100 protein-coding genes, 8 tRNA genes, 1 pseudogene and 1 riboswitch (1 of these 110 only partly in view) are annotated in these 111,312 nt (G+C 64.9%); of the genes and pseudogenes, 51 read left to right on the forward strand and 58 right to left on the reverse strand.

Annotated features, from left to right (window positions below; translation table 11 throughout):
* The 5 genes from E5Z01_RS01335 to E5Z01_RS01355 all read right to left on the reverse strand — a co-directional run.
* Positions 1–418, reverse strand: a 418-nt coding sequence (locus E5Z01_RS01335; RefSeq protein ID WP_135227740.1) for a GTP-binding protein, incomplete at its 3' end; no start/stop codon positions are given.
* A gap of 122 nt (positions 419–540) precedes the next feature.
* A tRNA-Thr gene (locus E5Z01_RS01340) sits at positions 541–615 on the reverse strand.
* 3 nt (positions 616–618) lie between these two features.
* Positions 619–694 (reverse strand) — tRNA-Gly (locus E5Z01_RS01345).
* Positions 695–702: 8 nt separating this feature from the next.
* Positions 703–788: transfer RNA gene (locus E5Z01_RS01350), tRNA-Tyr, on the reverse strand.
* 39 nt (positions 789–827) lie between these two features.
* Positions 828–903 (reverse strand) — tRNA-Thr (locus tag E5Z01_RS01355).
* A 401-nt stretch (positions 904–1,304) separates the two neighbouring features.
* Between E5Z01_RS01355 and E5Z01_RS01360 the strand changes: the two genes are divergently transcribed.
* The 6 genes from E5Z01_RS01360 (at position 1,305) to E5Z01_RS01385 (ending at position 8,872) form a co-directional block, all read left to right on the forward strand.
* Entirely contained in the window at positions 1,305–3,311 is a 2,007-nt protein-coding gene (locus E5Z01_RS01360; RefSeq protein ID WP_135227889.1) for an ABC transporter ATP-binding protein, read from the forward strand.
* On the forward strand, positions 3,308–5,176 hold the full coding sequence (locus E5Z01_RS01365; RefSeq protein WP_135227741.1) for an ABC transporter ATP-binding protein: 1,869 nt from the start codon (positions 3,308–3,310) through the stop codon (positions 5,174–5,176). The genes E5Z01_RS01360 and E5Z01_RS01365 overlap by 4 nt, the downstream gene beginning before the upstream one ends.
* A gap of 297 nt (positions 5,177–5,473) precedes the next feature.
* Positions 5,474–6,049 (forward strand): NADPH-dependent FMN reductase, encoded by a 576-nt coding sequence (locus E5Z01_RS01370; protein WP_119763214.1) that lies wholly within the window; start codon positions 5,474–5,476, stop codon positions 6,047–6,049.
* Between the two features lie 286 nt (positions 6,050–6,335).
* Positions 6,336–7,337 carry a small ribosomal subunit Rsm22 family protein gene (locus tag E5Z01_RS01375; RefSeq protein WP_135227742.1) on the forward strand — a complete coding sequence of 334 codons (1,002 nt, stop codon included), beginning with the start codon at positions 6,336–6,338 and terminating at the stop codon, positions 7,335–7,337.
* Between the two features lie 25 nt (positions 7,338–7,362).
* The gene (locus E5Z01_RS01380; RefSeq protein WP_135227743.1) at positions 7,363–8,169 is read left to right on the forward strand and encodes a 50S ribosomal protein L11 methyltransferase; all 807 of its coding nucleotides are present in this window, start codon (positions 7,363–7,365) and stop codon (positions 8,167–8,169) included.
* Position 8,170: 1 nt separating this feature from the next.
* Positions 8,171–8,872 carry a 16S rRNA (uracil(1498)-N(3))-methyltransferase gene (locus tag E5Z01_RS01385; protein WP_135227744.1) on the forward strand — a complete coding sequence of 234 codons (702 nt, stop codon included), beginning with the start codon at positions 8,171–8,173 and terminating at the stop codon, positions 8,870–8,872.
* Between the two features lie 68 nt (positions 8,873–8,940).
* Here the strand turns inward: E5Z01_RS01385 and E5Z01_RS01390 are convergent, their stop codons facing one another.
* Positions 8,941–9,915 (reverse strand): polyprenyl synthetase family protein, encoded by a 975-nt coding sequence (locus E5Z01_RS01390; RefSeq protein WP_135227745.1) that lies wholly within the window; start codon positions 9,913–9,915, stop codon positions 8,941–8,943.
* A gap of 129 nt (positions 9,916–10,044) precedes the next feature.
* On the opposite strand from E5Z01_RS01390, the gene E5Z01_RS01395 reads away from it, so the two are divergent.
* Complete coding sequence (locus E5Z01_RS01395; protein WP_135227890.1) at positions 10,045–10,647, forward strand: hypothetical protein; 603 nt, start codon at positions 10,045–10,047, stop codon at positions 10,645–10,647.
* Positions 10,648–10,798: 151 nt separating this feature from the next.
* On the forward strand, positions 10,799–11,062 hold the full coding sequence (locus tag E5Z01_RS01400) for an acylphosphatase (RefSeq protein ID WP_119763202.1): 264 nt from the start codon (positions 10,799–10,801) through the stop codon (positions 11,060–11,062).
* Between the two features lie 75 nt (positions 11,063–11,137).
* Here the strand turns inward: E5Z01_RS01400 and rplT are convergent, their stop codons facing one another.
* The 6 genes from rplT to E5Z01_RS01430 form a co-directional block, all read right to left on the reverse strand.
* Complete coding sequence (gene rplT, locus E5Z01_RS01405) at positions 11,138–11,494, reverse strand: 50S ribosomal protein L20 (protein ID WP_119763200.1); 357 nt, start codon at positions 11,492–11,494, stop codon at positions 11,138–11,140.
* Positions 11,495–11,692, reverse strand: a complete 198-nt coding sequence (rpmI, locus tag E5Z01_RS01410; protein ID WP_119763198.1) for a 50S ribosomal protein L35 — start codon at positions 11,690–11,692, stop codon at positions 11,495–11,497.
* Between the two features lie 153 nt (positions 11,693–11,845).
* Complete coding sequence (locus E5Z01_RS01415) at positions 11,846–12,658, reverse strand: GNAT family N-acetyltransferase (protein WP_135227746.1); 813 nt, start codon at positions 12,656–12,658, stop codon at positions 11,846–11,848.
* A 253-nt stretch (positions 12,659–12,911) separates the two neighbouring features.
* Positions 12,912–13,922, reverse strand: coding sequence for a phosphotransferase enzyme family protein (locus E5Z01_RS01420; RefSeq protein ID WP_135227747.1), 1,011 nt, complete (start codon positions 13,920–13,922; stop codon positions 12,912–12,914).
* Positions 13,923–14,051: 129 nt separating this feature from the next.
* Entirely contained in the window at positions 14,052–14,783 is a 732-nt protein-coding gene (locus tag E5Z01_RS01425; protein WP_119763191.1) for a YebC/PmpR family DNA-binding transcriptional regulator, read from the reverse strand.
* 119 nt (positions 14,784–14,902) lie between these two features.
* A complete protein-coding gene (locus E5Z01_RS01430; RefSeq protein WP_119763189.1) occupies positions 14,903–15,484 on the reverse strand; it encodes a GNAT family N-acetyltransferase in 582 nt (193 codons plus the stop codon).
* 255 nt (positions 15,485–15,739) lie between these two features.
* Between E5Z01_RS01430 and E5Z01_RS01435 the strand changes: the two genes are divergently transcribed.
* The 4 genes from E5Z01_RS01435 (at position 15,740) to E5Z01_RS01450 (ending at position 19,534) form a co-directional block, all read left to right on the forward strand.
* Entirely contained in the window at positions 15,740–16,864 is a 1,125-nt protein-coding gene (locus E5Z01_RS01435; RefSeq protein WP_135227748.1) for an NAD(P) transhydrogenase subunit alpha, read from the forward strand.
* Between the two features lie 155 nt (positions 16,865–17,019).
* A complete protein-coding gene (locus tag E5Z01_RS01440; protein ID WP_135227749.1) occupies positions 17,020–17,340 on the forward strand; it encodes an NAD(P) transhydrogenase subunit alpha part 2 in 321 nt (106 codons plus the stop codon).
* Position 17,341: 1 nt separating this feature from the next.
* Positions 17,342–18,739, forward strand: a complete 1,398-nt coding sequence (locus E5Z01_RS01445; protein ID WP_135227750.1) for an NAD(P)(+) transhydrogenase (Re/Si-specific) subunit beta — start codon at positions 17,342–17,344, stop codon at positions 18,737–18,739.
* A gap of 114 nt (positions 18,740–18,853) precedes the next feature.
* Positions 18,854–19,534 (forward strand): SCO family protein, encoded by a 681-nt coding sequence (locus tag E5Z01_RS01450; RefSeq protein ID WP_135227751.1) that lies wholly within the window; start codon positions 18,854–18,856, stop codon positions 19,532–19,534.
* A 27-nt stretch (positions 19,535–19,561) separates the two neighbouring features.
* Here E5Z01_RS01450 and E5Z01_RS01455 read toward each other — a convergent pair whose 3' ends face one another.
* Positions 19,562–20,725, reverse strand: coding sequence for a DUF885 domain-containing protein (locus E5Z01_RS01455; RefSeq protein WP_135227752.1), 1,164 nt, complete (start codon positions 20,723–20,725; stop codon positions 19,562–19,564).
* A gap of 92 nt (positions 20,726–20,817) precedes the next feature.
* On the opposite strand from E5Z01_RS01455, the gene E5Z01_RS01460 reads away from it, so the two are divergent.
* The gene (locus E5Z01_RS01460; RefSeq protein ID WP_135227753.1) at positions 20,818–21,174 is read left to right on the forward strand and encodes a hypothetical protein; all 357 of its coding nucleotides are present in this window, start codon (positions 20,818–20,820) and stop codon (positions 21,172–21,174) included.
* A gap of 93 nt (positions 21,175–21,267) precedes the next feature.
* On the opposite strand, the gene E5Z01_RS01465 is transcribed toward E5Z01_RS01460, so the two are convergent.
* From E5Z01_RS01465 to trmFO, 4 genes are all read right to left on the reverse strand, one after another.
* Positions 21,268–21,726: a hypothetical protein gene (locus E5Z01_RS01465; RefSeq protein WP_119763174.1), complete on the reverse strand. Its 459-nt coding sequence runs from the start codon at positions 21,724–21,726 to the stop codon at positions 21,268–21,270.
* A 98-nt stretch (positions 21,727–21,824) separates the two neighbouring features.
* Entirely contained in the window at positions 21,825–22,808 is a 984-nt protein-coding gene (locus E5Z01_RS01470; RefSeq protein WP_135227754.1) for an MBL fold metallo-hydrolase, read from the reverse strand.
* Between the two features lie 170 nt (positions 22,809–22,978).
* Complete coding sequence (locus E5Z01_RS01475; protein WP_135227755.1) at positions 22,979–23,962, reverse strand: PEGA domain-containing protein; 984 nt, start codon at positions 23,960–23,962, stop codon at positions 22,979–22,981.
* 208 nt (positions 23,963–24,170) lie between these two features.
* Positions 24,171–25,553, reverse strand: a complete 1,383-nt coding sequence (gene trmFO, locus E5Z01_RS01480) for a methylenetetrahydrofolate--tRNA-(uracil(54)-C(5))-methyltransferase (FADH(2)-oxidizing) TrmFO (protein WP_135227756.1) — start codon at positions 25,551–25,553, stop codon at positions 24,171–24,173.
* A 182-nt stretch (positions 25,554–25,735) separates the two neighbouring features.
* Between trmFO and E5Z01_RS01485 the strand changes: the two genes are divergently transcribed.
* Positions 25,736–26,869, forward strand: a complete 1,134-nt coding sequence (locus tag E5Z01_RS01485; RefSeq protein ID WP_167757710.1) for an FAD-dependent monooxygenase — start codon at positions 25,736–25,738, stop codon at positions 26,867–26,869.
* 12 nt (positions 26,870–26,881) lie between these two features.
* Here the strand turns inward: E5Z01_RS01485 and E5Z01_RS01490 are convergent, their stop codons facing one another.
* The 4 genes from E5Z01_RS01490 to lysS form a co-directional block, all read right to left on the reverse strand.
* Positions 26,882–27,694: a YdcF family protein gene (locus E5Z01_RS01490; RefSeq protein ID WP_240738125.1), complete on the reverse strand. Its 813-nt coding sequence runs from the start codon at positions 27,692–27,694 to the stop codon at positions 26,882–26,884.
* Positions 27,695–27,803: 109 nt separating this feature from the next.
* Positions 27,804–28,481, reverse strand: coding sequence for an HAD family hydrolase (locus E5Z01_RS01495; RefSeq protein ID WP_135227758.1), 678 nt, complete (start codon positions 28,479–28,481; stop codon positions 27,804–27,806).
* Positions 28,481–29,728, reverse strand: coding sequence for a calcium/proton exchanger (cax, locus tag E5Z01_RS01500; protein WP_135227759.1), 1,248 nt, complete (start codon positions 29,726–29,728; stop codon positions 28,481–28,483). The genes E5Z01_RS01495 and cax overlap by 1 nt, the downstream gene beginning before the upstream one ends.
* A gap of 127 nt (positions 29,729–29,855) precedes the next feature.
* Positions 29,856–31,388, reverse strand: a complete 1,533-nt coding sequence (gene lysS / locus E5Z01_RS01505) for a lysine--tRNA ligase (protein WP_135227760.1) — start codon at positions 31,386–31,388, stop codon at positions 29,856–29,858.
* 179 nt (positions 31,389–31,567) lie between these two features.
* On the opposite strand from lysS, the gene E5Z01_RS01510 reads away from it, so the two are divergent.
* A complete protein-coding gene (locus tag E5Z01_RS01510; protein WP_135227761.1) occupies positions 31,568–31,789 on the forward strand; it encodes a hypothetical protein in 222 nt (73 codons plus the stop codon).
* 91 nt (positions 31,790–31,880) lie between these two features.
* Here the strand turns inward: E5Z01_RS01510 and E5Z01_RS01515 are convergent, their stop codons facing one another.
* The gene (locus tag E5Z01_RS01515; protein WP_420810823.1) at positions 31,881–32,558 is read right to left on the reverse strand and encodes a response regulator; all 678 of its coding nucleotides are present in this window, start codon (positions 32,556–32,558) and stop codon (positions 31,881–31,883) included.
* Positions 32,559–32,756: 198 nt separating this feature from the next.
* On the reverse strand, positions 32,757–34,502 hold the full coding sequence (locus E5Z01_RS01520; protein WP_135227763.1) for an ABC transporter substrate-binding protein: 1,746 nt from the start codon (positions 34,500–34,502) through the stop codon (positions 32,757–32,759).
* A 196-nt stretch (positions 34,503–34,698) separates the two neighbouring features.
* Between E5Z01_RS01520 and hslO the strand changes: the two genes are divergently transcribed.
* A complete protein-coding gene (hslO, locus tag E5Z01_RS01525) occupies positions 34,699–35,610 on the forward strand; it encodes an Hsp33 family molecular chaperone HslO (RefSeq protein WP_135227764.1) in 912 nt (303 codons plus the stop codon).
* Positions 35,611–35,862: 252 nt separating this feature from the next.
* Here the strand turns inward: hslO and E5Z01_RS01530 are convergent, their stop codons facing one another.
* On the reverse strand, positions 35,863–36,690 hold the full coding sequence (locus tag E5Z01_RS01530; protein ID WP_167757711.1) for a CBS domain-containing protein: 828 nt from the start codon (positions 36,688–36,690) through the stop codon (positions 35,863–35,865).
* Positions 36,691–36,993: 303 nt separating this feature from the next.
* On the opposite strand from E5Z01_RS01530, the gene E5Z01_RS01535 reads away from it, so the two are divergent.
* The 3 genes from E5Z01_RS01535 (at position 36,994) to E5Z01_RS01545 (ending at position 37,280) form a co-directional block, all read left to right on the forward strand.
* Positions 36,994–37,070: transfer RNA gene (locus E5Z01_RS01535), tRNA-Pro, on the forward strand.
* Positions 37,071–37,091: 21 nt separating this feature from the next.
* A tRNA-Gly gene (locus E5Z01_RS01540) sits at positions 37,092–37,165 on the forward strand.
* A 38-nt stretch (positions 37,166–37,203) separates the two neighbouring features.
* Positions 37,204–37,280: transfer RNA gene (locus E5Z01_RS01545), tRNA-Arg, on the forward strand.
* A gap of 221 nt (positions 37,281–37,501) precedes the next feature.
* On the opposite strand, the gene E5Z01_RS01550 is transcribed toward E5Z01_RS01545, so the two are convergent.
* Positions 37,502–38,731: an erythromycin esterase family protein gene (locus tag E5Z01_RS01550; RefSeq protein WP_135227766.1), complete on the reverse strand. Its 1,230-nt coding sequence runs from the start codon at positions 38,729–38,731 to the stop codon at positions 37,502–37,504.
* Between the two features lie 295 nt (positions 38,732–39,026).
* On the opposite strand from E5Z01_RS01550, the gene E5Z01_RS01555 reads away from it, so the two are divergent.
* On the forward strand, positions 39,027–39,827 hold the full coding sequence (locus tag E5Z01_RS01555) for an HAD-IIB family hydrolase (RefSeq protein ID WP_135227767.1): 801 nt from the start codon (positions 39,027–39,029) through the stop codon (positions 39,825–39,827).
* Here E5Z01_RS01555 and E5Z01_RS01560 read toward each other — a convergent pair.
* Positions 39,813–41,252: an ATP-binding cassette domain-containing protein gene (locus tag E5Z01_RS01560; RefSeq protein WP_240738126.1), complete on the reverse strand. Its 1,440-nt coding sequence runs from the start codon at positions 41,250–41,252 to the stop codon at positions 39,813–39,815. The genes E5Z01_RS01555 and E5Z01_RS01560 overlap by 15 nt on opposite strands.
* 192 nt (positions 41,253–41,444) lie before the next feature.
* On the opposite strand from E5Z01_RS01560, the gene E5Z01_RS01570 reads away from it, so the two are divergent.
* From E5Z01_RS01570 to hemB, 5 genes are all read left to right on the forward strand, one after another.
* Entirely contained in the window at positions 41,445–42,005 is a 561-nt protein-coding gene (locus E5Z01_RS01570; protein ID WP_135227770.1) for a histidine phosphatase family protein, read from the forward strand.
* A gap of 122 nt (positions 42,006–42,127) precedes the next feature.
* The gene (locus E5Z01_RS01575) at positions 42,128–43,045 is read left to right on the forward strand and encodes an SPFH domain-containing protein (protein ID WP_119763119.1); all 918 of its coding nucleotides are present in this window, start codon (positions 42,128–42,130) and stop codon (positions 43,043–43,045) included.
* A 6-nt stretch (positions 43,046–43,051) separates the two neighbouring features.
* Positions 43,052–43,525 (forward strand): NfeD family protein, encoded by a 474-nt coding sequence (locus E5Z01_RS01580; protein ID WP_135227771.1) that lies wholly within the window; start codon positions 43,052–43,054, stop codon positions 43,523–43,525.
* A 160-nt stretch (positions 43,526–43,685) separates the two neighbouring features.
* Entirely contained in the window at positions 43,686–44,120 is a 435-nt protein-coding gene (locus E5Z01_RS01585; RefSeq protein WP_135227772.1) for a hypothetical protein, read from the forward strand.
* Positions 44,121–44,318: 198 nt separating this feature from the next.
* The gene (gene hemB / locus E5Z01_RS01590; protein ID WP_135227773.1) at positions 44,319–45,308 is read left to right on the forward strand and encodes a porphobilinogen synthase; all 990 of its coding nucleotides are present in this window, start codon (positions 44,319–44,321) and stop codon (positions 45,306–45,308) included.
* 60 nt (positions 45,309–45,368) lie between these two features.
* Here hemB and E5Z01_RS01595 read toward each other — a convergent pair whose 3' ends face one another.
* Entirely contained in the window at positions 45,369–46,007 is a 639-nt protein-coding gene (locus E5Z01_RS01595) for a hypothetical protein (RefSeq protein WP_240738127.1), read from the reverse strand.
* A 145-nt stretch (positions 46,008–46,152) separates the two neighbouring features.
* Here E5Z01_RS01595 and E5Z01_RS01600 point away from each other — a divergent pair, with 145 nt between their 5' ends.
* The gene (locus E5Z01_RS01600; RefSeq protein ID WP_240738128.1) at positions 46,153–47,295 is read left to right on the forward strand and encodes an N-acetylmuramoyl-L-alanine amidase family protein; all 1,143 of its coding nucleotides are present in this window, start codon (positions 46,153–46,155) and stop codon (positions 47,293–47,295) included.
* On the opposite strand, the gene E5Z01_RS01605 is transcribed toward E5Z01_RS01600, so the two are convergent.
* From E5Z01_RS01605 to mnmC2, 4 genes are all read right to left on the reverse strand, one after another.
* Positions 47,273–47,986, reverse strand: a complete 714-nt coding sequence (locus E5Z01_RS01605) for a 3'-5' exonuclease (protein WP_167757712.1) — start codon at positions 47,984–47,986, stop codon at positions 47,273–47,275. The two genes, E5Z01_RS01600 and E5Z01_RS01605, sit on opposite strands and share 23 nt — an antisense overlap.
* Before the next feature lie 62 nt (positions 47,987–48,048).
* Positions 48,049–49,050 carry an isocitrate/isopropylmalate dehydrogenase family protein gene (locus E5Z01_RS01610; protein WP_119763107.1) on the reverse strand — a complete coding sequence of 334 codons (1,002 nt, stop codon included), beginning with the start codon at positions 49,048–49,050 and terminating at the stop codon, positions 48,049–48,051.
* A gap of 59 nt (positions 49,051–49,109) precedes the next feature.
* Positions 49,110–50,096, reverse strand: a complete 987-nt coding sequence (locus E5Z01_RS01615; RefSeq protein WP_135227775.1) for an NAD(P)/FAD-dependent oxidoreductase — start codon at positions 50,094–50,096, stop codon at positions 49,110–49,112.
* Positions 50,096–50,863 (reverse strand): tRNA (5-methylaminomethyl-2-thiouridine)(34)-methyltransferase MnmC2, encoded by a 768-nt coding sequence (gene mnmC2, locus E5Z01_RS01620; RefSeq protein WP_135227894.1) that lies wholly within the window; start codon positions 50,861–50,863, stop codon positions 50,096–50,098. The genes E5Z01_RS01615 and mnmC2 overlap by 1 nt, the downstream gene beginning before the upstream one ends.
* 187 nt (positions 50,864–51,050) lie before the next feature.
* Here mnmC2 and fusA point away from each other — a divergent pair, with 187 nt between their 5' ends.
* Positions 51,051–53,063, forward strand: coding sequence for an elongation factor G (gene fusA / locus E5Z01_RS01625; RefSeq protein ID WP_135227776.1), 2,013 nt, complete (start codon positions 51,051–51,053; stop codon positions 53,061–53,063).
* Positions 53,064–53,166: 103 nt separating this feature from the next.
* Positions 53,167–53,766, forward strand: coding sequence for a hypothetical protein (locus tag E5Z01_RS01630; protein WP_135227777.1), 600 nt, complete (start codon positions 53,167–53,169; stop codon positions 53,764–53,766).
* 4 nt (positions 53,767–53,770) lie between these two features.
* Here the strand turns inward: E5Z01_RS01630 and E5Z01_RS01635 are convergent, their stop codons facing one another.
* The 3 genes and pseudogenes from E5Z01_RS01635 to E5Z01_RS01645 all read right to left on the reverse strand — a co-directional run.
* Positions 53,771–54,130 (reverse strand): hypothetical protein, encoded by a 360-nt coding sequence (locus E5Z01_RS01635; protein ID WP_135227778.1) that lies wholly within the window; start codon positions 54,128–54,130, stop codon positions 53,771–53,773.
* 484 nt (positions 54,131–54,614) lie between these two features.
* A complete protein-coding gene (locus E5Z01_RS01640; RefSeq protein WP_135227779.1) occupies positions 54,615–55,166 on the reverse strand; it encodes a YsnF/AvaK domain-containing protein in 552 nt (183 codons plus the stop codon).
* 325 nt (positions 55,167–55,491) lie between these two features.
* Positions 55,492–56,346 (reverse strand): annotated as a pseudogene (locus tag E5Z01_RS01645) (PRC and DUF2382 domain-containing protein); the annotation flags it as partial.
* A 470-nt stretch (positions 56,347–56,816) separates the two neighbouring features.
* Here E5Z01_RS01645 and E5Z01_RS01650 point away from each other — a divergent pair.
* The 6 genes from E5Z01_RS01650 to E5Z01_RS01675 all read left to right on the forward strand — a co-directional run bounded on the left by E5Z01_RS01650 (position 56,817) and on the right by E5Z01_RS01675 (position 61,918).
* Positions 56,817–57,830 (forward strand): threonine aldolase family protein, encoded by a 1,014-nt coding sequence (locus tag E5Z01_RS01650; protein ID WP_135227780.1) that lies wholly within the window; start codon positions 56,817–56,819, stop codon positions 57,828–57,830.
* 1 nt (position 57,831) lies between these two features.
* The gene (locus E5Z01_RS01655; RefSeq protein ID WP_135227781.1) at positions 57,832–58,158 is read left to right on the forward strand and encodes an HNH endonuclease; all 327 of its coding nucleotides are present in this window, start codon (positions 57,832–57,834) and stop codon (positions 58,156–58,158) included.
* 66 nt (positions 58,159–58,224) lie between these two features.
* Entirely contained in the window at positions 58,225–59,535 is a 1,311-nt protein-coding gene (locus E5Z01_RS01660; protein WP_135227782.1) for a DUF2330 domain-containing protein, read from the forward strand.
* A gap of 74 nt (positions 59,536–59,609) precedes the next feature.
* A complete protein-coding gene (locus E5Z01_RS01665; protein WP_135227783.1) occupies positions 59,610–60,617 on the forward strand; it encodes a CPBP family intramembrane glutamic endopeptidase in 1,008 nt (335 codons plus the stop codon).
* A 9-nt stretch (positions 60,618–60,626) separates the two neighbouring features.
* Positions 60,627–61,001, forward strand: coding sequence for a YkvA family protein (locus E5Z01_RS01670; RefSeq protein WP_135227784.1), 375 nt, complete (start codon positions 60,627–60,629; stop codon positions 60,999–61,001).
* Positions 61,002–61,159: 158 nt separating this feature from the next.
* Positions 61,160–61,918 carry a hypothetical protein gene (locus E5Z01_RS01675; RefSeq protein WP_240738129.1) on the forward strand — a complete coding sequence of 253 codons (759 nt, stop codon included), beginning with the start codon at positions 61,160–61,162 and terminating at the stop codon, positions 61,916–61,918.
* Between the two features lie 118 nt (positions 61,919–62,036).
* On the opposite strand, the gene E5Z01_RS01680 is transcribed toward E5Z01_RS01675, so the two are convergent.
* Together E5Z01_RS01680 and rpoB are read right to left on the reverse strand one after the other, a co-directional pair.
* Positions 62,037–66,656 (reverse strand): DNA-directed RNA polymerase subunit beta', encoded by a 4,620-nt coding sequence (locus E5Z01_RS01680; RefSeq protein WP_135227785.1) that lies wholly within the window; start codon positions 66,654–66,656, stop codon positions 62,037–62,039.
* Positions 66,657–66,885: 229 nt separating this feature from the next.
* Positions 66,886–70,668, reverse strand: coding sequence for a DNA-directed RNA polymerase subunit beta (rpoB, locus tag E5Z01_RS01685; protein ID WP_135227786.1), 3,783 nt, complete (start codon positions 70,666–70,668; stop codon positions 66,886–66,888).
* A 263-nt stretch (positions 70,669–70,931) separates the two neighbouring features.
* On the opposite strand from rpoB, the gene E5Z01_RS01690 reads away from it, so the two are divergent.
* The 9 genes from E5Z01_RS01690 (at position 70,932) to E5Z01_RS20160 (ending at position 79,949) form a co-directional block, all read left to right on the forward strand.
* A complete protein-coding gene (locus E5Z01_RS01690; protein ID WP_135227787.1) occupies positions 70,932–71,633 on the forward strand; it encodes a hypothetical protein in 702 nt (233 codons plus the stop codon).
* 120 nt (positions 71,634–71,753) lie between these two features.
* Positions 71,754–71,867: riboswitch (TPP riboswitch) on the forward strand.
* A 212-nt stretch (positions 71,868–72,079) separates the two neighbouring features.
* Positions 72,080–73,897 (forward strand): phosphomethylpyrimidine synthase ThiC, encoded by a 1,818-nt coding sequence (thiC, locus tag E5Z01_RS01695; protein WP_135227788.1) that lies wholly within the window; start codon positions 72,080–72,082, stop codon positions 73,895–73,897.
* A gap of 109 nt (positions 73,898–74,006) precedes the next feature.
* Positions 74,007–74,864, forward strand: a complete 858-nt coding sequence (gene thiE, locus E5Z01_RS01700; protein ID WP_240738130.1) for a thiamine phosphate synthase — start codon at positions 74,007–74,009, stop codon at positions 74,862–74,864.
* 149 nt (positions 74,865–75,013) lie between these two features.
* Entirely contained in the window at positions 75,014–75,811 is a 798-nt protein-coding gene (locus E5Z01_RS01705; protein ID WP_135227789.1) for a thiazole synthase, read from the forward strand.
* Positions 75,808–76,788, forward strand: coding sequence for an FAD-dependent oxidoreductase (locus tag E5Z01_RS01710; protein WP_135227790.1), 981 nt, complete (start codon positions 75,808–75,810; stop codon positions 76,786–76,788). Before E5Z01_RS01705 ends, E5Z01_RS01710 begins: the two co-directional genes overlap by 4 nt.
* Positions 76,785–77,546, forward strand: coding sequence for a hydroxymethylpyrimidine/phosphomethylpyrimidine kinase family protein (locus E5Z01_RS01715; protein ID WP_135227791.1), 762 nt, complete (start codon positions 76,785–76,787; stop codon positions 77,544–77,546). The genes E5Z01_RS01710 and E5Z01_RS01715 overlap by 4 nt, the downstream gene beginning before the upstream one ends.
* 126 nt (positions 77,547–77,672) lie before the next feature.
* Complete coding sequence (locus tag E5Z01_RS01720) at positions 77,673–78,578, forward strand: histone deacetylase family protein (RefSeq protein ID WP_135227792.1); 906 nt, start codon at positions 77,673–77,675, stop codon at positions 78,576–78,578.
* A 47-nt stretch (positions 78,579–78,625) separates the two neighbouring features.
* Positions 78,626–79,420, forward strand: a complete 795-nt coding sequence (locus E5Z01_RS01725) for a hypothetical protein (RefSeq protein ID WP_135227793.1) — start codon at positions 78,626–78,628, stop codon at positions 79,418–79,420.
* Between the two features lie 403 nt (positions 79,421–79,823).
* Positions 79,824–79,949: a hypothetical protein gene (locus E5Z01_RS20160; protein ID WP_276321222.1), complete on the forward strand. Its 126-nt coding sequence runs from the start codon at positions 79,824–79,826 to the stop codon at positions 79,947–79,949.
* A 151-nt stretch (positions 79,950–80,100) separates the two neighbouring features.
* Here E5Z01_RS20160 and E5Z01_RS01730 read toward each other — a convergent pair whose 3' ends face one another.
* The 3 genes from E5Z01_RS01730 to rpsT form a co-directional block, all read right to left on the reverse strand.
* Complete coding sequence (locus E5Z01_RS01730; protein ID WP_135227794.1) at positions 80,101–80,514, reverse strand: hypothetical protein; 414 nt, start codon at positions 80,512–80,514, stop codon at positions 80,101–80,103.
* Positions 80,515–80,588: 74 nt separating this feature from the next.
* Positions 80,589–81,440, reverse strand: a complete 852-nt coding sequence (locus E5Z01_RS01735) for a M55 family metallopeptidase (RefSeq protein WP_135227795.1) — start codon at positions 81,438–81,440, stop codon at positions 80,589–80,591.
* A gap of 100 nt (positions 81,441–81,540) precedes the next feature.
* A complete protein-coding gene (gene rpsT, locus E5Z01_RS01740; RefSeq protein WP_119763054.1) occupies positions 81,541–81,813 on the reverse strand; it encodes a 30S ribosomal protein S20 in 273 nt (90 codons plus the stop codon).
* 266 nt (positions 81,814–82,079) lie between these two features.
* Here rpsT and E5Z01_RS01745 point away from each other — a divergent pair, with 266 nt between their 5' ends.
* The 4 genes from E5Z01_RS01745 to E5Z01_RS01760 all read left to right on the forward strand — a co-directional run bounded on the left by E5Z01_RS01745 (position 82,080) and on the right by E5Z01_RS01760 (position 84,393).
* The gene (locus E5Z01_RS01745) at positions 82,080–82,892 is read left to right on the forward strand and encodes a phosphatase PAP2 family protein (RefSeq protein ID WP_135227796.1); all 813 of its coding nucleotides are present in this window, start codon (positions 82,080–82,082) and stop codon (positions 82,890–82,892) included.
* On the forward strand, positions 82,889–83,452 hold the full coding sequence (locus E5Z01_RS01750; RefSeq protein ID WP_135227797.1) for a regulatory protein RecX: 564 nt from the start codon (positions 82,889–82,891) through the stop codon (positions 83,450–83,452). The genes E5Z01_RS01745 and E5Z01_RS01750 overlap by 4 nt, the downstream gene beginning before the upstream one ends.
* 87 nt (positions 83,453–83,539) lie before the next feature.
* Positions 83,540–83,616, forward strand: a tRNA-Pro gene (locus E5Z01_RS01755).
* 60 nt (positions 83,617–83,676) lie between these two features.
* Positions 83,677–84,393 (forward strand): metallophosphoesterase, encoded by a 717-nt coding sequence (locus E5Z01_RS01760; RefSeq protein WP_135227798.1) that lies wholly within the window; start codon positions 83,677–83,679, stop codon positions 84,391–84,393.
* Between the two features lie 72 nt (positions 84,394–84,465).
* Here E5Z01_RS01760 and E5Z01_RS01765 read toward each other — a convergent pair whose 3' ends face one another.
* The 5 genes from E5Z01_RS01765 to E5Z01_RS01785 form a co-directional block, all read right to left on the reverse strand.
* Complete coding sequence (locus E5Z01_RS01765) at positions 84,466–85,071, reverse strand: GNAT family N-acetyltransferase (RefSeq protein WP_135227799.1); 606 nt, start codon at positions 85,069–85,071, stop codon at positions 84,466–84,468.
* Between the two features lie 66 nt (positions 85,072–85,137).
* Positions 85,138–85,749: a recombination mediator RecR gene (recR, locus tag E5Z01_RS01770; protein WP_119763046.1), complete on the reverse strand. Its 612-nt coding sequence runs from the start codon at positions 85,747–85,749 to the stop codon at positions 85,138–85,140.
* 58 nt (positions 85,750–85,807) lie between these two features.
* The gene (locus E5Z01_RS01775; protein WP_119763044.1) at positions 85,808–86,098 is read right to left on the reverse strand and encodes a YbaB/EbfC family nucleoid-associated protein; all 291 of its coding nucleotides are present in this window, start codon (positions 86,096–86,098) and stop codon (positions 85,808–85,810) included.
* A 126-nt stretch (positions 86,099–86,224) separates the two neighbouring features.
* Positions 86,225–86,899 carry an NUDIX hydrolase gene (locus E5Z01_RS01780; RefSeq protein ID WP_135227800.1) on the reverse strand — a complete coding sequence of 225 codons (675 nt, stop codon included), beginning with the start codon at positions 86,897–86,899 and terminating at the stop codon, positions 86,225–86,227.
* Between the two features lie 101 nt (positions 86,900–87,000).
* Complete coding sequence (locus E5Z01_RS01785) at positions 87,001–89,085, reverse strand: amylo-alpha-1,6-glucosidase (protein WP_135227801.1); 2,085 nt, start codon at positions 89,083–89,085, stop codon at positions 87,001–87,003.
* 613 nt (positions 89,086–89,698) lie between these two features.
* Between E5Z01_RS01785 and E5Z01_RS01790 the strand changes: the two genes are divergently transcribed.
* Positions 89,699–90,028, forward strand: a complete 330-nt coding sequence (locus E5Z01_RS01790; RefSeq protein WP_119763037.1) for an FKBP-type peptidyl-prolyl cis-trans isomerase — start codon at positions 89,699–89,701, stop codon at positions 90,026–90,028.
* A gap of 74 nt (positions 90,029–90,102) precedes the next feature.
* On the opposite strand, the gene E5Z01_RS01795 is transcribed toward E5Z01_RS01790, so the two are convergent.
* A complete protein-coding gene (locus tag E5Z01_RS01795; protein WP_119763035.1) occupies positions 90,103–90,321 on the reverse strand; it encodes a hypothetical protein in 219 nt (72 codons plus the stop codon).
* A 71-nt stretch (positions 90,322–90,392) separates the two neighbouring features.
* Positions 90,393–93,722: a DEAD/DEAH box helicase gene (locus E5Z01_RS01800; protein ID WP_135227803.1), complete on the reverse strand. Its 3,330-nt coding sequence runs from the start codon at positions 93,720–93,722 to the stop codon at positions 90,393–90,395.
* Positions 93,723–94,121: 399 nt separating this feature from the next.
* Here E5Z01_RS01800 and E5Z01_RS01805 point away from each other — a divergent pair, with 399 nt between their 5' ends.
* The 3 genes from E5Z01_RS01805 to E5Z01_RS01815 all read left to right on the forward strand — a co-directional run bounded on the left by E5Z01_RS01805 (position 94,122) and on the right by E5Z01_RS01815 (position 98,075).
* Positions 94,122–95,777, forward strand: a complete 1,656-nt coding sequence (locus tag E5Z01_RS01805; protein WP_135227804.1) for a chloride channel protein — start codon at positions 94,122–94,124, stop codon at positions 95,775–95,777.
* A complete protein-coding gene (locus E5Z01_RS01810; RefSeq protein ID WP_135227805.1) occupies positions 95,778–97,004 on the forward strand; it encodes an MFS transporter in 1,227 nt (408 codons plus the stop codon).
* A gap of 312 nt (positions 97,005–97,316) precedes the next feature.
* Positions 97,317–98,075 (forward strand): shikimate dehydrogenase, encoded by a 759-nt coding sequence (locus E5Z01_RS01815; RefSeq protein ID WP_135227806.1) that lies wholly within the window; start codon positions 97,317–97,319, stop codon positions 98,073–98,075.
* On the opposite strand, the gene E5Z01_RS01820 is transcribed toward E5Z01_RS01815, so the two are convergent.
* The 12 genes from E5Z01_RS01820 to E5Z01_RS01880 form a co-directional block, all read right to left on the reverse strand.
* Positions 98,072–99,010 (reverse strand): aldose 1-epimerase, encoded by a 939-nt coding sequence (locus tag E5Z01_RS01820; RefSeq protein WP_135227807.1) that lies wholly within the window; start codon positions 99,008–99,010, stop codon positions 98,072–98,074. The genes E5Z01_RS01815 and E5Z01_RS01820 overlap by 4 nt on opposite strands.
* Positions 99,007–99,717, reverse strand: a complete 711-nt coding sequence (gene rlmB / locus E5Z01_RS01825) for a 23S rRNA (guanosine(2251)-2'-O)-methyltransferase RlmB (RefSeq protein ID WP_135227808.1) — start codon at positions 99,715–99,717, stop codon at positions 99,007–99,009. The genes E5Z01_RS01820 and rlmB overlap by 4 nt, the downstream gene beginning before the upstream one ends.
* Before the next feature lie 206 nt (positions 99,718–99,923).
* Positions 99,924–100,634 (reverse strand): ABC transporter ATP-binding protein, encoded by a 711-nt coding sequence (locus E5Z01_RS01830; RefSeq protein WP_135227809.1) that lies wholly within the window; start codon positions 100,632–100,634, stop codon positions 99,924–99,926.
* Positions 100,635–100,636: 2 nt separating this feature from the next.
* Entirely contained in the window at positions 100,637–101,449 is an 813-nt protein-coding gene (locus E5Z01_RS01835) for an ABC transporter ATP-binding protein (protein WP_135227810.1), read from the reverse strand.
* Positions 101,446–102,369, reverse strand: coding sequence for a branched-chain amino acid ABC transporter permease (locus tag E5Z01_RS01840; RefSeq protein WP_135227811.1), 924 nt, complete (start codon positions 102,367–102,369; stop codon positions 101,446–101,448). Before E5Z01_RS01840 ends, E5Z01_RS01835 begins: the two co-directional genes overlap by 4 nt.
* 192 nt (positions 102,370–102,561) lie before the next feature.
* Positions 102,562–103,536, reverse strand: coding sequence for a branched-chain amino acid ABC transporter permease (locus E5Z01_RS01850; protein WP_167757714.1), 975 nt, complete (start codon positions 103,534–103,536; stop codon positions 102,562–102,564).
* Between the two features lie 123 nt (positions 103,537–103,659).
* Positions 103,660–104,823: an ABC transporter substrate-binding protein gene (locus E5Z01_RS01855; protein ID WP_135227812.1), complete on the reverse strand. Its 1,164-nt coding sequence runs from the start codon at positions 104,821–104,823 to the stop codon at positions 103,660–103,662.
* Positions 104,824–105,142: 319 nt separating this feature from the next.
* Complete coding sequence (locus E5Z01_RS01860) at positions 105,143–107,323, reverse strand: putative bifunctional diguanylate cyclase/phosphodiesterase (RefSeq protein ID WP_167757715.1); 2,181 nt, start codon at positions 107,321–107,323, stop codon at positions 105,143–105,145.
* A gap of 525 nt (positions 107,324–107,848) precedes the next feature.
* The gene (locus E5Z01_RS01865) at positions 107,849–109,549 is read right to left on the reverse strand and encodes a helix-hairpin-helix domain-containing protein (protein WP_135227814.1); all 1,701 of its coding nucleotides are present in this window, start codon (positions 109,547–109,549) and stop codon (positions 107,849–107,851) included.
* 36 nt (positions 109,550–109,585) lie between these two features.
* Positions 109,586–110,170, reverse strand: a complete 585-nt coding sequence (locus E5Z01_RS01870; protein WP_135227815.1) for a Uma2 family endonuclease — start codon at positions 110,168–110,170, stop codon at positions 109,586–109,588.
* A gap of 9 nt (positions 110,171–110,179) precedes the next feature.
* Entirely contained in the window at positions 110,180–110,965 is a 786-nt protein-coding gene (gene hisJ, locus E5Z01_RS01875) for a histidinol-phosphatase HisJ (protein WP_135227816.1), read from the reverse strand.
* 226 nt (positions 110,966–111,191) lie between these two features.
* Positions 111,192–111,312, reverse strand: partial view of a dioxygenase family protein gene (locus E5Z01_RS01880; protein ID WP_240738131.1) — the final stretch only. 854 nt of this gene lie beyond the right edge of the window; only the last 121 of its 975 coding nucleotides appear in the window; its start codon lies off the right edge, out of view; the stop codon is at positions 111,192–111,194.

The following is a 111,312-nucleotide window of genomic DNA, read 5'->3' on the forward strand; positions in this document are numbered from 1 at the left end:
CGACTTTGTTCATGAAGACGATGATGTAGGGCACGCCGACCTGACGGGCGAGCAGGATGTGCTCGCGGGTCTGGGGCATGGGGCCGTCAGCGGAGCTGACGACCAGGATGGCGCCGTCCATCTGGGCGGCTCCGGTGATCATGTTCTTGACGTAGTCGGCGTGACCGGGGCAGTCCACGTGGGAGTAGTGACGGCTGGGCGTCTGGTACTCGACGTGGGCGGTGTTGATGGTGATACCGCGGGCCTTTTCTTCGGGGGCCTTGTCGATCTGGTCGTAGGCGAGGGTTTCGATGGTGGGATCCATCGCGGCGGCCGTGAAGGTGATTGCGGCGGTGAGGGTGGTCTTGCCGTGGTCGACGTGACCGATCGTGCCGACGTTCACGTGGGGCTTGTTCCGCTCAAACGTTCCTTTTGCCATGAGTACTTCCTCCTGAAGGGGGTTTGCCTTTCAATGGGCAAGCCTTTGAACTATATCAAATGCTTGTGTGCAGCACTTGAGGAAAGACGCGACTTACCTTTCAGCAAGCCGCGTCTTTGTTCTGGAGCTTCTGGTCGGGATTGAACCGACGACCTCTCCCTTACCAAGGGAGTGCTCTACCACTGAGCTACAGAAGCACTTGGAGCGGGAAACGAGACTTGAACTCGCGACATTCAGCTTGGGAAGCTGACGCTCTACCAACTGAGCTATTCCCGCGTGAAACGTGGTGGGCAGGGGCGGATTCGAACCGCCGTACACTTACGTGAACAGATTTACAGTCTGTCGCCTTTAACCACTCGGCCACCTACCCATGTCTCGGCCCTGTTCGTTTGTCCCCGGGTGTGGGGTTTGGAGCCACCCATCGGAATCGAACCGACAACCTTCCGATTACAAGTCGGGTGCTCTACCAGTTGAGCTAGGGTGGCAGCACCATTCTTTACTTGGAAAGCTGAGGGAAAGACTTCCTCCGAGCTTTGCGGAAATGTGGCCTGGAGGCCGTTCACTTCCGGCTGTGAATAGTAGCAGCCCTCCCCCAGACGTGTCAACAAAAACGCGGAGGCGGTTGCTGACTCCTGCCCCAGTCTCTTATTTGGCCTCCTCTTTGGCGTGTGGAACGGCTGGCCGTAACCCTGCACTCCATCTATGAACGCTGAAGGCCAATGAGCCATCTGGCGCATTTCCCCCTGCGCCAATGGGCGTATGCTGCTGTGCAACCGGGCCCTGCGCTCAAGACGCCGTGCTCAAGACGCCTTTACCGCTTCACGTTCTCGCTTCACTTCTGGGGTTTCACTTGGACAGTTTCCGTTCCCTCCTTCCTTACCTGAAGATGCACACGCGCCAGTACCTCCTGGGGATGCTGGCCGTTATCGTTGCCAACAGTGTCAATCTGCTCTACCCCTACCTGGTTCGGCGCATCATCGACGGCCTGACCGGTCAGACCGACGGCGTCGCCCGCACCGGCGGCATTACGCTGGAGCAGGCGGGCTTTTACGCGCTGGGCATCGTGCTGGTGTCGCTGATTTCCGGCGGCTTCATGCTGGTGATGCGCCGCCAGATCGTGGTGGCCTCGCGTCAAATGGAGTATGAGATCCGGCGCGACATCTTCGCGCACCTGCAAACGCTGGACAAGAATTACTACGACCGCGCCCGCACCGGGGACCTGATGAACCGCCTGACCGGCGACCTGGGCGCGGTGCGCGAGATGATGGGCTTCGGCGGCTGGCAGATCGTCAACATCATCACGGTCTTCCTTTCCTCATTCGCGGTGATGTTCGGCATCAGCTGGCAACTGACCCTGATCGTGATAGCCCTGATTCCCTTCATCGTGGGGACACTGGCTTATCTGGCGCGGCTGATCAACCAGCGGCACAAGGCTGCGCAGGAGCAGAACAGCCTGATCGCCGCCAAGGCCCAGGAGAATTTCAGCGGAGCGCGGGTGGTAAAGGGTTACGCTATCGAGGAGCGGGAAATCGAGGAATACCGCGCCATGAACCTGGAACTGCTGCGGCGCAACATCGCCCTGACCAAAGTGGACGGGCCGCTGCGTTCCTTTACCACGCTGCTGATCGGCATGGCCTTCGGCGTGATCCTGTATATCGGCGGGCGCATGATCCTGCTGGACGGCAACCGCGACTTCACGACCGGGATGCTGGTGCAGTATCTGCTGATGTTGGGTCGCCTGGCCTGGCCCATGATGATGGTCGGCTGGATCACCGGTGTGACGCAGCGCGGCCTGGCCTCGTGGCTGCGCCTGCGCGAGATGCTGGAGGCCCGTGCGCACGTGTACGATGACCCTGGACGCACCGACACCACCATCCGGGCGGTACGCGGCGACCTCACCTTCGACCACGTGAAACTGAAGTACGGCCAGAACACCGTGCTGAACGACGTGAACCTGCATGTTCCCGCCGGGACGTTCCTGGGCATCACCGGGCCGACCGGCAGCGGCAAGACGCTGCTTTCGCAACTGATCACGCGCAGCATCGACCCCACCAGCGGCACCGTCAAGATCGACGGAACCGACGTGCGGCGCATCCCCCTGAGCGTGCTGCGCGACCACATCAGCGTGGTGCCGCAGGAACCCTTCCTGTTCAGCGACACCATCGCCAACAACATTGGCTTTGGACTGGACAACGCCGAGTTGCCGCTGGTGCCCACCGGGGTCAGCGTGGTGGGCCTGCCCAAGATGCCCGACATTCCCCCGCACCCGGATCCCGAGCGCGTGCGCCGCGCCGCCGCGCTGGCGGGCCTGGCCGGCGACGTCGAGGACTTCCCGAAAGGCTACGACACCATGCTGGGCGAGCGTGGCGTGACCCTGTCGGGCGGGCAGCGGCAACGCACCGCCATCGCCCGCGCCATCGTGCGCGAACCCGCGATCCTGATCCTGGACGACAGCCTCAGCGCCGTGGACACCGAAACCGAGAGGCGCATCATCGACGGCATCCGCGAGGTCGCCAGGGGCCGCACGGTGATCCTGATCGCGCACCGCGTGAGCACCCTGCGCCACGCCGACCAGATCGTGGTGCTGGAAGCCGGACACGTCACCGAATCGGGCACCCACGACGAGCTGCTGGTGCTGGGCGGCCACTACGCCGAACTGGAGAGATTGCAACGCCTGGCGAGCGACCTGGACAACGACGACCCGGATGTGCAGCCCGCGCGCAGCCCTGCCGAGCAGGAAGCGGTGCGCCAGGCCGCCACCATCCCGGCCGCCGAAGCAGGACGCGACCTGCCCGCTCCCAGCCAGCCAGGACACAGCCAGCCGGGCCACACCGTGCAGACGCCCCAGCTGAATCCCCAGCCCGACCCGCAACCCGAGCAGGTGACGAAATGACCCAGCCCGATCAGAACGACGCCTACAGCAAGGGCTTTGACCTCGACCTGACCAAACGCATCCTGCGCTACGTCAGGCCCTACCGCACCCTGGCGACGGGCGGCGTGCTGCTGGCCCTGCTGACGGCCGCGCTGCAACCCGTCCCGGCCTTCTTGCAGGGCTACGCCATCGACCACGCCCTGACGCCTTTCGTGAACGGCAGCAACACCGACGCGCCGGGGCTGCTGAACCTGCTGCTGATGATCGTGCTGGGGTACATCCTGGTGCAGATCATCGAGTTCGGCTTGACCTACGCCTCGGCCCTCACCATCGGTTACCTGGGCCAGAACGTGCTGCGGGACATTCGCGCCGACGTGTTCACTAAGTTGCAGCGCCTGCACCTGGCGTACTTCGACCAGAACCCGGTGGGCCGCCTGATTACCCGCGTGACCAGCGACGTGGACGCCATCAACCAGTTCATCACAGGCGGGCTGATCAGCCTGATCACCAGCACCTTCCTGATCCTGGTGTACATGGGCGTGATGCTGAGCATCAACTGGCGCTTGGCACTGATCGCCTTCACGGTGCTGCCCTTCCTGTTCGTGGCCACCAACTACTTCCGGGGCAAGATGCGCCTGACCTACCGCGACACGCGCATTCAGCAGGCCATCGTGAACACCAAACTGAACGAGAACATCACCGGCATGCAGACCGTGCAGCTGTTCGGGCGCGAGCGCCGCAGCGCCCTGGACTTCGAGCACAGCAACCGCGCTCTGCTCGGCGCTCTGGAACGCTCGGTGCACTGGTTCTCGCTGTTCATGCCGGTGGTCGCCATTCTGGGCCAGGTGTCCATTGCGCTGGTGCTGTACTTCGGGGCGCGCTACATCCTGGGCGTGGACGTGGGAACGGGCGCACAGGCGGCCCTGAGCGTGGGTGTCCTGTACGCCTTCGTGCAGTGGACGACCCAGCTCTTCCAGCCCATTCAGGATCTGGCGGACGTGTTCAACAACCTGCAAGCCGCCATGGCCTCCAGCGAACGCATTTTCGGGGTGCTGGACACCGAGGAAGAGATCGTGGACAGACCGGACGCGAAGAAACTCGGAAACTTCATCGGGCAGGTGGACTTCGAGAACGTGTGGTTCTCGTATGACAGCAGCGTGACCGCCGACACCCCCGACACCGACGACCGCTGGATTCTGCGCGGCGTCGACCTGCATATCGCGCCCGGCGAGAGCGTGGCGCTGGTGGGGGCCACCGGAGCCGGGAAAACCAGCGTCACGGCCCTGGTCAGCCGCTTCTACGACGTGCAGCGCGGCGCCGTGAAGGTCGACGGCGAGGACGTGAAAGACCTCGACCAGCATGACCTGCGCAAGCACATCGGGCTGGTGTTGCAGGACGTGTTCCTGTTCGCTGGCACCATCGAGAGCAACCTGACCCTCAACGACTCCACTATTCCCCACGACCGCGTGATCGAGGCATGCAAATACGTGGGCGTCCACGACTACATCCTGAGCCTGGAAAACGGCTACCAGACCGAGGTGCGCGAACGCGGCGCCACCCTCTCGACCGGGCAGAAGCAACTGCTGGCCTTCGCCCGCGCCCTGATTCAGAACCCCGACATCCTGCTGGTGCTGGACGAAGCTACCAGCAACGTGGACACCGAAACTGAACTGCGTATTCAGGCTGCGCTGGAAAAAGTCATGGAAGGCCGCACCAGCATCATCATCGCCCACCGCCTCTCGACCATCGAGCACTGTGACCGCATTATCGTGATGCGCAAGGGCCGCATCGTCGAGCAGGGCAGCCACCTGGAACTGCTGAATAAGGGCGGGTACTACAGTCGTCTGCACCGTCTGCAATACGCGCGGGGCGACGCAGCGGACTGAGCCCACCGCGAATAGCATGAAATCCTTAAAAGGAACTCCCGCCCAGTCACTGGACGGGAGTTCCTTTAACCCATCTGGAGGCGGCTTCCTCAGTCGACTTCTTGGTGTCCTCCGGGCCCCTTGAGGTGACACCGAGAACATGAAAATTTTGCAGGCAGCGGGCCTTTACAGCGACGATTCGCACATGGCGTCGGCTCACCACCTTATCCGCTTGACATTAAATGAAGTACTTGATAAAACAAAGCGGAGAAAGAGAGGGGCCACAGCGTTTTCCCTCGCCCATAAGGAGACAGGATCATGGCAAACCCGAAAATCGGCATCATCATCAGCAGCACCCGCCCCACCCGTATCGCGGACAAGCCCACCCAGTGGTTCTACGACATCGCCACGCAGCGCAGCGACCTGGATTTTGAAATCCTTGACCTGCGCGACTTCAAGATGCCGTTTTTCGACGAGGTGGCCTCGAACGCCTGGGCGCCCAGCCAGAACCCCGAAGTGGTGCGCTGGCAGCAGAAGCTGGCCGAATTTGACGGTTACGTGATCATCACCGCCGAGTACAACCACGCCCCCACCGCCGCCATCAAGAACGCCCTGGACAACGCTTATGTCGAGTGGGTGCGCAAGCCCGTCGCCTACGTCGGCTACGGTTCGGTGGGGGCTGCGCGCGCCATCGAGCAACTGCGCCTGATCGCCGCCGAGTTGCAGCAGGTGTCCATCCGGCCCAGCGTTCACGTGCAGGGCGCCGACTTCTTCGGCCTGATGCAGGGCCAGAAGACCATGAACGACATGCCCTACCTGAACGACGGCGCTCATGTCCTGCTGGACGACCTGGCGTGGTGGACCAAAGCCCTGAAGACCGCCCGCGAAAGCTAAGCAGTCTGCTGACCAACTCACGAGACCAATGAGAAAGGCCGGAGCGTTACGCCCTGGCCTTTCTTCTTTTGCTGCGCTGGGCCAATGGTGCCAGGCTGGTGAGTGTTTTCTGCACATGTAGGCCCATTCCGGGAGTCACGCTTTGGGTTCAGGAGGTGCGGGCGCTGAAGGCCAGCAGCTCGCCCCGTCGTTCATGCCAGGCAGCAAACGGGACTGTTCCGCACTCTACTGACAGAAAAGCTTCTGGGCTTAAACAACTGCCTCTCAGCGCGGCATACTTGACCCGATGGAGCTTCCCGTGGTGTTGAGAGAAGGATTGGAGCAGGCCGCCCAGGGCATTCCCCTGGCGGACTTGAGCCGCGCGGTGGACACGCTGTCCGGGCGTTACCGTCAGGAAGTGATGGACGGCGCGTGGCACGTGTCCGGTGACCTGGCCGCGCGGGCTTACCTGACCGTGCGTTTTCCCGCGACCTTCGCGGCCCTGGCCGCCGCCATGGGGGAAGTCGAGCAGGTCAGGCCTGAGTTTCAGCCCGCCACGCACCTGGACGTGGGTTCCGGCCCCGGCACGGCTTTCTGGGCGGCCAGCGGCACCTGGGACTCGATTGGGCAGGCCGTGATGCTGGAAGGCAGCCCGCACATGCGCGAATGGGGACAGAAACTCGGTCGACTGAGCCGCGTATCAAATCAGTGGCTGGACGTGGATGTCCGGCGCGGCCTGCCCGCCACAGGAACGCACGATCTGGTCACGCTTTCTTACGTGCTGAACGAATTGACGCCCGAAACCCGCCCGCCCCTTATCCGGGAACTGTGGGAGTGCACCGGGGACACGCTCCTGCTGTTGGAACCCGGCACCACCGCCGGCTGGCAACGCATCCTGGAAGCCCGGCAGCAACTTCTGACGCTGGGCGCACATCTGCTGGCCCCCTGCCCGCACACGCGTCCGTGCCCCGTCCAGCAGCCCGACTGGTGTCACTTCAGCGTCCGCGTGGCCCGTTCCAGCACCCACCGGCGCGGCAAAGGGGCTGACCTCGCCTACGAGGACGAGAAATTCATCTACCTCGCTGCCTCCAGAACCCCCGGCGAACCCCGGGCGGGGCGAGTCCTGACGCACCCCAGCACCCGCTCGGGCCTGGTCAACCTGAAACTGTGCACCGGGCAAGGCACCCTGGAACAACGTACCCTCAGCAAGAGGGACGGCGAACTGTTCAAACAGGCCAGAAGACTGGAATGGGGGGACGCGCTGGAAGAGGGTGGAGGGGAGAGCCGTCGAGAGAACGCCAGCCCATAGCCCTGATCCGGCTACACTCCTACTCATGCTCGTGTACCACCTGCCCGGCACTTTTGAAACGCGTGAACATCACCTCGACCTGCTGTGGGAGGCGGGGGCCACCGGCCTGGAGGAACGCCGGGGCCTGATTCGCGCTTACTTTGACGATCGGGCGGCGTTGCCGGCTGAGATCGGGGACGGGGAGTGGCTGGAGGAGGCCGAGCAGGACTGGCAGGCGGAGTTCAAGCGGACGCTGAAGCCCGTGCAGGCGGGACGGGTCACGATCGTCGCGCCGTGGCAGCAGCAGGAAGTTCCGGCAGGGCAGTTGCCGCTGGTGATCGAACCGGGCATGGCGTTCGGCACCGGGCACCACGCAACGACGCGCATGGCGGTGGAGGCGCTGGGTGAGCTTGACCTGAGTGGCAAGCGCGTGCTGGACGTGGGTACGGGCAGCGGCGTGCTGGCAATCGCGGCCGCTCTGCTGGGCGCGGGCTGGACGCTGGGGGTGGATATCGACCCCGTGACCATTCCCATTGCGCGCGAGAACGCCGGGGTGAACGGCGTGCAAGCGTCTCAGGCGCAGTTCGAGGAGGGAACGCTGGGCCTGGGTGACCTGGATGTGCTGGAGGACGCACCGTTCGACGTGCTGGTAGCGAACCTGTACGCGGAATTGCACGACCTGCTGGCGGGCGAGTATGCCGCCCACATGCAGCCGTCGGCGCCGCTGATTCTGACCGGAATTCTGACGGGCAAACTGCCGCTGGTGCGCTCGGCCCTGGGGCGCGAGGGCTTCGCGGACGTGCAGGTGCGTGAGGACGGCGAGTGGGCGCTGGTCACGGCCCGCCGGGCCTGACATGCACCGCGTTCAGGTCACGGAGATAGCAGGCGTGATGACGCTGGGGCCGCAGGCCACCCGCCACCTGCACGTGCTGCGCCTGCAACCGGGCGAACGCGTGCAGGTGTTCGACGGCCGGGGCGGGCAGGGCGAGGCCGTCCTGTTAGACCTGCTGCCAGGCGAGGGCCGCGCCACCCTGGAGCTTCGACCGGACGCTCTGGGAACCGTGCGCGGCGCGGAAACCCCGCAACCCGTGACCCTGGCCGTTGCCCTGCTGAAAGGCGACAAGCTCGCGGACGTGGTGCGGGCCGCCACGGAACTCGGTGCAGCCAGCATTCAACTGCTCCTGACGCAGCACGCCGAAGCCCGCGAAATCGGCGCTCAGAAACTTCAGCGCCTGCGCCGCATCGCCAGCGAAGCCGCCCGCCAGTCCGAACGCAGCGTCACGCCTGGCGTGCTGGAACCCGTGAAACTGGGCGCTTACCAGTGGAACGGCACCCTGGTCGTCGCGCACCCTGGCAGCTCCACGCTCCTCACTGACCTGCTCACCTGGGACGCTCCTTTGACCGTCCTGAGTGGCCCGGAAGGCGGCCTGTCCGGGGCGGAAATGCAGGACTTACTGGCACAAGGCGCAAAAGCCGTCACGCTCGGCCCGCGTATCCTGCGCGCCGAAACTGCGCCCCTCGCCCTGCTGGGTGCGATAGCCGCCACGGGGTATTAAGGGCAAAGGGGGAGAGCCAGAACGATCTCGCCCTGTGTTTTTCTGGGATTCAAAACGCCCCAGCCACTTCAGTGGTGCCTTTCCAGTTCCTTTTGCGCCAGGGCGGCCAGGGCGTCCCGCGCCGGGCTGGGCGGCAGGGTTTCGAGGGCCTGCACGGCGTTCTGGGCGCGGCGGCGGATTTCGCTGCGGGTCAGGGTCATGATGTCGTGCCGCTGCGCCAGGTCACGCACACGCTGGACGTCGCTGGCCTGGTTGGCGTGGCGTTCCAGGATCTCGCGGATCTCGTCGCCGTCCGGGGTGTCCATCAGGGCCAGCAGGGGATAGGTGGCTTTGCCTTCGCGCACGTCGCTGCCGACAGGTTTCCCGAGTTTGGCCTCATCGCCCAGCAGGTCGAGCAGGTCGTCCTGAATCTGGAAGGCCATGCCGTACTCCTGCCCGAAGGTGGCGAGGGCCTGCTGCCGGGGTGCTGGGGCGCGTAGCAGCAGCGCGGGACTGCTGGCGGCCAGTTCCACCAGGGCGGCGGTTTTGCCGTGAATGACCGTCCAGTAGTTCTCCAGGCTGTAATCGGCGTAGGAGGCCACCTGGAATTGCAGCACCTCGCCTTCGCAGATGACGGAGGCGGTTTGCCCGAAAGCGTGCGTCAGTTCGGACGAGCCGGGCATCTGCGAGAGCAGCATCAGCAGCCGCGCCAGCATGAAGTCCCCACTCATGACGCTGACCACGTTTCCGAAGCGTTTGAAGGCCGTCTGGTGGCCGCGGCGCGTGTCCGAATCGTCGATCAGGTCGTCATGCAGCAGGCTGGCCGAGTGCAGCAGTTCCACGCACGCCGCCAGGTCGACCACATCGGCCCAGCGCGGGTCACCTGAGTTCAGGCCCAACGCCTGCGCGGCCAGGAACACGATCAGGGGCCGGGTGCGTTTGCCGCCCGCCGTGACCAGGTCGTCGCCAATCAATTCGATGAACTCCACCCTTGACCGCAGAATCTCCCGCAAGCGATCATCGAAGGTCGCGTCGGGAACGGTCAGGGCATTTACGGCTGTCATGCGCAGAAGTATAAGGAAGGGCCGCCCCCGAAATGCGGGGCAAAGATACTGTTCCCGTACCCGCACCTGCGGCGCGCTTTTATCTTTGTCCCTCGCATCGCCGCGCTGAACATGCTAAAAAACTTGATTATGGAAACCGTCGTTGCCCTTTTCCCTGAACCCCGGCAGGCCCAGGCGGCCCTGCAGCACCTCCAGGCACGCGGCTTTGAACGCGAACACCTGGGTTTCAGCCTCAGCGATGTGGTGGCCGAGGAAGAACTGGCGCAGGCCAGCGGCATCAGCCCCGAGGCCGGCTTGCCCTCCGGCAGCGCCGGGGTCATCCGTGGCGCCATTCTGGGCGTCCTGGCTGGGCTGGCCCTGACCTTTCCGGTGTGGCTGCTGCTGCTGCTGATTCCCGAGACGCGCGTGTACGCGCACGGCGGCGTCATGGCGATGTGGTTCGGGGCCGTTACGGGGCTGATGCTGGGCGGCATGTTCGGGGCGCTGTCCGGCAGTGACCACGGCGACTACGTGAAACTGCTGCGCAGCATGGGCATTCCGGCAGCCCAGGCCGAGAAGTTCTACGACGGCCTGAAAAACGGTTATGTGATGGTCATCGCCCGCGACCAGGACGGCCGCCGCGCCGACGAGGCCCTGACCATCATGCGCCGCAACGGAGCGGTGCGCCTGGAAGACGCCCTGGGCGGTGGCCGCCTGCAAAGCGAACGCGGCACCTACGCCGACGTGAACTGAACCGGCGCTCGCACAGTCAAAAGCCTTGAAAACACTATCGAGCGGGGCGTTCCTGGTATTCGGGAGCGCCCTTCTTCAGGCCGGCCCGTCGCACACTTGAACGTGACCTTCTGCCAGCTTGCCTACCACCTGACCCGTTAGCATGACGGTTATGCGTCTTACAGCCCTGGTAAGTGGAACAGTGCAGGGGGTCGGTTACCGCAACTGGGTGCAACGTCACGCGCGTGACCTGGCCCTGCGTGGGTACGCCGAGAACCTCAGCGACGGTCGAGTGGAAGTCATTGCCGAAGGCACGGAAGCGAACCTGAAGCGCCTGCTGCACTGGTTGAAACGTGGCCCGCCCCACGCCCGCGTGCTGGGCGTGGAGACGCAGTACAGCGAAAGCACCGGCCTCACGGACTTTCACGTGTATTGACCGAATCCCCAAGGAACCGGAACCAAAAAGAAAAGGCCTCCCAGAACAGGGAGGCTCTTTCTTGAAGGGTGAACTTTACTTGCGGGCAGCCTGGGCGGCGTCCACCAGGGCCTTGAAGGCCTCGGGTTCACGGGCGGCAATGTCGGCCAGCACCTTACGGTTCAGGTCGATGTTGGCTTTCTTCAGGCCGCTGATGAACGTGCTGTAGTTCATACCGTGCAGGCGAGCGCCTGCGTTGATACGCTGAATCCACAGGCGACGGAAGTCACGCTTCTTGTTGCGGCGGTCGCGGTACTCGTAGGTGGCGGCGTTCAGCAGGGTCTGGAAGGCGTTGCGGTACTGCTTGCTGCGGCTGCCCCAGAAGCCCTTGGCGCGCTTCAGGACTTTCTTGTGACGGCGGCGGCGGACGATCCCGGTCTTGGCGCGCGGCATTTATTTCCCCCCCAGCATCAGTTTCATGCGCTTCCACTCGGGCTTGGCCAGCACGAAGCCTTTGCCTTTGCCGCTGATTTCCGCGCCGCTCTTGCCGGTGTTCTGGTGGCGTTTACCGCTCTTGAACGCCATGACCTTGCCAGTCCCCGTGATTTTCACGCGGCGCTTGGCCATTTTCAGGGTCTTCATCTTGGGCATGTGGCCCTCCTTTGTTAGTCCAGTCGCCACCCGGTCTGGGCGCTCCTGTCTGGGGTGCGGGCCGCTTCACCCTGCCGTGTTGGCACGAGAAGCCGTTGGTCGCCCTGCCCCACTTGACCAAGCAAGCACTATACGTGAGTTCAGCGCAGGGGGTCAAGCTTGCCGGAAGTAGAGCTGCTCACTGAGTTGCCGCGGGCCGTTCCTGTCGAAGATGCGGCGCATGGCGTGGTTCTCGCTAGGTGTTCCGCCCCCGTGCATCTCAAATTGCTCAGCGGCAAGGGTCAGCAGGTGGGCGTGCAGGCGCGTGCCATAGCCCTGCCGACGGTAGTCCGGGTGCACACCGATCAGGTCTATTCCAGCATACCCGGGCCGTCCACTGGGGCCGGCAGCGCCCAGAGCGACGGGTTCACCTGCGTCACTGGTCAGCATGACGAGCGTCCAGTCAGGCTGTAATTCCCAGCCTCCGCGCCCCAGTTCACTCAGCAGTCGGCGCAGGGCTGGGCTGTCCAGCGTGGCCTGGTCGACCTTCTGCGCCCCAGCGTCAAGCCGGATCGGGAGTCTGGAGAGTGCCGTTTCATAAACGACCTGCGAATCGTCCAGCACCCACCCGGCCGCTTCGGCAGGAGCGGCGTCCAGAGGCACCAACTGGCTGTCCAACACCAGTTGCTGTGGGGGCTGGCCGGACACCAGTTCTTTCAGGTGCTTCAGAAACGCCGCGACGTGTGCTGCTGGAGTGTCGGCCCGGTAGCGCGGAAACAGCGGAATTTCTGGGCGGGCGGTCAGGTTGACCACCCCCTCTACGCCACGCTCGGAACGCAGCAGCCAGAAACGGTCGGCGCTGGTTTTGCCCTCGGCCACGCGCTTTTGCAGGGCGGGGAGTCGCCGCGCGGCGTCCGCCGGGTCGTGCAGGGCATAAATGTCGCTGAGGGTGGCGGGGGTGGCCTGCTCAATGTGGTAGGTGTTCAAGAGTGGTGACCTCGGGTGGCAGGTCACCGGAAAAACGCCTGAAAAGTCAACTCAACTCAAGGGACGGTTTCCGGTGACCCGGAGACGGACGAACAACTCGGCACGGTTCAATGGGCTTTCAAACATAAGGCCTCCCTTTGCTGCGCGTCTTTCTACACTTTGCGGTGACCACGACGCGGGCACTTTTGGCGTTGCCGGTCAGAGTAATCGCCCTGGCACGCAAGGGCCATACGCCAGCTGGCTTACGGCCTGTTCACCCGGCTTGTTCCACGCCCGGCAGGTCGTGGCGGTATTCGCCGGTTTCCAGAAAATGCCGGAGTTTCAGGACGCTGTTGCGCACGTAGCGGGGCTGCATGGCGCGGATTTCGGCGGTGGTGTTCACCAGCACGTCATTCAGCAGCACAAGGTTGCGCCCGGCCACGATGCTTTCGTAGTCCAGCGGCGTGTAACTGGGGAGCGGCGCCTGGGCCGCGTAGCCTTCCAGCAGGGCGGCTTCCAGTTCCGCGGCGGGGCGCAAGTAATACGCCGAAATGGCCAGGTCTTGCAGGGGAACCCCCAGGCCACAGTCGTCGAAATCGAACACGTACAGTTTTCCCCTGGCCCACTTCAGGTTCCACCCGTGTAAATCGGCGTGCAGGGGCCGGGGAACTTCACGCCTGAACAGGTTCGTCAGGACTTCTTCCACGCGCCGGAAGGTTTCATCCAGCACTTCGTGCCGCTCGGCGGTCAGGAGTTCGTGATCTCCGGTCAGGTGATTCGCGGAGTCCATCAGGGGGTGGTGCAGGCTGCTGAGGGCCGCGCCCGCCGGTAAAGGCCAGTTCAGGGCGTGCCCGTGCAGCAGGGCGGCGGCCCGCCCCACCTCGCGCCACTGCGCCGGGGTGGCCTCGTCGCCCAGATCGCTTCCGGGCAGCCACGAGAACAGCGCCACCGGCAGGTCGCGTTGCAGGTCGCTGCTCCAGATGTGTTGCAGCAGTGAACCGTCGGCCAGCGGCACGGGCGTGGGCACGCGCAGGGCCGTGTCCGCGCTCAGCGCCGCCAGCCACGCCATCTCCGCCGCGATCTGCTCGGAACTGCGGCGTGAATTCACGTTGATGCGCAGGGCAAACTTCTGTCCGTCCTGGGTATCGACCCGGAAGGTCGTGTTGAAACCGTGGTTCAGCAGCCTCAACCGCCTGACCTGAAAAGGGTAGGCCCGCAGGGCGCTCAGGGCCGTTTCCCGCAGGCGGGCCACCTGACGGCGCCCAGTGAGTTCAGCAAAAGACATGCCGGTAGCTTAGGTTCCCGGCTGCTAAGGGCGAATGTGCCAGATGGCTTAAGCGAAGAAGGGGGAATATGGGAACGCGGGCCACCCGTGAAGGTGAACCCGCGTCTGCGCTGCACCTGGGCGAGTCGCTTACTCGATGTCGTCGGGCAGGTCGGCGTTCGTATACACGTTCTGGACGTCGTCCAGTTCTTCCAGATACTCGACCAGGGTCAGGAGTTTGCGGGCGTCGTCGCCACTCACCGCCACGGTGTTGCTGGGCAGCATGGTGATCTGGCCACTTTCCACGTTGAAACCCGCGGCGCCCAGGGCGTCCTGCACGGCGTACAGGTCGTTCGGGGCGGTGCTGATTTCCAGGCCGTCCTCGGATTCCTGAATGTCCTCGGCGCCGTTCTCGATGGCGACTTCCTGCGCCTTCTCGCTGGTGTCTTGCAGCAGCAGGACGCCTTTTTTCTCGAACTGCCAGGCCACGCTGCCGCTGTTGCCCATGCTGCCGCCGCGCTTGTTGAACACGCTGCGGATGTCGGCCACGGTGCGGTTGACGTTGTCGGTCAGCGTCTCGATGAAAATGGCGGTGCCGCCGGGGCCGTAACCTTCGTAGGTCTGCTCCTTGAAGTCGGCGGCGCCTTCGCCCGCCCCCACCGCGCGCTTGATGGCGTTGTCGATGTTGTCCACCGGCACCGTGTCGGCCTTGGCGGCGGCAATGGCGTTTTTCAGGCTGAGGTTGCCCGCCGGGTCACCGCTGCCGCCTGAACGCACGGCGGCCTGAATGGCGCGAATGTGCTTGCTGTACATCGCGCTGCGTTTCTTGTCGTTGGCTCCCTTTTTGCGCTTGATCTGCGCCCACTTGCTATGACCGGCCATGTTTCCACGTTCTCCTGTTCATGAAATTGCGCCCACTCGCAGCAAACGGACACCGGGGGCGCGGAATTGACGGGCCATTCTAGCGCCCCGAAGCGGGGCCTGTCTCAGGGCAACAGTTCTCAGGGCAACAGGTGCAGTTGCGCCCGCAGGGCCGCCGTGTCCACCTGCTCGGCGGTGATTTCCATGAACACCGTGTCGAAGCGCTCGTGCCCCAGACGCACGGTGCCCCGGCGCCGCCCGAACTCCTGAAACCCGACTTTCTGGTAGGCGCGGATGCCCCGCGTGTTGAACGAGAACACCCGCAGCATGATGTTGTGCAGCCCCAGGTGAAACACGCCGTACCCGGTCATCAGGCGCACCGCCTCGGAACCGTAGCCGCCGCTCCAGCAGGCCGGGTCGTGAATGCTGACGCCCAGTTCCGCCGTGCCGTGACGGTGGTTGATGTCGCGCAGGTCGATGCCGCCCAGCAGGCGACCATCCGCCACATCGTAAATCCCGAAGGTGACCTGCCCCGCGCTGCTTTTGCTGATGGACTCGAAGTAGGCGCGTTCGTCCTCCAGGCTGTAAGCCTGCCCGGAGCCGCCGAGGTAGGTGGTGAGCTCCAGGTTGCTGAAAAACCGCGCCAACTCGGGAATGTCCTCCTGGCGCAGGCGTGCCAGAACAACTTTTTCTCCTTGCAGGGCCGGATGAAGGGTGGTCATGTCGCCCGACAGTATGGCCCGGTGTACCCTCACCAGGTGCTTCTCGTGACGACCGTATTGCTGTGGGCTGGCTTTGCTGGACACCGGCCTGCTTCGGCCTTCGGGGGCATGTGCCCTGGCACGGAAAGAAATATACTCAGCTCGTATCAACAAGTCCGAGACCTCATCGGCAACAGGGTGCTTTGTCCGTCTGGGCAGCCCTGGGCGCCTCTGTCGTGTCGGCACGCCAGATTCTGAAGGTGAAAAGGAGTCAACATGGCCGTGGTTATAGGAGTGCTAGGCAGTCCCGATCCCGCCGAACGGCGCACCCCCATGGTGCCGGACGTGGCGAAGAAACTGCGGGCACAGGGGGCGGAAATCGTGATGCAGCGCGGCGCAGGGGCGGGAGCGTACCTGAGCGAAGCGGATTTCCCGGACGTGCAGTGGGTGAACAGCGCCGATGAGGTGCTCGCCAGGGCCGACATGCTCTGGACGCTCAGCCCACCCGAAAACGCGACCCTGGCGCAGTTGAAGCCAGGGTCAGTCGTTGTGGGGTTGTTGCAACCGTACAGCAGCGCCGAGCGCGTGCAAATGCTGCGTGACAGGAACATCACCGCGTTTGCCATGGAACTTTTACCCCGCATTTCCAGGGCGCAGAGCATGGACATCCTCAGTTCGCAGGGGGCCGCTGCCGGCTACCAGTGCGTGCTGATCGCGGCGGCCTTCTGCCCCAAATTCTTCCCGATGCTCACTTACGCGGCCGGCACCATTCGCCCGACCCGCGTGCTGATGATCGGGGCGGGTGTGGCGGGCCTCCAGGCCATTGCCACCGCCAAACGCCTGGGGGCCATGGTGGAGGGGTACGACGTGCGCCCCGAAACCAGGGAACAGGTCGAGTCCCTGGGCGCAAAATTCGTGGACACGGGCGTCAGTGCGGCCGGAACAGGCGGGTACGCCCGCGAACTCACCGACGAGGAAAAAGCCCAGCAGGCCGTGAAACTCGGGAAAGCGGTGGCGCAGGCCGACGTCCTGATCACCACCGCAGCCGTGCCGGGTAAACGCGCGCCCCTCATCATTACTGCCGATATGGTGCGCGGCATGAAACCCGGCGCCGTGGTCGTGGACATGGCCGCCGAGACTGGTGGGAACGTCGCTGGCACCCTGCCGAACCAGGACGTGTGGGCGGGGGGCGTGCGCATCATCGGCCCGGTGAACCTGCCCAGCAACATGCCCGTTCACACGTCCGAGATGTTCTCGAAGAACCTCTACAACTTCATCAGCCCTTTCATCAAAGACGGCGTCCTGGCCCTCGACGACACCGACGAGGTGCTGACGGGCGCGACCCTCACGGCCAATGGCGAAGTGAAGCACCCAGGCGTGAGACAGGCACTGGGGCTGTAAGGCAGGTATGGCATTCGCTTTTGGCTTTTCACCCCTCCGGCCCTGCGGGCCACCTCCCCTTAAAAGGGAGGCAGGGGGTAGTTCTCGGCTCCCATTCAAGGGGAGCTGTCAGCGAAGCTGACTGAGGGGTCGCTTTTTTACCGAAGGAGAAAAAAATGAATGACTTCTTCTACATCTACATTTTCATGCTGGCGGCGTTCACCGGCTATGAGGTGATTTCGCGTGTTCCGGTGATTCTGCACACGCCTCTGATGTCCGGGTCTAACTTCGTTCACGGGGTGGTGCTGGTCGGGGCGATGTATGCGCTGGGTCACGCGCAGACCCCCTTCGAGCAGGCCATTGGGTTTTTCGCGGTGCTGCTGGGGGCGGCGAACGCGGCGGGCGGCTACGTGGTCACGGAACGCATGCTGGGCATGTTCAAGACCGAGAAGAAAGCACCCGCCAAACCCGTCCCTGCGGGCGAGAAGGTGAAGTGACATGGAAGGACACGCCTGGACTGGCGTCGACTGGATCATCAACCTCGCCTATTTCATCGTCGCCGTCCTCTTCATCCTGGGCCTGAAGGCCATGTCCAGCCCGGTCACGGCCCGCAAAGGCATCCTGTGGGCGGGCGCCGGCATGATTCTGGCGACCCTGGTGACCTTCCTTTACCCGGTGGCCACCAGCGTCAATTACCTGCTGATGCTGCTGGCCATCGTGATCGGTGGGGGCGCGGCGTGGTACCTGGGCAAGGTCGTGAAGATGACCGATATGCCGCAGATGGTCGCCGTGTACAACGGCATGGGAGGTGGCGCGGCAGCCGCGATTGCGGCGCTGGAATTTGCCCGCGGCGTGGTCAGCGGCCCGGTCATGACCACCCTGGCGGTGCTGGGGTCGTTGATCGGGGCGGTCGCCTTCAGCGGCTCGATCATCGCCTTTCTGAAACTCCAGGGCACCATGAAAAAGTCCCTTAAGATCCCCGCGCAGAACATGGTCAACGGCGTACTTGCCCTGGTCACGCTGGTGCTGGGCCTGCTGATCATCTTCACCGGGCCCAACCCGGTGTTTCTGGTGCTGTTCTTCCTGCTGGCGCTGCTGCTGGGCGTGCTGGTCGTGGCGCCCATCGGCGGGGCGGACATGCCGGTGGTGATCTCGCTCCTGAACGCCTTCACGGGCCTCGCGGTGGGCATGGAAGGGTACGTGCTGCAAAACCCGGCGCTGATCATTGCCGGGATCGTGGTGGGGGCATCCGGTCTGCTGCTGACGCAACTGATGGCGAAAGCCATGAACCGCGCCATTACGGGCGTCATCTTCACGCCCATCACCGGGGAAGCGCAGGCGGGCGCGGGCGGCCCGCAGGGCACCATGAAGGAAGTCGGCCCGATGGACGCCGCCGCCATGATGCGCTACGCCCAGAAAGTCATCATCGTGCCGGGGTACGGCATGGCCGTCGCGGGCGCACAGCACAAGGTCTGGGAGATGAGCAAACTGCTGATCGACCAGGGCGTGGACGTGAAATTCGCCATCCACCCCGTCGCCGGACGGATGCCCGGCCACATGAACGTGCTGCTGGCCGAGGCGGGCGTGCCCTACGATCTGATCCTCGACCTGGAAGAAATCAACGCCGAATTTCCGCTGACCGACGTGGCCCTGGTCATCGGCGCGAACGACGTCGTGAACCCCGTGGCGCGGCACGACAGGAGCAGCCCCATCTACGGCATGCCGATCCTGGACGCCGATAGGGCCCAGCAGGTCATCGTGAACAAACGCGGCAAAGGCGCCGGGTACAGCGGCATCGAAAACGAACTGTTCTTTCAGGAGAACACCGGCCTGCTGTACGGCAGTGCCCAGCAGGCCATCGCGGAAGTCATCACCAACATCAAGGCCCTGGGCTAAGGTGGGGCGCCACCGGGGCTCAAAGCAGAAACGTCTCCAGGTCTGAGGACACTGACCTGGAGATGTTTGGTGGGGGGACACGTTGACCCGCCCAGGCGCTCTAGCCTGCCGGTCATGAAGTGGCTGACTGCTGTTCTCCTCGCCATTGCCGCCGTGCTGGCTGGTCTGCTCGTGTACCGGAGTAGGGTTCCGCCTGCGCTGAGCGGTGGAACGGCCATTGACACTCCGGTCAGTCTACCCGCCCTGAAACTGGTGAACGATCACGGCAAGGCCACCACCCTGGCCGCGTCCGATGGGCGAATGAGGCTGGTGTTTTACGGGTTCGTGCACTGCCCGGACGTTTGCCCCACGACCCTGGCCAGCCTGAAGAACACTTACGAGGGCCTGACGCCCGAGCAGCAGAGCAAGGTGCGCGTGCAGTTCATTTCCGTCGACCCGGTCGTGGACACGCCCCAGCTGGTGCGCGAATACCTGAACCGCTTCGACCCGGCGTTCACGGGGCTGACCGGAACGAACGAGGCCGTCAACGCCGCGGCGAAAGCCATGTTCGTGGGCCTGGTGGATAACCGCCCGGCCACTGACCACAGCGGCCACGAGAGTCACGCCGCCGCCAGCCCGGACGCTGACCACGGCGATAAGGGCACCAGCGCGACCGAGGCGGCCCTCATCCACGGCGATCAGGTCAGCATCGTGACTGCAGACGGCAAATTTGTGCGTGTTTACAACAACACCGAGGCCCTCGACGGCACCCTGAAACACGACCTGCCCGCGCTTATCAGCAAGTACGGCAGTTGAGAAGCGGGGAAATGTGGTCGCGTTGCCTTAGCCGTTTGCCAGCATGCCGGGCGTGACGGGTTGCTTCAGCAGCTCCCCGAAGCCCGCCTGGCCTTTGTGCTCGACGTACTTTTTCACGAGGGCCTGACCGACCGAGTAGGTGTACACGTACCCCCGGTGGTGCCGAATAAAGCTCAGGCTGTGGCGGGCACGTTCCTCGTTGACGGCGTTGTAGTGTTTCAGGAACTTCACCACGTCGTCCTCGTTGCTGCCGTCCTGATACAGCATCACGGCGGCCGTGCCGGACACATGCTTGATGTCCTCGCGGGCTTTCGTGGCCTGCAGGAAGGCCAGGATGTCCTGCGGGTCGAGGCCTGCCACCTGCGCCAGTTCGCCGGTCAGCCACGCCTGCACCTCTTCTTCGGGCATGACCAGATCGAGGGCGTTGGTGGCGATGCCCTCGGCAATCACGGACTGCGGCGAGTACAGCAGTTGCAACTGGTGCTCCTGCCAGCCGTGCCCGCGCACCAGTTCGGTTTCCTTGTGGGCGTTCTCGGTGTGGTGGCCGGGATAGCCCTCGTGGGCCAGCAGCCCAGGCAGACCGGGCAGCGCCACGGGAAAGTCGGTGTTGATGTCGATGCGGCTTTGCAGGTTGCCCAGCGGCCAGTTGTACCCACCCCAGGGTTTATCGGTCACCAGGTGAATGGTGAAGTTCTCGCCCGCGGGCAGGCCATACAGGTCGGCGGTGCGGCGGCGTAACTCGTGCAGGATGGGTTCAGCCACGCGCAGCACGTCGGCGTTGTCGAGCGTGACCCGGTCCCGCAGGCGCTCCAGCCGCTCAGTCGCGGAACCTGTGCCGGGCAGGGCGTCCTCGAAGGCTTTCAGGGCGGCATCGAGTTCGTCGAGCGGCGCCGTGAGAGGATCGATGTCATAAATGCCGCGCACTTCCTCCGCGAACGGCATTTTTTCTCCAGTGAGGAGGCGGGCGTGGGTGCGCATGGCCTGGCCCTGCGTGCGAAGCCACTCGCGCCGCCCTGCGTCCGGAACATCCTCGACGTGTTTCAGGAAGTCCTGCGTTTCTTGCAGCAGTGCCGCCGGGGCGCGCCGGGTTCTGTCGGCCCACTGCGGCGGGCCGCTGTAACCGTCGATGAAATGCTGGACGTGCGTGTCGATGCCGTGGGCCAGTCGAACGTAACGCTCTGCAATGTTCATGTCAGGAGCATACAGGCTGTGCGCGGACTGGCTCAGGGGTTCCTCATGGAATCCGGGTTTTTTCAGAGGGCCGCTTCCGTCACAATAACCGCATGAAGTTAGTGAACCTGACGCGCAAGCAACTTCGGATTACCGGGGCCGCCTTCGCCCTCTCGGCAGGTCTGGTCGCCTGTGGCAACAACGACAGCACCTCCACCCCCATCAGCGACGGGCGCTACAACGTCACCGTGAACTTCACCGGTGTCAGCGGCAAGCAGACCATCACGGTCAAGGCCGCCAGCGGCACCACCGAAACGGCCAACGGCACGTACACCATGAACAGTGGCGGCATTCTGCACCTGGTGCCTGGCACGTACACCATCTCCATGCCCACCATCGGCGGCAAGACCCCCACCGCCCAGACCGTCACGGTCATCAACGCGGCCCAGACCATCACCTTCGCTTACTGAACCGGTGGCCAGATGCCCGTGGACACCCCACGGTCAATAACTTGAAACCCTCTGCGAGTCATTCCGCAGAGGGCTTTCCAGTTATTCCGGCAATTAAGCCAGCAGACCCTTGGGGCCGTGCAGGGTGTTTTCCACCACTTCCGTGACTTCGGCCTCGAAGCGGCGCAGATGCTCGCGCAGCCTGTCCAGCTCCAGCACGTTCAACTCCGGCAGCCACAGCACCGAGCGCCCCAGCACCGCGAAGGTCAGCGGCGCGTCCGGGTCGTCCTCCTCGGGTTCCACCGGATCCAGGTTCAGTGACCCGTAATCCAGGCCCTGGTTCATCAGGTTCATGCCCATCAGAATGTCCGGCAGGCTGTCCTCCTCGACGTACAGGTCGAGATCCAGGTGCAGGCGCACGATTACGCCCCCCTGCAGGTCTTTCTCCGCGAACAGCGCCACGCGGGTGTCCCCGTGCTGCACCAGCGCCCCGTCCTCGACTGCTTCGACGGTAAGGCCGTTTTCTTGCAGGGACGCCATGATGCGCTGCAACTCCACTCGGTTAACCGTCATGGCGGGAGTATAAAGCGCCAACCGTGACGGAATTGCAATGGCAGGCAGCAACGAGGCGGGTGGGCTGTGGGCTTCAGGTTAAGGAAAAAGGTTTTTTGTCAGGCGTGGTACACCCAGACTTCCTGCTCTTCGTGCCAGGTGCGGTAAAGCTGCCCCAGCAGCCGCAGGTGTTCCAGGTGGGCCAGGGTTTCGGCCAGGGCAAAGCGCCGCCCGCTGGTGTTCAGGTCACGCGGAAACATCGCGTGCGACAGGGCGTAGGCGCTGCGCGGTTCCTTGCCTGCCTCAAGCTTCATGAAGTCCAGCCGCTCGTGGTGGTGTGACCGCAGTTCACGGGCGCGGGCCTGCACGCCGCCCATGACCGGGCCGTGATGCCCCACCACCGCGCGCTCGGGGTTCAGGGCTTCGAGTTTGCCCAGCGTCTGCAGATAATCGCCCAGCGGATCCGGGCGCGTGTAGGCGTACAGGCCCACGTTGGGGCTGATGCGCGGCAGGATGGCGTCCCCGGCAATCAGGGTGCTGTCCTCGGCGTTCCACAGGCCCAGGTGACCGTCGGCGTGGCCGGGCAGCCACAGCACTTCCCAGTCCTTGCCGGAGAGGGACACGTGCTGACCCTCACGCAGCGGCGTAATGCGGCTGGCCGGCTGCACGCGCGGGTTTTCACCGGTCAGCCCCGCCAGGAATTCGTCCGGCAGGCCGTGGTCGCGGAAGTGTTTGACGTGGCCCGGTAACCACTCCTTGAGCATGTGCCAGTAGCGCTCGCCCCGCCCGATCTCCACGTCCAGCATCAGCACGTTCGCGCCGCTGCGTTCCTCGATGACGCCCGCCAGCCCGTAGTGATCCGGGTGGTGGTGCGTGATGACCAGCTGATCCACGTCCGACCAGTGCCGCCCCAGCGCCGCCAGGCCGTCCTCCAGCGCCTGCCGGGCCTCCGGGGTATCCAGGGCGCAGTCCACCAGGCTCAGCGGCCCGCCGCGCGGCGCGTCCAGCAGCACCGTGACCGTTTTCATGGGGTAGGGGATAGGCACCTGAAGGGCGTACAAACTGCCCAGCACAGGCGTCAATTCGGCAGCCGGCAAAGTCATTCAACGAGCCTACACCCACACGCCACGCCGGGAACGTCAGCGGGAAGACAAGGCAAAGCAGCAATGCGGTGAGCCTGCCGCTAAGCTTCCCCCAGTCCCTCCGCGCTTTTTTCAGGGGTCGGCCTTTCAGGCTAATCCGTGTCGCCAGCGAGGCGGCTGAAAACAGCGGTTTACCGCCCCGTACAAACGAAAGTGGGCTGGCCGCTGCAGGTCACCGTGGCGACGCCGTCCTGCCAGACTTCCACCACCGCCCCCGAGGAGTTCAGCGCGGGTTTTCCCGGCGTCGTCACGGGCACCACCGTCACGCTGACCGGCCCGACGGGCACGCGGGCGCTGACGCTTCGGCCGCTGCCGATGTGCCGACCCTGCACGAACACGTTGGCCTCGACACTGCTGCTCACCACCACCGTACCCAGGGCGGGGCGCAGGTGCGCGTACACCGGCGTGCTGGTGCCGGGCGTGACGGTCACGTCCTGCACCCAGCGCTCGAATCCGGGGCGCTGCACCTTGACTTCCACGTGGCCGGCCGGGACATCGCGCACAGTCAGGAAGGGCGTGTGGCCCACCGCCTGACCGTCCACCGTGACGGTCGCGTCGGGAACGTTCGACTGGATGGTCAACTCCCCGAACGGGGCCACCCGGTATGTCGTGGACGCCACGTTGTAACCGCCTGCCGGCAGGGTCTTCGCGGCAGCTTCCACCACCTCTGAAACGCCCTTGACGCTGGTGACGCCCCGCGCGGCCTGGAGGTTCAGGGGTTCCACGCTGGCGACCGTGAAGAGTTGCACGGCGAAGAGTTGCCTGGGGTCTGGCATGGGCGGAAGAGGAAGCTCCACGGTGGTGCCGCCCGGCACCTGCACGGGCTCCAGCACGCTGGCCCCCAGGGGCACGCTGCCCCAGCTACCGTTATTCAAGGGCAGGACGATCACGCTGACGAAAGCGTTTTTATCCGTGCGTACCGCCAGCGCCTGCGGCCCCGGGGTGCGGTACACGTCGCGGCGCAGCGAACTTTGCACCAGGCCTGGCCCGGCGGGTTGCGCCGCCACCTTTACCAGCGCGCCGCGCTGCGCCTGCAGGGGCGCGGGCAGGCAACTGCTCAGGAGCGCCATGCCCAGCGCCAGTCCCACGAACTTTGTGCCCATCCTGTGTTTCATTGCCTTCCTCCAGACTGGCCTGAACCATCCCCCATGTTCTTGGCAGCTTCTCCAGTGCTGTTCGTCCCAGATCCAGGGAGAAGCACGAAGAACTCCTGTCGCTTTATCACAAGCCGCTGGACTGACCGGCCACTGACTGCTTGAATATTCAGCTACTCCCAGAGGCCGCCGGGTGGGAAGCGGCGCAGGGCACGCCACAGCTACGCGCTTACGTTTCTGCGGGTTCCGGCAGGGCCTGCGGCGTCACGCTCAACCCCGCCTCGTCCTGCGCCCACGTCATGAAAGCGTTCAGGCCGCGCGCGAACATCACCGGGCGTTTCTCGCGTTTTCCCAGTTTGCGGGTTTTTCCCGTCTTCTCGTTGATTTCCACGGGCAACTCCGGCACCAGCGCCCAGTTCACGTTCATCGGCTGAAAGCCCTTCGGGTTGGCGCTGGCCAGGTAACGCACCAGGCCGCCCAGCATCGACTCGGCCGGGGGCGTCAGGGGTTGCAGGCCGCGGGCCAGCCGCGCCGCGTTGGTGCCCGCCAGCCACCCGGTCGCGCTGGATTCCAGGTAGCCCTCGGTGCCGGCCAGGACGCCCGCCACCAGCTTGGTGGGGTCGGCTTTCAGTTGCAGGGTGCTGTCCAGCACGGCCGGGGCGTTCAGGTACGTATTGCGGTGCATCACGCCGTACCGCACGATTTCGGCGTTCTGAAGGCCGGGAATCAGGTGTACCACTTCCTTCTGGTCGCCCCACTTCAGGCCGGTCTGGAAGCCCACCAGCGACCACATGCGCCCCTCGCGGTCTTCCTGGCGCAGTTGCGCCACGGCGTAAGGCCAGCGCCCGGTGCGCGGGTCATCCAGGCCCTTGGGCGACATGGGGCCGAAACGCGGGGTGTCCACGCCGCGCCGCGCTATTTCCTCGATGGGCATGCACCCCTCGAAGAACTCCAGTTTCTCCCAGTCGTGCGGCGTGTGGGTGCGGGCCTGCTCCAGCGCCCCGAAAAACCGCAGGTACTCTTCTTTGGTAAACGGGCAGTTGATGTAATCCGCCGACTGGTCGTAGCGCCCCGCCCGCCACGCCACCGTCAGGTCGATGCTGTCCACGTCGATCACGGGCGCCGCTGCGTCGTAGAAACTCAGGCGTTCACTGCCGGTCAGCCGCGCTACGTCCTCCGCCAGCGCCTCCGAGGTCAGCGGCCCTGAAGCGATCACCACCAGGCCCTCCGGGATGACGCTGACCTCGCCCTCCACCACCTCGATCAGCGGGTGTTCACGGATCAGCCGCGTGACCCGCGCGCTGAACTCCTCGCGGTCGACCGCCAGCGCATTGCCCGCCGGGACTTTCGCCGCGTCCGCCGACCCCACGATCGCCGCGCCCACCGAGCGCATCTCCGACTGCAGCAGGCCCTTGCTCTGCTGAATCCCCTCGCCACCCAGGCTGGTGGAGCACACCAGTTCCGCGAAATTCCCGGTGCGGTGGGCCGGCGTCATCCGGGCCGGACGCATCTCGTAAAGCCGCACCCGCACGCCCTGACCCGCCGCCGCCAGGGCCGCCTCGGAACCCGCCAGGCCCGCACCAATCACGCTTACCACAGGAACATCACTCATCGTCCGGCAGTGTACGGGTTCGGCCGCTCAGGCGCAGGGTGACCCGCCACCATCCTGATCCCTTTGCCCGCCGGGCGAACGTTCCTGAACCGCCCTGCCGTGAGTCGCTGCGTGCCGTTCAGAGGTGTTAAATCGCTTACATCCGTAATGCATTGGTAATGCAGCGCCGGATAGTGGCGCCTATGTCCAGTCCATCCATCATCATCATCGGGGCCGGGATCGGGGGCCTGACCCTGGCCCGCACCCTGCTGCTGCACGACCTTCACATCGAAGTGTACGAAGCGCAAGCCCACCTGCAAGCCCCTGGCGGCGGCCTGATCGTGCCGCCCAACTCGGCCCGCATCCTGGAACGGCTGGGCCTGCGCAGCGTCTTTCAGAACGGCGTTTCCCTGCGCCGCATGCAGATCATCGACGCCGTGAACGGCCAGGCGCTGTACGTCCGTGACCAGCACGAGGTGGAACGCCAGCAGGGCCGGGGTCTGTGGGCGGTGTCGCGCAGCGTCCTGCAGGCGGGCCTGCTGGAAAAACTGCCACCCGAGGTGCTGTCCCTGCAACACCGCCTGGACACCGTGCAGGAGCGTGGACACGAGTCGTATCTGTCGTTCACCAACCGCCGCCATGTGATCGGTGACCTGATCGTCGGCGCGGACGGCGCCCAGTCGCGCACCCGCGAAATCCTTTTCCCGCACGTGCAACTGCAACCCACCGGGCAGACGGCCGTGCGTGGCGTTCTCGCCGCCCGCCTGCCCGCCAGATACGAGCAGAGCTTCACCGAATTCTGGGGTGTGGGGCAGCGCTTCACCTGTTTTCCCATCAATGACCGCGAAGTGTACTGGCACGCCGTGCTGAAATCCGGGGATGTGTCCCCCACAGTCACGATCCCGCAACTCGCGCAGGCCTATGAAAGCTTCCCCGCGCCGGTTCAGGCCCTGATTCAGGAAACGCCGGAGGCCGCCATGATCGTTACCCCCCTGCGCGACCTCTCGCCCCTGCCCGAATGGACGAAAGGCAACGTGGTTCTCCTGGGCGACGCCGCGCACGCCACCAGCCCCAACCTGGGCCAGGGAGCCGCGCAGGCCATCGAGGACGCCGCCACCCTGGCCGACCTGATCGCCACCGAAAGCGACGTTCACCAGGCGGCCCGGCGCTTTCAGCAGCGCCGCGAACACGTGGCCAATGCCGTCGTGGCCCGCTCGCGCCAGATGGGACAGCTCGGGCAGGTGGGCGGTGCGGGCCGCTGGTTCCGGAACATGACCCTGAAAGTCAACCCGGATCTGGCCCGTAGCCGCATCGAGGCTTTCTACGACGAACGTTGACCCAGCGTGCCCTCAGCGTTCCGGCGTGCCCCCCAGACTGAATTTCACGCGCGACAGCCCCTCGTACAGCAGGGTTTTCAGGGCGTACAGGCGGTCTTCGGGTGTCGGCAGGGTTTCGTCAAAGAGGATTTCCGGCGCGGGGACGCTCACGACCTGCACGCCGTAAGCCCTGAAGATCCCCGCTGCCCGGCGCGAGTGGCTGGGGGACGTGACCAGCAAAACCCTGTTCCAGCCGCGTATCCTGGCGTACTCGCCAACTCTGCTCGCCTCATCCCGCGTGGTGGTCACGTTGCGCAGGGTCAGCACCTGCGGCCCACCCGTGGGGTACAGGCGGCGAATGTACTCGCGTTCCAGCACGCTCATTTTCGGGCAGTTCGCCGCGCCGATCAGGCCCGACTGCTCGGACACGGTGACCATGGGGGCGTACCCTTCCCGCCACAGCTGCAAGCCCATGATCAGACGTGTAAAGCTGCTGCTCGCCAGCGCCCGCGTGCCGCACTGCACCCCGCCACCCAGCACCACCACCGCGTCCGCCGGAACTGGCGTTTCCTTCAGCGTCAGGGCCGCCAGGGGGCTGCGCAAGATGGGCGTCATCAGGCACAGAAACAGCAGCGCGACCAGCACAGATCCACCCACCTGCAACAGTCGCCGCGCTGGGCGGTAAAGGCCCAGCAGGCCACAGACCGCCGTCAGCAGCAGCAGCAGGCCCGTCGTGGCCCGCACCCCACCGACAAAAGCCGCCAGCACCGACAACGCGCCGCCCAGCACCAACCCCGTCCACAAACCGCGCCACGGATGATTTCTGGGCGCAAGCGATTCGGGCACGTCACGAGTGTAAAGACGCCGCACAGGAAAGTCACGCCGACAAAACCCGGGGCAGCTGAAACTGCTCACGCCTGACGAGGATTCTGGTAAACCAGGGCTGAATCTGGTCTCAGGACAACCCCAGCGCCTCCCTCAACTGCGCGTGCGAGTGGACGATGTGGCTCACGCCGATGTCGCGCAGCCTCTTTTCATCGCCGGTGTGGATGTGGCTGCCAGCCAGGAAACCCCAGGTCGTGGCCCCTGCGGCGACTCCGGCAGTGGCTCCGGGCGCGCTGTCCTCGATGACCAGGCAATCGTGAATGGAAACGTTCAGTTGCCTGGCGGCGTACAGGTACAGGTCCGGGGCAGGTTTGCCAATTTTATTCGTCAGAGACGGATCGTAGGCGCGGCCCTGAAAGGCGGGAAGCAGCCCCGCACCTTCCAGCTTCATGAAGAGGCGGTTGTGCTGGCTGTTGCTCGCCACCGCGAACGGCAGGCCGGTACGCTTCAGGGCCGCCAGCGTTTCGGCAGCGCCCTCGATCACCGGAACCTCCTCGAAGGCCCGGTTGAACCGTTCGTCCAGCATGGGCAGAAAGTCCTCGGGGGCTTTCCAGCCGCGCTGTTCCTCCAGTTGTTGAAGAACCCCGCTGAAGCGTTGCCCGGCGGTCAGGCGCGTGATCTCCTGGCGCGTGAAATGCAGGTCATATCCGGCGAAAATTTCGGCCCACAGCGCCGTAATCGAGCTTTCCGTGTCGATCAGCACCCCATCGAGGTCAAAGAGAACAGCGGCGAAGGTCCGGGTGGGCATCAGGCGCCGGGCATCCAGTGAGGCTCGGCGTGTTTCAGCGCCAGCGTTTGTGCGGGTGCGGTCAGCCCGGCCGGCGTGTTCTGTTCGCCTTGCTCGGTGCGCGGCGTCACGAAGAAAAAGGCCAGGCCCAGCAGCACGTACACGGTCAGCAGCAGCACGCCCTCGAACCAGGTGGCCTCGCCGTCGCGGGTCACGGCGGACACGGTGATCGCCACCGCGACAATCGCCACCAGTTCCAGCGGGCTGGAGAACACCAGGTTCATGGGTTTGCCGATGAAGTAAGAAATCAGCACCAGCACGGGCGCGGTGAACAGGGCTACCTGAATGGTCGCGCCCACCGCGATGTTCATGGCCAGGCCGATCTTGCCCTGCCGCGCGAAGTAACTTCCGGCGATGTACTCCGCGAAGTTCCCCACCACCGCCAGCACGATGATGCCCAGGAAGAACGGGCTGAGGCCCAGTGTCTCGGACGTGGCTTCCAGGGCGCCGGACAGCATCTCGGACATCAGGGCGATCAGCAGGGTCGCCCCAACCATGACCGCGCCCGCCTGCCAGGTCGGCCACAGCGGGCCGCCGTGCCCATGCCCTTCAGTGTGCGCCGAGCCGTCCGTACCCTCGGCGTTCCCATGCTCATCAGCACTGTTCTCATCTGCAGTGTCGAGTGCGAACACGTCCTTGTGCGTCACCAGCGTGTACACCAGGTTCAGGGCGTACACCGCGATCAGCACCACCGCCACGCCCAGGCTCAGGTACTCGTCCAGATTGTTGCGGGCCGCGTCACTGGCCGCCGCGAAGCCGGGGAGGCGCTCGGTGTAATCGAACAGTGCCGGAATCAGCAGCGCGATAACGGTCAGGAACAACATGGAGTTGAGCTGTCCGGCGTTGTGATGACTGAACTTCTGCTGTTTGCGTCCCAGGCTGCCGATCAGAATGGCCAGGCCCAGCCCCAGCAGCGCATTGCCGATGATGGAACCGGTGATCTGCGCCTTCACCACGGTGGTGTTCCCGGCCATCAACACGAAAATGGCAATGATCAGCTCGGCCAGGTTCCCGAAGGTCACGTTCAGCAGCCCGCCGATGGTCTGCCCGGCCCGCTCCGCAACCTGCTCGGTGGCCTTCCTGAGCCAGTCGGCCAGCGGGATGATCGAGATCACCGAGGTCAGGAACACCCACAGCGGCGGGGCGTGAAACACGTGCTCCATCAGCAGGCTGACCGGAATGAAGATCAGCAGCAAATTCATCCACATGGGGCGCAGTGTAAAGCGTGAAACGTGCGGGCAGCAGAGAAAAACCGAGAGAGCAGAAAGAAGAAAGCCGGTCTCATCAAAAAGAAGGGCGCAGGCCCGTGCCCACGCCCCTCTGCTCTCCTGACGCCTACTCGCTTTCCCCGGCGCTCTCCACACTTTCCGGTTTCAGCAGCGGGAACAGCAGCACGTCGCGGATGCTGTCACTGTCGGTCAGCAGCATGGCCAGACGGTCCATGCCCATACCCATCCCGGCGGTGGGCGGCATACCGTACTCCAGCGCCAGCAGGAAGTCCTCGTCCTGCTCGTGCGCTTCGTCGTCGCCGGCATCACGGCGGGCGGTCTGGGCCTCGAAGCGGGCACGCTGATCCAGCGCGTCGTTCAACTCGCTGTAGATGGGCGCCAGCTCGAAGCCGGCCACGAACAGGTCGGCGCGTTCGGCGAGGTTCTCGCGGCTGCGGTGCTTTTTCACCAGCGGGCTGATCGCCAGCGGGACATCCACCACGAAAGTCGGGTCGACCAGCTCATGCTCGACGTACTCGCCGAACAGCTTGTCCAGCAGTTTGTAATCCGGCACCTTGCGCATTTCGGGGTGGCGGCTGTCCGTCCACTCGCGCAGTTTCACCAGGTCGGTCGGGTCGAAGTCCAGGCCGGCTTTCTCCTTCAGGGCCGTCACGAAATCCAGGCGCTTGAACGGCAGGCTGAAATCCACGGTTTTGCCCTGGTAGGTCAGGGTCGTGTCGCCCTTCACTTCCTTGACCAGGCCGTGCAGCATCTGCTCGACCAGGCGCATCATGTCGTTGTAGTCGCCGTAAGCGAAGTACGCCTCCAGCATGGTGAATTCCGGGTTGTGGGTGCGGTCGACGCCCTCGTTGCGGTAGTTGCGGCCAATCTCGTACACCTTCTCGAACCCGCCCACCAGCAGGCGCTTGAGGTACAGCTCCAGGCTGATGCGCAGGCTGAATTCGTGCCCGAGCTGGTTGTGGAAGGTCTTGAACGGCTTGGCTTCGGTGCCGCCCGCCACAACTTGCAGGGTCGGCCCTTCGACCTCCATGAAGCCCTGGGCGTCCAGAAAATTCCGGATGAAGCGAATCTGCTGCGAGCGAATGCGGAAGCCTTCGCGCCGTTCGGGGTTGATCATCAGGTCGATGTAGCGGCGGCGGGCGCGGAGTTCCTCGTCCTGAAGGCCGTGAAATTTGCTGGGCAGCGGGTGCAGGCTCTTGACCAGCGGTTGCCAGCCCGTGACGTGCAGCGTCAGTTGCCCGGTTTTCGTGACGAACGGGTGCCCCTTCACGCCGATGATGTCGCCCAGGTCGATTTTCTTGGTGGGGTCGAAATTCTCGGTGTCGGCTTTGCTGAAAAAGAGCTGCATCTTGCCCGTCTCGTCGTTCAGGTCGGCAAAAGCGGCCTTGCCCATGTGGCGCATCAGGGTCACGCGCCCGGCCAGGACATACTCCTCGGTGTCCCATTTCTGCCCGGCTTCCAGTTCGCCGGGGTGCGCGGCGTAGACGTCCGAGGCATGGTGAGCCTGTGGGTAACTGTAGGGGTGAGACTCGAACCCGGCCGCGACCTGCGCGTCCAGGTTGTTCAGGCGCGCCACCGTCTGCTCGTGCAGACCTTCCGGGCGCTGGGGTGGGGTGCTGGGCTGGGCGTCATCCGACATGCCCGCAAGTATAGGGTCGGCACAGGAACTCGCTGTAGAGCCGGGTGGCGCAGGGCGTAGACGACTGGGAAGAAGGCGGATGCCGCTGGCCGCTTCCCTAAAGGTTTTCTTGGCCTCATGTAAAACGGGGTTGGGTTTCCTCTTGTAGAAAGGCATTGCGGACGTGACAGGCTGCCTGCATGCCGGACAAAGATGACAAGAACAAGGGCCACACCAGCCAGCCGCAGGACTACGACCGCAACAAGAAGGAAGTTCACGAGATCGAGCACGACGAGAAGCCTTCCTTCAAGGGCGTGAACGACCGCGAGGCGAATTCTGCTCGCAACAACGAGCACGACCGTCTGAAAGACAAGAAGGACGTGGAAGAGGCCCGCAGCGTTCCCGCCACCGAGCAAGGCTAAGCACAAGCAAAAGAAAGACCGGACAGAGCGTCCGGTTTTTTGGTTCTCCTCGCTTCTCTCAGGGTGCTGTTGGCGACTCTGGCCCCCAGGGTTACAGGCTCTTGGGATCGATCCACCCGCGTTTGATCCCGTACAGCACGGCCTCGGTGCGGCTGCCGACGCCGAGTTTGCTGAAGATGTTCGCCAGGTGAACCTGCACGGTGCGGGGGCTGATGTCCAGGTCGCGGGCAATTTCCTTGTTGGTGCGTCCGGTGGCGGCCACGCGCAGCACTTCCAGTTCGCGGCTGCTGAGGTCGTCCTCGGGGGGCGTGGGGGTGGTGCTCGTGCTGAAGCGTTCCAGCACCTTGCGGGCAATGCTGGGGTGCAGGGCGCTTTCGCCCGCCGCGACGGCCCGAACCGCGCCGAGCAGGTCGTCCTCGGAGGCGTTTTTCAGCAGGTAACCGGCTGCGCCGGCTTCCAGCAGGGCGAACACGTAGGCGTCGTCGTCGTAACTGGTCAAGACCAGCACGCCCACGCCGGGGTTCTCGGCCTTGATGGCTTTGGTGGCTTCAATGCCGTTCATGCCGGGCATTGACACGTCCATCAGGATCACGGCGGGACGCAGGCTGCGGGCCTGGGCCACCGCCTCCTCACCGTTCCCGGCCTCGCCCAGCACCTTCAGGTCACTTTCACCTTCCAGCAGTTCGCGCGTGCCCTTGCGCACCACCGGGTGGTCGTCCACCAGCAGCAGGGTGATGGTCTGGGGCGCGTCGGTCTCCATGTCGTGCATACCTGAAGCATACCTGCCCTGGCCGGGCGACATCCCGGCAAACCGTGCGGGTGGGCGCTGCCTGCGTGCGGGTTATGTCGGAAAGCCTGAGCGCAGGGCCAGCAACGTGAGCTGGCCGCGCCCCACTTGATCCGCCACCAGAAAACCGCCCCATCACTGGAGCGGCTTCCGGTTGAGTCGGCGTTGTCGCCGGTGTGTTCAGCCCTTGCTGAGGGTCTTCCAGAGGGTGCCGGTGCGGAAGGAGATCATGGGGTTGAAGGTCTCGGTGCCGATACCTTTCAGGTTGTCGCGGTAGGCCAGCAGACCGGGGTTGCTGGGCATCAGGATGTAGTACGCCTGATCCTGGGCGCGCTTGGCGACGTTGCTGTACAGCTCGTTGCGTTTGGCGGTGTCGGTGGTGCTGCGGGCCTCGTCGATCCAGGCGTCGAGTTGCGCGTCGGTGAAGTTGCTGCGCGGGTGGTAGTAGCCCTTGCTGTGGTAGATGGTGTAGATGAAGTTATCCGCGTCGGCGTAATCGGGGGCCCAGCCGGTCATGACCATGGCTTCCTTGCCGGCCTCGGAGTCCTTCAGAATCTTGCTCCACTCCTTGGCGACGATGTTCACCCGGAATTTGGGATTGATGCTCTCGATGTTCTTTTTCAGCAACTCCATGCCGGTCTGCGCGGGTTTGCTGTTGGCGCGGTAGGACACGTTGATGGTAAAGCCGTTTTGCCACACCTGCCCGCCCCAGGCTTTCTGGAAGGCGGCCTTGGCGGCGGCCAGGTCAAACTTGGTGGGCGAGAGGCTGGCGTCGTACCCGGGGAAGGATTCGGGCAACATGACGTTGCGTTCGCTGCCCTTGCCCGACTGCACTTCCTTGATGTATGTGGGCACATCGAAGGCCGCCACGAAACCACGGCGAACGTCCACGTCACTGAAGAAATTGGCGGGCATGCCCTGGCCGTCGAGTTTGCCGCTGCCCAGTTGTCCGCCGTTGACGTTCTGGTTCATGGCGATCCCGAAGGCGCTGGTGTCGGGCAGGTCGTCGAGCAGCGCCACACCGGGCTGGCCCTTGATCTGCGTTTCGACAATGGGGCGGCCGCCCGTCTCGATCAGGTCGGCGTCGCCTTTCAGGAAGGCCTGAATGCGGGCAGCCTGTTCGGGTACCTTCTGGATGATCACGTTCTGAATCTGCGGTTTTTCGCCCCAGTAGTCCGCGAAGGCCTGCGCGGTCACGGCGGTGGCGTCCTTCTTCAGCAGGCGGTACGCGCCGGTGCCGCTGGGATCCTGCGCCAGCGGGCTGCCGGTCAGGTCTTTGCCCACGGCTTCCTTCCAGGTGGCCTCGGTGCCGTCCCACTCGCCGATTTTCTTGGCGTGTTCGCTGTCCACGATGCCCTGGCCGGTGTAGGCCAGTTTGCTCAGGAAGGCCGGGTCGGCTTTGGGCAGGGTAAAGACCAGCGTTTCCCCGTCGCACTTCACGGCGTCGGCAATGCGCTGCCAGGTCACGCTCTTGTCGTCGTTGGCGTTGGCCCCGGTGCCCAGCAGGCTTTCGCCCAGGAACCAGTTGCCGCTGTCGCCGGTGTTGGTCACCAGGTTGCGGCGGAAGGTGTACTCGGCGTCTGCACACTTGAAGGGGTTGCCGCTGTGGAATTTCACGCCTTCGCGCAGGGTGAAGCGGTACTCCTTGCCACCGTTTTCTTCTTTCCATTCGGTGGCCAGCATGGGCGTCAGTTCACGGATGCTGTTGCCCTGGTAGGTCAGCAGGGTTTCGTACAGGTTCTCCACGACCTGACCGCTGGCGGTATCGTAGCTGGTGCCGGGATCCAGGGTGGGGATGTCGGAGGATTCCTGAATGACCAGGGTGCTTCCGGCGCCATTGCTGGCGTTGTTGTTCTTGTTGCAGGAGGCGAGGGTCAAGGCGAGACTGGCCAGGGCCAGGGCAGATAAGGTTCTTTTGTGCGTCATGTTGTGGTGTCCTTTAAGGAAGTAGTGAAAGAAGTAGTGAAATCAGAAACAGCGCTCCCTAGCGTAAGAACCCTTGATGAGGAAAGGGTAGTAAACGCCTGAATAAACTGGTCATGTTACATCGGTTTCACTTCAGCACCAGACCAACGTCACCTTGACTGCCATTGGCTTGAGTGCGGTCGTGTAAGATTTCCTAATGACTGCTGCTCTCCTGCCGGATTCCCACGTTCTGCGAGGTACGGCTGCCGGCAATACCCTGCGCCTGGTTGGCATCGACGCCACCCGGATCGTGGAGGAAGCCCGGCAACGCCACCACCTCAGCAAAACCGCCACCGCCGCTCTGGGCCGCGCCCTAAGCGCTAGCGCCCTGCTCGCGGTGGTGCTGGGCAAGCAGCCTGGCAGTCGCGTGACCCTGCGCATTGAAGGAGGCGGCCCCATCGGCTGGATCGTCGCCGAGGGCAGCAACGACGGCCAGCTGCGGGGTTACGTGCGCCAGCCCGGCGCCGACCTGCCCCTGCGCGAAACGGACGGCAAACTGGACGTGCGCGGCCTGGTGGGTATCGACGGCGAACTGGCGGTCACGCGTCTGCTGGACAACGGCGAACCGTATACCGGCAGCGTTCACCTGGTCAGTGGCGAGATCGCCGAGGACGTCAGCCAGTACCTGGGCGTCTCCGAACAGATTCCCAACGCCGTGCTGCTGGGCGTGTACGAGGAAGGCCAGCAGGTCGTGAGCGCGGGCGGGCTACTGATTCAGGCCATGCCCGGCGTGACCGACGAAACCCTGGTGCGTCTGGAAGCCAACATCCGCCAGATGGGCATGCTGACCGACAACCTCCGCGCCGGCGGTCTGATGCACGCCATGACCCGCGCCACCGAGGGCCTGGATCTGCGCCTGGCGCCTGGTGCTCAACCCGCCCGCTTCGAGTGCCGCTGCTCGCGCGAACGGGCCCTGGACAGCCTCAAGTTCTTCCCCGCAGAAGACCGCCAGGACATGATCGCTTCCGGCGGGCAGGAAATCATGTGTCACTGGTGCAACGAGAAATACCAGATCACCCCTGCCGAGATCGCTGCCCTGGAAGCCCAGCCGGCACACGGACAGGCCTGATCTGGCTTTCAGATAATTCAATCCCCCTCTGAAATCGTCTGCCGCAGGGGCAAGTGAAAGAGAACCCAAGGCGATTCGTCAGGTAAGAAGGCGGTGGCAAGCCCCGCCCCTCTGGCTCTCTGGGCAGTTTGTAAAGCTGTACAGCGACGGGCAAGATCGGAAAATCCTGGATTCAAGGGAAAACAGCAGGGCCGGGCGGGTTAGATGCCCGGCTCTGCTGTTGTGCTTTTCAGTCTCGGCCGTAGCGGACGACTACTTCTGACCCAGGATGATTTTCAGGATGTCACTGATGGTCACGACACCCAGCAGATGACCGTCGCCGTCCACGACCGGCAATCCGTGTACATCCAGTTCCACCATGCGCTGCATGGCGTCGCGCATGGGCGCGCCCTCCGGCAGGTAACCCGTCGGTGCACGCATGAGTTGCCTTACGGTCTGATCTGCCAGCATCAGGCTGCTGCCCGCCCGTGCGCCACGTGCCGCGACTTCCCGCTCTATCTCGGCCTGGACATCGACCTCGTGCAGTAAGCCCACCAGACGCTGACCTTCCAGCACCGGCAGGACGCGCAGGCGGGACACCTTCAGTTTTGCGGCGGCGTCACTGGCCGGGTCGCCCGCCTGTACGCTCACCACGTCGCCGGTCATGTGCTGATCCACACTGCCCCAGGTGAGGCGCGGCGCCCCCTGCTCGGCCCGCAGCACGTCCGTCAGGGTCAGCATGCCGCGCAACATGCCGTCGTCGTCCACGACGGGCAGGCCGCCCACCCGGCGCTCCAGCATCTGCTTGATGGCGTGATTCAACTCCTCGGTCAGGGTGGCCGTCAGCACCGGCGAACGCATGGCGTCTCGCACGCGCACGCGCCCGGCCCGGCCTGCAAACTCCCACGGCGTCAGCCCCTCACTCAAAGCCGGCAGGTTGCGCCTGACCTCCCCGTCCGTCAACAGGCCCACCAGCTTCCCCTCATGAACGACCGGCAGGCGCTTCATTTTCAATTCCTGCATCTTCACCACCGCCTCCGGCAGGGTTGCGTGCGGCTCAATGGTGATGATGCGGGCGTGCATGGCGTCTTTCACTTGCATGGTCTTGACCTCCGAAAATGTCCTCAGTCTGGACGCGCTTCCACCCCCAAGGTACGCCATCGCTCTGCCAGAACCCTCAAGGCCGCTTAGGGCACCCTCAACGAACCATCCACCGGTGCCAGACAGGTGGCAAGCCCTTATTTGAAAATGTTCTCTCCGTTCAGCCTGGCGCAGTAATTTCAGCATCACGTAATTGGCCAGCGACGGCCTCTCGCTGGAACCCGACCCTTGCTGCTGCGCCACTTATGGCGTCCCCTCTTCCCAACGCCGGAACATCTGCTATAGTTTTCGGGCGCGTAGCTCCGAGGCGTAGCGCAGGCCGGTAGCGCACTTGGTTTGGGACCAAGGGGTCGCTGGTTCGAATCCAGTCGCCTCGACCAGATTTACGCGCATTTCATCCTGCGGGATTGGTGTAGTGGTAGCACAGCAGCCTTCCAAGCTTCTGGCCTCGGTTCGAATCCGTGATCCCGCTCCAGCAGAGGAAGGCTCCCCACGCGGGAGCTTTCTGCATCTGCACCCTTAGCTCAGTTGGATAGAGCAACCGCCTTCTAAGCGGTCGGTCAAAGGTTCGAGTCCTTTAGGGTGCGCCACGAAAAAACCCCGCGCTGTGCGGGGTCTTTCATTTGGCGTGAGCCTACCGCCAGAGGTGCAGGGCGGGTTTCACGAATGCGTTGTAAATCCAGCATGGTCGAGGCAACGCCCAGACCGCGAAAGTTTCACGGGGTTTACATGGATTTGGGCGGCTGGGGAGAGATGAAGCGTACAGTTCCCGCTCGGCGTGTGCGGGTACTCCAGGGCCGAGGTGGGACACTCACTGAGCCGTTTTGATAAACAGTACGCCGTCCGTCTGGTGCAGATCCTGCCTCCTCAGTGGAAAATACCCGGTCTGGACGGGCGCATCAGTTCGTGTGGTCAATTCGTCTGACAGGTTTTGGAGCAGATCTTTTGCATTGAAGAGAGACACGTCACTAGGAATACCAATCAGGGCGCCTTCCAGCGTGTCCGGGCCGGGTTGGTGAATACCAAGGGACGGCGCTGAGCCGAAAGCCGTGGCTATAAAGGCGTATTTCGGGCCCAGGCGCAAATTCAGGTGTGCGCCCGCGCCCCACCAGGCGGCGCTTCTGCTGCCCATACTCCACTCGCACTGGTCGCGTTTCAGGTGCGAGTTGTGGGCGAACACCAGCGTCGGGCCGCGTAGCTTTTCCTGCTCCAGGATGGCGATGAGGTGATCGGCCATCATCAGGTCACGCTGGGCCAGCAGGCGTTCCATACGCGACTCGTACCGCGCCGGGTCGGTGTCCGCCATGATCGCGTGGTAACGCAGCAGCCCCACGGCTGTTCGGGCGTGCAACTGCGCGTTCCACCAGCCCGGCAGTGCAGCCAGACGCGGCGTTTCAAGGTTCAGGAGCGTGTGCAGGTCGTCCGCGATGAGCCGTAACTGCCTCGCCTCGTCCGTGTTGCCGACAGACTGGCTGGGATTCATGGCGGCTTGTTCGTTCGTCCAGCGGGCGTCATCACCACTCAGGCGTTCAATGGTGGCGGTGTCCACGGTCAGGCGGTCTGGTCGGTGGTCAGACAGAAAGGCGTGAACATGCAGAAGGGAGAGGCGGGGGCTGGCCGCCCACATATTCTCCATCGGGGCGTCGAAACCGTAGAAGCGCAGTTGCTCGTCCGGGGGGCGGTTCTCGTTGTACCCGCGCATCCACCCGACAAGCTGGCGGTTGGCCTGGAGTACGCCGAAACCGTGGCTGAACCCTGAACGCATCACGTCGTCCAGCGTTCCCGCGCCGCCTGTGACGAACTCGTTCACGCGCTGGCTGGCCAGGATGTCGCTTTCCAGGGCCAGCGAGCGGTAACCGTGCCTTTCCACAAGGAGACGAAAGAAGCGGTTGCGCCACTCGGGGAAAGCCTCGATCAGGTGGCGGGGTTCACCCAGGCCCAGCAGACGCGGCTTTTCGGGCAATGAGTCGAGGAAGTGAGAAAGGGCTTGCGGATCATGGGCATCCCAGCCGATGTTTCTGAGCAGTTCATGGTCTGGCATCGTGGTCTCCTGGCCAAAGGGTGCGCACGCTCTGACCCCTCCATGCTGGCTGTGGATCATGTGAGAACACCCCACGGTAAGACTTTAGCTAACCTTCATTTAATCAAATTGTTCAGGCGGAAAAAACACCTTGCAAATAGCACTGGCTGGCGCCACCAATCCGGATCGAGAGAAACGACCGTTGATGCGAACTAAGAAGAAACGGCGGTTGGCCGGCAGGGCAGAGAGGTCAAAGCACAGAGGTCAGGAATGTGGGCCTGACGCCACGCCGGCCTGAACGCGCTAGCCTCGGCACATGTCCTGGCCTGCTCTGCCCCCGTTTGCCCCGCGACTTCTGGCGTTCGATCTGGACGGCACCTTGATTCAGGACGGTGGCACCAGCGTGCCGGATGCTACGGCCACCGCTTTACGGCGTTTGCAGGGACTGGGCGTGCGGGTCGCCCTGGTGACCGGGCGCGACTCCCCGCCCAGAGGGGTCAGGGAAGCCATTTCTTTCGACGCACAGGCCACCAATAACGGCGGGCGGGTGCAGGTCGGCGAGGAAGTCCACCGCGACGCGCAGTTCACGGCCGCTGACCTGCGGGCGGTGCTGGCGCACGAACTGGCGGATGCGCGCACCGTGCTGTTCGACGCGCAGGGTATTTACGTCGACCTGCCGGCAGGCCGGGAACCGGAAGCGTGGATGGTGGCCCGCTCGTTCAGGCCTATCAGCGAAGCGCCGCAGGAAGGCATCGTGAAGGTGGGGTTCTACCACCCCGATGTGGCCGGCCACGCCGAGCGTCTGCGCCAGTCTCACCCGCACCTGGTGGTCACGGGCGGGCAGGAACCGTACACGCAATTCCTGACCGTCACGCCGCAAGGCGCGAACAAGGCCGCCGCCCTGACGCTGCTGGCCGAGGGACTGGACGTTCCGCTGGAGCAGACCATGGCCTTCGGCGACAGTGACAACGACGAGGTGATGCTGGAACTTGCCGCCTTCGCCGTGCAGGTCGGCACATTGCCGCTGCTGGAGCCGCACGCAGATACGCAATTGCCCGATTACACCCACGTCGGCGCGTACCTGAATGCCCTGGCCGACCAGTTAGATCAACGCTGAACTGCTTCTTACCTGGCCGGAGTCAAGGTGCAGGTGGTGGGTCAGCCCCGGTAAAGTGTCGTTTGCACGGTGGGCAATGACCATCAGATGCGTGCCGCCGCGCACCAGTTCCGGCAGCAGCGCCACGAAGCGGGCGCGGCTGTCGGCGTCCACGAAATCCAGCCCCTCGTCCAGAATCAGCAGGGTCGGGCGGTGAACCACGGCGCGGGCCAGCAGCAGTCGCCGCAGTTGCCCCTGGGACAGCGTTTCGGCGTCTTGTTCCAGCAACTCGGTCAGCTCAAGGCGCTCGGCCAGTTCAGACACCCACGCGCCCTGCCCGGCGGTCAGTTCCTCCATGAACCCCTCGGTGCCGGCGAACGCGCTGCCGATCACGTCCCGGCCTGTCCACCTGCGCCCGGACGAACTGGTGCGCTGCCGGATACCCAGCTCCGCCGACACCACCCCGATCGAACGCCGCCGCTCAGCCAGCAGATCCCGCTTCAGGAAAGGCCGCTCGACGTGGCCGCCCAGCGCCGGGTGAAATTCGCCGGCAATGAGCCGTGCCAGCGTGCTTTTTCCGCTGCCGTTCTCCCCGGTGACCAGCCAGTGCTGTCCCGCCTCCCAGGCCCACGAAATCGGCCCCAGCGCCGGGTGACCGTTGCGGAAGACATTCACGTCGCTCAGGCGGACAAGGGACACCGGGAGTGGGAAAGGGGAAGGGGGGAGTGATGCGGGGGGTGGCGGCTGATGGATGGTGGAGGGGGGAATATTACTGATTTTGCCGTGCTGAACGTACACGGTGCGCCAGTTCAGGTTCGGGGCTTCGTCGGGGCGGTGGGTGGCGAGGACGAGGGCCGTGCCGGTGGCGTGAACGGTTTGCAGGAGGGGCGACAGTTCCGCTCTGGCGGCGGCGCTGAGGCCGTCCGTGAATTCGTCGAGCAGCAGCAGTTTTGGTCTGGGCATTAAAGCGCGGGCCAGCATCACCCGGCGCCGTTGACCGTGGCTGAGGGTGCGCACATCCCGCTCCAGCAGCGAAACCAGCCCGGTCAGGGCCACCACTTCATTCAGGCGGCTCAGGGCATCCGTGCCTGCTTCCCACAGGTTCAGGGTTTCACCCTGAAATCCGGCCAGCAGCACGTCGCGCACGGTCTGCTCCCAGTCGCGCGTCAGGTAAAAGGCCTCGGCGTCCGGCCCCACCACGCTCAGCGAGCGCCGCGCCTGCACCGCCGACGTGTGAAGCCCGCCCCCCAGTCCGTAGACCCGCTCGCCACGCACCGGGGCCACCTGACCTGCCAGCAGGCGCAGCAGTGTGGTCTTGCCTCCGCCGTTCGGCCCGGCCAGTCGCAGGGCTTCGCCGGGGGCCACCCTTAAAGTCACGTTCTCCAGCAGGGTGCGCCCGCCGGCCCGCACGGTCACTTCCTTTAACTCCACGAGCGGCACGGTCACGGCACCGAGTGTAGAACAGGTCTCCGAATTACGCGCTCTGAGGAAGAACACCCCGCCTGACTCCATTCTTCGTCCTGCTCGTCTCCATTCACTCGCGCCGCTCGGCCAAAAAGCACCTCATTCTCTTGTCAGATGCTTTGATGCGTCCTGCGGCCGCTGCCTCGTTCACGCGCGTGTGCTTGTATGGCACCCATGACCCGCACCCTTCACCTGATCAAACATGGCAAACCCTTCGTGATTCCCGGCGTTCCGGCGCACGAGTGGGAACTGGCTTCGGATGCCCTGCAGGGCCTTCCCGGCCTGGTCGAACGACTACAACCGCGCCCGGACATCGTGATTTCCAGCGAGGAGCCCAAGGCGAAAGCCACCGCGCAGGGCCTTGCTGGCGCGCTCGGAGTGCGGCACCGCCCCATGCTGGGCCTGCACGAGCAACTGCGCTACACCGCGCCCTTTCACGCGGATGTGCAGGACTTCCAGGCGGATATCCAGCGGTTGTTCGCCTACCCAGACGACCTGGTGTCCGGCGAGGAAAGCGCTGCCGACGCCCGCAGGCGCTTCGGCCACGCCGTGAACGCCGCCATGCAGGCCAACCCGCAGCAAACCGTCGCCATCGTCGCGCACGGCACCGTCATCAGCCTCCTGGCCAGCCACGCCGCCGGGGTGGACGCCCTGGAACTGTGGCTGGCCCTGACCTTCCTCGACGTGGTCACCCTCAGCTGGCCGGAGTTGAAGCTGCAAGCGTCCAGGAGCTGAGCGCCGCCGGCTCATCCATCATTCCAACCTTGTTTTTTCCATGGTCTTGACTTCACAAGCTGCGCTTGCCCGGCCGGGAACCTTCCGCCGAACCACCACGTAACAGGAGGCAGGAGGCAAACATGGGTTTCATGATTTTCGTCGGTGTGCTGCTGCTGCTGGTGATCGTGACGATTCTTGCGGGAATCAAGAGCGTGCCGCAGGGATACGAGTGGACTCAGGAACGGTTCGGGAAGTTTCAGCGTTCGTTGAAGCCGGGCCTCAACCTCATCATTCCGTACATCGACCGGATCGGTCGGCGCGTGAACATGATGGAGCAGGTGCTGGACGTGCCCAGCCAGGAAGTCATCACGCGCGATAACGCGATGGTCACGGTGGACGGCGTGGTGTTCTATCAGGTGCTCGATTCCGCGAAGGCCAGTTACGAGGTGCGCAACCTGGAGCAGGCCATTTTGAACCTCACCATGACCAACATCCGCACGGTGATGGGCAGCATGGATCTGGACGAACTGCTGAGTAACCGCGACCAGATCAACGCCCGGCTCCTGATTGTGGTGGATGAGGCCACGGAGCCGTGGGGGGTCAAGGTCACGCGCATCGAGGTCAAGGACATCAAGCCGCCTGCCGACCTGGTGGCCAGCATGGCCCGTCAGATGAAGGCCGAGCGTGAAAAACGCGCCAACATCTTGGATGCCGAGGGCTTCCGCCAGGCCGCGATTCTGAAGGCCGAGGGCGAGAAGCAGGCGGCGGTGCTCAGCGCCGAAGGCGAGAAGCAGGCGGCTTTCCTTCAGGCCGAAGCGCGCGAACGCAGTGCCCAGGCCGAAGCGGCGGCTACGCGCATGGTCAGCGACGCCATTTCCGCCGGGAACACGCAGGCCATCAACTACTTCATCGCGCAGCGTTACGTGGACGCCCTGCGCGACGTGGCGACCGCCCCCAACCAGAAGACCCTGATTCTGCCCATCGAGGCCACCAGCGTCCTGGGCAGCCTGCAAGGCATTGCCGAAGTGGCGAAAGAAGCCTTCGGACACAAGGGGTGAGGACAGATGCCTGATTGGCTCCCGACCTTTGAACGGGTGCAGCCCTGGCACTGGTGGGTGCTGGGGGCGATCCTGCTGATTCTGGAAGTCAGTGCGCCCGGCGTTTTCTTCGTGTGGCTGGCGCTGGCGGCGTTCGCGCTGGGCCTGTTGGTGTTCGTGGTGCCGATCCTGCCGGTGACGGTGCAGCTGCTGCTGTTCGCCGGGCTGGCGGTGGCGGCGGTGTTCGTCGGGCGGCGGTATGTGGGTCAACTGGCCCTGGGCGGCAACGAGGGCGACAGCCTCAACACCGGGGCCAGCCGCCTGGTGGGGCGCACGGTGACCGTCACCACGCCCATCGTGAACGGCGTGGGCCGCGTGCGCGTCGGCGACAGTGACTGGCGCGCCACCGGGCCAGACGCCGAAGCCGGCAGGAGTGTGCTGATCGTGGCCGCCGACGGCACCACGCTGATCGTCCGCGAAGTGAACGGCACCTGGGTCTGATTGCCGCCGCCTTCAGTAACCGCCCTCCGGGGCGGTTTTCTCTGTTTCAAGTGTGTCGGTTCTTTTCTGGCCTTGTCTGCTCTACAACTGGCATCCCAGACCCCACCACCCATCCTTAACGGGCGGTCAGTGCGGCTGGCCTGCATGGTACGCTGCCAGCATGTCCTTTTATGCCATTCTGCTTGCGCTGCACAACCTCAACCGCTGGCTGGTCTTGCTGACAGGTGTGTGGGCGGTGATTCAGAGCGTCAGTGGCCTGAACGGCAAACGGCCCTTCACGCCCGCCGAGCGCCGCCCGGTCAGCATGTTCATGGGGACGCTGCACCTGCAGGTAGTGCTGGGGCTGCTGCTGTTCGCGTACATGGGCATGCAAAAAATTCCAGTGTTCGCGGGTGCGGGGCGCAGCAGCTTCCAGTGGGAACACCTGGGTCTGGGCGTGCTGGCCGCCGTGTTCGGCACGCTCGCCAGCACCCAGAGCCGCAAGGCCGGCAGCGAGGTCGGCAAGTACCGCGCCGCCGCCCTGTGGAGTGGCCTGGCCCTGCTGATGATCCTGGGGGCCATGCCCTGGTTCCGTCCGCTGCTGCCGCATTTCTGAGGAAAAACTGGAGCAGGTCTCCGAATGGAGTCATACGGGTGTCGTTCCACGTCTGGCTCCGTTCTCCCTGTGGGCTTATGTCAGTCCGTCCTGCTCATCAAAATCGCTCAACCAAAAAGCACTTCGTTCTTTTGTCAAATACCCTAACCGTCAGGTGGGCGGGCATTTCTCCCGGCCGCCCACGCTACCCTGGTGGGCATGTCCACGCTCCTCCACCGTCCCCGCCGTCTGCGCCGCACGGCGGCCATGCGCGCCATGACCCGTGAAGTCACGCTGAGTCCGGCGCACTTCATCCATCCGCTGTTTGTTCATGAGGAAGCGGCGGACACGCCCATCAAGACCATGCCGGGAGTGGTACGCCACAGTTACGACAGCGCCGTGCAGGCCGCCAGAACTGCCTGGGAACTGGGTATTCAGTCGGTCATCCTGTTCGGCATTCCGCGCGACAAAGACGAAGTGGGCTCAGGCGCTTACGCCGAGAGTGGCGTGGTGCAGCAGGCCACCCGCGCCATCAAGGCGGCCCTCCCCGGGATGACGGTCATTGCCGACACCTGCCTGTGCGAGTACACCAGCCACGGCCACTGCGGGCACCTCTGCGAGGTGAGCGGCGTGTGGACAGTGGACAACGACCCTACCCTTGATCTGCTCGCCAGAACGGCCGTGTCGCAGGCGCAGGCGGGCGCGGACATCGTGGCCCCCAGTTCCATGATGGACGGTCAGGTGGCGGCCATTCGCGCCGCGCTGGATACGGCCGGATTCACGCACGTTCCGGTCATGAGCTACGCCGTGAAATACGCCAGCGCCTACTACGGTCCCTTCCGCGAGGCGGCCGGCAGTGCCCCCAGCCAGGGCGACCGCAGCAGCTACCAGATGGACGCCAGCGGCGGTCACCGCGAGGCCCTGCGCGAAGCCCGGCTGGACTTGGCCGAGGGGGCCGACTACCTGATGGTGAAGCCCGCCCTGGCCTACCTGGACGTGATCAAACTGCTGCGCGACGAATTTGACCTGCCCCTGGTCACGTACAACGTCAGCGGCGAGTATGCCCTGGTGAAAGCCGCCGCATTGGCTGGCTTCATGGATGAGCGCCGCACCGTACTGGAAACCCTGACGGGCATGCGCCGCGCCGGAGCGGACGCCATCATCACCTACCACGCCATCGACGCGGCGCGCTGGCTCAAAGAAAGTTGACGGTAGCAAGCGGCTGGCCGATGACTTCCTGGCTTAAGTCATCGGCCAGCCACTCACTCCTTACTTCAAATACGGGTTGAAACGCGCCAGATCATCGGCGCTGGGGCGTGGAGTGGCGTTCAGCAGGGTATTTCCGGCGAAGGTCATCAGCAGGCGACTGCCGGCGGGGCCAGCCGCGCCCTGGCCGTGGCTGATCTGGAAAGGCCCGGTCAGCACCGCCTGCATGGTGTTCGGGTCGAAGGCCAGGGTACTGCCGCTCAGGCTGGGCTTGCTGGCCTTCACGCTGCCTGAGGCCACCACGAACCCGCTTTTCACGTATAGCACCACCCTGGAGGCCGTGAGGCTGCTCAGGCGGGCGTCGCTGTACGACACGTTCCCGGTCGCGGTGACGGTTCCGGCCTTCAGGTCGTAAGTGACCTGTGCGGCGCTCAAGGTGCCGCCCCGTTTGATTTTCACGGTGGCCCCCTGCGCCGAGAGCACCTCGCCAGGCTTGAGTTGCATGCGGCTGGCGCTGAGGGTCAGGCCGCCCTTGTTGTCGGTGGCAGTGCCGCCCTGCGGCATGTCGGTGGCGCCCGTTTCCAGGTTCAGATTCTGTGCACCGCGCGGCGTGACGTTCAGGCCGCCAAAATTCACGGCCTGCGCGGGCGTCAATGCCAGCAGCAGGGCCACGCCGAAAGGAAGAAAACGTGAGAACTTCATCCGTCCAGCCTAGCGTTCCCTCCCTGAGCGGCGTGAGCAGGTGCGTCAGGTCTGATTCAGGCTGCCTTTTTTGCCGGGGACGCCCGAACTGGCGTGCCTGTTTCCCATCCACTGGAGATGAAGAACAGGTAAACTCCGAACTGCCGTGAAGTCCATTTCCGCTTTTCTGATCAGTGTCCTTGGCCTTGCCAGCGTCGCCCTGAGCGCCCCGCGTGTCGGTGAACACGACGGGTTCACGCGCCTGGTCTTCAACCTTCCGAAAAGTGCGCCCTTCAGCACGGCTTTCCAGGCAGGTAAATTCACCGTGAAGCTGGGCACCACCCTGAAAACCGAGCAGGGTCAGCTGAGCGCCGCCGGGGTCACCGGATACCGCGTCGCCGGTTCCACGGTCACGCTGGGCCTGGCCCCAGGGCACACCCGGGCCAAAGTGAGCGTGTTGAAGGCGGACGGCAAGCAGCCCGCGCGGCTGGTGATCGATGTGCCGTCCTCACCCGATTCGCCCGTGGCCAACAAAACAGTGGCTGGCAAAACAACGTCCAGCAGGAGGGTACTCGGCCAGCGCACCCCAGTCGCCGTCACCCGCCCGGCCAGCACCCGCACGCTGACCCGGCCCAAAGTGGTGATCGATGCCGGGCACGGCGGCATCGACCCCGGCATGACCAGCCGCTGGGTGATGGAAAAGGATGTGACCCTGGACGTCGCGCTGCGCCTGCGTGAGCTGCTGCAAGCCAGGGGAGTCGAGGTACGGCTGGTGCGCAGCAGTGACCGCCACCTCAGCAGCGACAAGGTCACCGACCTGAACGCTCGCTCCAGCATGGCTGAACTGGGCGAGGTGGCCGCGTACATTTCCATTCACGTGAACGCCGGAAATCCGAACGCGCAGGGCATCGAAACGTACTACTTCGGTAAGCCGCTCGGCGGGGCCAGCCGCAGCCTCGCGGTGCTGGAGAACGGCGGCGGGGACGTCGGCCTGGCCCTCACGAAACGGGCTGCGAACGTCGCCGAGAACGTCATCGGCGACATCCTCGCGCAGGCGAAACTGAGTTTCTCGCAGCAACTCGCCCAGAAAGTCCAGTACAACCTGCTGGCCGCCACCGGGGCGCAAAACCGTGGCGTTCACACGGACGCCTTCTACGTCATTCGCAACCCCAAGACCGCCGCCATCCTCACCGAGATCGGCTTCGGCAGCAGTCCCGTCGAAGGCCCAAAACTGGCTGACCCGAACTACCGTCAGAAAATCGCGTCCGGTATTGCCCAGGCGCTGTTCAGTTTCCTGAACGTGAAATAGGTATGGGCAGCGTCCACTCCAGTGTCGGCGCGGCTTCAGGCAAATGCCCGTACTGCACGGTGAGTGCTTCGTCTCCCACCTGTATGTGATGGACGCCTCGTTCACGGCATAACTTCAGATTCGCGCAGAAGATGTCGGCGGCGAGCAGGGCGTCTCCCAGCGCGTCGTGCCGCTGACGTGTCCCCACCTCAATACCGAAGTGCGCCAGCTGGTAGGCCGTGCCGAACACACCGGCCCTGTCCGGGTACAGGTACGTGTGCAGGGCGCGGTTGTCCATCACTGGAACATCCGGGAAGGGCAGGCCGTGGCGCCGACATTCCGCCAGCAACATCGGCAGGTCGAACTCGAAGGCACTGTGCGCTGCCCACACGCACCCCGCGCCGCGCTGCGTGAATTCCGCGAAGACTTCCGGAAAAGAAGCCGCGTCCTTCACGCGCTCGTCCGTGATGCCCGTCAGCTCGGCAATAAAAGGCCGGATGGGCTGCCCCGGATTCACCAGGCGCGTGAACTCGCTGCCCGGCACAGGGCGGCCACGTTCCACGCGCACCGCGCCGAACTGCATGACCCGCGCTGCCTCCACGTTCCCGCCCGTGCATTCCAGATCGAACACCCAGAACGTCCGCCCTTGCAGGTTCTCGATGTACCAGTCCGTCAGCGCGTAGGAACTTTCGCCATTCTTCGTGACTTTCAACCTGACCCCCCTATGCAAAAAGCCCCCACACTGGAGGGCTTTCTGCGTTGAGCCTGTGCAGCTTACGCCAGGGCTTTAATCACGGCGTCCGTGAATTCCTGGTTGTTGGCCGTGCCGCCCAGGTCGCGGGTGCGCGGGCCTTCGGCCAGCACCTTGTTCACGGCGTTGTCGAGGCGGCGGGCGGTGTCATGGTCGCCCAGGTGGTCGAGCATGATCACGGCGGCCAGAATGGTGGCGGTGGGGTTGGAAACCCCCTGCCCGGCGATATCGGGGGCGCTGCCGTGAACGCTCTCGAAGATGCCGAACTGGTCGCCCACGTTTCCGGAGGCGGCGATGCCCAGGCCGCCCACCAGGCCAGCGGCCAGGTCGCTGAGGATGTCGCCGAACATGTTCGTCATGACCATCACGTCGAACTGCTGGGGGTTACGCACCAGTTGCATGGCGGCGTTGTCCACGATCATGGTGCTGGTCTGTAGGCCCTCCACCGTTCTGGCGTGATCCAGAATCGTGTTCATAAAGAGGCCCTGCGTGACGGGCAGCACGTTGCTCTTATGTACCACGGTCAGGCGCTTGCCGCGCTTCATGGCCAGGTCGGCGGCGAACTTGCCGATGCGGTCGCTGGCGTCCTTCGTAATCACCGTGTCGGCAATGGCGGTGTCACCGTAGCGGCGCTCCTGCTCCACATAAAGGCCCTGCGTGTTCTCGCGCACGATGACCAGATCGACATTCTCGTAACTGTGCGGCACCGGGCGGGTTTTGGTCGGGCGCACGTTGGCGTACAGGTTGTACTTCTGACGCAGGTGACGAATCGCGCCGAAGAACCCGGCGGGTTTCTCACCGCTGGGGCTGGTCGCCGCGCCGAACAGGGTGGCGTCCGTGTTTTCCACCGCGTCGTAGGTGGCCTGCGGCACGCTGGTGCCGTGATCCAGGAAGTACTCGTACCCGGCCTCGGCATGAACGTACTCGGCGTCGAACCCGGCAGCGTCCAGCACGCGGCGGGCGGATGGAATGACCTCGTGACCGATGCCGTCCCCTTCAATCAAGCAGATGCGGTATTTCGCCATATCGTCTCAGTGTAAGGGAATTCAGGAGTCGTTCAGGGCAGACCCCGGCCCCCGAGGCGTTACCGCTCGTGTGACTGCGCCAACTCCTGGGCGATCTCCTGGGCCAGCCCTGATGCCAGCAGCGGCCCCAGCAAAAAGCCCTTGCTGGACAGACCCGAAAGCCGCCATGAGCCGTCTGTCTCGCGGCTACCGCGCAACCCGGAGAGGCGTGAACCTGTCCACACCCCGGTAACAGCTGCGCCCCTCAGGTCAGTCAGCGCCTCACCTTTTCTCAGCAGCCACTCCAGTGAAGACAGCGGCAAATGGGGTTCCTGCCACACCGGCGCGGGGGTCTCGAAGGTTCCTCCCAGCACGCCCCCCTGCGCGTCCGGCGACACGTAAGCCCCGAAACTCAGCGGCTGCCGCGTCGGCGCCCGCGCCAGCCGCAACATCGACCCCATGCGGTGTGTGGCCGTTTCCCCCGCCCAGCTGGAACCCACCGAACCTCCGCAGAAAATGACGGTGGACGCGCTGAGGGGTGCGGGCCGAGCAAGGAGTTGAACGCGGGTGGCCGTCCACTTTTCTGCTCTGCCCTGGATGATGGCTGCGCCGGAGGCCTGGAGCAGTGCGCTGCACAGGGCTTCTCCGTCCACCCACCCGGCCTCGGGGAGACGCAGGACATGCGCCCAGCCGGGGGAAAGCGGTTCGGGACTGGCGCTGGGGGAGAGCCACTCTGTTTTCAGGGCGGTGGGCAGGTTCCGCTCGAACTTTGCCCGCGTTTTGTCGTCCGGAATGGGGCGCAGCACGCCGTCCTGACCGTGCGGGATGGTGTGGCCCTGCGCGCTGAGTTCCCGGATCAGCGCCCAGGTGAAGTGCATGCCCAGGATGGCCTGCGCGTCCACCTGCCCCGACTGCCCGCGCACCGGGTTGATCAGCGCACTGGGCACGTGACTGGCCGCGTGAACGCCCGCATCCACGACCGTCACCGCGAAGCCCGCCTGGCTCAGAAAATAGGCGGTGGACGCCCCCGCGATGCCCGCTCCGATAACGACGGCGGTTCTTTCCATCACTTACCACCCACTTCCTGTTCCCTTCTCGCTGTTGGCTTCTCTGCCCGCAGGCACTCGCGTTTGCCGGGGGCGCCGGGTCGCCTGGTGACATGCAGACCAGCGGTTGCCAGGGCGCGGCGCACGTGCCCAGCCGCGCTGTACGTGGCCAGCACCCCACCGGGGGCCAGAGCGCGGGTCAGCCTGGCCACGAATTCTGGCGTCCACACTTCCGGGTTGCGCGTGGGAGAGAACCCGTCGAGGTAGATAGCGGTGGCCCAGCCCTCGCCCAGATCCGCACTCAGCACATCCGCGAAGTGAAGAGCGACGGAAGCGCACGCCGTGTTGATCGTCAATGGCGACGCCACCGGCCCTTGCGGTGACTCCAGGGTCGGTGCAGTCGAGGGTGGAGCAGAGCGGCGGGTGCGGGAGCTTGCCTCCCACTGCTTCACCACTTCCACCCAGGCCGGGTGTTCTGCGCCCTCGCCCCCTTCGGCCACTTCCTGTAAAACGTGTGCGGGGGCAGGGTCGAACTCGTAAGCCACGTACTCCAGTGGAACGCCGCGTTCTGCGGTGTCGCTGAGGGTAGCGCGGTAGTTCACGCCGACGCCGAAACCGATTTCCAGCACCCGTGGGGCGGGGTGCGTGTTCGTGCCGGTGCCGTTCAGAAAAACGTGGTGGGCCTGCGCGGCGGCCCCGTGCCTGGAACCGTAGGCTTCGCCGAAGCGTTCATTGTGGGCGGTGCGCGAGCCGTCCGGCGTGGTGATGATGTTCCCGGTTTCGGCCATAACTTCAAGAATACGCCTGTGCGCGGGCAAAACGTCCTGCTTCACGGTTGGCATGGTGGGACGCCTGGTGTCATAGAGACGTCATGTGTCCCGCCCGGCGGGTGTACACTCCGGTCAGCAAAAAAGACTGTTCGGCGCGGCGTTCGTTCGCAGGCACTTCCCTGACATGCAAAGGTTGAGGTGGTTTATGTCCGTTCGTATTGTAAGTATCGCCGCGCACAGCGGCGCTGGGAAAACGACGCTTGCCGAGGCCCTGCTGCACCAGAGTGGGGCCATTACTCGTCGCGGCCGGGTGGAGGATGGCACGACTCAGAGTGACTTCAGTGAGGCCGAGAAGAAACACGGGTTCTCGATCAGTACGTCTAGCCTGCTGCTGAAGCACAAGGACACGGATATCACTGTGCTGGACACGCCCGGTTACGCTGATTTCGTGCGTGAAATTCGCGGGGCCATTCGTGCCGCCGATACGTCCCTGATGGTGGTGAGTGCAGTGAGCGGCGTGGAAGTGGGCACGGAACGGGTGTGGGCTACCGCTGACCGTTTCAACATGCCGCGCATTGTGGTGATCAACAAGATGGACCGTGAACGCGCCGACTTTCACATGGCCCTCGCCAGCGTGAAATCCAGTTTGCCGGGTCATGTGGCCGCCGCTTACCTGCCGGTTGGTGAGGGCGAGCACTTCCGGGGCATCGTGAACATCCTGACCGGGGAAGCCAGTGAGGGGGCGGAAGTGCCGTCTGACATGCGTTCGACCTTACGTGACGCCCGCAGCGAACTGGTGGACGCCATCGTGGAAACGGACGACGACCTGATGAACCGCTACCTGGAAGGCGAGGACATCAGCGACGACGAACTGCACAGTGCGTTCATGAAGGCCGTGCATGCCGGGACGCTGTACCCGGTGATTCCCCTCAGTGCCGAGAAGGGAATTGGCGTGCGCGAACTCCTGAACCTGATGGTCGATGGCCTGCGTAGCGCCGAGGAACGCGGCAACCTGGTGGGTCAGGACGGCGAGGAACGCGAACCGAAGAAAGATGCCCCCTTCAGTGCCCGCGTGTGGCGCAGCAGTGTCGACCCTTACGTTGGGAAACTCGCTTTCATTCGGGTGTGGAGCGGCACGCTGAAACCTGGCGACACTGTGCTGAACACCACGCACGACATCGAAGTCAAACCCGCTCACCTGTACGTCATGAACGGCAAAGACATTCAGGAAGTGCCGGAACTGACGGCGGGCATGATTGGTGTCATCACCAAAATTCAGGACTTGCACACCGGAGACACCCTGGCTGATCCGAAGCACCCCATCCGGTACGACGAACTGTGGATGCCGGAACCCGCCCATACCATTGCCCTGCACCCCACTACCCGTCAGGACGAGGACAAGATCGGCGCGGCCATGCAGCGCCTGATGGAAGAAGATCCCACGCTGCACTTCGCCCGTGAACCGCAGACCGGCGAGCAACTCCTCTCGGGCATGGGCGACATGCACACCACCATCGCCATCGAGAAACTGGCGGCCCTGGGCGTGAACGTCACCACCAGCGCCCCCCAGATTCCTTACCGGGAAACCATCCACGCGGCCGCCGAGGCGCAGGGCAAGCACAAGAAACAGTCCGGCGGGCACGGTCAATACGGCGACTGCAAAATCCGCATCGAGCACGGCGACGGGTACGGCTTCAGGAGCGCCGTGGTGGGCGGAGCTATTCCCGGCAAGTACATTCCCAGCATCGAGAAAGGCGTGCAGGACGCCCTGGAAAGAGGCTTCCTGGCCGGCTTCCCCATTCAGGACGTTCAGGTGACTGTCCTGGACGGCAGCTATCACGATGTGGACAGCAGCGATATCGCTTTCCGAACCGCCGGCAGCCTGGCCCTGAAAAACGCCATGGAGAACGCCAAGCCTGGCCTGATGGAGCCGGTCGTCCTGTTGAAAGTCCGCGTTCCTGCGCAGTTTGCCGGGGACATCATCGGCGACCTCCAGACCCGCCGCGCCCGCGTGCAGGGCATGGATCCCGAGGGCACCGTCATGGTGGTCAGTGCGGTCGTGCCGCAGGCCGAGTTGCAGAATTACAGTGCCGATCTGCGCAGCATTACCGGTGACCGGGGGGCTTTCAGCGTCAAGCCGCAGGGTTATCAGGACGTACCCGACCACATTGCCAGAAAAGTTATCGAGGAACGCCAGAAACAGATGGCGAACGCATAAGCGAACCTGCCCTCTTCTTAATGCCCGGCAGTTTCAAGCTACCGGGCGATTTTTTTGCACTGGGTTCAGCAACCTCGCGGGCGTTGACCACGTAACAAGAGGCATGAAGAAATTAACCCTCGGCTTTCTTCTGGTTGCCTCTGTTGCTACTGCACAAACGCAGACGGTGTTCATTAACGGCGTGGGCCTGCAAGCCACGCCCGTCACGGAGAAAGGCGTCGTGTACTACAAATTCAAAGCTGATGACCTGAAACGTGTCGGCGCAATCACGGCAGGCGGCGTCACCCCCAAAATGGAGGCCGTAAAAGGCTGCGTGGGAGACACGCTCTTCAACGGCGTGTACACCGTGCAACTCCTGAACACCTTCTGGGCAGGAGATCGTTTCGGTGCAACCCTGAAAATAGCGAACGCCAGCAAACAGGAACTTCACAACTTCATGCTCCCCAGCCCCAGCGACGTGAAAGCCGCCAACAAGGCTGGAAATGCCGTCGAAATGCCCAATTATGAAGATAGGTGGCTCGCTACCCTTCTGCCCGGCGCGAACACCACCGTAAAAACCATGACGGACAACATCAAACAGAAGGGCTGGACGCGTCTGCTGGTGCGCCCCAGCGCTTCCAGTATCAGGGAATTGCAGGACGATAAATTACCCCTGGCAAAGGTTTACAACATGGAATTTGACCTGACCTGCACGAAAAAGTAAGCCCTCACGACCCCATGCTGGGAAAAGTCTCGTTCACCACGCGGTCATTCTCGAAGGTGACCACGTTATCGCCACGTCCCGGCGCACCGTAAATCGTCCATGTTGGGGCAGTCAGGATGGTGTTCAGGTCAGCCAGCGGAACTTCCGGCACGCCACGCAACCACAGTAATTGCAGGTGCGTCAGGCCTCGAATGTCCGGTCTGGCTGTTTTCTGCGCTTTTAACCGCGTAATCAAACCGGTCATTTCGTCAGGTGGTGGGGTCAAACTCAACTCGCGTTCCACATGAACGGAACTTTCAAACGGCACCAGGAACTGCTGACAGGTTTTGCCCTCGAAAGGTAATTGCCACGGGGCGGTCGGCATGTTCCCGTGCGGCTACCATGGCTGCCCGCATGCGTTTCGCGGGTTGACCGGTGAACACGAACGGTTGCATGACCGCTCTGGGCGGTAATGTTCCACCACCCCGCCTGACTTCTATGGGTATTTTTTCGGCCCAGCGTTCCACCTTCAGGACTTTCACCGTGTCTTGAATACTTCCGACGTCCTCGGTCGTGCTATAGGGGGTGAAGTACACAAGCGGCCCGTCACCGTACACCCATACATTCTTCCCCTCATATTTTTCGCGTAGCGTGGCGGTGGCCGCGTCGCTCACGGTGGTATGAAGTGGCACGGTCTAAGGTTGGGGTGGCCGGGTTTTTGTTGGTTTCGGCGGCAGAACTTGAGGTTCCCGTCCGCCGGAAGTCAACCCCACCATAATCTCACAGTCACGAGAAAAGCGGGAATGGCTCGGTGCATACGCACTTCATACCATTCCTTACGCGCCCGGGACATCAACTTTTGTTGGTGCTCAATCGTCCAGTTTCACTTCGCGCACCAGGCCCTGTGGGTCTCGCACGTCCAGTTCCTCGCGCAGCAGCGTGATGTTCTCGGTGTGCGTGTAGGTGCGCGTTTCCTTGTTCAGGGTCACGTCGCTCAGGGCGAAGACTTCCTTTTGCACCACGGCCTTTTCATCATGGACAATTACTTCGTAGGTGCGGCCCGGTTCCAGCACTTCGCCGTTCAGGGTAACCTTGCCGGCCCCGTCGCGCACGGTGATTTCCAGGGTTTCGGTGGTCAGGGTCACGGGCAGGACTTCCTCGCGCTGCCTGACCACCTTGCGGATGCTGACGCTGCCCGCCTGTTCACGCAACACCTCTACGCGGGCGCGTTCCTCGTGCAGGGTCAGGGTCTCCAGTTCAGTACTGGTGCGGGCCTGCGACAGCGAGTCGGGATTGATGACTTCGGTGATGTTGCCGCGCCGGACAGCGGTCACGCGGCCTTCGGCCTGGTCGTCCTTGCCGGAAACGACGCGTTCTCCAGGGACATCGGCGCTGAATCTGGGGTCTTCTTGACTGGTCATGGAATCGGAGTCACCTCGGGTGGGTAGGTCGGGGAAGGATGGAAAAAAGGGCAGAGGAATCAACCCTCTGCCCCCTTATGCATGGGGTGGCTCAGACTTTGCGGTCGGCGTCGAGCATGTCGCGGTCGGCCTGGTCGTTGTTCATGTTGGCCTTGGCGCGGTCTTCAGCGGCCAGGGCATCGTGCTTGGGGTTGCCCGTGATGGCCCCGGCCACCTCGTGGCCCACGGCGCGCAGGCGATCAGCACCTTCTTCAAGCTTGTTGCCCGCCGCAGAGGCCACGTCACCCGCGGCGCTGCCAGCGTTGGTCATGGTGCCCACGGCTCCGGTTGTGCCGGTGGTCATGCCACGGGTGCCGTCGGTCATGGTCACTTCGCCGGTCTTGTTGACTTCCAGCACTTCCTTGCCGATGGTGTCGGTCACGGTTTGCGTTTCGGTCACGGCGCGTTTGCCCAGGCTGACTTCTTCGGTCACATAGGCCTGTTTGCTGACGTTGGCGCGTTCGGCTTCCAGCTCGACGGTCATGGTCTGGCTGGCGGCTCCCAGAACGGCGCCTTCCACCGGACGACCATCGCTGACAGCGTGGCGCTCAATGACGACTTCTTCACGGGTCAGGGGCACCTGCACGGTTTCCTGGTGAGTTTCCACGCGCTTGCCGATCTGCACGCTGCCGGCCTTGAACCTGTCCTTGTTGACGATCAGGCGCTCTTCCAGCAGTTGCAGGCGGTCCGGGGTGGAGTACGCATGCTGACGGTAGTTGGCCACTTCAGTGTCCTTGCCGCTGACCACGCGCTCGCGGTACTGGGCGGTGTCGACATCGCTCACGCCACGCAGCACGCGCTCATCGGTGTCCATCATGTCGGTGCTGTAGGCCTGGCCTTCGCGGTATTCGCTCATGGCCTTCACCTGGTCTTTGGTGAGATTGTCGAAGTACACGCCGGTGTCGTCGATGCGGCTGTAGCCCACGGGCACCAGCACTTCCTTGCTGGAGAACCAGCCACCCACGTCAACGAGCAGGAAACGAATGCGGCCCGTGCTGGGTTCGACCAGCGCGTCACGGACGCTGCCGATCTTCTCACCGTTGTAACCGTAAGCCGTGCCGCCGACCGGATTGTAAACGTCGTTCAGGTTGTAGTCGGTGGTGTTGAGTTCGCTGAGGCGGATCAGGCTTTCTTGGTTCATCGTCATGGTGAAACCTCCAGTTTCGAGTCTTTCTTCTCCGGGGCGTTGGATTCCCCCCGCTCATCAGAGTTTGCCGTAGCCCCCCGCCCGGCCATTTGAGACAGGCCTAAAGGCAGGCATACCCGACCTTGAGCAGAACGTCATGAAGATCACTTTGGTTGGCGTCTCATCCGGGTGTCGAGACGCACAAAATCTGCCCAAAGCTGTCCGACACACCAAAATAGGTATGGCTTTAAGTGCTGTCTGGAACGCGCCGATTGAGCCCGGCCGGCGTGGCTTCCGGAGTGCAGACTCGCCAGCGCAGGTGAACAGGCATGAAACTCCTCGTAGACGTTGAAATCACCAGGTACACTGCACCCTGTTAGGCGCCCGCAAAGGCAGGGGATATGCGCGAATTGACGTACCGGCGCAGACGCCCCTGAAAGCAGGCATTTCCGCCTGCGCACCTGGCCGGGACGCTAGCCTGGGGCATGACTGACACGCTGAAGGTCGATCTTCGTTCCGATACCGTGACCCGGCCCACCCCGGAGATGCGTGAGGCGATGGCGAACGCCGTGGTGGGCGATGACGTGTACGGCGAAGACCCCACCGTGAACGAGTTGCAGGACGCCCTGGCGAGAATGACCGGCTTCGAGGCGGGCTTGTTCATGCCGTCGGGCAGCATGACGAATCAGGTGGCGATTGCGGTGCATACCCGCCGGGGCGAGGAGGTTATCTGCGCCGAGGGGTCACACATCTACGAATGGGAGCTGGGCATGATGGCGGCTTTCAGCGGCGTGGTGCCGCGTTTCGTGCCCGCGCCGCTGGGCGTGCCGGATGCGGAGCAGGTGCGGCTGGCGGTGCGTCATAGCATTCACCAGTCGCCCACGGGACTGATCAGCCTGGAGAATACGCACAACAAGGCGGGCGGCACGGTGATTGCGCTGGAAGTGATGGCACAGATTCGCGCCGTCGCCGACGCGGAAGGTTTGCCGCTGCATCTGGACGGCGCGCGGGCTTTCAACGCCGCGGCGGCCCTGAATGTCTCGATCGAGGAAGTCTGCCGCCCTTTCCACACCGTCAGCATCTGTCTGTCCAAGGGCCTGGGCGCCCCGGTGGGCAGCGTGCTGCTCGGCTCGAAGGACTTGATGACCAGGGCGCACCGTTACCGCAAGATGCTCGGCGGCGGCATGCGCCAGGCCGGCGTGCTGGCCGCCGCTGCGCTGATCGCCCTGCGGGACGGCCCCGCCCGCCTGCCCGATGACCACCGCCGCGCCCGGCAGCTGGCCGAAGCGCTCGTGAACGCCGGGTACGACGTGAATATGGCAAGTGTCCAGACCAACATCGTGTACGCCACCCTTCCCGACGCCCAGCGCAAGGTGGACGCCTGGGCCGAGAAAGGTGTGCTGGGCAGTGCCCTGGGGCCGGACGCCGTGCGCCTGGTGCTGCACCACCAGATCGACGACGAGATGCTGCACCGCGCCATTCAGGTCTTGACCGCCTGAAGTGGCCCGCAAGCGCCCCGAAACCGACTGGCCCCCACCACCCGCCGCGCCGGAACGCTGCGCCCTGTGCGAACGGGAAACGCCGACGCTGACCGAACACCACCTCATTCCGCGCTCGCAGGGGCGGAGGCGCGGGCTGAAGGTGGCCGAGTTGCCCACCGTCCTGCTGTGTTCCCCCTGCCACAAGTTCCTGCACAAGACCTTCACCAACGCCGAACTGGCCGGGGAGTTCAGCAGCGTGGACGCCCTGCTGGAGCACCCGGATGTGGAACGCTTCCTGAAGTGGGTACGCAAACAACCTGTTTCCAAATCCCTGCGCGTCAAATGATTCAGGTTGCGGTCAGCCCAGCCTTTAAGCTGAGTCTTGAACCCCCCGGCGTTCAAGGAGAACCGTATGCGACTGACCCGCAAAACGTCCGCCCTGTTGTCCCTCGCACTTGTCTCGCAGGCCGCCGCGTTCTGCGGGTTTTTCGTGGCCAAGGCCGACACGAAACTGTTCAACCGCAGCAACCAGGTCATCATTGCGCGGGACGGGAACCGCAGCGTGTTCACCATGATGAACGACTACCAGGGCAACGTGAAGGACTTCGCCCGCATCGTCCCCATTCCCGTGGTGCCCAGACGCGAGGACATCCGCATCGGTGACCCGAACATCATCAAGAAGCTCGACGCCTACAGCGCCCCGCGCCTGGTCGAGTACTTCGACGAAGACCCGTGCCTGCCGCCTATGCCAAAAGCCCAGACCACCGCGACCTCAGCCATTGTCGAGGACGCCGCCCCCCAGCAACGCCGCGCAGACGCGCTGGGCGTGAAGATCGAGGCCAGTTACCAGGTGGGCGAGTACGACGTGCTGATCCTGAGTGCCAGGCAGCAAAACGGTTTGGCGACCTTCCTGCGTGACGAGGGGTACAGGTTGCCGGCCGGGGCGGAAAAAATGCTGGGCGATTACCTGCGCGGAGGCATGAAGTTCTTCGTGGTGCGCGTGAATCTGGAACGCTTCGACCAGTCCGGCGGGGGCTTCCTGAACCCCATCGTCATGACCTACCAGTCCGAGAAATTCATGCTGCCCATTCGGCTGGGCACCCTGAACTCGCCCGGCACCGAGCAGGACCTGACGCTGTACCTGCTCTCGAGCCAGGGCCAGGTGGAAACCAGCAACTACCGCACCGCGAAAATCCCCAGTGGGCAGGAAGTGCCGCTGTTCGTGAAACAGGACTTCGGGAAGTTCTACCGCGACCTCTTCAAAACCACGCACCTGCGCGAGGGCCGCGACGTGCCTCTAATGGAGTACGCCTGGAACACGAACTGGTGCGACCCGTGCAGCACCGAGCCGCCCACCCCGGCGGAACTGGCCGAAGCGGGGGTATTCTGGCGGCAGCAGAACGCGGGCGCCGGGGTGAAGCCCGCCCTGCCGGCCCTGAAGATTCCCGACACGCCCGGCAAGCCCGTGTACCTGACCCGCTTGCACGTGCGTTACACCGCAAAAACGTACCCGCAAGACCTGCACTTCAAGGTCACGCAGAATACCGGCAACTTCCAGGGCCGTTACGTGTTGCGTCACCCTTACACCGGGGCGGCCGGGTGCGAGGCGGGGCGGCAGTACCGCGCCAGCCTCCCGAAACAGCGTGAGCAGCAGGCCCAGAACCTGGCGCGGCTGACCGGCTGGGACATCGGCGACATCCGCAAGAGAATGCAGAGGCAGTGAGGCTTCCTGAACGGGCCGCAGGGAAGAGGGTGGAGTGAAGGCAAGCGGCCCGCCGGCGCGGTAAGCTCACGGGGATGACCACCCCGACCCCCACGCCCCCCACCGGGCCGGAAGACCCACCCGTTCAACTGACCCCCCAGACGCGGGGTGTCCGCGCGGTGGACGGCAACCGCGCCGCGCTGCTGCTGCTGGTCGTGCAGAACGTCGCTTCGGCCCTGCTGATCCGGTATGCGGGCGCGGGCCTGGGGACAGCGCTGCTGGGTTCCTTCCTGATCACAGTGCTGCTGGCCTTCCTGGCGCTGCCCGGCCCCATGCGTGCGCTGCTGGCCGATTCGCGCTGGCGCACCCCGCCCGCCTGGGGCACCGCCCTGGCCGGCTTCGCGCTGGGGTTCATGGCCTCGCGCGCCTTCGCACTGGCGTACCTCATGCTGGTGCCGGGCGCCGCCAGCAGCGTGCCGCAATTCCTGAGCAAGGGCATTGACCTGTGGGTGCTGGTGCTGTCGGCGGGGCTGCTGATACCACTGGCCGAGGAAGTGGCCTTCCGCGGCCTGATGATGCGCGGGCACGAACGCGCCGCCGGGTTCACGGTGGCCGCCCTGACCAGCACCCTGGCCTTCTCCATTGCTCACGGGGTGCCGGCCAGCATCGCGGGCATCCTTCCGCTGGCTTACGTGCTGGCCAGGATCGTGCAGCACACCGGCAGCCTGTGGAACGCGGTGATCATTCACGCGCTGAACAACACCCTGTCGGTGGTGCTGGGCGCGGTGCTGGCCGGCAACAGCCTGGGAAAGCAGAACGAAGCGATGGACATGCTGAAAAGCGAGGCCCTGCGCCTCCCGCTGGCGGGCGGTGCCCTGCTGTTCGGCGCGGCGGTGCTGTTCGTGGTGCAGCAGTGGTTGACGCCGAGGCCCGACCCGCAGGTGCTCGACCTACAGATGCCCAGTGCGCAGGTGTCCAGTACCCGGGGCCCGTGGCTCAGCGCCGCCTACGTGGTGATCGTGCTGTTCGGCCTGCTGGCCATTCTGGCGGGCCTTCCCGCTGTGCAGGCGCAACTCACCAACCTGCGCGGCGTCCTGCGCTGACCCTGCCGCATGCTCGACCGACTGAAAAGCGCGGCCAGCCGCCTGAAAGCCGAGCTGCTGGCGCTCAGTTACGCCGCCCGTGACCCGCGCACGCCCTGGTACGCCCGCGCCCTCGCGCTGCTGGTGCTGACTTACGCCCTGAGTCCCATCGACCTGATTCCCGACTTCATTCCGGTGCTGGGCTATCTGGACGACCTGCTGCTGCTTCCTGCCGGGCTGTGGCTGGCCCTGCGCCTGATCCCCCCGCAGGTCATGGCCGACGCCCGCGCGCAGGCGTCCCGCCACCCCCACAAACTGGGCAAAAGCATCTGGGGACTGCTGCTGATGCTCTTGATCTACGCGGCCCTGGTCGTCCTGACCTGGCGCTGGTGGACACTTCGCTAGAGCATTTGACAAAAGAACGCCGTGATTTTGTCCGGGCAGACTGGTACAGCTCGCAGAGAGCGAGTGAATTCAGACGAGCAGGACGAAGAATGGAGCGCTCTGGGATGCCCTTCCACAGAGCGCGTCATTTGGAGGACTGCTCTAGAGTGGGGGAGAAGATGGCCCAACCCAAGAAAAAGAAGGCGCCCCCCAGGAACGCCCCGCCCAGAACAAATTCACCTGCCGCGCCTCCCGTCGCCGCGCCGTTGCCGGCCGAACTGCTGACCTCTCCAGCCACGTTCGGCGCCAGGCTGGCGCGGGCGAACACCGTGGCCTGGCAGTACTGGCCTGCGCCCGTGATGGCGGCGCTGCTGGCGGGGCTGGCCTATGCCCTGCTGATGCGTCCCGGCCTGAACCTGGCCGCTGCCGAAGCCCTGAAGGCCGCCGGCGAAAGCGGTGCCCTCGCGCCCACCGTGCTCTCGCATATTGCCAACGCTTTCGGCACCTTCTTCCTGACCACCCTGACCTTCCTGACCATGTGGGGCCTGGGCCGGGTCGGCATCCGTAGCCCCCAGGCCAAGGTGGCCGAGGTCTACAGCGCCACCTTCACCCTGCTGGTTCCCCTGTTCCTGCTGGTGATCCTGCTTATTCTGCTGACGCCCGCCAGTGCATGGGCTTTAAGTCCCGCCGAGATCAGCGCCGCAAAGGGTCAACTGGTCGACCTGCAACGCGCCGCCCTGCATGTGGCGTCCCGCACGCCCGCCGCGCTGGCGTTTGTAGGAGTCACGCTGCTCGGCACGCTGGCGCAATTCGCGCTGGCTTACCCCGCCCTCAAAGCCACTGCTGGAAGCCGGGCCATGCGCGGCGTGCTGCTGCCCCTGCTGCCTGCCCTGCTTATCCAATTCCTGGGGGTGGCCCCCCTGATCTTCGCCCGCTGAGGTCGATCCAACTGGTTCACTTGCGCTGTCCTTCCACCGGCCTTCTGTCAGCCAAGAGCAAAAGGAAAACCCCCACCCGTCTCCGAGTGGGGGTCTGCCTTGAGCTTTCCAGCAGCGTTCAGTCGCCGTAGCTGGGGTTGATGTTGGTGGGGCGGGTGTCGTCGTAACGCTGGTTCCCGGTAACGGAGTCGGTGCTGGTGCTGCCTTCGCCGTATTTTTCCAGGGTGCGTTCGTCGGCCACCTGCATGTCGCGTACGGTCAGCAGGCCCGTGCCGGCGGGAATCAGTTTCCCGAGGATCACGTTTTCCTTGAGGCCGATCAGGTCGTCCACCTGGCCGCGCATGCTGGCTTCGGTCAGCACGTGGGTGGTGTGCTGGAAGCTGGCGGCCGAGAGCCACGACTTGGTGGTCAGGCTGCTCTTGGTGATGCCGAGCAGCACAGGCTTCCAGCTGGCCGGGGTCTGGCCTTCGGCGAGGTTCTCGTTGGCCCCGTCGACTTCCCAGCGCTCGACGGTCTGCCCTTCCAGCAGCGTGGTGTCACCGCCGTCGGTGACTTCGACCCAGCGCAGCATCTGGCGCACGATCACTTCGATGTGCTTGTCGTGAACCTTCACGCCCTGCGAGCGGTACACGCGCTGCACTTCCTCGACCAGGTAACGCTGGGCGGCGTCGGTGTCCTTGTACAGCAGCAGGTCGTGGGGGTTGATCGCGCCGCGCGTGAGGGCCTGCCCGGCTTCCACGCGGTCGCCATCCTTCACGATCATGCGCAGCGCCTTGCCGATCTTGGTGGCGGTCTTGCTGGAGTACGCCTCGTCGTCGGCGTCGATGCGCACCAGGTAGCGTTCTTCCTCGTCCTCGATGCGAACCACGCCGTCACGGTCGGCGACCACGGCCTGGGTCTTGGGCTTGCGGGCCTCGAACAATTCGATCACGCGGGGCAGACCCATGGTGATGTCGCCGCCGCCGGCGATCCCGCCGGTGTGGAAGGTACGCATGGTGAGCTGCGTGCCGGGTTCACCGATGGATTCGGCGGCCACGACGCCCACCGCTTCGCCCATGCTGACGGGTTTGGCCTGCGAGAGGTCGTACCCGTAGCACTTCTGGCACACGCCCGCCTTGACCTTGCAGTTCAGCGGTGTGCGGACGAATACTTCCTGAAGGCTCTTGGCGTCCCTGGTAATCGCTTTCACGTCTTCCAGCGAGAGCATCTCGCCTTCGGGAATCACGCGGCCGTCGCTCAGTTCCACGTCGCTGGTCAGGGTGCGGCCGTAGATGCTGGTCTCGATTTCGCTGCCCTTGCGGGTGCGCCATTCGCCGGTGCGCTCGTCGGTGGCGCCCAGCGGAATCACGGTGTAATCGGTGCTGCCGCAGTCCACGTCGCGCACCACGACTTCGTGGGCCACGTCCACCAGTTTACGGGTGAGGTAACCGGAGTCGGCGGTACGCAGAGCGGTGTCGGCCCCACCTTTACGCGCCCCGTGGGTCGAGATGAAGTACTCCAGCACGGTCAGCCCTTCACGGAAGCTGGCGCGAATCGGCACTTCGATGGTGCTGCCGTCGGGGCGGGCCATCAGGCCGCGCATCCCGGCCAGCTGACGGATCTGCTGCGGGTTCCCGCGCGATCCCGAAGCGGACATGATCCACAGGGGGTTGAAGGGGTAGTTCTGGCTGAAGTTCTCGAACACAGCGTTCTTCACGGCGTCCGTCGTGTCGTTCCAGAGTTGCACGACCTGCTTGTAGCGTTCCTCATCAGTCATGAAGCCGAACTCGTAGTTCTGCTCGATCTCGGAGAGTTTCGCGTCGGCTTCGGCCAGCAGTTCGGGCTTGTTGGGCGGCAGCACGATGTCGTCGATACCGATGGTGATGCCCGAGGTGGTGGACAGTTTGAAGCCGCTGTCCTTCAGGCCGTCGAGCAGACCGGCGGTGGCCTCGATGCCCAGTTCCTTGAAGCAGGCCATGACCATGTCCTTCAGGGCGTCTTTCTCGTACACCGTGTTCAGGTCGACCAGTTGATCGACCAGGCGACCCTGCACGCCCAGCGCTTCCTGCACCATGCGGCGGAAGGTGACGCGCCCGGCGCTGGTTTCGTGAACCTCGCCGTTCAGGCGAATGCGCACGTGATCCTGGTAGTCGATGACGCCCTGATCCACCGCCAGAATCGCTTCGTCGGGCGTGGAGAAGGTGTACAGCAGGCGGCCCGGGCTGGTTTCCACGCCGTTCACCTCAATCGGGGTGTTCAGGTGGAGCTTGCCGTCCTCGTAGGCCTTCAGGGCTTCCTGCTCGTCCGCGAACTTGCTGCCCGCGCCCAGGTTGTCCCTGCGCAGCTGGGTCAGGGTGAAGATGCCAAGCACGATGTCACGGCTGGGTTTCACGTTCGGCTCGCCGTTGGCGGGCGAGAGCAGGTTGTGGGCCGACAGCATCTGAATGCGGGCTTCGGCCTGCGCCTGGGCGCTCAGCGGCACGTGAATCGCCATCTGGTCACCGTCAAAGTCAGCGTTGAAGGCTTCACAGACCAGCGGGTGCAGCTGGATGCTCTGGCCTTCCACCAGCACCGGCTCGAAGGCCTGGATGCCCAGTCGGTGCAGGGTCGGCGCGCGGTTCAGCAGCACGACCTTGTCCTCGATGACCTCTTCCAGCGCGTCCCACACGCTGTCACGGGTGTCGCGGTAGCGTTCGAGCATCTTGCGGGCCTGCTTGATGTTGGTGACTTCGCCCTTCTCTTCGAGCACCTTGAACAGGAACGGTTTGAACAGCTCCAGCGCCATGCGCTTGGGCACACCGCACTGGTGCAGCTTCAGCTGCGGGCCGACCACGATCACCGAGCGGCCGGAGTAGTCCACGCGCTTGCCCAGCAGGTTCTGGCGGAAACGGCCCTGTTTGCCGCCCAGCAGGTCGGTCAGGCTGCGCAGGCTGCGGTCGGAACCGGGGTTAGTCACAGGGCTGCCGCGGCGGCCGTTGTCGATCAGGGCGTCCACCGCTTCCTGAAGCATGCGCTTCTCGTTGCGGATGATCATGTCCGGCGCGCCCTGCGAGATCAGTTTCTTGAGGCGGTTGTTGCGGTTGATCAGGCGGCGGTACAGGTCGTTCAGGTCGGACGTGGCGAAACGTCCGCCGTCCACCTGCACCATCGGGCGCAGGTCTGGCGGCATCACCGGAACGGTATTCAGGATCATCCAGGTGGGGTTGTTGCCGCTGGCCTTGAAGCTGCGGGTCACTTCCAGCCGTTTGCGGGCCTTGGCGCGTTTGTGGCGCGAAGAGTCCTTCATCTGCTCGGACAGTTCCGCTTCCAGCTCGTCCAGGTTCAGGTCGTCGAGCAGTTCCTTCACGGACTCGGCGCCCATCTTGGCGTCGAAGTCGTAGGACTCGATCACGCGCACCTGCTTGCGCACCAGGTCAATCTCGATGCGGCCCGAGATCTCGCTGCGCAACCCTCCCTCGTCGGCCAGTTCGTCACCGGGTTCGACGCGGTCACCGTTCACCACCAGGGGCTCGTCGCTGTAGGTGTACACTTTCGCTTTGCTCACGATGATGCTGGCAGGCGCGTGCAGCGTGATGACCCCGTCGGCCTCGGCAGTGATTTCTTCGTCCTTGTCGATGGCCCCCACGACTTTCTGGCCTTTCTTCACGGGGCTGCCGTCGCCGACCAGCACGTGCATGGTGGGGTTGATGGGGTACTCGGCGCGGCGCGTCCAGTGGGCGTTTACGGTCACGTCGCCCTTCTTGGGGAAAGTGACGCCCGACAGGCTGCTGTCGCGGCTCACGCGCAGGCGGCTGCCGCTCTTGGCCGTCGCCAGCACGTCGCCCGCCGCCACGATTTCACCGTAGACGACGCTCACGTCCATGCCGTGAGGCACGTACACGCGCGAGATCACGTCACCAAAGGGTGCGGCGTCCTCTTCATCGCTTTCTTCCGCGCGTTCACGGATTTCCAGCATGACGCTGTCCTCGCCCATCTCCAGCACGTTCACCACACCGTCCACCGGCGCGGTGACCTGCACGTCGGCTTCCAGTTCGGCCAGGATTTCTCCGGCGCGGAAGGCCTCCTGCTCGACCAGCATCTCGGCGGGCACGGGCAGCAGGGCCTCGACGTTCTCGGCGTAAGCGATCTCGGCGCGGCGCGGGAAACGGTACTGCGCCAGACCGTCCATCTTGCTGACCACGTTGCCGCCCAGCGTCTGACCACGGGTGACGTACTCACCGTCACGCACGACGGCTTCCTGACCGTTCGGAACAGTGTACGTCTCCTGCCGCCCGAAACGCAGTTCACGGTACTCGTCGTCCGAGAGCAGTTCGCCGCGCTTCAGCGGGCGCCCGTCCTTCTGGGCATTGCGCGGATCGGTCACCAGGAAGGAGCTGAAGTACAGCACCTTTTCCAGCTGTCCGGCCGAGAGGTCGAGCAGCGTGCCGATTTTGCTGGGCGTGTCCTTCACGTACCAGATGTGCGCGGCAGGCGTCGCCAGGTCGATGTGGCCCATACGGTAACGGCGCACCTTGCTGCTCGTCACCTCAACGCCGCAGCGTTCACAGACTTTGCCTTCATACCGCTGACGCTTGTACTTCCCGCAAGCGCACTCGTAGTCCTTGATCGGCCCGAAGATGCGCTCGTCGAAGAGACCCTCGCGCTCCGGCTTCAGCGTGCGGTAGTTGATGGTTTCCGGTTTCTCAACTTCGCCAAAGCTCCACTCGCGGATTTTCTCCGGACTGGCGATGGCGATACGAACTTTGTTAAAGTCCTTCATTCAAACTCCTGTTATTGAAAGAACCTTGAGTTTTAGCGCCTTTCTTCTCGTAATCGTCTGATTGATCTCATGAGCCAGATCGTCTGCAAAACGATAAAAACGCTGGGTGAGATATAAAGAATTGGCTCAGACCTCTTTGCGACTAAGACAGAAATAAGCAGTCCAGCAAATATCACGATCATCGTTGCATTGAAGATGATGTCGAAAACCGCACTGCTTCTTTTCATGCTTACCGTTTCGGCATCATGCCTTCAAAGATGTCCACGTTCCGGTCGTTCTGGTCGAGGACTTCCACGTCCAGGCCGAGGGAGTGCAGCTCTTTGACCAGCACCTTGAAGGATTCGGGGATGGTGCTGCCGGAGACTTCTTCGCCTTTGACGATGCTCTGGTAGGCGGCGTCGCGTCCGTCGATGTCGTCGGATTTGATGGTCAGCATTTCCTGAAGCACGTGCGCTGCGCCGTAGGCTTCGAGCGCCCACACTTCCATTTCGCCGAAGCGTTGTCCGCCGAACTGGGCCTTCCCGCCGAGGGGCTGCTGGGTAATCAGGCTGTAGGGGCCGGTGGAGCGGGCGTGCAGCTTGTCTTCCACCATGTGGTAGAGCTTCATGACGTACATGATGCCGACCACCACAGGGCCGCTGATGGGTTCGCCGGTGCGTCCGTCGAACAGGATGCTCTTGCCGGTGCGGCTCAGTTGCATCTGAGCTTTTTCGTAATCGCCCTGCGGCGGGTCGATGACGCCCAGTTTCGCGCCGCGTTCCAGCACCTCGATTTCGCGCTTGTCGAGTTCGAAGCCCTCGTCCTTGCGCTTCTGGAGGCGTTCGGCGGCGGCGACTTCCAACATTTCCTTGATGGTCGCCTCGGTCACGGAGTCGAACACCGGGGTCTCGAATTTCTGACCCGTCAGGCGGGCCACTTCGCCCAGGTGGGTTTCCAGAATCTGGCCCAGGTTCATGCGCGAGGGCACACCCAGCGGGTTGAACACGATGTCCACGGGCGTGCCGTCTTCCAGGTAGGGCATGTCCTCGGGGGCCATGATCTTGGAGACGACGCCCTTGTTGCCGTGGCGGTTGGCGACCTTGTCACCCACCTGCAACTGGCGTTTCTGGGCCACGTACACGCGCACCATTTCACGCACGCCGGGCTTCAGGTCCACGCCTTCGTCGCCGCGGCGGAAGCGCACGGTCTTCACCACGATGCCGCCCTGACCGGACTGCACGCGCAGCGAGGTGTCCTTCACCTCGCGGGCCTTCTCACCGAAGATGCTTCTCAGCAGGCGTTCTTCGGGCGTGGGTTCGCTCTCGCCTTTGAAGCTGGTCTTGCCGACCAGAATATCGCCGGGCTTGACTTCCGCGCCCACGCGCACGATGCCGTCCTCGTCGAGGTCGCGCAGCGCGGCCTCAGACAGACCGGGGATGTCGCGGGTGATCTTTTCCGGCCCCAGCTTGGTGTCACGGGCCTCGATCTCGTCTTTCTCGATGTGGACGCTGGTGTAGAAGTCCTGGCGCACCAGGCCCTCGTTGATGCAGATGGCGTCCTCGAAGTTGAAGCCGTCGAAGGGCATGATGGCGATGGTGATGTTGTGCCCCAGCGCCAGGCGGCCAAAGTCGCTGGCAGGGCCGTCGGCGATGACCTGACCGGCCTTGACTTCATCCCCGGTCTTGACGATCGGGTGCTGGTCGAGGTTGGTGCCCTGGTTGCTGCGGGTGAAGCGCACCAGCTCGAAGGTGCGGACGTTGCCCTTGTTCAGGTTCACGTCGGGCGCGTCCTCGGTCAGGGTGATCTGGATGGCGCGGGCGTCCACGTACGTCACGCGGCCATTCACGTCGCTGACCACGCTGGTGCCGGAGTCGGTCACCACGCGGCGCTCGACGCCGGTGCCCACGGCGGGGCTGTCGGCGCGCACCAGCGGCACGGCCTGCGACTGCATGTTCGATCCCATCAGCGCGCGGTTGGCGTCGTCGTGCTCCAGGAACGGAATCAGAGAAGTGTTGATCGAGACGATCTGCTTCGGGCTGACGTCCATGTACTCGACTTCTTCCGGGTGGTACAGCAGCGGGTCACCCTTGCGGCGGGCCAGGACGCGCTCCTCACCGAAAGTGTTGTCGTCGTTCAGCGGGCTGTTGGCCTGGGCGATGGTGTAACGGTCTTCGATATCGGCCGTCATGTACTCGACGTTCTCGGAGACCACGCCATTTTCCACCTTGCGGTACGGCGCCATGATGAAGCCCAGGTCGTTCACCTTGGAGTAACTGGCCAGCGAGGAAATCAGACCGATGTTCGCGCCTTCCGGCGTCTCGATGGGGCAGATGCGCCCGTAGTGGGTACGGTGCACGTCGCGCACGTCGAAACCGGCGCGTTCACGGGTCAGGCCGCCCGGCCCCAGCGCGGAGATACGGCGTTTATGGCGCAGATCCGACAGTGGGTTGGTCTGATCCTTGAACTGCGAGAGCTGCGAGCGTCCGAAGAACTCACGCATGGCCGCCACGATCGGGCGGTTGTTCACCAGTTTGGTGGGGGTCGCGGCGTCGGGGTTGCCCAGCAGCATGCGCTCACGCACACCACGCGCCATGCGGCCCATGCCCACGCGCAGCTGGTCGGCCAGCAGTTCGCCCACGGTGCGCACGCGGCGGTTGCCGAGGTGGTCGATGTCGTCCTCATTAAATTGATTGTCAGAACCAACAGCGGCGACATTGTCCAAAAGTCGGTACACGCTATTTACAACACGTTCTTTATAGATTTGTCTGTTGCTTTGAAATTCCGATTTAGACATTGTTGCCTGACCCCCATCACTAAGGGTCTTGACGAAGCCTTCGTACCAGCTATCAAACGCCTTTTCTAGCTTTTCCTTAATATTATTTGAGGCTATGTATTTTCTTAAGGCATCATCGGTCGTTCTAGCTGATTCGCCGCCTTTGACGGCAGCCTGTAAATCACTAATCAGATTTGCAATGGACTTCTCTGAGGAAAGAACTTCTCGCGTAATCCAAAAATCAAAGGATGCACTGATTGCGCTGTCAACCTTAGCCCCATAAGATGCATCTTGGTTGGTAAGACCTAAAAGATATCTGATTGTTGTAATTAAGCCTTCGTCGTAAAAGCGCCCATTGATATAGGTTAGTAATGTCCTGGCATCTGACTCAACGCCCAGCTTGCGGTTCATCTTGAAGCGGCCCGGCTCGCCCAGATCGTAGCGGCGCGGGTCGGCCAGCAGGCCGTACAGGTACTGAATGGCCTTGTCACGCTTCGGGGGGTCGCCGGGGCGCAGCACCGTGAACAGGCGCAGCAGGGCCTCGTCGGCGCCCATGCCCGCGCTCTTGTCCTCGGGCAGCTCGGCGCCTTCGGGCTCGAACTCGGTGAACAGCGCGCGCAGGCTGGCGTCGTCGTAACCCAGCACGCGCAGCAGCATCGCCACCGGGAACTTGCGCTTGTTGACCTTCATTTCCAGGATGCCGCCCGCGAACTCCAGTTCGATCCAGGGACCGCGCTTGGGCATCGGGATAATCGCGGCGGTGTACAGCTTCTTGATGCCCTTGTAGGAGCTGGTGAAGTACACGCCGGGGCTGCGGTGAATCTGCGAGATCACCACGCGGTCGGCCCCGTTGATCACGAAGCTGCCGTCCTCGGTCATCAGCGGCAGGTCGCCCAAGAACACCTGGTCTTCCTTGATCAGGCCGCTGTCCTTATGAATCAGTTGCAGTTTGGCGTACATCGGCGCCTGGTAGGTCAGGTCCTTCTCGCGGCACTCCTCGGGGCTGTAGGGCGGCTCGCCCAGGCGGTACTCCAGGTAGTCCAGCACCAGGCCCGTGCTGCGGCCTTTTTCGGTCTCGTCGATGGGAAACACTTCACGGAAGGCACTTTCCAGACCGACATTGTCCCGCTGATCCGGGGCCCGGTCGGCCTGAAGGAACGCCCGGAAGGAGTTCACCTGCACTTCCGTCAGCTCTGGAAGATTGATGACTTCCTTGATTTCGCCGAATCGCTCGATACGGGGGGGAGTTTTCTGCGTCATGCACACCTCTGAGAAAAAAGAACACCGCCAGGAAACGGCAAAAACAGGCACGCGGCAAACCTTTCCGCGTCCCACACCAAAAAAACTACTTGTGGAATCCGTTAATCAATGAACTCCTGCATGACCCATCATGGTCAGCCAAACTTCAGTATACGCGCTGATGTAAAAACGGTCAAATAAGCAAGCGCCCTGGGTACACCTTCGCCTTGATCCTCATGCTAAAGCCGGATGCCCTGGTGACAAGGGGCCCTTAAATTCAGGACATGAACCTGAGGCAATGGCTGCTGACTGCGCTGATGACGCTTGGCCTGGCGCAGGCAAAGGGGGGGCCGCACGTGACCTCCTCTCTCAATTGCCCGCTCAACAGCAGTCCGGCAAAATCCGTCGATTGCCGCTGGCAAGTCCCGGCGGGAACAGTGCGGGTGGTAGGTGATTCCCCTCGTTACGACATCATTCTCAGCGCCCATACGCAGGCCGGAAAGCTGCGCTGGCAGGAAAAGAAGGTGAGCATCATTTTCGGCATTCAATTGCTGGATGGCGTGCTGGTGATCGACACCAACAGTAATGGGGCCGGAACCATGATCTCGTCCTCGACCGCCCTGATCTCACCGAAGCTGAACCCACCTGTCTGGATCTGGGGCTCGTTCATCATCAGCCGCCCGTCTGGTCACCTGGCCCTGTTCACGCAGGAGGACGTGATTCGTCCCGAGGACGATGCCGGCCTGTCCTTTCAGCGTGTGACGTTGACACCGGAGATCAGGGTTGACCCCATTCACTTCGACCAGCCCAGTCGCCCCAGCTGCGGCGCAGCGCACGGCGGGTGGGAGGCCTTCGGGCAACCGAAATTCACGCAGCGTTATGTTTACGTCATGCGGCAGGACAGCTGCGGGTACTTCATGACGCGCTTCGACTGGGTGACACCGGACGCGAGACCGCTCAGTGACGCCGTCTCCGTGACAAAGTAGCCCCCACGCTGCGCCCGCTGACTTCTATTTTTTCCAGCGGGTGATTCCTGCGGGTTGCCTGACTTGCTGCGGCGTCCAGGCTTTCGCTTGACCCGCTTGCTTTCGGGTGGCACACTGCGGTCACGTCAACAGGGGTGCTTTCCGCGCAGTGCGGAGGGCTGAGAGGGCCAGCGGGCCTAACCCTAGAACCTGAACTGGGTAACACCAGCGGAGGAAGATTGACGTGAGCGGACTTCCTGCATGCCTGCATGGGCCGCCCTCCTCCGGAATGTTTTCAGGGGGAGGGCTTTTTTATTGAATGAACAAGCGAAGCGGGTGCAGCCGGGAAAAGGCCACTCCCTCGATGTTTTTTGATCTGAACCGACGTTGAATCTACTTCCGGCGTGCCGTTTGAGCTGCGGCCCGTGTCCTTGCTTCTCTGCCTGTTGTGCCCCTGGAGGCCCCCTATGTCCCTGAACCCCGAGATCCTGTCCACCACGCCCTTTCCCGGCAGCGAGAAACGCTTCCTGACCGGAGAACTTCATCCTGATGTGCGCGTGCCCGTGCGCGCCATCCGCCAGACGCCGACGGTCGAGGCGTGGAGCGGCGTGACCCGCAGCACCCCGAACCCGGACCTGCTCGTGCCGGACACCAGCGGCCCGTACACCGACCCTACCGTGCAGATCGACCTGGAACGCGGCCTGAGCGTCGCCCGGCCCTGGCTGGCGCACGACCCGCGCCTGGAGGTCACGCCCCGCTTCGCGGCCCAGGCCGACCTGGACGGCCCGCTGCCGTTCCCGGCGGTGCCCGCCCCCCGCCGTGCCAGATCGGGGCAGGCATTCACGCAGATGCAGCGTGCCCGCGCGGGCGAGATCACGCCCGAGATGGAATTCGTGGCCCTGCGCGAGACCCTGCGCCAGCACGCCAGCTTCGACCTGACGCAGCAGCATCCCGGCGAGGCCTTCGGCGCGGTCATCCCCCGCGAGATCACCCCAGAATTCGTGCGCGCGGAGGTCGCCCGCGGCCGGGCCGTGATTCCCGCGAACGTGAACCACCCGGAACTCGAACCCACGGTCATCGGCCGGAACTTTCGCGTGAAGGTCAACGCGAACCTCGGCACCAGCATCGTGACCAGCAGCATCGAGGAGGAGGTCGAGAAGATGGTCTGGGCCGCCCGCTGGGGCGCGGACACCGTCATGGATCTCTCCACGGGCCGCTTCATTCACCAGACCCGCGAGTGGATCCTGCGCAACAGCCCCGTGCCCATCGGCACCGTGCCCATCTACCAGGCGCTGGAGAAGGTCGGTGGGAAGCCCGAGGAGCTTACCTGGGACCTGTACCGCGACACGCTGATCGAGCAGGCCGAGCAGGGCGTGGACTACTTCACCATTCACGCCGGGGTGCGCCTCGCCCACGTTCCGCTGACCGCCCGCCGCCGCACCGGGATCGTGTCGCGCGGCGGCAGCATCCTGGCGAAATGGTGCCTGGCGCACCACCGGGAGAACTTCCTGTACACGCACTTCCGCGAGATCTGCGAGATCATGGCCGCGTACGACATCACCTTCAGCCTCGGGGACGGCCTGCGCCCCGGCAGCATCGAGGACGCCAACGACGCCGCGCAGTTCGCGGAACTGGACACCCTGGGCGAACTCACCACGGTCGCGTGGGAGCACGGCGTGCAGACCATGATCGAGGGGCCGGGGCACGTGCCCATGCAGCTCATCCGCGAGAACATGACCCGCCAGCTCGACGTGTGCAAAGAAGCGCCCTTCTACACCCTGGGGCCGCTCACCACCGACATCGCTCCCGGCTACGACCACATCACGTCCGCCATCGGCGCCGCGCAGATCGCGTGGTACGGCACGGCCATGCTCTGCTACGTCACGCCCAAGGAACACCTCGGCCTGCCCGGCAAGAACGACGTGCGCGAGGGTCTCATGGCGTACAAGATCGCCGCGCACGCCGCCGACCTCGCCAAGGGCTACCCCGGAGCGCAGGCCCGCGACAACGCGCTCAGCAAGGCCCGCTTCGAATTCCGCTGGCAGGACCAGTTCAACCTTTCACTCGACCCGGAACGCGCCCGCGCCCTGCACGACGAAACCCTGCCCGCCGAAGCCGCCAAGACCGCGCACTTCTGCTCCATGTGCGGCCCGCACTTCTGCTCCATGAAACTCAGCCAGGACATCCGCGCCGCCGACGTGCTGGCCGGCATGGAGGCCAAGGCCCGCGAGTTCCGCGAGTCGGGCGGCGAACTGTACACCGACGCGGTGGGCGCCGATGACTGAGGAAAAATTGCCGGAAACATCGCAGATGGTTTCCCGAGCAGCGCGAGCCGCAACCAAAGGGTTCGGCGGAATGGATGGACATTCGGGCGTTGTTCCCGGATGTGCAGGAATGCAGGCGAATCCTACGCGGCCCCTGGGCGTGCTGTACCTCGTCGCCACGCCCAGGGCCGGGCAGCCGGAACCAGAATTCCTGGCCCGCGTGGAGGCCGCGCTGGACGGCGGCGTGGACACGCTGCAACTCCGCTGCAAGGACTGGGAAGCCGCCCCGTACATTGCCCTGGGCGAGAAGGTGCGGGAGCTCGCGCACGCCCGGAACGTGCCCTTCTTCATCAACGACCGCGTGGACGTCGCCGCAGCGGCCGGCGCGGACGGCGTTCACCTGGGCCAGAACGACCTGCCCGTGCGGTGGGCACGCGACCTCGCGCCGCAGCTGCGCGTCGGGCGCAGCACCCACCGCCCCGAGGACGCCGAGGCGGCGCTGCGTGAGGCTCCCGCGTACTTCGCCGCCGGTCCCGTGCACGCCACGCCCACCAAACCCGGCCGCGCCCCGGCTGGTCTGGAGTACCTGCGGCACGTCGCCGCGCTGACCCCTCCGCTGCCCTGGTACGCCATCGGCGGGATCGACCTGCACACCCTTGATGCTGTCCTGGATGCCGGAGCCACCCGCGTGGCCGTCGTCCGCGCCGTGCTCGACGCCCCTGACCCCGCGCAGGCCGCCAGTCAACTCAGGGAAAAACTCGGACGAGTCCAGCTCACGGAACAGGCCGCCACCCTGCACGTCAACGGCGCGCCCCACCCGCACACGCCCGGCCTGACCCTGCACGCCCTGCTGCGCGAGCTGAATATTTCCCGTGAGCGCGTCGCGATTGCCGTCAACGACGACTTCCACCCCGGCGGGCAGGCACCCGATCAACGGTTGGAAGCCGGAGACAATGTGGAAATCGTGCGTGTCATCGGCGGGGGGTAAAGAGAGCACCTCTCTGCTGCGCCGCTTTTCGAGAACGGGAAAAACAGTGCCCCAAGGCTACGCTTCCTTTTTAAGGGGAGCTGACCCGAAGGGCCGGAGGGGTCGCACCGAGCATCAATTCCCATCTTTTCAATCTTTCTGGAGTTCTTATGTCTGATTCTTTGCTGCTGGGTGGCCGTTCGTTTTCGTCGCGCCTGTTCGTAGGAACCGGGAAGTACCGCGATTTCACGGTGATGCGTGAAGCGCTGCTGGCGTCCGGAACCGAGCTGGTCACGGTGGCAATTCGCCGGGTGGAATTGAAGGCGGCGGGCCATGACGGCCTGCTGGACGCGCTGGATCTGGATCGCTACGCGCTGTTGCCGAACACGGCGGGGTGCCGCACGGCGCAGGAGGCGGTGCGCGTGGCGAAGCTGGCGCGGGCGGCGACGGGCGTGGACTGGGTCAAGCTGGAGGTCATTCCCGACGCGAAATACCTGCTGCCTGACCCGGTGGGCACCCTTCAGGCCGCCGAGATGCTGGTGGGGGAGGGGTTCACGGTGCTGCCTTACGTGCAGCCGGACGGCGTGCTGGCGCGGGCGCTGGAGGCAGTGGGCTGCGCGGCGGTGATGCCGCTGGCCAGCCCCATCGGTTCCGGGCGGGGAATTCGCACGGCGGAGCTGCTGCGCACAGTACTGGACGGCGCGGGTGTGCCGGTGGTTATAGATGCCGGGCTGGGCGTGCCCAGCGACGCGGCGCAGGCGATGGAACTTGGCGCGGACGCCGCACTCCTGAACACGGCCATTGCCGAGGCGCGTGACCCGGTGGCGATGGCCCACGCTTTTGCGCTGGGCGTGCAGGCAGGACGTCTGGCGTGGCAGGCCGGTCGTATGGCCCAGCGCGAGGCGGCCAGCCCCAGCAGCCCGCCCGCCGGCGCGGTACGCCTGCCGGAAGTGGAATTGCCCGTATGAACCCCGGCCCCTCCCGTGAGGCCGAGGTGGTGGTCGTGGGCGGCGGCCTGATCGGTGCGTGCGTGGCTTTCACGCTGCGGCAGGCCGGCTACGCGGTGACCGTGCTCGACGCCGACCTGCCGGGCGCTGCCTGGCGGGCCGGGGCGGGCCTGCTCAGCCCGGACGCCGAGGGCCTGACCCCCGGGACGCCACTGGGGGTCTGCGCCGCCGAGAGCCTGCGGCAGTGGCCGGATTTCGCGCGGCAACTGGAGGGTGCCAGCGGCCAGAGCGTCCATTACCGCGAGGGGGTTCGGCGCCGGCAGCCGGACGGCACCTGGGCGGTGACGCCGGGCGAGGCGCAGCTTCACCCGCCGAGCGTGGTTCGGGCGGCCCGGCAGGGCCTGCCGCTACACCCTGAGCGCGTACTGCACGTCCAGTCGCGCGCCGGGCGCGTGCTGCTGAACACCGACCAGGGCACCTGGCACGCGCGGGCCGTGGTGCTGGCGGCCGGGGCCTGGAGCGCCGCCTTCGGCCTGCCCGTCACCCCGGTGCAGGGACAGGCCCTGCTGCTCGCGCTGGACGGTTCGGCAGATGCCGCCGCGTACGCCGGACGCCGGCGGGGCAGCGGCGCGCGGGCCTACACCCTGACCCGCCCGGACGGCGTGTACGTGGGCGCGACCGTTCGCCACAGCGCCAGCGTGCAACCTGACCCCCAGGCCCGGCGCTGGTTGCTGGCGGCGGCCGGCCGTTTCGGTCTGGACGGTGCTTCGGGGGCATCCACCCTGGTCGGCCTGCGCCCCGGCACCCCGGATAGCCGTCCTATCGTGGCTCCGCACCCCGCCCATGCGGGGGTCGTCGTGGCAACGGGGCACGGGCGGCATGGGGCGCTGCTGGCTCCCTGGACGGCGCGCCGCGTCCTGGGCCTGGTGGAGCGGGCGCTCGCTGGTTCGGCCCGGCCGACCAGAGGAAGCATGCCTGTGGCGCAGGGTGCCCGGTGAGCGCCCTGCCGGTGGCCCTGACCATCGCCGGCTCGGATTCCGGTGGCGGGGCCGGGCTTCAGGCCGACCTGAAGGTGTTCGAGGCGCACGGCGTCTTCGGCACGTCCGCCGTGACGCTGGTGACCGCGCAGAACACGCTGGGCGTGCATGGGGTTCACCCGCTGCCCCCGGAACTGGTGCGTGCCCAGATCCGGGCCGTGCTGGACGACTTTCCTGTGGGGGCGGTCAAAACGGGGGCGCTGGGCACCCCGGCCATCGTGGCGGCCGTGGCGGCGGAATTGCGCGGGCGAAACCTGCCGCTGATCGTCGATCCCGTCCTGCTGGCCAAGAGCGGGGACGCCCTGCTGGACGCGCAGGCCCTGCACACGCTGGTCACGGAACTGTTGCCGCTCGCCACCCTCGTTACGCCGAACCTGCCGGAATGGGACGCGCTGCAGCAGGCGGGCGCACCGGACACCCTGCCGCTGCTGCTCAAGGGGGGGCACGGGGCAGGGGAGACGGTCACGGATGAACTCCGCACGCCCGGGCATTCCCTGACTTTCAGGGCGCCGCGCCTGCACACACGGCACACGCACGGCACGGGTTGCACCCTCTCGGCGGCGATCACCGCGAATCTTACGCGGGGCCACCTGCTGCCGGAAGCCGTCACTGCTGCGTTCGCCTACCTGCAACGCGCCCTGCACGCCGCGCCTGGCCTGGGGGCGGGACACGGGCCGCTGGGGTTCCGGGTGGAAAGTGCGGCGACACCGGGAGGCTGAATTTCGGGGGGCTGAATCTCGGAGGGCTGAATCTCGGGGGGCTGCGCGCCGCTGGGTGTTCTGGTGGCGGTGCGTATTCTGGTGCCGTTGCGCGGCGGGCTTTTGCCGCAGAATTGAGCGACGCTTATGCCGCATCCTTTCCGCGCCTACTCGCCCGCCGACTTCGGGTTTCCGCTGCCCGAGGGCCACCGTTTTCCGTATTACAAGTACGCGGGCGTGCGGGATCGGCTGGCGGGCCTGCTGCCGATTCTGGACACGCCGCAGTTGACCTGGGCGGACGCCACCCTGGCACACGATCCCCTGTGGCTGCGGCGCTGGCGCAGGGGGGAGGTGGACGCCCGTGAGCAGCGCGAATTCGGGCTGCCCTGGTCGCCGGAGGTGGTGACGCGGGCCCTGCGCGCAGCGGGCGGTTCGCTGGCGGCCCTGCACGACGCGCTGGCTGTCGGCTGGGGCGCGAATCTGGCCGGCGGCACCCACCACGCTTTTCTTGACCGGGCGGCGGGCTTCTGCCTGGTCAACGACGCGGCCATCCTGACCCGTGTGGCGCTGCGGGACGGGCTGGCGCAGCGTGTGGCCGTCATTGACCTGGACGTTCACCAGGGTGACGGCACCGCCAGCCTCCTGACACCGGAAATGGCCTCTGGGCGGGCTTTCACACTCAGCATTCACGGCGCCCGCAACTACCCCTTCCGCAAGGAGACCAGTTCGCTGGACATCGGCCTGGGTGACGGTGTTGGGAATGCCGAGTACCTGCGGACACTGCGCGCGGAGGCCCTGCCTGCCCTGGACGCCTTCCGGCCCGACCTGCTGCTGTACCTGGCGGGCGCGGACGTGCTGGCCGGAGACCGTTTCGGGCGCTTTGCCCTGACGCTGGACGGCGTTCACGAGCGTAACCGGGCGGTGCTGGCCTGGGCCAGGGACGCCGGCGTGCCGGTGGTGACCATGATGGCCGGCGGGTACAACCGCGATCACGCCCTGACCGTGGAGGCGCACGCCAGCGTAGTGCTGGACGCGCTGGACATCATGAGTTGAGTGATTTACGCCAGGTCGGATGGTACTGACCCGGTATGCTCGTCTGTATGGACGGCCTTCTGAATGCGGAATTCACTTATTACCTGTTTCAGGTGATGCGGGTGGTAGTGATCGCCAGTTTCATTCACGCGCTGGTCACGAAGCAGGAACTGTACTGGCTTTTCATGCTGGGGTTCGCGGTGTTTTTCGGTGGGATCATCAGTACGATTTTCGCGCTGGTGTACGCCTTCACGGTGTTCCTGCCGTGGCTGCGCGGGCGCGGACGCGTGGCGGGACAGGCCGCAAGGCGCGGTGTGGAGGCGCTGAAGCCGCTGGACACGCGCATTCGTGAAGCCCAGGCGCTGCTGGACGAGAGTGACACCCTGCAGCGCCGCGCCGATCTGGCGGCCTTGCAGGCCAGGGCGGGCCGCGCCGCTGAAGCGCAGCAGACCTTGCAGCCGCTCCTCAGCGGCATTTACCGCGACGATCCGGTGGTGCTGCTGACTTCGGCCGAACTGGATCTGGCGCGTGGGCAGGCCGCCGAGGCTGCCGAGAAACTGAACCGCGTGGATCTGAAAACCAGCGCGGCCACCCGCACCCGCGCCCTGACACTGCTGGCGCAGGCGCTGGACGAGCAGGGCCAGGATGCCAGCGGCACCTTCGAACAGGCCATGCTGGGCGCGACCACCGAGGAACCGCGCGCCCGTTACGCCGCTTACCTGATCCGCCAGGGCCGCACCGAGGAGGCCCGCACGCTGCTGGACGCACTGGAGAAGACCGCACGCCAGGCGTCACCGCTGTACCGCCGTCAGGAGCGCGAGTGGTTCGATCTGGCGCTGAACCTGCGCAAAAACCTGAAGTAACGTTAAATTCCGGTAGGTGGGATTTTATGCGCGCTGAACGTCGGTTCGGCGCGTTTCTCATTCGGGGCGTTAAACCGCCCTTTGTGGCCAGGTCAGCCAGGGAAGGGGCATAAAGCGCGTCCAGCACTGCATGAGAGTTGCCCCAAGAGATGATCAAACGTTCATCTGGCGGTCTGGTGCCTTTACTGCCCTGGGGCGCTTTTAACAAGCGTGAAACTGCACATGACTTAATTTTTCTCACGTTCAACTCAGACGTAAATCAAGGGGGCCACTGCTCAGGGAGGTGAGGGAACAGCACCAGGGAAGTCAGCAGCAAGACACACGGGAGAAAGGCACACCGGGAACCACGTTCTGGCAGCGTGACTGCTGGGAAACAGTCGCGCCGCACTGAGGGAGGAACATCATGCGTAAATTTCTGACCGCCACCGCCATGCTCAGCCTGTTCGCCGCCGCCGGCGCTCAGGTCATCAACCCCACCGACACCAACAAGGATCAGGTGAACCGGGGCACCACCACCGCCAACCTGTAATCCCACCGATCTGGAGCAGAGGACGCATACTGCCCATGCGGTGATGAAAAATACCCGGTCAGATTGGCTGCCCCGTGTATGCAGCTTTCCACTCAGTGACCTGGAGGGAGGACAATAACGTGCGTGGGCTAATTCGCTCTCTGCGTGTCTGTTAGAAGCGCAACTCCAGGCCCAGGCCCGCGCCGAACTGACCGGCGGTGTTGCCGCGCACGAAGGTGCGCCAGCCGGCCGGGCCAAGCAGCGGCCCGCGCAGGCCCCCCTCGGCGTACAGGGCGGCACGGTTACGGTACTCCGCGCCGACAGTGGCAAAAGCGTCCACTTTCGTGAGGGGCAGGTTCAGGTCACGCAGGGTCACGCCCAGCGCGTAGCGGTTGGGGGCGCTGCCCCAGCCTTTTTCGGCGTTGCCTTCCACCCCCAGCGCCCCGATCAGGGGAACGCGCAGCAGGTAGGTTCCAGCGTGCACCCCGAAAGTCGAGGTGGTGGCATGAAGGCCGGCCCAGGCGGTCGCCCCGGCCTGGGAACAGAGGGCGAAAACCAGGGTCGTGAGGGCCAGGTGGGCTTTCATGCCCCGCACTGTAAAGGGCCGGGATGAGAGTTGGGTCGCCGCTTTTTCCCTTGGGGCTGGGTATGCCAGCGGGCTCAGCCTTCCAGACGGACTTCCCCGACTTTGGCCAGCATCCGGAAGGTCTGGAACAGGTGCAGGGCGTCCGGACTTTCCCAGCCGACGGTTCTGGCATTGACGCGCGAGACGCCGGGCACGCGCTCGCAGGCGTCCGCGCGGGCCTGGTGGTTCAGGCTCAGTTCGCACTGCGCCGGCCAGCGGGTGGTGTAGGGTCTGGCGGTGCTGGCGGCCTTCACTGCCCGCTGCGCGCCTTCGCGGATCAGGCGCTGCGCCTCGGCGGGGTGCAGGTGAATGGCCGAGTACGTGCTCAGGCCTTCCTTGACCGCCACGCAGACCACCTGCTGGCCCAGTTCCTGGGTGATCTCGGCCATCGCCACATTATCCCCGCAGGCGAACACCACCGGCACGCCGTAGTGCCCGGCCACCAGCGCGTTGATGCCGTACTCGCCGGTGTCCACGCCGTTGACCTTCACGTTGGTGACAAACCCGTTCCAGGTGTGCGCCAGCGGTCCACGCGGACTGCCGGCCCGCGCGTGATACCCCACGTAAAGCAGCGCGCCCACGCCCTTTTCATCCACGCCCTGCACCATACTCAGGGGCTTGTCGTTGCCACTGGTAAAGCGCACAGCCTCGGGCAGCAGTTCGGGAATCAGGTTGCGCATGGTGTCGTGGCTGTCGTTGATCAGCACGCCTGTCGCGCCGGCGGCCATGGCCCCCTCGGCGGCGGCGGCGGCCTCACGGGTCATGCGTTCGCGGGCCACCTGGTACTCGCCGGCATTCACCAGCCCACCGAATTCGGGTGGAGACACCTGCACCCAGGAGGCCACCCCGCACACGCCCTCCATATCCACACTGATCACCACTTTCATATGATCAGCTTAAAGGGTAAGGCTGCTCGGTGGGCAGGACGGGGTAACGCCAACAAAAAACTGCACACCCACTGGGCGTGCAGTCTCTTTAGGAGCGGTTTTAAGCCTGGGCGGCCTTGGCCTTGTTGATGGCTTTCGCCAGGCGGCTCTTCTTGCGGGCAGCGGCGTTCTTGTGCAGCGTGCCGGTCTTGGCGGCCTTGTCGATCAGGCTCTCGGCCTTGCTCTGCGCGGCAGCCACGTCGGCCCCACCGGTCAGGGCAGCAACAGCCTTCTTGGTAAAGGTCTTGATGGTGCTTTTCTTGCTGCGGTTCAGCGCGCGGCGCTTGAGGCTCTGACGGTGGCGTTTCTGAGCGGATTTGTGACGTAAAGCCATGTTTACTCTCCTTCACCCGCACGGTGGCGGGGCGGTTCCTTAGGGGCAGAACCGACGCGTCCAGCACCCGGTTCCCGGGGCGGCGCACACCAGGGCAGGTGGCCCGGTGGAGGCCCTCACAGTCGTAAAGGCAACCTCAACAGTATGCCCTGATCCCGGTCAAACATCAAGGGCGGCCAGCCTGAGGCGAAAACGGGCAACCCATCAACGGAAAAATTTCACGCCTCCTTCTTTTCTCCTGCCTTCACACCCTTAAACTGTGCCCCATGGATTCACTGTGGCTGCTGATCACCAACCTGGGGCGCGATGAAGTGTTTATCACGGTGCTGGCGCTGTACACGCTGCTGATCAACCCGCAGGGCGGGCGGCAGGTGGGCGTGGTCTTTGCCCTGAGTTACCTGACGAACACCGCCCTGAAGTACAGCCTCGACCTGCCGCGCCCCTTCACGGCTGATCCCGCGCTGGCTTCAGCCGCCGCCAGGGCCACGGCGGGCGGGCCGGGGCTCCCCAGTGGACACGCGCAGATGAGCGCCACGCTGTGGCTGGGCCTGGCCGCCGTGCAGGGCCGGGGCTGGTGGCCGGCGGCGGCCCTGGTGGCCCTGATTGCTTTCTCGCGGCTGGCGCTGCACGTCCACTATCCGTCCGACGTGCTCTCGGGCCTGCTGCTGGGCCTGGCGTTCGCGCTGCTGGCCGCCCGCGTGCCCTTCACGCCAGCCGGCCTGAGCCGCTGGTGGCCTTCACTGCTGATCGTGCTGGTCAGTCTTTTTCTGCCCGACAGTACCGCACGTGAACTGGGCACCGGGTTGGGTCTGCTGGCGGGCTTCCTGGCGGCGCGGCCCATCTTTGCCCCGCCGCGCGATCTGAGCGGGCGCCTGGTGGTGGGCGCCCTGGGCCTGCTCGTCACCTTCGCGGTGTACTTTGCGCTCTCCGCGCTGCTGCACGACCTGAGCAGCCTGCCCGCCGTGCGTGTGCTGCGCTACGCCCTCCTGGTGTTGGTGGTGACCGAGGGGGTGCCTGCGCTGCTGCGCCGCTGGTTGCCCCACACCCTCCTGCCTGCCCCGCTTCCCGCACGCGCATGAGGAAGGGCGGACGCCGTTCCGAACCGGAAGAACAACCGCCCGGCGAGTCGGCGCGGCCCACCCGCCCGAAAAGCCGCGAGGAACTGCGTGATGCTCTGCTCGGCTACGCCTTCCGTGCCCTGGGGCAGCGCGCCCTGAGTGCCAGCGAACTGCGCAGCAAACTGGAGCGCCGCAGCGAGGACGCCGAACTGATCGCCGAGGTGATGGCCCGCGTGCAGGAACTCGGGTACCAGCAAGACGAGCAGGTGGCGCGCATCGAAACGTCGCGCCGGGGCGTCGGGGCGTTCCGGGTACGGCAAACCCTCAAGCGGCGCGGCCTGGACACCGAACTCATCGACGAGACCATCCGCAGCATCGACCCGGATCAGGAACACGCCGCCGCCGTGGAACTGCTCACCCGCCGCTGGCCGTCTATTGCGCGCAAACGCGACCCGCGCGCCGCCGCCTACGCCCTGCTGGCCCGCCGGGGCTTTCCGGGCAGTGTCATCTGGCCCGCGCTGGCGCAGGTCGCGCAGGAGGCCGCCGAATCAGGCGACTTCGCCGAGCCTGACCACGAATAATTCCACCTGACCCTTCCCTTGACACTGCCGCGACCCCCCGCGTAGACTACCGCCTGCCCCTTAAAGCAGTGCCGGGGTCGTGGTTGGCGGGGCGTAGCGCAGCCTGGTAGCGCACGTCGTTCGGGACGACGGGGTCGGAGGTTCGAATCCTCTCGCCCCGACCACGAGAAAAGAGCCTCCCCACCGCGGGAGGTTTCTTCGTTGTTCCCCTGCACTGGAGTTCCATGCGCGTATTCGCCATTGCCGACCTGCACCTGTCCACCGTGACGCCCAAACCCATGACCATCTTCGGGCCGCAGTGGGCCGGGCATCCCCAGGCCATCTGGGACGAGTGGCGCAGAACCGTGCGTGAAGACGACGTGGTGCTGCTTCCCGGCGACCTCTCGTGGGCCATGCGCCTCCCCGACGCGCTGGTCGACCTAAGCCTCCTCAGCGCCCTGCCCGGTAAAAAAGTGCTGCTGCGCGGCAACCACGACTACTGGTGGCCGACCGCTGCCAAACTTCGCGCTGCCCTGCCGGCCGACCAGCACGCCATCGTCAACGACGCCATGCGCCTCGGCAACGTCGTCATCGCCGGGTCACGCGGCTGGGTCACGCCCGGCCACGACCCCCTGAATGCCGAGGACGACCGCCTGCTCGCCCGCGAAGCCGAACGCCTGAAACTCAGCCTGCAAGCCGCGCGGCAGCTGCGCCAGCCCGGCGACCACTTCATCCTGATGCTGCACTACCCGCCCGCCACGCCCCCCTACCCTGCCAACCCGCTGCTGAGCGTCATCGCCGACGCCCGGCCTGACATGGTGATTTTCGGGCACCTGCACGGCGTGTCACCCGAACGCGTGATGACGCACGTGAACGGTATTCCTGCGCACCTTGTCGCGGCGGACGCCCTGCGCTTCAAGCCCAAACTGCTGCTGGATACCGGGGATGGGGCCGCGTCATGAGCGCTTGCTCCAATGGCCACCAGATACGGTTTCGCTGGAGAACCTGAAAAGCGGACGGGCCGTGGAGGCCCGTTACCCGAGGCGGGCTTGCAGTCCGGCTTTCACCTGGGGCCACTCGTCGCGCAGGACGCTGAACATCACGCTGTCACGGGAGTGGCCGTCGGAACGCACCTGATACTGCCGCAGCGTGCCTTCCTCGACGGCGCCCAATTTATGCATGGCGCGGCGGCTGCGCGCATTGCGGGCATCCACCTTGAAGTGAACGCGGTGGGCGCCCAGCACCTCGAAGGCGCGGGTCATCAGCAGCAGTTTCGCTTCCGGGTTCACCTTCGTTCCCTGCGCGGCGGGCAGCAACATCGTGCCGATCTCCACCCAGCGGTCACTGCTTTTCGTTTCGCTGTAACTGATGCGGCCCAGCGCCACCCCGCCTTGCAACACCGCCCAGTTCACGCGGCCCGGAATAGCGTTGAGCTGGGCGATGTACGTCGCCCACGCCGCTACGCTGTTCTCCAGCGGCCCGCCACGCGAAAGGAACTGCACCGTTCCCGCGTCCGCGCCCGCCTGAATGTCCGGCGCGTGCGCCCCCGTCAGGGCTTCCAGCGTAATGAAGCGTCCCGGCAGGGCAGGGGCCTTGAGCCACTCCTCCGCCGGAACGTCGGGAACACCTTTTGCATCCATGAGCACAGCTTAAACCGGCGTCTTCACCCCAGGTTCAACTCCTGCGGGAACACCCACAAGCGCTGCCTAGCGCTGGGGGGTGGGTTTGCTGACCTGCTGGCGGCCCATCAGGGCGCGGCCCAGCGTCACCTCGTCGGCGTACTCCAGCGCACCCCCCACCGGCAGGCCGTAAGCGATGCGGCTGACCGTGGCCCCCAGCGGTTCCAGCAGGCGTTGCAGGTACAGCGAGGTGGCGTCGCCCTCGACGGTGGTGCCGGTCGCCAGGATCACTTCCATCCCTTCCTGAATGCGCGGCAGCAGGGGTTTGATGTGCAGCTTGTCCGGTCCCACACCGTTCATGGGGCTCAGGACACCGTGCAGGACATGGTACAGGCCCCGGTACTCGCCACTGCGCTCGATGGCGATCACGTCGCCGGGTTCCTCCACCACCGCGATGATGTTCTGGTCGCGGCTGGGGTCGCTGCACACGTCGCACTTCTCCGCGTCGGTGATGTTGAAGCAGATAGGACAGGTGTGCAGGTCACGCTTCGCCTCCAAGAGCGCCGATGCCAGGCGCTCGATATCCTCACGCGGCTGCTCGAACAGGTGAAAGGCCAGCCGCTGGGCCGACTTCGGGCCGATGCCCGGCAAGCGCGACAACTCGCGGATCAGGGCCAGCAGCGAGGGGGGGTGCTTCATAGGCGGCCCTTACCAGCGGGAGGCAGAACGCGGGGCGCGTGACGCGGGTTCCCGCTACTCAAAATCCGGGGATGCCCAGTCCCTTGGTCGCGTCGCGTTGCAGGTCGTCGGCTTTCCCGGCGGCGTCGTTGATGGCGGCCAGAATCAGGTCTTCCAGAGCTTCCACGTCGTCACTGTCGACCGCTTCGGGCTTGATTTTCAGGCTTTGCACTTTGCCGTGGCCGTTCATGACGACGGTGACCAGGCCGCTGGCGGTGCCTTCCACGCTCTGCGCGGCCAGCTCCTCCTGAATGCGGTTGGCGGCGCCCTGGGCTTGCTGCATCTGCTTCATCAGCTTCTTCATGTCCATAAAGTCAGTTTAAGGCATACGCCCATTCAGAAAAATTGATGGGCTTTCAGTTGTTATCCCTGGGCTATGGCCCGCTGAACAAACAGCCTTCCGCCCGTGGTTTTCCGGACTATTTCTAGCGCCTCTTCACAGCGCAGCAGTCTTGATGTTCTTGGCGCGGCGGTAGAGCTGGGCGGGGCGGCCCACGCCGCTGCGGCGCTCCCCGCTGGGCGAGAGCATGCCCTGCGCGAGCAGACGTTTACGAAAGTTGCGTTTGTCCATTGTGCGGTTGAGGACGGCCTCGTACACGGCCTGCAGTTCCGGCAGGGTAAAGGTGTCGGGCAGAAAGTCCAGGGCTAGGTTGGCGTACTCCAGCCGGATTTGCAGGCGCAGCAGCGCGCGGCGCAGGATAGCGTGGTGGTCGAAGGCCAGGGGCGGCGGGGTGTGGGCGGGGTGCCAGACGGCCCGCAGGGTGTCCCCGCCGGCGGCGACCTCCACCGTACCGTGAGGCAACACCGCCAGGTGCGCGACGCTGACCACCCGGCCACGCGGGTCGCGGTTCACTGCGCCGAAGGTGTAGAACTGCTCCAGGTGGCGCGGTTCCAGGTGGACGGCCGTTTCGGTCTGGAGTTCGCGCAGGGCAGCCTGGTCGAGTTCCTCGCCGGGGTGAACGAAGCCGCCCGGCAGCGCCCAGTCGCGGGCGTGCGGAAGGGTGCCGCGTTCGATCAGCAGCACCTGCAACTCCCCGGCGTGCATGGCGAAGGCCACCACGTCCACTGCCAGTCCAACCTGCAGGGCTTCGGGGGGCAAGGCGACCGTCATGCCTGCAATGTAGGATTAGTGTGTCAGGTACGTCAAGGGAGAAGTGTTTGCCTGTCAGGCTCTGGTGGACGCTGTGGCAGCCGTCCTCCCGCCTTTTTGGTTCAGCCTTTTTGGGCCTGATCCTTTTCTGCCAGCGACACCAGTACGTGGGCGCGGAGCACCTCGGCGACACTCCAGGCTTGGAAGGGGCAACCGCCGGGATGCAGGGCGTTCCCGCTGAAGACCTCGGACACGTGGCCCAGGCCCGCTTCCCAGAGGTGGCCCAGCAGGCCGGACAGGGCCGCCCGGGCGCGGCGCACCTCCCCGCGCGACAGCAGCAGCTCCACGTACGCACCCAGCGGCCAGGGCCACACCGTGCCCTGATGGTAAGCCGCGTCCCGGATCAGCTGCGGGCCGCCGTAATTGCCGAGGTAACGGCTGTCCAGCGGGGACAGGGTGTGCAGGCCCAGCGGCGTCAGAAGCTGCGCCTCGGCCTGGGCCAGCACGGCGTCCACCTGCGCATCAGTGGCGGGCGCGACCCCCAGCCCCAGGGCAATGACAGCGTTGGGGCGCACGCTCAGGTCGGGTTGACCGCCTGGCCCCAATCCGTCGGCCAGTACGGCGTGCTGCGAATGGGGCGCGGGCTGTTCCAGCTCTGTGGGTTCCAGCGTGCTCTGCGGCCACAAGGCATGAAAGCCCTGCCAGGCGCGGGCGTACTCCTCCGCGAACAGCGGCACCTCACCCACCCCCTCCGACAGCCGCTTCTCGGCCTCCAGCGCGGCCAGCCACAGCGCCTGAATTTCCACGGGCTTGCCGTGACGCGGGGTCACCACCCAGTCGTGAATTTTCGCGTCCATCCAGGTCAGCTGCACCTGACCTTCCCCAGCCCGCAGTAAGCCGTCTTGCGCGTCGACGCGGATGCCGTGATCGGTTCCCTCTATATGCCAGCCCAGCAACTCGCGCAGGGCTGGTAGGCACTCGCGCGCAAACGTAGCGTCTCCGGCCCTGCGCACGTACCTTTCCAGCGCCACCGCCAGCCACAGGGCCCCGTCCACGGTGTTGTACCCGGCCCCACCGCCGTCGTCATGAAAATGGTTGGGAATCAGGCCGCGCCGCACAGAGTGCAGGTAAGTGCGCAGGATGCCCTGCGCGGCCTCCGCCCGGCCTGTCAGCAGCGTCAGGCCGGTCAGGGCAATCATGGTGTCGCGGCCCCAGTCGCTGAACCACGGGTACCCCGCAATGACGCTGGTGCCGTCCGGTTGGGCGCGTTTCACCAGATAGGCGTCTGCGGCCAGCGCCAGCGTCGCCACCACCCCGTCGGTGACGCCAGTGGCCCGCCAGGCGCGTTCGATCAGGTCGTCACGGCGGCTCATTTCTGCAGCCAGCGCTTCCCATGGGTCGGGCACAGGCGGCGTCTGAGGGGTCACCCCCTGCACGCTCAGGGCCACGCGTCCTCCACCCGGCGGGAACGTCACGCGCCACAGGGCGCAGCCACGGGCGTACTCGGTACTCGGTTCGCCGCGCGCCTCGTCCAGCCGGTAATAGAGGCGCTGCACGAACGGCGCAGGCGTCAGGGGAGACACTGTGGGCTTGTTCGGGTCACCCTGCTCCGCCTCCGGCAGGTGGAGGCACACCACCGTTTCGCGCTCGCCCTGAACCGTCACGCGCTTTCCGCTTGCCTGAAACATCAGGTTGGGCGCCTGGCGGTGGACGGTATGCATGTCCCGGTCGGTAAAGAACCCACCCAGCGTCAGGGTCACGCTGTCCCGCGCCGCCACGTCGTACAGGAACATCAGTGCGCCTGACTCGCGCGGCATCACCTGCCGCCGCTGCACCCGCACGCCCCGCCAGAACTGTTCGCGCTGCGGCAGGAGGCTGTGCAGGGTTGCCCCAGACAGCAGTTCCAGCCCACAGCCCTCGAACACGCCCGGCGCGATTTCCAGCGCGTGCAGCGCTGCCTGCTCGCCGGCCACCTCCAGCTCCTCCAGTGGCGCGGCCAGGTGGGTAAAGCGTTGAACCGGCGGCCACTGACTGACCACCAGGCCCGAATAACAGCGCGTCGGCACGCCCGCCAGGCTGCTCAGGGCGAACCCGCCCAGGCCGTCTGTCAGCAGCACCTCCAGCGCTGGATCACGCGCCGCCTGTGGCCCAAAGGAGTGCCGGGAAGCCGGGCCAGGTGAAACAGAAAGAGGAACGCGAAGGGTCATGCCTCCAGCATGGCAGAGCCGCCGGATGACCCCCAACAAGGCGCGCGGCCACCTGCCGAGCTGGTCTGGAGATCCCCTCGCGTCGCCACTGGTTGGAACCCGCAGGGAAAACCTTCTGGGAAGCCGCTTTCCGGCTCGTCGCTGCGAGGCTGGGCCCCCGGCTCAAGGAGACAGACTCCGCCCCGGCATCGCCTGACTGCCTCATGACGCACGAAAAACGCCCACCTACACCAAGGTGGACGGGAAGGGGTCAATTCGGATGCCGTTAGCGGCGGTCACGCACGCGCACGGGGATAGGCACCGGCTTGGGTTCCTGAAGTCCTTTCAGGGCCTCCCTCAGCCAGTCGATAAATTCCCTCAAGCCGTTCATAGTTCCAGTCTACGCTCTGGAACTGACGAAAAACATACACGCTGACTTACCGAGCATTCACCTTCAGGGCACCGCCCTCATGCGGCCTTGACCAATTCCGGCGGGGAACGCCTGGCGACCAGAATCTGCTTCCAGTGAAAAGGCTGCTTTGGGCCTGGTTCACTTTTTCAGAGTGGTTTCATAACCTTCACGGCAGATTTACTCAGGGTCATTTTTGGGCGGGCGCCGTTTACGCTGGGAGACATGAGTGAATTGGTGGTCGACAAATATCATGAAGGCAACGGACAACCCGCCCAGGTCGGGAAGCTGGTGAAAGTCCACTACACCGGCACGCTGGAGAACGGCCAGAAGTTCGATTCCAGCCGTGACCGCGGCGAACCCATCGAGTTTCCGCTGGGCGTCGGGTATGTCATTCAGGGCTGGGATCAGGGCATCGCGCAACTGCGCGTGGGCGACAAGGCCAGGCTCACGATTCCCGGCCAGCTGGGCTACGGCGAGCGCGGCGTTCCCGGCGTGATTCCCCCCAATGCCACGCTGATTTTCGATGTGGAACTGGTCGACGTTGGCAACTGAGTAGGCAACTGAAGCTGGTACGGCCCAGCGCCCCGCTCCTCGGTTGAGGTGGCGGGGCGCTTCGCTGTTTGCGTTTACTCGTCTTTCACCGCGTCCAGCACATTGCTGTCGTCCTTGACGTAATCGCCCTGAGCGTCCAGCATACCGGTGTCTGCCGTGCCGCTGTCCGGGGTGCCGGGGCTGTCCTGCACCACGCCCGACTGGGGGGTGGGGAACTTGGTGGCGCTTTCGGAGTCAGTGCTGCGGTTTTCCTGCGGCACGTCAATAATCTCGTCGCTCGTGTGTCCGGTCATGCCCCCCAAGGTAGGGGTTGCCGGGCCTCTGAACGTGTAGCGGGCGTGAACTGCCCTTCAGGTCAGCCGGGTCACTCGCCGTCGAGCGGGGCGAACAACCGGTCGAGGTCCTGCGCCGAGAGTTGCGTGGCGTCACTGAGGCCGCCGTCCAGAATGCCGCGGGCCAGCGCCGCCTTGCGCGACTGAAGGTCGAGGATGCGTTCCTCGACGCTGCCCGCCGCGATGAGCTTGTAGACGAACACAGGTTTGTCCTGCCCGATGCGGTAGGCGCGGTCCGTGGCCTGATCCTCGGCGGCGGGGTTCCACCACGGGTCGTAGTGAATGACCGTGTCGGCGGCCGTCAGGTTCAGGCCCACGCCGCCGGCCTTCAGGGTAATCAGGAAGACGTGGGTTTGCCCACTCTGGAAGGCCTCGATCTGCGCCTGCCTGTCCACGGTCTGCCCGGTCAACTTGCTGTAGGGGATGCCGTGCGCCTGCAAGACCGGTTCCAGGTGCCCCAGCAGCGTGGCGAACCCGCTGAAAATCAGGACGCGGCGGCCTTCTTCGATCATCTGTGGCAGGTTGCCTTCCAGCCAGTCCAGTTTGGCGTTGTTCGCCACGTGCCGCGCTGCTTCCAGTTTTACCAGGCGCGGGTCCGTGACCGCCTGGCGGAGTTTCAGCAGGGCGTCCAGAATGGCGATGGTGCTGCGGGCCAGCCCGCGCGACTGCAACTCCTCGCGCACGCGGCTTTCCATGGTGACGCGCACCGTCTCGTACAGGTCGCGCTGGTCGCCTTCCAGCGTGACGCGCACCGGAATTTCGGTTTTGGGCGGCAACTCGCGGGCCACGTCGCGTTTCTCGCGGCGCAGGATAAAGGGGCGCACCCTGGCGGCCAGCGCGGCGCGGCGGTACGGGTCGCCTTTCTTCTCGATGGGCGTGCGGTACAGCTCCCGGAAGGTCTTTTCATCGTGCAGCAGGCCCGGCGCCAGAAAGTGAAACTGAGACCACAACTCGCCCAGGTGGTTTTCCAGCGGCGTGCCGGTCAGGCACAGGCGGTGGCGGGCGTTCAGGCTGCCCGCCGCCTTTGCCGCCGCCGTCTTGCTGTTCTTGATGTTCTGCGCCTCGTCCAGAATCACCAGGTGGAACTCGTGGGCATTCAGTTCCTCGATGTCACGCGGGAGCAGCGGGTAGGTGGTGAGCACCAGGTCGGCCTGTGGCACGTCGGCAAACCGCGCCAGCCTGTCCTTGCCATGCAGCGTCAAGACCCGCAGGGACGGGGTGAATTTTGCGGCTTCGGCCTCCCAGTTCCCGATGACGCTGGTCGGCACCACGACCAGGCTCGGACGGTCGGCGCGGCCCTCGTTTTTCTCGTGGAGGAGATGGGCCAGCGTGGTCACGGTCTTGCCCAGCCCCATGTCGTCGGCCAGGATGCCGCCCATTTCGTACTCGCGCAGAAATTGCAGCCAGGCCAGCCCCTGGAGCTGGTAGGGCCGCAGTTCGGCCTGCAGTCCGGCGGGCGGGTCAAGGGGTTGAATCCCCCCGAAGTCGCGCAGTTTCTGCCCCAGGATCATCAGGCGTTCGGCGCCCACCCAGCGGGCCTGCACGGCCTGTTCGAGGCTGGCGAGGCGCACGGCGTCCAGCAGCGGCAACCTCAGCGGGCCTTCGGGCAGTTCACGCAGGTGCAGTTCCACCAGGACGCTGAGAATGGCGCGGACGCGGCCGGCGGGCAGGGGAACGCGCCGGCCGTCGCCCAGCGTGGCAAAGATCAGGTCGTCGTCGTTCAGGGCGTCGAGTGCGCCGGGCGTGAACAGTTCCGGCTGGCGGGCGATCAGGTCGGCCAGCACGGGAATCAGGCTGACGCGCTGCCCGTCCACGACAATGCCCAGGTCGAGCGTGAACCAGCCGGGTGTCTGCCCGTCCTGCGCTTCGCCGTACCAGTCGCTGATTTCCGCGAAGCGCAGCGGGAAGTCCGGGTGAATGATGACGTCGATCCCCTGCCGTTCCAGGGCCTCGACGCCCACCCGCATGAAGTCCAGCCAGGATTCCTCGTCGCCCAGCGAGAGGAGCCCGGCCACCTGCGCGGGCAGGGTGTACTCGAAGAAGGTGTCTTCCAGGGTCTGGAATCCGGCCTCGCGGATGGTACGCTCGGCGCGTTCCTCGGCGCGCGGGCGGCGGGGCACGCGCACGATGTGGCCGCCGTGAACCACGGTCACGTGGCTGGCCTGCGTGCCAGTTTCGCGGACTTCGGAGCCGCCGTAGGCGCGGCGGTACTCGGCGGTGGGGAAGGTCACAACCTCCTCGCGCAGGGCGTCCTCACTGAGCACCCCGGCGGTGGTGGTGCGGCTGCTCAGGTGCAACTGCGGCGTGAACGGCAATTCCGCCTCGGTGACGTTCAGGCTGACGGGCACGGGCAGGGGTAGGTTGCTGGCGTTCATGGCCTGCGCCAGGGCCTCGGCCTGCGCGGCGTTCACGGCGGGACCACTCAGGAAACGGGCGACCCGTTCGGGGGGGCCGGCCACCTCGATGCGCGAGAGCGTCATGAAACGCGGATCGACCGCCCAGGGCCGCGCCAGCGGCAGCACGATGGCCCCCGGTACGTCCAGCACGATCAGCGACGGCAGTTGCAGGCCGACTTCATCGGTGACCCAGCCGGGTTCGCCTTTCAGTACTGGCCCGCGGGTCAGGCGCGTGGCGGCGTCCCCCCAGCACAGCCGCCCGGCGTCCAGCAGCGTGTCCAGCAAGAGCGTTCCCGCCGGGTGATCCAGCACGGCGTACAGGGTGTCCTCCCAGCGTCCGGGCGCGTGCGCGGGCAGCGTGGCGACCTCCATCAGTTGCAGGGCGTCCGCGTCCCGCTGCACGAAAGCAGGCGCGGCACTGACTTTCTTGGGCATGGGGTACGGTTCCGCCGCCGCCACGTTGGCCGCGCCCGTCAGCAGCGGCACGCGCAGCAGTTGTAGGGTGGCCCGACGCGACTGGGCCGGCAGGCCGCGCACTGTCACGTTCTGCACGCGCAGCACGTATCGCAACTCGTACTGCCTCCCGCGCCCGCCGCCTTTTTCTTCCACGCTCTCGAAGCCGGACAGCCACTGCCGCAGACGCGGGTCGAGCGTGTCCAGATTCACCGCCAGCTGCCGCGAGGGGGGCGCCCCCTCCGGCGGGTCCGTCGCCAGCACCAGGGCCGCCGCGTGACGGCAGCGGTAGCGCCCGCACGAGCAATTCGACTCCAGCAGTTGCGGATCCGGTGGGGGCGTGACCTCGATCGAGGGGAAGTACTCCACGCCGCCGTCCACGACCACGCCACTGGCCTTCCAGCCGCGCTCCGTCCACTCGCGCCGCACGCTGGTCACCGCCTCCTGCCGCAGGGCCAGCGCCTGAGCGGCCGCGTCCAGCCCGAATCCAGGCGGCAAACGGCTCAGTTTCACGCGCTCACCAGAGAGGTGCGCCGCGCAGCGTCAATGGTCAAGTCACTGAGGATGGACGCAACAAACACATCCCGCAGAATAGCGCCAATTTACTGAACGTGCCGCAGAAGGGCGAACCGGGCAGCGCTCAGGCCCGCCCCATCCGCCGAGAAGCCAGACTGTCAGGGCGTCGAGCACAGTGAAAACACCAGGTGCCACAGCCAAAATCCCAAGACGGAAGGGAGAGAAACCAGTCGTTCCTGATTTAACAGGTCACCTTCCTGGACTTCTGAAGCAGGTCTCTGAATTTCGTCATGCGTGGAAGGGCATCACTCATGAGTCTATTCTTCGTCCTGCTCTTTTAAATTCACTCGCTCTGCTCGGACAAAATCACTGCGTTCTTTTGTCTAATGCTCTAGGATGTCGGGCGTGCGTTCTCCGTTTCCCCGCGCCATGTTGACCCGTCTGGAAACAGGACGGATCGTGGTGCTGAGCCTGCTGCTGGGGATGCTGGTGGGCGGGCTGGGCATCGTGCTGCGGGTGGTGCTGGATGTCGTATTGCCGTGGGGCGCGTGGCTCACGGGCTTCTCGCCACCGGGGCCGCCGGGCGAGGGCGGGCTGCTGATGGCCTTCGGGGACGCCTTGCCGTGGGGACTGCTCTTTTTGCCGTTCATCGGTGGCCTGTATGCCTGGCTGGTGCCTGCCGAGCCGGGCGCCCCTTACTCGCAGCTGGTGCGGGGCTACCATGCGCGGGGCCAGTGGCCGGACGTGTGGACGGGCTTCAGGACGCTGCTGGCCACGGTGATTGCGCACGCGTCTGGCCTGCTGATTGGCCGGGATTCCGCTTTCGTGATGGTGGGGCAGATCGGCACGCGCCTGCTGGGCCGGGCCACGCGGCTGGACGCCGTGGAGAGCCGCACGCTGATGCTGGCGGGCGCGGCGGCGGGGCTGGGAACGGCGCTACACGCGCCCCTGGCGGCGGCAGTTTTGATCGTGGAGATTCTGTACCGCCGCTTCGAGTTCGAGTTCGAGGTGCTGATGCCGTGCGTGCTGGCGGCGGTGGCGGCCTACGCCATCTACGGGCTGGGGTTCGGGTTCTCGCCGCTGCTGAGCGTGGTGGGGGCGCAACTGCCGGCGGCGGGTCAGGTGCCGCTTTACCTGTTGCTGGCGCTGATCGTAACGCTGCTGGGCTGGATTCTGCTGTTTGCCGCGCGCGTGGTTCCCAGCGCGTGGACTGACGGCTGGTTGCGCCCCGTGCTGGGCGGCCTGTTCGGCTTGCTGACGGCTTCAATGGCGCTGCTGAGTGCGCCGGGCGTGCTGGGCGACGGCCTGGGCTGGTTGCAACTGGGCCTGAACGGGTTTCTGAGCGAGAAGGTCATGGAAGTGGCGGTGTGGCGCTGGCTGCTGCTGGCGCTGGGGGCCAGGCTGGCGTTTGGGGGCGGCCTTTTTCCCTCGGTGGCCACCGGCGGGTTGCTGGGCGTGGGTCTGGGGATGGGCCTGGGGCTTGACCCGGCGGTGTCGGGCTTGATCGGCGCGACGGCGTTTCTGACCGTGACACTCAACGTTCCGGTGGGCGCGGCGCTGCTGGCGGTGGCGTGGGGAGGGGACACCCTGCTGCCGGTGGTGCTGGTGGCGGCCGGTATGGCGCACTTCCTGAGCGGCGAGACAGGCATCGTTCCCGGCCAGGTGCGTTCTCGGGCGGTGAGTGGGGCCCACGCCACGCCCACCTTTGCGCCGCTACCGGATACGGTGCGGTTCATGGCGCCGCGCTCACCAGCCCAACCCGCTGCGCCTATTCCCTTCGATGCCCCGGCCGACGGGCAGGCCCACGAGGGCGCGGCCGCGGCACCGGAGCGCGAACTGTACCGACGCGCCGTGCCGGGCGGGTGGCAGGGCACGAAACTGCATCTGGTGTCGTTGCCGCCCGGGGTGGAAATCGTGGGCATCGTGCGCGACGGAACCGTGCGCGTTCCCCGCCCGGAAATGCGCCTGACCGCCGACGATGAACTGGTGTTCCTGGCCCGCCCGCAGGCTTACGCGGCCCTCGAAGGGTTGCTGCGCCTGCCCGGAGCTTAAATGACTTCCCTCAGGGGCTGGAGCCGCAACGAGTGGCTGGGGTTCCTGAACGGCTGCGGCGTCTCGATCGGCGACGGGTTCATGAGCGTGACGGTCGTTATGGCGGGCTTCGCGGCGCGGCTGGGAGCGCCCAACTGGGTGATCGGCCTGCTGCCCGCCATCGCCGGGGGCGGGTGGATGTTGCCGCAACTGCTGGTGGCGGCCCGCGTGCGGCCCCTGGCCTACAAGCTCCCGGTGTACCGCTCGGCGGCGGTCGTGCGCACGGCCATGTACGTCACCATGGTGCTGGTCACGGCGTTCCTGGCCCAGCAGCCCGCGCTGTGCCTCACGCTGTTCATCCTGGCGATGCTGGTCAACGCCCTGGCCTCCGGCGTGTCCGGGCTGCCGTTTCTAGAGGTGGTCAGCAAGGTCGTCGCGCCCGAAAACCGCCCCCGTTTCTTTGGCCTGCGCAACCTGTACGGCGGACTGCTGGCGTTCGCGGCGGGGCTGGCGGTGCGCTGGATTCTGGCCTCCGGGCTGGCCTTTCCCTACAATTACGCCCTGATTTTTGGCCTGGGAACGCTGGCATTTACCTTCGGGTACTGGGTGTTCGGGCGGGTGCAGGAGCCGCCGGACACGCCGCAGCCCGCGCAGGGGTTCCGGGGGGAAGTCAGGGCCATCCCCGAAACCCTGAAGGATCCGCACTTCCGCGCCTTCCTGACGGTGCGTCTGCTGCTGGCCGCCGCCACCATGAGCGAACCCTTCTACGCCGTGTACGCCCTGCGGGAGCTGCATTTCCCGGTGTCCACGCTGGGTGTGTTCGTCATGACCCTGACCGGGGTCGCACCTTTCTCGAACCTGGGCTGGCAACGCCTCGCCGAGAAACGCGGTTCGCGGCGCATCATTCGCTTTGCGGCGCTGTTCTACGGGTTGGCCCCGGTGTGGGCTTATCTGGTGGGGCGCCTGGACTGGCCCAGCTGGACGTACCTGGGCGTGTTCGTGCTGTCCAGCGTCGCCACGCAGGGCTTCAACCTGGGCTTCACCAACCACCTGCTGAACATCGCGCCCGAAAACGCCCGCGCCCGTTACATCGGCACGCTGAACACCCTGGTCGGCGCGGCCCTGTTCATGCCCGTGCTGGGCGGGCTGCTGGCCGACCGCAGCGGCTACGCCACGGTCTTCATCCTGAGTGGCCTGCTCAGCCTCGTGGCGTGGTGGTTGTGCCGCGGCCTGAGGCGCGACGCCTGAACAAGGGCGAGCGGTAGTGAGCGAACTCAGCATCGGCGGACTCTTTGCTGGACGCCAGGGAAAGACCATTCAGGAGTTGAGAGGATCGAGACGAAGCCCTTTCAGACGGCTCAACGGCCCGACAAGACCCTTTGGCCTGGCCGCTTCAGGAACGGACGCAGGGGCATCCTCTGGAGCAGTCCTCCGAATGCCGTTCTGCGCAAAAACCACTCCACATCACTCCGTTCCTCGTCCTGCTCGTTTAAATTCACTCGCTCTGCTCGGCCAAAAAGCACTTCGTTCTTTTGTCGAATGCTCTAAACTGCCTCTTGCATGCTCATTCCCGCCGATGCTCCCCTGGCCCTGATCGGGTACTCCAGTCGCGCCGCCCGCGCCCTGTCTGCCCTGGGCCTGATCACGCTGCCTGTGCCCGACGGTCTGCCCGCCGACCTGATCGGCGCCTGCCAGACCCTGAAATTCAGCGGGGCGCTGGTGGCCCCCGCGCAGGGCCACGCCTGGCTGGGCGCGGTGACCGCCGACACCGACGCCCGCCGCGCCGGGCGGGTAGACGCCGTGTCTTTTCACGGCGCGGCCGGGGCTCAGGGCACCTTCGCTTACGCCGAAGCCCTCTCGGACGCGGTGCGGGCCAGCGGGTACGCCGTGGTGGGGGCCAGCCTGCTGATCATCGGTCACGGGGTCAGCGACATGGTGCTGGCCGCGCCGATCGCCCGGCTGGGCTTTACCGACATCGGCCTGGCCGCCGACTCCGCCCCCGAGGCCGAGCGCGTGCGCCGCGAACTGCCCAGCGTGCCGCGCCTGTTTCCGGTCAGTCGCCGCGACAGCAGCGTCAAAGCCCTGGCCGACCGCAGCGACCTGGTCGTCCTGACCGGCGGGGAATTGCCGCGCGGCCTGCTGCAGCCGTACCACACCCTGCTCGACCTGACCGGCAGGGAAAAACCCAGTGCCGACGGCGCCACCCTGCTCGACTTGTACGACCTGCCGGCCCATCATCTGGCGCGGCAACTTCAGCATGCCACCGGCAAAAGCTACCGCCCCGAGGAACTCAGTCAGGTGAGCGCGGCGCTGTCCTAGCCCCTTTGGCTTGATGATTTCGGTTCGCCCGACCACGCCCCGCCCAGGCTCAGGCGCATGGTGCCGGCGAGGCTCTGACCGGAGGCCAGCGTGCGCATGTCCACGCCCGCCACGCCCCGCGCAGCCAGATTGAAGGCGTCGGTGGCGTGCGAGACAGGCTCCAGCGCCAGCGAGCCGTCCGGGGCGGTGTACACGATCAGGTGCGAGAAGATGTTGTCCGCCGTGATCGTCAGGCAGCGTTCTCCCCAGTCCAGCACCGCGATCTGATCCCAGGCGGTGTAGGCCTGGTCGACCTGCCGCTCCCCGATCCGGGACGGCGTGCGGTAGTCCTCGGCGGGCGCGACCGGCCTGGCTTCGCCGGTGGCCAGAACGCGCTCATCGGTGTCGTAAGCCAGTGCGGCGTCGAAGGACAGCAGAGGATCGACGCCCTCGTGCAGGCGCGTGAAGTACGGGTGAAAGCCCACCCCGGCGGGCATCTCGCGCGAGTCCACGTTGGTCAGGGTAATGCTGGTGTCGAAGTGCGGGCCGTGCAGGATGTACTCCACACGAACCGTGAAGGCCCAGGGCCAGTTCATGTCCGTGCCAGTTGTATCAGGAAAGGCGCGGCTGTCGAAGGTGCAGGCCAGCCGCGAAGGGCCAGCGGGGGAGACCTGCCAGGGGCGATTGCGCACGTCCCCGTGCTGCGCCAGACCGTCGCTGGTGGTGGGCTTCAGGGCCACCTCCTGGCCGCCAAAGGTGAATTTGGCGTCGCGGATGCGGTTGCTGTACGGGGCCAGGGTAAAACACGCGCACTGGCTGCTGGTCTTTACGTCCTCCAGCTTCACCTCGCGCATAATCGGGCGGCCTGACGCGGCCCGCAGGTTCAGGATGCTGGCCCCCACTTCCGGCAAGACCTCCAGCGTGAAGAACTCGTTCCTGAGGGTCTGGACGTTCATGCGCGGCCCCGCGTGGCCTCATAGAGCAGAATGCCGGCGGCGACCGAAGCGTTCAGGCTCTGCACCTGCCCGCGTGTGGGAATGCGGATCAGCGTGTCGCACTTCTCACGCACCAGCCGGCGCATGCCCTCGCCCTCCGCGCCGATCACCAGCGCCACCTTGCCGGTAAAGTCGGTGCGCGTCACGTCCTGCGCCGCCTCGCCCGCCGCGCCGTACACCCACACGTTGTCGGCCTTGAGCTGATCGATCAAGCGGGGCAGGTTCTTGGTCTGTGCCACCGGCAGGTGGGTGGTCGCGCCCGCCGCCGTTTTCGCCACCACCGGCGAGAGCGGGGCGCTGCGGCGTTCCTCGACCACCACGCCGTGCGCCCCCAGCACCTCGGCGCTGCGGATGATCGCGCCGAAATTGCGCGGGTCCGTGATGCCGTCCAGCAGCACGATCAGCAGCGGTTCCTGGCGGGCATCGGCGCGGTCGAGAATGTCGTCCACACTGGCCCAGGCCAGGTCGTCCACCTCGGCCACGACGCCCTGGTGCCCCGTGGTGCCCACCAGTTGATCCAGTTCAATGCGCGATGTCCAGCGCACGAAGGCCCCCGTGGCCTTGACCTCACGCACGAACGCTTCCTCCACGCCCCGCGCCAGCGTGACCTCCTGCACACGCCCCTCACGCAGCGCCTCCAAAACCGGGTTCCGACCATACAGCAACATGCCTGACAGTGTAGATCAGGCCGACGAAAACACCGAACCGACCACCTTGCGTGGCTACCACCCCCGACCAGGCGCGGTTGGACGGCGGCTGTTGACCTGTTTGTCCAGCTTTCCAGCGAGCACCGAAACGGAAAAAGAGAAGATGATTCATCCTCTCTTTTTCCAAGCGGTATGGGTTGTGATCGGAGCCCCTGGCCCTGGGCTGTTTACCCGCCCAGGTAGGCGTGCAGGACGCGCTCGTCGTTCAGAAGTTCGGCGCTGGGGCCGCTGAAGGTCAGTTGCCCGGCTTCCAACACGTAGGTGCGGTGGCTGGCCTGCATGGCCAGTTTCGCGTTCTGCTCGACCAGCAAGATGGTGGTGCCCTGCTCGTTAAGCTCACGGATGATGTCGAAAATCTCGCGCACGATCAGCGGAGCCAGGCCCAGGCTGGGCTCGTCCAGCAGCAGCAGTTTCGGGCGGCTCATCAGCGCCCGGGCAATCGCCAGCATCTGTTGCTCGCCGCCCGAGAGGGTGCCGGCAAGCTGGTGGCGGCGCTCTCCCAGGCGCGGAAAGCGGGCGTACATGCGCGCCAGGTCCTGCCGCACGCCCGCCGCGTCCCTGCGGGTGTACGCGCCCAGTTCCAGGTTGTCCTGCACGCTCTGGCGCGCCAGCACCTGCCGGCCTTCGGGACTCTGCGCTACGCCGATTTTCACGGCCTCGTCGGCGGGAATGCGGGTAATGTCGCGCCCGGCGAAACGCAGGCTGCCCGCCACCGGTTTCAACATGCGCGACACCGCCCGCAGGGTCGTGGTTTTCCCCGCGCCGTTCGCGCCGATCAGGGTGACGACTTCGCCCTCGTCCACGTGCAGCGAGATGTCGCGCACGGCCTGAATGGCCCCGTAATTTACGCTGAGCCGGTCGATTTCAAGCAGCGGCACGCTTACTCCCCCCCCAGATAGGCTTCGATGACTTTCGGGTCGCGCTGCACGTCGGCGGGGTTGCCCACCGCGATCAGTTGCCCGAAGTTCAGCACGGCCACCCGGTCACACAGGTTCATGACCAGCGGCACATGGTGCTCGATGACCAGCACGGTCAGGTCGAAGCGGTCACGCACCTCGCGGATGAAGGAAGTCAGTTGCCCCTTCTCGGCGGTGTTCATGCCCGCCGCCGGCTCGTCGAGCAGCAGCACGCGCGGTTCGGTGGCCAGCGCGCGGGCGATTTCCAGTTTGCGCTGGTCGCCGTAACTGAAATTTCCTGCACCCTCGCCGGCCCGGTTCGAGAGGCCCACCAGGTCAAGGAGTTCCCAGGCTTTGCGTTCCACACGGGCTTCCTCTTCACGGGCCAGGCCCAGCACCCCGGACCACAATCCGGCCCTGGTGCGGATGTGCTGCGCGATCTTCACATTTTCCAGCGCGGTCAGTTCCTTGAACAGGCGGATGTTCTGGAAGGTGCGGCTCAGGCCCAGCGTCGCCACGCGGTGCGGCGCGAGGCCCGTGACCTGCTGGCCCTGGTAAGTCAGGGTGCCGCTGCTGGGCGGCGTGAGGCCGGTCATCAGGTTGAACAGCGTGGTTTTGCCCGCGCCGTTCGGGCCGATCAAGCCAAACACCTCACCCTCGCGGACATCGAAGGACACGTCGTTCACGGCCACCAGCCCGCCGAAGCGCCGGGTCATGTTTCTGGCTTCCAGCACCACCGGGCGCGCCGCCGTGGCCGCCCCTGTGGCCGCTGCTGGGGAAAGGTTGGCGGCGGTCATCCCTTCACCTCCGGCAGGGCGGTGGGACGCTGTGGCGGGCGGGCCTTGCCCAGTTTCTGCAGGGCTCCCACGATGCCGCGCGGCAGGTACAGACTCGCCACCACCAGCACCAGGCCGTTGATGACCAGACGCCAGTCGGCCAGGCCGCGCAGCAACTCCGGAACGGCGGTCAGCAGGGCGCCGCCCACCACCGGCCCCCACATGCTGCGGTTACCGCCGATCAGCACAAAGGCCAGAATGGCAATCGAGGCGTCGAAGGTGCCCTGCCGGGCGTTCCACGAACTCAGCAGCGGCGCACTCATGGCCCCCACCACCCCGGCCAGCACCGCGCCGATCACGAAGGCCGTGACCTTGTAATGCGTGGGGTTGACGCCCATGGCGTCCGCCGCCAGCTCATCCTCGCGGATGGCACGAAAAGCCCGGCCTACCCGGCTGCGCTCCAGCTGCCGCGTGAATAGCAGCGCCAGCACAAGCAGCGGCCCGAACAGCAGAATGTACTGCCAGCGGTCCGCGAACCCGAACGGTTGCGGCACGCCGAAAATGCCCACCGCGCCGCCTGTGATGGTCAGGTTCAGGCTCACCACGCGCAGAATTTCCACGAAAGCGATGGTCGCCAGCGCCAGGTAGATGCCGCGTAGCCGCAGTGCCGGAACCCCCACGATCAGCCCCAGCAGCCCCGCCAGTACGGCGGCCACCACCCACGTCAACACGAACATGCCGTTGCCCAGGCTGTCGCGCAGCGCACCAAAAGCCGGGTTCGTAAGCATGATGGCCGCCGTGTAGCCGCCCAGCGCGTAAAAGCCGGGGCTGGCCAGGCTCAGCTGCCCCGCCTGAAAGGGAAAGTACAGGCTCAGGCCCAGCAGGCCCGCCTGCACCATCGTCACCATCAAAAAACCGTAAGTGGAGAGAAAATCGTTCATTGCACCTTCTTCGGGGGGTGGGTGGCGAGGGGTGAAAACCAGGTTTCCGCGTCTTCCACACTCTCTTTAGAGCAGTTCTGCGAATTATGCGCTCTGTGGAAGGGCACCCCAGAGCGCTCCATTCTCCGTCCTGCTCATTTAAATTCACTCGCTCTGCTCGGCCAAAATCACTGTGTTCTTTTGTCAAATGCTCTACACTTTCTGAATGACGGCCTTGCCCAGCAGGCCTTGCGGGCGCACCAGCAGGATGATGAACAGCAGCGCGAACGCCACCACGTCCTTGTACGCGCTGTAGTCGGCGGGCACGAACGCTTCGGCCAGGCCGATCACCAGGCCGCCCAGCACCGCGCCGGGAATGCTGCCCAGGCCGCCCAGCACGATGACCGCCAGGCCCTTGAGGCCGTAGGCCACGCCGAAGTAAGGGCCGGAAATCCCGAAGCCGGTGCCGACCAGCGTGCCCGCCAGGCCGCCCAGAAAGCCCGACAGGAAAAAGGTGATCAGGATAAAGCGGTCCACGCTGATGCCCAGCAGACTGGCGGTGCCGGGGTTCTCCGCGACGGCCCGCAGCGCCTTGCCGATCTTGGTGCGCCCGATCACGTACCCCAGCAGGCCCAGCATGACCAGGCTCACCAGGAAAATGATGATCTGCACCGTGCGGATGATCACGGTCTTGCCGCCGATCTGGAAACTCAGGGCGGGGGGCGTCTCGCCGTAGGCGTTCTGCGGGAAGTTGTAGATTTCGGCGCCGACCAGCAGTTGAATGAGGTTCACGACGACCAGCGCCACGCCCAGGCTGCTGACCAGCGCCAGCAGCGGGTCGGCGCCGCGCGCCCGCATGGGCCGGAAGGCCAGCCGCTCGATCAAGACCGCCACCCCACCCGCCAGGGCGGCGGCCAGCAGGGTCGCCAGCGCGAACATCCAGGGGTTTCCGGCGAAGGGAGAATTGCCCCCGAACAGGTCGATGCCCTTTAACAGGCCGTTGTTCTCGAACTGCCCGACCACCAGCGTGTACGTGAAGTACGCGCCCAGCGTGAACACTGCCCCGTGCGCAAAATTGATGATGCCCAGAATCGAGAACACCAGCGTGTACCCCAGCGCAAAAATGGCGTACACGCTGCCGATCGCCAGGCCGTTCATGACACTCTGAACAAATTGACTGAGTTCCACAGAGATTGGCTCCTTCAAGGGGGCGCCGTCAGCCCTGTTCATGCTGACGGCGCGGTGAAGCGGTGAGCTTTGTGCCCTGAGCTGGCCTGGCCGGCTGGCCTCAGGGGGCAAAGCGCACGGCCCTTACTTCAGGTACACGAACGAGCCGTTCTTGGCGTCCTTCATCTTGATCTGCGCGACGTAGAAGTCCTTCTGGTTCACCTCGCCTTCCTTGTCGAAGGAAATGGCCCCCAGCGGCGTGTTGTACTTGCCCAGCAGCAGTTGCTTGTTGAGTTCCACCCGCAGGTCGTCCAGATCCCAGGTGCTGATTTTCTTCTTGCGGTCGATGGCTTTCAGGGCTTCGACCATCACCTGCACGCCCGCGTAGGTCTGCGCGGCAAACTGAGGCGGGTCTTTCTTGTACTGCTCGCGGTACGCCTTCACGAACACCTGGTTGGCGGCGCTGGGCTGCGCCGGGCTGTACGCCTGCGCGATGATCACGCCGTCGCACAGCTTCTGGCACACCGGGAACATGTTGCTGGTGTTCAGGCCGTTGCCGCCCACGATCAGGCCCTTGTAGCCCAGTTGCCGCAGTTGCTTGACCAGGTTTCCGCCGTCGGCGGCCAGGCCGGAAATAATCACCAGTTCCACGTTGGCATTCAGCACCGCCGTGACCTGCGTCGTGAAGTCGGTATCGGTCGTCTGGAACTTCTGCACGGTCGCCAGATCGATGCCCTGCTTTTTCACGGTTTCCTGGAAGGTGCCCGTTTCACTCACCGAGAAAGCGTCGTTCTGGGCGTACAGCACCGCCGCCTTCTTGATGTTCGGGTTGATCTTCACGGCCTGACGCACGGCGTTCGGCGCGACCACCGAGATGGGCGCGGACACCCGCGCGATGAAGTTCCCGATCTGCGGAATGCCCTTGGCGGTGTTGCTGGGGCCGACCACCGGCACTTTGGCGCGCTCGGCGATGGGGTCGGCGGCAAAGGCCTGCTGCGAGAGGGTCGGCCCCACGATGCCCACCACCTTGTCCTTGTTGATCAGGTTCTGAAAGGCGTTGATGGACGTGTTCTCATCGCCGCCAGCGTCCTGAAACACCAGTTTGAAGGGCGTGCCGTTGATGCCGCCGCGCGCGTTCAGGAACTTCTCGGCGAATTTCGCGCCGATGACCTGCTCCTGCCCCAGCAGCGCCACGTTGCCAGTCTGAGCGACGGACACGCCGATGGCGACGGGGGTGTCGACCTTCTGGGCCTGGGCGACCCCCAGGGCCAGGGTGAGCAGTGAACCGAACAAGATACCTTTTTGCATGTGCTTGCCTCCATGATGAGTGTCTTCAGCCCTTTCGCTGAAGTTCTTGTGAATGGTGCCGACACTATCTTGTCCAGGCCGCTCCGAGTCAAGACATGGAGGCAGGACACCACCCCTGGCTGAGCGCCGCCCCCGCCACAGCACCGCCTGGCCGCGAGTAAGTATCTAGGCAGGAACCCAGGCGCGGCGAACCGCACCTTGAGCACCAATTCAGAAATCTGGGGGAGCGCCTTGAGTGGCCTCTGCGCAAAATGCCCCGCCACAAAAGCGCCCCGTTCCGCTCATGGCGTTTTGCTTGTCGGCGTTGGAAGACGCGCGCCTAGCCCTGCCTACGCCCGTTGAGGTCGTGCACGACCTGGCCCGCCTCCGACAGCGGTAAGGGCCGGGAAAAGTAGTAGCCCTGCGCAAATTCGCATCCCAACGCCTCGAGCGCCGCCATTTGCTCCTGGTTCTCCACGCCCTCGGCCACCGCCGAGAGGTTCATGTTTTTCGTCATGGACACGATGGTGCGTACCAGTTCGCTGCTGCTGCGGCTTTCCAGCATGCTCGCCACGAACGACCGGTCGATTTTCAGGGTGTCCAGCGGGTAGTTGTGCAGGTAACTCAGGGACGAGTACCCCGTGCCGAAATCGTCGAGGTGCAGCTTGACGCCCAGCGCCTGCACGTCGCGCAGGGTCTGCCCGATGGCCTGCGGCTGCCCCAGCAACACGCCCTCGGTAATCTCGATGTTCAGGTGTTGCGGGTCAAACCCGGTCTGGGACAGCACCTCCCGCAGGAAGGCCACGGTGTCCGGCGCATTGAAGTGCTCGGCGCTGAAATTGACGCTGAGGCTCAGCACCCGCGCCTGCGGATGCTGGCGCTGCCAGCCGCTCATGTCCAGGCAGGCGCGGCGCAGCACCCAGCGGTCGATGTCCTGGGCCAGGCCCCTTTCTGCCGCGACCGGCAGGAACTCCGCCGGCCCCAGCAGGCCCCGGCGGGGGTGCTGCCAGCGCACCAGCGCCTCGAAGCCCGCCACCTCGTGCGAACTCAACTCGATGATGGGCTGGTACACCAGGCGCAGCTCGTCACGTACCAGCGCGGCCCGCAACTCCTGTTCCAGTCGCCCCTCGCGGATGGTCTGCTCGCGCATCTCGGCACTGAATACCTGACTGCTGCCACGCCCGGCGGCCTTGGCGCGGTACATGGCGATGTCCGCGTCACGCAGCACCTCGTCGGCGGAGGTGTACCCGGCGTCGCCCAGCACGATCCCCACACTGACCGACACCACCACCTCCTCCCCGTTCAGGTTCACGGGGGCACGCACGGCCTGCCGAAGCCTGTCCGCCAGCTCCTTGACCTGCGCCGGGGTCGGCGTGGGTTCCAGCAGGATCGTGAACTCGTCCCCGCCCTGCCGCGCCACCGTGTCCGACTCCCGCACCACCCCCCGCAGCCGCAGCGCCAGCTCACGCAGCAGCGCGTCCCCCGCCGGGTGCCCCAGCGTGTCGTTCACGGCCTTGAACCGATCCGTGTCCAGCAGCAGCACCGCGTAGGTGGGGTGGCCCACCTGCCGGGAGCGCGAGATGGCCTGCTCCAGTCGATCCGTGAACAGCGCCCGGTTGGGCAGGCCGGTCAGGGCGTCATGGAAGGCGTCGTGCTGCATCTGGCGGTTGGCGGCCTCCAGTTGGGCCGTGCGGGCGGTCACGCGGGCCTCCAGTTCACTGTTCAGGGTTTGCAATGCCTCCTGCGCCGCGCGTAACTCCGTGATTTCCAGGCCGTACCCCACCACCATGCTGAGTTCCCCGGTGTCGTCATACACCGGCGTGTACGTGCGGGCCTGCACCACCCGCCCGCGCTCGGCACTGTCGAACACTTCCTCGAACGTCACCGAGCGCCGCTCCTGCACCGACTGCCGGTAGTGCGCCTGCCGCCGCTCCAGCATGGCCCGGTCGAAATTCCGGTACGTGAAGTACTCCTCGTCCGTCTTGCCGATAATCCAGGCCCGGATTTCCGGGTTGCGAATGGCTGCCTCGTTGCAGAACACGTACTGCCCCTGCGGGTTCAGGATCGCCAGCGGCGCGGTCGGCACGTTCAGCAACGACTCGTAGAAGTGCTGCCTGCCGGACTTCACGGTGCCCTGCTCGCCTGCCAGGGGGGCGCACGTGAAGACCAGGCCCAGAGCACCACCCTTCAGATCCTTGAGCAGCGCCACCGAACACACGGTCAGCCGCACCCGGCCATCGGCATGCCGGAATGGCACCTCGACGCCCATCAGGCGCTCGCCCTGAAGGGCCCGCCGGATCAACCCGTCCAGGCGCAGACCCTCCAGCGGCGTGGAAAGGAGCGTATGAACCCGCTCACCAATCACTTCAGTGCCGTACCCCAGCAGTTGCTCGCACCCGGTATTCCAGCTTTGAACAACGCCATCCACGTTCGTTACGAACGTCGGCCACTGCAATTCCAGCATGGTGCGCTTCCAGTCCTCGGCACTTGTGGCATTGAATTGTGTGCGCAGCACCTGCATGACAGAACGCCACTTCTCAACCGTTGGCGGTGACTCCAGGTCAAGGCCGTGAGTTTGAAGGAACTGATCGAAAACGGAGGGGCGGTCAGGCATGGTCAGGCATAGTCAGGGTTCGTGTAAATCAGGAAAATCGGCTTTCACCGCTCAGTGTAAAGCACCTGCCTCACAGAAACCTGTCAGGTTCGACGGGCGAAACCAGGCCCCGGTTCGGGGGTTATACGGGTCTGAACTCTATTCCGCTCATCCGGGAACAGCACCCGAATGGTCTCTGCTGCGCAGCTTTACAAGTCCACGCCGTCCAGACCCGTATTTTCTCCTAAGTAGCTGGCGGGTGAAGAACAGGGTATGCCCTGTTCAAACCCCGACCGGAGGGAGAAGCCAAAAGTGGCTGGCGGGGGAAGTGGAGGGCATTCGGGCGCTTTCCCCGGAGGCCCGTAACTGTACCCGCCAGCCACTCTCTCACTCCGTTCGGAAAACTAGATTGGATGCGCAATCTATTTTTCGGAGTGGTATGACTCGATCTGCTCAGCTTCGGGCGGCGCGTTGCCGGGCCACGAACTCCAGGAAGTCCCCGCGTGACAGGGTATTGACCACGTGCGCGGGGGTCAGGCCGGCCTTGCGGGCCACCAGCACGCCGTAACGGGCATCCTGTAAGCCCCCGAGGACGTGCGCGTCCGTGTTGATGGCAAACTTCACGCGGTCACGCCAGCGCAGCGCCACGCGCCAGTCCACGTCCAGGCGGGCGGCGTTGGCGTTGATCTCCACCACCGTGCCGGCCGCTGCGCAGGCGGCCATCACCGCGTCCAGATCCAGGGCGTAACTGCCCCGGCGCAGCAGCAGGCGCCCGGTGGGGTGGCCCAGCACCGTTACCAGCGGATGAGACGCCGCCCGCACCAGCCGCTGCGTTTGCCGTTCGCTGTCCAGCGTGAAGTGGCTGTGCACACTGGCGACCACGTAATCCAGCTCGGCCAGCACGTCGTCCGGGTAGTCCAGTGTGCCGTCCTCCAGAATGTCCACCTCGGCCCCCGCCACCAGCGGCACGCCCGCCGCCTGCAACTCCCGCACTTCCCTGAGCTGCGCCTGCAGCCGCTCGATGCTCAGTCCGTTCGCGTAATGCGCTGCCCGCGAGTGGTCCCCGGTGCCCAGAAACTCGTGTCCCAGCCGCAGCGCCTGCGCCGCCATGTCCGCGATGCTGGCCGTGCCGTCCGACCAGGTGGAGTGCGTGTGAATCATGCCGCGCAGGTCGGATACCCGAACCAACTCCTGCGGTGCAGGCAGCGTCGGCCACACGTCGTCGTGCTCGGCCTCGCGGTATTCCGGCGGACGGTAGGGGAGGCCCAGTTCCCGCATCACGTCCTCTTCGGACGGCGTGGACAGCACTTCCTCACCGCGCTTGAGGCCGCGCCCGGACAGGTCGAATCCTTTTTCTTTCGCTGCGGCCCGCAGGGCCTCGCGGTAGTGCGTACTGCCGCCCATCATCAGGTCCAGGGCGCCGCGCACCTGCGCCGGAGCATAAGCCACCTCCACCGGCACGCCGTCCACCGTCCCGGCCAGCACGGGTTTTTTCTCTACCGGGGCGAGGTCGTCCACGAATCCCGCCAGTTTTGCGGTCACGTCCTGCGCCGTTCCCGTCACGGTCACGCGGGCGGTGCGAACGGTCTCCAGCCCGCGCCGCACGTCTCCGGCCAGGCGCGGCTCCAGGCCCGGGAGCCGTGCCAGCAGTTCCTCAGCCACATCCAGCCCGGTGCTCAGGTGCTGGCGCTGCCGGGCCTCCAGCACGAACTCCACGTTCTCCAGAATGGACGAGGCACTCTTGGCGCCAAAGCCCTTGAGCCCTGCCACGCGGCCGCTCACGCAGGCCCCCCGCAGGCCCTCCAGCGAATCCACCCCCGACTCCCACAGCGCCCTGATCTTCTTCGGCCCCAGCCCGCGCACGTTCAGCAAGTCCAGTAAGCCCGGCGGCAGTTGCGCCGCCGCTTCCTCCAGCGCCGCCAGCCGCCCGGTCTGTACGAACGCCACCAGTTCGCCGGCCAGACTTTTCCCCACCCGTGGAATACCCGCGAAGCCCCGCATCAGCAACTCGGGCGTGTCCTCCGCCAGGCCCTCCAGGCTCCGCGCCGCACTGCGGTACGCCTTCGACCTGAATTCATCCTCACCCAGGATGTCCAGCACATCCGCCGTGCGCTCCAGCGCACCCACCAGCGACTTCCGAGAAGGAACCGACATGAGGACAGCTTACCCGTGACGCAGGAACACGGGCGGTCAGCTACTTTGAGCGTCGAGTACGCCATCAAAAATGTCATCGAGCGTCAGCGCCACGCCCAGGCACGGAATACTCAGTTTCCCGTCCTGAATGACCTCGCGCATGTCCCACTGAGTGGGGTGCTCAGGGTTCCGCGTGTATTCCACAACGCGCCGCTCGTCCTGATGCACGAGCAGGTACGTTTGCAAGCTGGGCAGGCCGGTGTACATGGCGTATTTCCCCACTCTGTCTACCTGCGCCGTGCTTTCCGACAGCACTTCTACCAGCAGACATGGCGCGGTTTCCGCCAGGTTGCCGCCTGTTTTCGTGTCGCACACCAGCATCACGTCCGGGTAATAGAAAGTATTCTGCTCCTCGATGCGAAGGCGCATGTCCGACAGGTGAAGTCGGCAGCCCTGTTTTCTGGCCTGCGGGTGCAAGGTGGCGGCGATGTTCATGGCGATCATCGAATGCCCACGAGTCACGCCAGCCTGCGCGTGAAGCGGGTACACGAAGCCCGCCACGTACTCGCGCTTGATGGGGCTGTTCTCCTCTGAGCGCAGGTACTCTTCAACGCTCATGGCCTTGAAGGCAGGGTCAGTCATATTTACAGTCTACCCGTGCCGCGCCCGTCCCTTGAAGTTCACGATTCTGCCGTTCACGTCATTGATTTCCTTGATGGCGTCGGTGAAGCGGTGCCCCACTTCTTCCGGTTTGTGGGCGTCGCTGCCCAGCACGAAGGGAATGCCGCGCTCGGTGGCGGCCCGCACCAGGTCGGGGGCCGGGTACGCCTCGGCCACCGGCTTGCGCCAGCCCGCCGTGTTGAAATCCAGCGCCAGCCCCTGCGTGGCCACCACGTCCAGCGCGTGCAGGGCGTACAGGCCGTTCGGGTCGCGGTGCCCGAACTTCTTCGGTAAGTCCAGGTGCCCCAGGCTGTCGAACAGCCCCGAGCGGGCCGCCCCCTCTACCAGCGCGTAGTAATCGCGGTACAGCGTGTCCAGCTCACGGTTCTCGTACTCGTCCACAAATTCCGGGTTGTCGAAACCCCACGCGCCAATGTAGTGAATGCTGCCGATCACGTAATCCCAGTCGTGCAAATTCAGGACGTGCTCCACAAACCGCTCCGTGCCAGGGTGAAAGTCGGCCTCCAGGCCCAGCCGCACGTCCAGTTTCCCGGCGAACTCGGCCTGTACCGCCCGAATGTCCTCGATGTACTGCGGCAACTGCTCGAGCTTCATGCGCCAGGGCGCGTCGTACCACGCGGGCATGGGCATGTGGTCCGTGAAGCACACCCCGTCCAGCCCGGCGTCCAGCGCAGCCTGCGCGTACTCTCTGGGCGTACCGCTGGCGTGCCCGCACAGGGGCGTGTGCATGTGCGAATCGAACACAGCAAAAGTCATGCCCCAGGCTAGAGCATGACTTCATACCACTCCGAAAAATAGATGGCGCATCCAATCTATTTTCCGAACAGAGTGAGTGGGAGAAAATACGGTTCTGGACGGTGTGGACTTGTAAAACTGCGCAGCAGAGCACATTCGGGTGCTGTTCCCGGATGGGCGGAATAGAGTTCAGACCCGTATCACAGGTTTATTCCGTGCTGTCTGAGCGATTCAGTTCAGTCTTATTTCAGCCTTGAATCCCGACCGTGATGTTGCACGAGTACCCGCTGGTGGCGTTGCCGCTGATGGTTGGTGTCTGCGCTTTTGCTCCGTCGCTGAACACGTTGTCCGTGGCGAGGGTAATGGCG

Origin of the sequence: Deinococcus fonticola, from assembly GCF_004634215.1 — a bacterium.
Classification (GTDB): domain Bacteria; phylum Deinococcota; class Deinococci; order Deinococcales; family Deinococcaceae; genus Deinococcus; species Deinococcus fonticola.

What these genes read in the sequence shown, in the direction of transcription:
- E5Z01_RS01360 (WP_135227889.1), top strand. Translation starts at nt 1,305, where the DNA reads ATGCACACGCGCCAGTACCTCCTGGGGATGCTGGCCGTTATCGTTGCC.
- E5Z01_RS01365 (WP_135227741.1), top strand. Translation starts at nt 3,308, where the DNA reads ATGACCCAGCCCGATCAGAACGACGCCTACAGCAAGGGCTTTGACCTC.
- E5Z01_RS01370 (WP_119763214.1), top strand. Translation starts at nt 5,474, where the DNA reads ATGGCAAACCCGAAAATCGGCATCATCATCAGCAGCACCCGCCCCACC.
- E5Z01_RS01375 (WP_135227742.1), top strand. Translation starts at nt 6,336, where the DNA reads ATGGAGCTTCCCGTGGTGTTGAGAGAAGGATTGGAGCAGGCCGCCCAG.
- E5Z01_RS01380 (WP_135227743.1), top strand. Translation starts at nt 7,363, where the DNA reads ATGCTCGTGTACCACCTGCCCGGCACTTTTGAAACGCGTGAACATCAC.
- E5Z01_RS01385 (WP_135227744.1), top strand. Translation starts at nt 8,171, where the DNA reads ATGCACCGCGTTCAGGTCACGGAGATAGCAGGCGTGATGACGCTGGGG.
- E5Z01_RS01390 (WP_135227745.1), bottom strand. Translation starts at nt 9,915, where the DNA reads ATGACAGCCGTAAATGCCCTGACCGTTCCCGACGCGACCTTCGATGAT.
- E5Z01_RS01395 (WP_135227890.1), top strand. Translation starts at nt 10,045, where the DNA reads ATGGAAACCGTCGTTGCCCTTTTCCCTGAACCCCGGCAGGCCCAGGCG.
- E5Z01_RS01400 (WP_119763202.1), top strand. Translation starts at nt 10,799, where the DNA reads ATGCGTCTTACAGCCCTGGTAAGTGGAACAGTGCAGGGGGTCGGTTAC.
- rplT (WP_119763200.1), bottom strand. Translation starts at nt 11,494, where the DNA reads ATGCCGCGCGCCAAGACCGGGATCGTCCGCCGCCGCCGTCACAAGAAA.
- rpmI (WP_119763198.1), bottom strand. Translation starts at nt 11,692, where the DNA reads ATGCCCAAGATGAAGACCCTGAAAATGGCCAAGCGCCGCGTGAAAATC.
- E5Z01_RS01420 (WP_135227747.1), bottom strand. Translation starts at nt 13,922, where the DNA reads ATGTCTTTTGCTGAACTCACTGGGCGCCGTCAGGTGGCCCGCCTGCGG.
- E5Z01_RS01425 (WP_119763191.1), bottom strand. Translation starts at nt 14,783, where the DNA reads ATGGCCGGTCATAGCAAGTGGGCGCAGATCAAGCGCAAAAAGGGAGCC.
- E5Z01_RS01430 (WP_119763189.1), bottom strand. Translation starts at nt 15,484, where the DNA reads ATGACCACCCTTCATCCGGCCCTGCAAGGAGAAAAAGTTGTTCTGGCA.
- E5Z01_RS01435 (WP_135227748.1), top strand. Translation starts at nt 15,740, where the DNA reads ATGGCCGTGGTTATAGGAGTGCTAGGCAGTCCCGATCCCGCCGAACGG.
- E5Z01_RS01440 (WP_135227749.1), top strand. Translation starts at nt 17,020, where the DNA reads ATGAATGACTTCTTCTACATCTACATTTTCATGCTGGCGGCGTTCACC.
- E5Z01_RS01445 (WP_135227750.1), top strand. Translation starts at nt 17,342, where the DNA reads ATGGAAGGACACGCCTGGACTGGCGTCGACTGGATCATCAACCTCGCC.
- E5Z01_RS01450 (WP_135227751.1), top strand. Translation starts at nt 18,854, where the DNA reads ATGAAGTGGCTGACTGCTGTTCTCCTCGCCATTGCCGCCGTGCTGGCT.
- E5Z01_RS01455 (WP_135227752.1), bottom strand. Translation starts at nt 20,725, where the DNA reads ATGAACATTGCAGAGCGTTACGTTCGACTGGCCCACGGCATCGACACG.
- E5Z01_RS01460 (WP_135227753.1), top strand. Translation starts at nt 20,818, where the DNA reads ATGAAGTTAGTGAACCTGACGCGCAAGCAACTTCGGATTACCGGGGCC.
- E5Z01_RS01465 (WP_119763174.1), bottom strand. Translation starts at nt 21,726, where the DNA reads ATGACGGTTAACCGAGTGGAGTTGCAGCGCATCATGGCGTCCCTGCAA.
- E5Z01_RS01470 (WP_135227754.1), bottom strand. Translation starts at nt 22,808, where the DNA reads ATGACTTTGCCGGCTGCCGAATTGACGCCTGTGCTGGGCAGTTTGTAC.
- E5Z01_RS01475 (WP_135227755.1), bottom strand. Translation starts at nt 23,962, where the DNA reads ATGAAACACAGGATGGGCACAAAGTTCGTGGGACTGGCGCTGGGCATG.
- trmFO (WP_135227756.1), bottom strand. Translation starts at nt 25,553, where the DNA reads ATGAGTGATGTTCCTGTGGTAAGCGTGATTGGTGCGGGCCTGGCGGGT.
- E5Z01_RS01485 (WP_167757710.1), top strand. Translation starts at nt 25,736, where the DNA reads ATGTCCAGTCCATCCATCATCATCATCGGGGCCGGGATCGGGGGCCTG.
- E5Z01_RS01495 (WP_135227758.1), bottom strand. Translation starts at nt 28,481, where the DNA reads ATGCCCACCCGGACCTTCGCCGCTGTTCTCTTTGACCTCGATGGGGTG.
- cax (WP_135227759.1), bottom strand. Translation starts at nt 29,728, where the DNA reads ATGTGGATGAATTTGCTGCTGATCTTCATTCCGGTCAGCCTGCTGATG.
- lysS (WP_135227760.1), bottom strand. Translation starts at nt 31,388, where the DNA reads ATGTCGGATGACGCCCAGCCCAGCACCCCACCCCAGCGCCCGGAAGGT.
- E5Z01_RS01510 (WP_135227761.1), top strand. Translation starts at nt 31,568, where the DNA reads ATGCCGGACAAAGATGACAAGAACAAGGGCCACACCAGCCAGCCGCAG.
- E5Z01_RS01515 (WP_420810823.1), bottom strand. Translation starts at nt 32,558, where the DNA reads ATGCACGACATGGAGACCGACGCGCCCCAGACCATCACCCTGCTGCTG.
- E5Z01_RS01520 (WP_135227763.1), bottom strand. Translation starts at nt 34,502, where the DNA reads ATGACGCACAAAAGAACCTTATCTGCCCTGGCCCTGGCCAGTCTCGCC.
- hslO (WP_135227764.1), top strand. Translation starts at nt 34,699, where the DNA reads ATGACTGCTGCTCTCCTGCCGGATTCCCACGTTCTGCGAGGTACGGCT.
- E5Z01_RS01530 (WP_167757711.1), bottom strand. Translation starts at nt 36,690, where the DNA reads ATGCAAGTGAAAGACGCCATGCACGCCCGCATCATCACCATTGAGCCG.
- E5Z01_RS01550 (WP_135227766.1), bottom strand. Translation starts at nt 38,731, where the DNA reads ATGCCAGACCATGAACTGCTCAGAAACATCGGCTGGGATGCCCATGAT.
- E5Z01_RS01555 (WP_135227767.1), top strand. Translation starts at nt 39,027, where the DNA reads ATGTCCTGGCCTGCTCTGCCCCCGTTTGCCCCGCGACTTCTGGCGTTC.
- E5Z01_RS01570 (WP_135227770.1), top strand. Translation starts at nt 41,445, where the DNA reads ATGACCCGCACCCTTCACCTGATCAAACATGGCAAACCCTTCGTGATT.
- E5Z01_RS01575 (WP_119763119.1), top strand. Translation starts at nt 42,128, where the DNA reads ATGGGTTTCATGATTTTCGTCGGTGTGCTGCTGCTGCTGGTGATCGTG.
- E5Z01_RS01580 (WP_135227771.1), top strand. Translation starts at nt 43,052, where the DNA reads ATGCCTGATTGGCTCCCGACCTTTGAACGGGTGCAGCCCTGGCACTGG.
- E5Z01_RS01585 (WP_135227772.1), top strand. Translation starts at nt 43,686, where the DNA reads ATGTCCTTTTATGCCATTCTGCTTGCGCTGCACAACCTCAACCGCTGG.
- hemB (WP_135227773.1), top strand. Translation starts at nt 44,319, where the DNA reads ATGTCCACGCTCCTCCACCGTCCCCGCCGTCTGCGCCGCACGGCGGCC.
- E5Z01_RS01595 (WP_240738127.1), bottom strand. Translation starts at nt 46,007, where the DNA reads ATGAAGTTCTCACGTTTTCTTCCTTTCGGCGTGGCCCTGCTGCTGGCA.
- E5Z01_RS01610 (WP_119763107.1), bottom strand. Translation starts at nt 49,050, where the DNA reads ATGGCGAAATACCGCATCTGCTTGATTGAAGGGGACGGCATCGGTCAC.
- E5Z01_RS01615 (WP_135227775.1), bottom strand. Translation starts at nt 50,096, where the DNA reads ATGGAAAGAACCGCCGTCGTTATCGGAGCGGGCATCGCGGGGGCGTCC.
- mnmC2 (WP_135227894.1), bottom strand. Translation starts at nt 50,863, where the DNA reads ATGGCCGAAACCGGGAACATCATCACCACGCCGGACGGCTCGCGCACC.
- fusA (WP_135227776.1), top strand. Translation starts at nt 51,051, where the DNA reads ATGTCCGTTCGTATTGTAAGTATCGCCGCGCACAGCGGCGCTGGGAAA.
- E5Z01_RS01630 (WP_135227777.1), top strand. Translation starts at nt 53,167, where the DNA reads ATGAAGAAATTAACCCTCGGCTTTCTTCTGGTTGCCTCTGTTGCTACT.
- E5Z01_RS01635 (WP_135227778.1), bottom strand. Translation starts at nt 54,130, where the DNA reads ATGCCGACCGCCCCGTGGCAATTACCTTTCGAGGGCAAAACCTGTCAG.
- E5Z01_RS01640 (WP_135227779.1), bottom strand. Translation starts at nt 55,166, where the DNA reads ATGACCAGTCAAGAAGACCCCAGATTCAGCGCCGATGTCCCTGGAGAA.
- E5Z01_RS01650 (WP_135227780.1), top strand. Translation starts at nt 56,817, where the DNA reads ATGACTGACACGCTGAAGGTCGATCTTCGTTCCGATACCGTGACCCGG.
- E5Z01_RS01660 (WP_135227782.1), top strand. Translation starts at nt 58,225, where the DNA reads ATGCGACTGACCCGCAAAACGTCCGCCCTGTTGTCCCTCGCACTTGTC.
- E5Z01_RS01665 (WP_135227783.1), top strand. Translation starts at nt 59,610, where the DNA reads ATGACCACCCCGACCCCCACGCCCCCCACCGGGCCGGAAGACCCACCC.
- E5Z01_RS01670 (WP_135227784.1), top strand. Translation starts at nt 60,627, where the DNA reads ATGCTCGACCGACTGAAAAGCGCGGCCAGCCGCCTGAAAGCCGAGCTG.
- E5Z01_RS01675 (WP_240738129.1), top strand. Translation starts at nt 61,160, where the DNA reads ATGGCCCAACCCAAGAAAAAGAAGGCGCCCCCCAGGAACGCCCCGCCC.
- E5Z01_RS01680 (WP_135227785.1), bottom strand. Translation starts at nt 66,656, where the DNA reads ATGAAGGACTTTAACAAAGTTCGTATCGCCATCGCCAGTCCGGAGAAA.
- rpoB (WP_135227786.1), bottom strand. Translation starts at nt 70,668, where the DNA reads ATGACGCAGAAAACTCCCCCCCGTATCGAGCGATTCGGCGAAATCAAG.
- E5Z01_RS01690 (WP_135227787.1), top strand. Translation starts at nt 70,932, where the DNA reads ATGAACCTGAGGCAATGGCTGCTGACTGCGCTGATGACGCTTGGCCTG.
- thiC (WP_135227788.1), top strand. Translation starts at nt 72,080, where the DNA reads ATGTCCCTGAACCCCGAGATCCTGTCCACCACGCCCTTTCCCGGCAGC.
- thiE (WP_240738130.1), top strand. Translation starts at nt 74,007, where the DNA reads ATGCAGGCGAATCCTACGCGGCCCCTGGGCGTGCTGTACCTCGTCGCC.
- E5Z01_RS01705 (WP_135227789.1), top strand. Translation starts at nt 75,014, where the DNA reads ATGTCTGATTCTTTGCTGCTGGGTGGCCGTTCGTTTTCGTCGCGCCTG.
- E5Z01_RS01710 (WP_135227790.1), top strand. Translation starts at nt 75,808, where the DNA reads ATGAACCCCGGCCCCTCCCGTGAGGCCGAGGTGGTGGTCGTGGGCGGC.
- E5Z01_RS01720 (WP_135227792.1), top strand. Translation starts at nt 77,673, where the DNA reads ATGCCGCATCCTTTCCGCGCCTACTCGCCCGCCGACTTCGGGTTTCCG.
- E5Z01_RS01725 (WP_135227793.1), top strand. Translation starts at nt 78,626, where the DNA reads ATGGACGGCCTTCTGAATGCGGAATTCACTTATTACCTGTTTCAGGTG.
- E5Z01_RS20160 (WP_276321222.1), top strand. Translation starts at nt 79,824, where the DNA reads ATGCGTAAATTTCTGACCGCCACCGCCATGCTCAGCCTGTTCGCCGCC.
- E5Z01_RS01730 (WP_135227794.1), bottom strand. Translation starts at nt 80,514, where the DNA reads ATGAAAGCCCACCTGGCCCTCACGACCCTGGTTTTCGCCCTCTGTTCC.
- E5Z01_RS01735 (WP_135227795.1), bottom strand. Translation starts at nt 81,440, where the DNA reads ATGAAAGTGGTGATCAGTGTGGATATGGAGGGCGTGTGCGGGGTGGCC.
- rpsT (WP_119763054.1), bottom strand. Translation starts at nt 81,813, where the DNA reads ATGGCTTTACGTCACAAATCCGCTCAGAAACGCCACCGTCAGAGCCTC.
- E5Z01_RS01745 (WP_135227796.1), top strand. Translation starts at nt 82,080, where the DNA reads ATGGATTCACTGTGGCTGCTGATCACCAACCTGGGGCGCGATGAAGTG.
- E5Z01_RS01750 (WP_135227797.1), top strand. Translation starts at nt 82,889, where the DNA reads ATGAGGAAGGGCGGACGCCGTTCCGAACCGGAAGAACAACCGCCCGGC.
- E5Z01_RS01760 (WP_135227798.1), top strand. Translation starts at nt 83,677, where the DNA reads ATGCGCGTATTCGCCATTGCCGACCTGCACCTGTCCACCGTGACGCCC.
- E5Z01_RS01765 (WP_135227799.1), bottom strand. Translation starts at nt 85,071, where the DNA reads ATGGATGCAAAAGGTGTTCCCGACGTTCCGGCGGAGGAGTGGCTCAAG.
- recR (WP_119763046.1), bottom strand. Translation starts at nt 85,749, where the DNA reads ATGAAGCACCCCCCCTCGCTGCTGGCCCTGATCCGCGAGTTGTCGCGC.
- E5Z01_RS01775 (WP_119763044.1), bottom strand. Translation starts at nt 86,098, where the DNA reads ATGGACATGAAGAAGCTGATGAAGCAGATGCAGCAAGCCCAGGGCGCC.
- E5Z01_RS01780 (WP_135227800.1), bottom strand. Translation starts at nt 86,899, where the DNA reads ATGACGGTCGCCTTGCCCCCCGAAGCCCTGCAGGTTGGACTGGCAGTG.
- E5Z01_RS01785 (WP_135227801.1), bottom strand. Translation starts at nt 89,085, where the DNA reads ATGACCCTTCGCGTTCCTCTTTCTGTTTCACCTGGCCCGGCTTCCCGG.
- E5Z01_RS01790 (WP_119763037.1), top strand. Translation starts at nt 89,699, where the DNA reads ATGAGTGAATTGGTGGTCGACAAATATCATGAAGGCAACGGACAACCC.
- E5Z01_RS01795 (WP_119763035.1), bottom strand. Translation starts at nt 90,321, where the DNA reads ATGACCGGACACACGAGCGACGAGATTATTGACGTGCCGCAGGAAAAC.
- E5Z01_RS01805 (WP_135227804.1), top strand. Translation starts at nt 94,122, where the DNA reads ATGTCGGGCGTGCGTTCTCCGTTTCCCCGCGCCATGTTGACCCGTCTG.
- E5Z01_RS01810 (WP_135227805.1), top strand. Translation starts at nt 95,778, where the DNA reads ATGACTTCCCTCAGGGGCTGGAGCCGCAACGAGTGGCTGGGGTTCCTG.
- E5Z01_RS01815 (WP_135227806.1), top strand. Translation starts at nt 97,317, where the DNA reads ATGCTCATTCCCGCCGATGCTCCCCTGGCCCTGATCGGGTACTCCAGT.
- E5Z01_RS01820 (WP_135227807.1), bottom strand. Translation starts at nt 99,010, where the DNA reads ATGAACGTCCAGACCCTCAGGAACGAGTTCTTCACGCTGGAGGTCTTG.
- rlmB (WP_135227808.1), bottom strand. Translation starts at nt 99,717, where the DNA reads ATGTTGCTGTATGGTCGGAACCCGGTTTTGGAGGCGCTGCGTGAGGGG.
- E5Z01_RS01835 (WP_135227810.1), bottom strand. Translation starts at nt 101,449, where the DNA reads ATGACCGCCGCCAACCTTTCCCCAGCAGCGGCCACAGGGGCGGCCACG.
- E5Z01_RS01840 (WP_135227811.1), bottom strand. Translation starts at nt 102,369, where the DNA reads ATGAACGATTTTCTCTCCACTTACGGTTTTTTGATGGTGACGATGGTG.
- E5Z01_RS01855 (WP_135227812.1), bottom strand. Translation starts at nt 104,823, where the DNA reads ATGCAAAAAGGTATCTTGTTCGGTTCACTGCTCACCCTGGCCCTGGGG.
- E5Z01_RS01860 (WP_167757715.1), bottom strand. Translation starts at nt 107,323, where the DNA reads ATGCAGGTGCTGCGCACACAATTCAATGCCACAAGTGCCGAGGACTGG.
- E5Z01_RS01865 (WP_135227814.1), bottom strand. Translation starts at nt 109,549, where the DNA reads ATGTCGGTTCCTTCTCGGAAGTCGCTGGTGGGTGCGCTGGAGCGCACG.
- E5Z01_RS01870 (WP_135227815.1), bottom strand. Translation starts at nt 110,170, where the DNA reads ATGACTGACCCTGCCTTCAAGGCCATGAGCGTTGAAGAGTACCTGCGC.
- hisJ (WP_135227816.1), bottom strand. Translation starts at nt 110,965, where the DNA reads ATGACTTTTGCTGTGTTCGATTCGCACATGCACACGCCCCTGTGCGGG.